This is a genomic window from Streptomyces solicamelliae, assembly GCF_045348655.1.
Taxonomy (GTDB): domain Bacteria; phylum Actinomycetota; class Actinomycetes; order Streptomycetales; family Streptomycetaceae; genus Streptomyces; species Streptomyces solicamelliae.
Genome location: NZ_CP160404.1, coordinates 3,902,504 through 4,016,057, shown reverse-complemented (window position 1 = coordinate 4,016,057; position 113,554 = coordinate 3,902,504). Strand labels below are relative to the sequence as shown.

General features: G+C 72.7%; 98 protein-coding genes, 1 tRNA gene and 1 pseudogene (1 of these 100 only partly in view). 41 read left to right on the top strand and 59 right to left on the bottom strand.

The genetic code is table 11. From position 1 onward, the window contains the following. Together ABZO31_RS18700 and ABZO31_RS18695 are read right to left on the bottom strand one after the other, a co-directional pair. Positions 1 to 61 carry the 5' end (the start) of a sugar phosphate isomerase/epimerase family protein gene (locus tag ABZO31_RS18700; protein WP_406862376.1) on the bottom strand. It extends 776 nt beyond the left edge of the window, so only the first 61 of its 837 coding nucleotides appear in the window; its start codon is at positions 59 to 61; its stop codon lies beyond the left edge, outside the window. 172 nt (positions 62 to 233) lie between these two features. Beyond that, positions 234 to 1,187: a Ppx/GppA family phosphatase gene (locus tag ABZO31_RS18695; RefSeq protein ID WP_406862375.1), complete on the bottom strand. Its 954-nt coding sequence runs from the start codon at positions 1,185 to 1,187 to the stop codon at positions 234 to 236. A gap of 40 nt (positions 1,188 to 1,227) precedes the next feature. Between ABZO31_RS18695 and ABZO31_RS18690 the strand changes: the two genes are divergently transcribed. Further along, positions 1,228 to 2,112: a hypothetical protein gene (locus ABZO31_RS18690; RefSeq protein ID WP_406862374.1), complete on the top strand. Its 885-nt coding sequence runs from the start codon at positions 1,228 to 1,230 to the stop codon at positions 2,110 to 2,112. Between the two features lie 4 nt (positions 2,113 to 2,116). Here ABZO31_RS18690 and ABZO31_RS18685 read toward each other — a convergent pair whose 3' ends face one another. After that, on the bottom strand, positions 2,117 to 3,904 hold the full coding sequence (locus ABZO31_RS18685; RefSeq protein WP_406862373.1) for a BACON domain-containing protein: 1,788 nt from the start codon (positions 3,902 to 3,904) through the stop codon (positions 2,117 to 2,119). A gap of 149 nt (positions 3,905 to 4,053) precedes the next feature. Here ABZO31_RS18685 and radA point away from each other — a divergent pair, with 149 nt between their 5' ends. Both radA and disA read left to right on the top strand, forming a co-directional pair. Next, positions 4,054 to 5,457: a DNA repair protein RadA gene (gene radA, locus ABZO31_RS18680; protein ID WP_406862372.1), complete on the top strand. Its 1,404-nt coding sequence runs from the start codon at positions 4,054 to 4,056 to the stop codon at positions 5,455 to 5,457. A gap of 222 nt (positions 5,458 to 5,679) precedes the next feature. Further along, the gene (gene disA, locus ABZO31_RS18675) at positions 5,680 to 6,738 is read left to right on the top strand and encodes a DNA integrity scanning diadenylate cyclase DisA (protein ID WP_406865398.1); all 1,059 of its coding nucleotides are present in this window, start codon (positions 5,680 to 5,682) and stop codon (positions 6,736 to 6,738) included. A gap of 63 nt (positions 6,739 to 6,801) precedes the next feature. Here disA and ABZO31_RS18670 read toward each other — a convergent pair whose 3' ends face one another. Continuing rightward, the gene (locus tag ABZO31_RS18670; protein ID WP_406862371.1) at positions 6,802 to 7,608 is read right to left on the bottom strand and encodes a hypothetical protein; all 807 of its coding nucleotides are present in this window, start codon (positions 7,606 to 7,608) and stop codon (positions 6,802 to 6,804) included. Between the two features lie 192 nt (positions 7,609 to 7,800). Between ABZO31_RS18670 and ABZO31_RS18665 the strand changes: the two genes are divergently transcribed. The 6 genes from ABZO31_RS18665 (at position 7,801) to cseC (ending at position 12,931) form a co-directional block, all read left to right on the top strand. Further along, positions 7,801 to 8,445 (top strand): phosphatase PAP2 family protein, encoded by a 645-nt coding sequence (locus tag ABZO31_RS18665; RefSeq protein ID WP_406862370.1) that lies wholly within the window; start codon positions 7,801 to 7,803, stop codon positions 8,443 to 8,445. A 22-nt stretch (positions 8,446 to 8,467) separates the two neighbouring features. Further along, complete coding sequence (locus tag ABZO31_RS18660) at positions 8,468 to 9,418, top strand: A/G-specific adenine glycosylase (RefSeq protein WP_406862369.1); 951 nt, start codon at positions 8,468 to 8,470, stop codon at positions 9,416 to 9,418. A 194-nt stretch (positions 9,419 to 9,612) separates the two neighbouring features. Then, the gene (locus ABZO31_RS18655) at positions 9,613 to 10,194 is read left to right on the top strand and encodes a SigE family RNA polymerase sigma factor (protein ID WP_406862368.1); all 582 of its coding nucleotides are present in this window, start codon (positions 9,613 to 9,615) and stop codon (positions 10,192 to 10,194) included. Positions 10,195 to 10,208: 14 nt separating this feature from the next. Further along, positions 10,209 to 10,874 (top strand): hypothetical protein, encoded by a 666-nt coding sequence (locus tag ABZO31_RS18650; protein ID WP_406862367.1) that lies wholly within the window; start codon positions 10,209 to 10,211, stop codon positions 10,872 to 10,874. 30 nt (positions 10,875 to 10,904) lie between these two features. Then, positions 10,905 to 11,615 carry a two-component system response regulator CseB gene (gene cseB / locus ABZO31_RS18645; RefSeq protein ID WP_406862366.1) on the top strand — a complete coding sequence of 237 codons (711 nt, stop codon included), beginning with the start codon at positions 10,905 to 10,907 and terminating at the stop codon, positions 11,613 to 11,615. 11 nt (positions 11,616 to 11,626) lie between these two features. Beyond that, on the top strand, positions 11,627 to 12,931 hold the full coding sequence (gene cseC / locus ABZO31_RS18640; protein WP_406865397.1) for a two-component system sensor histidine kinase CseC: 1,305 nt from the start codon (positions 11,627 to 11,629) through the stop codon (positions 12,929 to 12,931). A gap of 69 nt (positions 12,932 to 13,000) precedes the next feature. Here cseC and ABZO31_RS18635 read toward each other — a convergent pair whose 3' ends face one another. Continuing rightward, on the bottom strand, positions 13,001 to 14,593 hold the full coding sequence (locus tag ABZO31_RS18635; protein WP_406862365.1) for an MDR family MFS transporter: 1,593 nt from the start codon (positions 14,591 to 14,593) through the stop codon (positions 13,001 to 13,003). A gap of 116 nt (positions 14,594 to 14,709) precedes the next feature. Between ABZO31_RS18635 and ABZO31_RS18630 the strand changes: the two genes are divergently transcribed. Beyond that, on the top strand, positions 14,710 to 15,264 hold the full coding sequence (locus ABZO31_RS18630) for a TetR/AcrR family transcriptional regulator (RefSeq protein WP_406862364.1): 555 nt from the start codon (positions 14,710 to 14,712) through the stop codon (positions 15,262 to 15,264). 27 nt (positions 15,265 to 15,291) lie between these two features. Here the strand turns inward: ABZO31_RS18630 and ABZO31_RS18625 are convergent, their stop codons facing one another. Then, on the bottom strand, positions 15,292 to 15,990 hold the full coding sequence (locus ABZO31_RS18625) for a M23 family metallopeptidase (protein ID WP_406862363.1): 699 nt from the start codon (positions 15,988 to 15,990) through the stop codon (positions 15,292 to 15,294). Between the two features lie 481 nt (positions 15,991 to 16,471). Here ABZO31_RS18625 and ABZO31_RS18620 point away from each other — a divergent pair, with 481 nt between their 5' ends. Genes ABZO31_RS18620 through ABZO31_RS18610 form a run of 3 tightly spaced genes read left to right on the top strand, consistent with a single transcriptional unit; the run spans position 16,472 to position 22,764 of the window. Then, complete coding sequence (locus ABZO31_RS18620) at positions 16,472 to 19,552, top strand: NACHT domain-containing protein (RefSeq protein ID WP_406862361.1); 3,081 nt, start codon at positions 16,472 to 16,474, stop codon at positions 19,550 to 19,552. An 18-nt stretch (positions 19,553 to 19,570) separates the two neighbouring features. Beyond that, positions 19,571 to 19,909, top strand: a complete 339-nt coding sequence (locus tag ABZO31_RS18615) for a trypco2 family protein (protein ID WP_406862360.1) — start codon at positions 19,571 to 19,573, stop codon at positions 19,907 to 19,909. Beyond that, positions 19,906 to 22,764, top strand: coding sequence for an NACHT domain-containing protein (locus ABZO31_RS18610; RefSeq protein ID WP_406862359.1), 2,859 nt, complete (start codon positions 19,906 to 19,908; stop codon positions 22,762 to 22,764). Before ABZO31_RS18615 ends, ABZO31_RS18610 begins: the two co-directional genes overlap by 4 nt. Before the next feature lie 64 nt (positions 22,765 to 22,828). Here the strand turns inward: ABZO31_RS18610 and ABZO31_RS18605 are convergent, their stop codons facing one another. After that, positions 22,829 to 25,357 carry an ATP-dependent Clp protease ATP-binding subunit gene (locus tag ABZO31_RS18605; protein ID WP_406862358.1) on the bottom strand — a complete coding sequence of 843 codons (2,529 nt, stop codon included), beginning with the start codon at positions 25,355 to 25,357 and terminating at the stop codon, positions 22,829 to 22,831. A gap of 441 nt (positions 25,358 to 25,798) precedes the next feature. On the opposite strand from ABZO31_RS18605, the gene ABZO31_RS18600 reads away from it, so the two are divergent. Beyond that, a complete protein-coding gene (locus tag ABZO31_RS18600) occupies positions 25,799 to 26,359 on the top strand; it encodes an SCO3374 family protein (protein ID WP_406862357.1) in 561 nt (186 codons plus the stop codon). Here ABZO31_RS18600 and ABZO31_RS18595 read toward each other — a convergent pair. The 10 genes from ABZO31_RS18595 to ABZO31_RS18550 all read right to left on the bottom strand — a co-directional run bounded on the left by ABZO31_RS18595 (position 26,338) and on the right by ABZO31_RS18550 (position 34,322). Then, on the bottom strand, positions 26,338 to 26,673 hold the full coding sequence (locus tag ABZO31_RS18595) for a histone-like nucleoid-structuring protein Lsr2 (RefSeq protein ID WP_393645454.1): 336 nt from the start codon (positions 26,671 to 26,673) through the stop codon (positions 26,338 to 26,340). The two genes, ABZO31_RS18600 and ABZO31_RS18595, sit on opposite strands and share 22 nt — an antisense overlap. Positions 26,674 to 26,850: 177 nt before the next feature. Beyond that, the gene (locus ABZO31_RS18590) at positions 26,851 to 27,393 is read right to left on the bottom strand and encodes an amino-acid N-acetyltransferase (protein WP_406862356.1); all 543 of its coding nucleotides are present in this window, start codon (positions 27,391 to 27,393) and stop codon (positions 26,851 to 26,853) included. Positions 27,394 to 27,402: 9 nt separating this feature from the next. Beyond that, entirely contained in the window at positions 27,403 to 27,837 is a 435-nt protein-coding gene (locus ABZO31_RS18585) for a BlaI/MecI/CopY family transcriptional regulator (protein ID WP_406862355.1), read from the bottom strand. A gap of 146 nt (positions 27,838 to 27,983) precedes the next feature. Then, positions 27,984 to 28,166, bottom strand: a complete 183-nt coding sequence (locus tag ABZO31_RS18580; RefSeq protein ID WP_406862354.1) for a hypothetical protein — start codon at positions 28,164 to 28,166, stop codon at positions 27,984 to 27,986. Between the two features lie 14 nt (positions 28,167 to 28,180). After that, complete coding sequence (locus tag ABZO31_RS18575; protein ID WP_406865396.1) at positions 28,181 to 28,738, bottom strand: hypothetical protein; 558 nt, start codon at positions 28,736 to 28,738, stop codon at positions 28,181 to 28,183. A gap of 116 nt (positions 28,739 to 28,854) precedes the next feature. Next, complete coding sequence (locus ABZO31_RS18570) at positions 28,855 to 29,658, bottom strand: type III pantothenate kinase (protein ID WP_406862353.1); 804 nt, start codon at positions 29,656 to 29,658, stop codon at positions 28,855 to 28,857. Next, positions 29,658 to 30,677 carry a carboxylating nicotinate-nucleotide diphosphorylase gene (nadC, locus tag ABZO31_RS18565; protein WP_406862352.1) on the bottom strand — a complete coding sequence of 340 codons (1,020 nt, stop codon included), beginning with the start codon at positions 30,675 to 30,677 and terminating at the stop codon, positions 29,658 to 29,660. The genes ABZO31_RS18570 and nadC overlap by 1 nt, the downstream gene beginning before the upstream one ends. Next, positions 30,674 to 32,389, bottom strand: a complete 1,716-nt coding sequence (locus ABZO31_RS18560) for an L-aspartate oxidase (RefSeq protein WP_406862351.1) — start codon at positions 32,387 to 32,389, stop codon at positions 30,674 to 30,676. Before ABZO31_RS18560 ends, nadC begins: the two co-directional genes overlap by 4 nt. A gap of 11 nt (positions 32,390 to 32,400) precedes the next feature. Further along, positions 32,401 to 33,396: a pantoate--beta-alanine ligase gene (gene panC, locus ABZO31_RS18555; protein WP_406862350.1), complete on the bottom strand. Its 996-nt coding sequence runs from the start codon at positions 33,394 to 33,396 to the stop codon at positions 32,401 to 32,403. After that, complete coding sequence (locus ABZO31_RS18550) at positions 33,393 to 34,322, bottom strand: Rossmann-like and DUF2520 domain-containing protein (protein ID WP_406862349.1); 930 nt, start codon at positions 34,320 to 34,322, stop codon at positions 33,393 to 33,395. The genes panC and ABZO31_RS18550 overlap by 4 nt, the downstream gene beginning before the upstream one ends. Positions 34,323 to 34,447: 125 nt before the next feature. Here ABZO31_RS18550 and ABZO31_RS18545 point away from each other — a divergent pair, with 125 nt between their 5' ends. Further along, positions 34,448 to 35,614, top strand: coding sequence for a threonine aldolase family protein (locus tag ABZO31_RS18545; RefSeq protein ID WP_406862348.1), 1,167 nt, complete (start codon positions 34,448 to 34,450; stop codon positions 35,612 to 35,614). A 27-nt stretch (positions 35,615 to 35,641) separates the two neighbouring features. Here ABZO31_RS18545 and ABZO31_RS18540 read toward each other — a convergent pair whose 3' ends face one another. Both ABZO31_RS18540 and ABZO31_RS18535 read right to left on the bottom strand, forming a co-directional pair. Beyond that, positions 35,642 to 36,322 (bottom strand): response regulator, encoded by a 681-nt coding sequence (locus ABZO31_RS18540; protein ID WP_406862347.1) that lies wholly within the window; start codon positions 36,320 to 36,322, stop codon positions 35,642 to 35,644. 54 nt (positions 36,323 to 36,376) lie between these two features. Next, positions 36,377 to 37,576 carry a sensor histidine kinase gene (locus ABZO31_RS18535; RefSeq protein WP_406862346.1) on the bottom strand — a complete coding sequence of 400 codons (1,200 nt, stop codon included), beginning with the start codon at positions 37,574 to 37,576 and terminating at the stop codon, positions 36,377 to 36,379. A gap of 96 nt (positions 37,577 to 37,672) precedes the next feature. Here ABZO31_RS18535 and ABZO31_RS18530 point away from each other — a divergent pair, with 96 nt between their 5' ends. After that, positions 37,673 to 38,635, top strand: a complete 963-nt coding sequence (locus ABZO31_RS18530) for an SAM-dependent methyltransferase (RefSeq protein WP_406862345.1) — start codon at positions 37,673 to 37,675, stop codon at positions 38,633 to 38,635. Positions 38,636 to 38,724: 89 nt separating this feature from the next. Beyond that, positions 38,725 to 39,867, top strand: a complete 1,143-nt coding sequence (locus tag ABZO31_RS18525; RefSeq protein ID WP_406862344.1) for an NADH-quinone oxidoreductase subunit D — start codon at positions 38,725 to 38,727, stop codon at positions 39,865 to 39,867. A 66-nt stretch (positions 39,868 to 39,933) separates the two neighbouring features. On the opposite strand, the gene ABZO31_RS18520 is transcribed toward ABZO31_RS18525, so the two are convergent. The 4 genes from ABZO31_RS18520 to ABZO31_RS18505 form a co-directional block, all read right to left on the bottom strand. Continuing rightward, entirely contained in the window at positions 39,934 to 41,031 is a 1,098-nt protein-coding gene (locus tag ABZO31_RS18520; RefSeq protein WP_406862343.1) for a hypothetical protein, read from the bottom strand. Between the two features lie 107 nt (positions 41,032 to 41,138). Continuing rightward, complete coding sequence (locus tag ABZO31_RS18515; protein ID WP_406862342.1) at positions 41,139 to 42,101, bottom strand: ABC transporter substrate-binding protein; 963 nt, start codon at positions 42,099 to 42,101, stop codon at positions 41,139 to 41,141. Beyond that, positions 42,098 to 42,781, bottom strand: coding sequence for an ABC transporter permease (locus ABZO31_RS18510; RefSeq protein WP_406862341.1), 684 nt, complete (start codon positions 42,779 to 42,781; stop codon positions 42,098 to 42,100). Before ABZO31_RS18510 ends, ABZO31_RS18515 begins: the two co-directional genes overlap by 4 nt. Next, positions 42,778 to 43,467, bottom strand: coding sequence for an ABC transporter permease (locus ABZO31_RS18505; protein ID WP_406862340.1), 690 nt, complete (start codon positions 43,465 to 43,467; stop codon positions 42,778 to 42,780). The genes ABZO31_RS18510 and ABZO31_RS18505 overlap by 4 nt, the downstream gene beginning before the upstream one ends. Before the next feature lie 153 nt (positions 43,468 to 43,620). Here ABZO31_RS18505 and ABZO31_RS18500 point away from each other — a divergent pair, with 153 nt between their 5' ends. Continuing rightward, entirely contained in the window at positions 43,621 to 44,589 is a 969-nt protein-coding gene (locus ABZO31_RS18500; RefSeq protein WP_406862339.1) for an ABC transporter ATP-binding protein, read from the top strand. On the opposite strand, the gene ABZO31_RS18495 is transcribed toward ABZO31_RS18500, so the two are convergent. Further along, complete coding sequence (locus ABZO31_RS18495; RefSeq protein ID WP_406862338.1) at positions 44,576 to 45,688, bottom strand: alpha/beta hydrolase; 1,113 nt, start codon at positions 45,686 to 45,688, stop codon at positions 44,576 to 44,578. The genes ABZO31_RS18500 and ABZO31_RS18495 overlap by 14 nt on opposite strands. A gap of 144 nt (positions 45,689 to 45,832) precedes the next feature. Here ABZO31_RS18495 and ABZO31_RS18490 point away from each other — a divergent pair, with 144 nt between their 5' ends. From ABZO31_RS18490 to ABZO31_RS18465, 6 genes are all read left to right on the top strand, one after another. Beyond that, positions 45,833 to 47,698 (top strand): phosphatidylglycerol lysyltransferase domain-containing protein, encoded by a 1,866-nt coding sequence (locus ABZO31_RS18490; protein ID WP_406862337.1) that lies wholly within the window; start codon positions 45,833 to 45,835, stop codon positions 47,696 to 47,698. 77 nt (positions 47,699 to 47,775) lie between these two features. Continuing rightward, the gene (folP, locus tag ABZO31_RS18485; RefSeq protein WP_406862336.1) at positions 47,776 to 48,636 is read left to right on the top strand and encodes a dihydropteroate synthase; all 861 of its coding nucleotides are present in this window, start codon (positions 47,776 to 47,778) and stop codon (positions 48,634 to 48,636) included. After that, entirely contained in the window at positions 48,633 to 49,094 is a 462-nt protein-coding gene (locus ABZO31_RS18480) for a nuclear transport factor 2 family protein (protein ID WP_406862335.1), read from the top strand. The genes folP and ABZO31_RS18480 overlap by 4 nt, the downstream gene beginning before the upstream one ends. 185 nt (positions 49,095 to 49,279) lie before the next feature. Continuing rightward, entirely contained in the window at positions 49,280 to 49,639 is a 360-nt protein-coding gene (gene folB, locus ABZO31_RS18475) for a dihydroneopterin aldolase (RefSeq protein WP_406862334.1), read from the top strand. Next, positions 49,636 to 50,235 (top strand): 2-amino-4-hydroxy-6-hydroxymethyldihydropteridine diphosphokinase, encoded by a 600-nt coding sequence (gene folK / locus ABZO31_RS18470; protein WP_406862333.1) that lies wholly within the window; start codon positions 49,636 to 49,638, stop codon positions 50,233 to 50,235. Before folB ends, folK begins: the two co-directional genes overlap by 4 nt. A gap of 50 nt (positions 50,236 to 50,285) precedes the next feature. Then, complete coding sequence (locus tag ABZO31_RS18465) at positions 50,286 to 50,777, top strand: DUF3180 domain-containing protein (protein ID WP_406862332.1); 492 nt, start codon at positions 50,286 to 50,288, stop codon at positions 50,775 to 50,777. Between the two features lie 43 nt (positions 50,778 to 50,820). Here the strand turns inward: ABZO31_RS18465 and folE are convergent, their stop codons facing one another. The 6 genes from folE to dacB all read right to left on the bottom strand — a co-directional run bounded on the left by folE (position 50,821) and on the right by dacB (position 58,266). After that, complete coding sequence (folE, locus tag ABZO31_RS18460; protein ID WP_406862331.1) at positions 50,821 to 51,426, bottom strand: GTP cyclohydrolase I FolE; 606 nt, start codon at positions 51,424 to 51,426, stop codon at positions 50,821 to 50,823. A 100-nt stretch (positions 51,427 to 51,526) separates the two neighbouring features. Next, positions 51,527 to 53,545, bottom strand: a complete 2,019-nt coding sequence (gene ftsH / locus ABZO31_RS18455; protein WP_406862330.1) for an ATP-dependent zinc metalloprotease FtsH — start codon at positions 53,543 to 53,545, stop codon at positions 51,527 to 51,529. A 173-nt stretch (positions 53,546 to 53,718) separates the two neighbouring features. Beyond that, entirely contained in the window at positions 53,719 to 54,258 is a 540-nt protein-coding gene (gene hpt, locus ABZO31_RS18450; RefSeq protein ID WP_067161225.1) for a hypoxanthine phosphoribosyltransferase, read from the bottom strand. 41 nt (positions 54,259 to 54,299) lie between these two features. Continuing rightward, positions 54,300 to 55,427, bottom strand: a complete 1,128-nt coding sequence (gene tilS / locus ABZO31_RS18445; RefSeq protein ID WP_406862329.1) for a tRNA lysidine(34) synthetase TilS — start codon at positions 55,425 to 55,427, stop codon at positions 54,300 to 54,302. A gap of 211 nt (positions 55,428 to 55,638) precedes the next feature. Continuing rightward, positions 55,639 to 56,766 carry a zinc-dependent metalloprotease gene (locus ABZO31_RS18440; protein WP_406862328.1) on the bottom strand — a complete coding sequence of 376 codons (1,128 nt, stop codon included), beginning with the start codon at positions 56,764 to 56,766 and terminating at the stop codon, positions 55,639 to 55,641. Positions 56,767 to 56,838: 72 nt separating this feature from the next. Further along, complete coding sequence (gene dacB, locus ABZO31_RS18435; protein ID WP_406862327.1) at positions 56,839 to 58,266, bottom strand: D-alanyl-D-alanine carboxypeptidase/D-alanyl-D-alanine-endopeptidase; 1,428 nt, start codon at positions 58,264 to 58,266, stop codon at positions 56,839 to 56,841. A gap of 102 nt (positions 58,267 to 58,368) precedes the next feature. On the opposite strand from dacB, the gene ABZO31_RS18430 reads away from it, so the two are divergent. Both ABZO31_RS18430 and ABZO31_RS18425 read left to right on the top strand, forming a co-directional pair. Continuing rightward, positions 58,369 to 58,860, top strand: a complete 492-nt coding sequence (locus tag ABZO31_RS18430) for an inorganic diphosphatase (protein WP_318104352.1) — start codon at positions 58,369 to 58,371, stop codon at positions 58,858 to 58,860. 134 nt (positions 58,861 to 58,994) lie between these two features. Then, positions 58,995 to 60,686 (top strand): threonine/serine exporter family protein, encoded by a 1,692-nt coding sequence (locus tag ABZO31_RS18425; RefSeq protein WP_406862326.1) that lies wholly within the window; start codon positions 58,995 to 58,997, stop codon positions 60,684 to 60,686. Positions 60,687 to 60,701: 15 nt separating this feature from the next. On the opposite strand, the gene ABZO31_RS18420 is transcribed toward ABZO31_RS18425, so the two are convergent. Further along, positions 60,702 to 61,409, bottom strand: a complete 708-nt coding sequence (locus ABZO31_RS18420) for a DedA family protein (protein WP_406862325.1) — start codon at positions 61,407 to 61,409, stop codon at positions 60,702 to 60,704. A 152-nt stretch (positions 61,410 to 61,561) separates the two neighbouring features. On the opposite strand from ABZO31_RS18420, the gene ABZO31_RS18415 reads away from it, so the two are divergent. Beyond that, positions 61,562 to 61,930, top strand: coding sequence for a YbjQ family protein (locus ABZO31_RS18415; RefSeq protein ID WP_406862324.1), 369 nt, complete (start codon positions 61,562 to 61,564; stop codon positions 61,928 to 61,930). 249 nt (positions 61,931 to 62,179) lie between these two features. Here ABZO31_RS18415 and ABZO31_RS18410 read toward each other — a convergent pair whose 3' ends face one another. After that, on the bottom strand, positions 62,180 to 62,956 hold the full coding sequence (locus tag ABZO31_RS18410; protein ID WP_406862323.1) for a MerR family transcriptional regulator: 777 nt from the start codon (positions 62,954 to 62,956) through the stop codon (positions 62,180 to 62,182). A gap of 244 nt (positions 62,957 to 63,200) precedes the next feature. On the opposite strand from ABZO31_RS18410, the gene ABZO31_RS18405 reads away from it, so the two are divergent. After that, complete coding sequence (locus ABZO31_RS18405; protein WP_406865395.1) at positions 63,201 to 64,433, top strand: ion channel protein; 1,233 nt, start codon at positions 63,201 to 63,203, stop codon at positions 64,431 to 64,433. Between the two features lie 24 nt (positions 64,434 to 64,457). After that, positions 64,458 to 65,864, top strand: coding sequence for a glutamate decarboxylase (locus tag ABZO31_RS18400; RefSeq protein ID WP_406862322.1), 1,407 nt, complete (start codon positions 64,458 to 64,460; stop codon positions 65,862 to 65,864). Between the two features lie 61 nt (positions 65,865 to 65,925). Here ABZO31_RS18400 and ABZO31_RS18395 read toward each other — a convergent pair whose 3' ends face one another. From ABZO31_RS18395 to ABZO31_RS18370, 6 genes are all read right to left on the bottom strand, one after another. Continuing rightward, on the bottom strand, positions 65,926 to 66,690 hold the full coding sequence (locus ABZO31_RS18395; RefSeq protein WP_406862321.1) for an ABC transporter permease: 765 nt from the start codon (positions 66,688 to 66,690) through the stop codon (positions 65,926 to 65,928). Beyond that, positions 66,687 to 67,646: an ATP-binding cassette domain-containing protein gene (locus tag ABZO31_RS18390; RefSeq protein ID WP_406862320.1), complete on the bottom strand. Its 960-nt coding sequence runs from the start codon at positions 67,644 to 67,646 to the stop codon at positions 66,687 to 66,689. The genes ABZO31_RS18395 and ABZO31_RS18390 overlap by 4 nt, the downstream gene beginning before the upstream one ends. A gap of 86 nt (positions 67,647 to 67,732) precedes the next feature. Next, a complete protein-coding gene (locus tag ABZO31_RS18385; RefSeq protein WP_406862319.1) occupies positions 67,733 to 68,380 on the bottom strand; it encodes a PadR family transcriptional regulator in 648 nt (215 codons plus the stop codon). Positions 68,381 to 68,438: 58 nt separating this feature from the next. Next, complete coding sequence (locus ABZO31_RS18380; protein ID WP_406862318.1) at positions 68,439 to 68,978, bottom strand: DinB family protein; 540 nt, start codon at positions 68,976 to 68,978, stop codon at positions 68,439 to 68,441. 101 nt (positions 68,979 to 69,079) lie between these two features. Continuing rightward, positions 69,080 to 70,537: an aldehyde dehydrogenase family protein gene (locus ABZO31_RS18375; protein WP_406862317.1), complete on the bottom strand. Its 1,458-nt coding sequence runs from the start codon at positions 70,535 to 70,537 to the stop codon at positions 69,080 to 69,082. 76 nt (positions 70,538 to 70,613) lie between these two features. Further along, positions 70,614 to 71,486 carry a helix-turn-helix domain-containing protein gene (locus ABZO31_RS18370; RefSeq protein WP_406862316.1) on the bottom strand — a complete coding sequence of 291 codons (873 nt, stop codon included), beginning with the start codon at positions 71,484 to 71,486 and terminating at the stop codon, positions 70,614 to 70,616. A 326-nt stretch (positions 71,487 to 71,812) separates the two neighbouring features. Here ABZO31_RS18370 and ABZO31_RS18365 point away from each other — a divergent pair, with 326 nt between their 5' ends. Beyond that, positions 71,813 to 72,310, top strand: coding sequence for an ATP-binding protein (locus ABZO31_RS18365; RefSeq protein WP_406862315.1), 498 nt, complete (start codon positions 71,813 to 71,815; stop codon positions 72,308 to 72,310). 221 nt (positions 72,311 to 72,531) lie between these two features. On the opposite strand, the gene ABZO31_RS18360 is transcribed toward ABZO31_RS18365, so the two are convergent. Then, positions 72,532 to 72,744, bottom strand: a complete 213-nt coding sequence (locus ABZO31_RS18360; RefSeq protein ID WP_406865394.1) for a DUF397 domain-containing protein — start codon at positions 72,742 to 72,744, stop codon at positions 72,532 to 72,534. 289 nt (positions 72,745 to 73,033) lie between these two features. On the opposite strand from ABZO31_RS18360, the gene ABZO31_RS18355 reads away from it, so the two are divergent. Continuing rightward, on the top strand, positions 73,034 to 73,486 hold the full coding sequence (locus ABZO31_RS18355; protein ID WP_406862314.1) for a hypothetical protein: 453 nt from the start codon (positions 73,034 to 73,036) through the stop codon (positions 73,484 to 73,486). Here ABZO31_RS18355 and ABZO31_RS18350 read toward each other — a convergent pair. Beyond that, positions 73,483 to 74,625: a DUF2786 domain-containing protein gene (locus ABZO31_RS18350; protein WP_406862313.1), complete on the bottom strand. Its 1,143-nt coding sequence runs from the start codon at positions 74,623 to 74,625 to the stop codon at positions 73,483 to 73,485. The genes ABZO31_RS18355 and ABZO31_RS18350 overlap by 4 nt on opposite strands. Positions 74,626 to 74,714: 89 nt before the next feature. Here ABZO31_RS18350 and ABZO31_RS18345 point away from each other — a divergent pair, with 89 nt between their 5' ends. From ABZO31_RS18345 to ABZO31_RS18330, 4 genes are all read left to right on the top strand, one after another. Further along, positions 74,715 to 76,856 (top strand): FG-GAP repeat domain-containing protein, encoded by a 2,142-nt coding sequence (locus ABZO31_RS18345; RefSeq protein ID WP_406862312.1) that lies wholly within the window; start codon positions 74,715 to 74,717, stop codon positions 76,854 to 76,856. Positions 76,857 to 76,949: 93 nt separating this feature from the next. After that, complete coding sequence (locus tag ABZO31_RS18340) at positions 76,950 to 77,804, top strand: ABC transporter ATP-binding protein (protein WP_406862311.1); 855 nt, start codon at positions 76,950 to 76,952, stop codon at positions 77,802 to 77,804. Continuing rightward, the gene (locus ABZO31_RS18335) at positions 77,798 to 79,951 is read left to right on the top strand and encodes an ABC transporter permease (protein ID WP_406862310.1); all 2,154 of its coding nucleotides are present in this window, start codon (positions 77,798 to 77,800) and stop codon (positions 79,949 to 79,951) included. Before ABZO31_RS18340 ends, ABZO31_RS18335 begins: the two co-directional genes overlap by 7 nt. 170 nt (positions 79,952 to 80,121) lie before the next feature. After that, positions 80,122 to 80,685 carry a maltose acetyltransferase domain-containing protein gene (locus ABZO31_RS18330; protein ID WP_406862309.1) on the top strand — a complete coding sequence of 188 codons (564 nt, stop codon included), beginning with the start codon at positions 80,122 to 80,124 and terminating at the stop codon, positions 80,683 to 80,685. 306 nt (positions 80,686 to 80,991) lie between these two features. Here the strand turns inward: ABZO31_RS18330 and ABZO31_RS18325 are convergent, their stop codons facing one another. Beyond that, a complete protein-coding gene (locus tag ABZO31_RS18325) occupies positions 80,992 to 81,909 on the bottom strand; it encodes an NADP-dependent oxidoreductase (protein ID WP_406862308.1) in 918 nt (305 codons plus the stop codon). Positions 81,910 to 82,075: 166 nt separating this feature from the next. Between ABZO31_RS18325 and ABZO31_RS18320 the strand changes: the two genes are divergently transcribed. Together ABZO31_RS18320 and ABZO31_RS18315 are read left to right on the top strand one after the other, a co-directional pair. After that, on the top strand, positions 82,076 to 83,476 hold the full coding sequence (locus ABZO31_RS18320) for a LuxR C-terminal-related transcriptional regulator (RefSeq protein ID WP_406862307.1): 1,401 nt from the start codon (positions 82,076 to 82,078) through the stop codon (positions 83,474 to 83,476). A gap of 61 nt (positions 83,477 to 83,537) precedes the next feature. Further along, on the top strand, positions 83,538 to 85,238 hold the full coding sequence (locus tag ABZO31_RS18315; RefSeq protein ID WP_406862306.1) for a bifunctional 3'-5' exonuclease/DNA polymerase: 1,701 nt from the start codon (positions 83,538 to 83,540) through the stop codon (positions 85,236 to 85,238). Between the two features lie 93 nt (positions 85,239 to 85,331). Here ABZO31_RS18315 and ABZO31_RS18310 read toward each other — a convergent pair whose 3' ends face one another. Beyond that, positions 85,332 to 86,621 (bottom strand): hypothetical protein, encoded by a 1,290-nt coding sequence (locus ABZO31_RS18310; protein ID WP_406862305.1) that lies wholly within the window; start codon positions 86,619 to 86,621, stop codon positions 85,332 to 85,334. Between the two features lie 90 nt (positions 86,622 to 86,711). Further along, positions 86,712 to 87,221, bottom strand: a complete 510-nt coding sequence (locus tag ABZO31_RS18305; RefSeq protein WP_406862304.1) for a SigE family RNA polymerase sigma factor — start codon at positions 87,219 to 87,221, stop codon at positions 86,712 to 86,714. Between the two features lie 140 nt (positions 87,222 to 87,361). On the opposite strand from ABZO31_RS18305, the gene ABZO31_RS18300 reads away from it, so the two are divergent. Together ABZO31_RS18300 and ABZO31_RS18295 are read left to right on the top strand one after the other, a co-directional pair. Then, positions 87,362 to 87,763, top strand: coding sequence for a DUF6479 family protein (locus ABZO31_RS18300; protein WP_406862303.1), 402 nt, complete (start codon positions 87,362 to 87,364; stop codon positions 87,761 to 87,763). Between the two features lie 18 nt (positions 87,764 to 87,781). After that, positions 87,782 to 88,606: a sigma factor-like helix-turn-helix DNA-binding protein gene (locus tag ABZO31_RS18295; RefSeq protein ID WP_406862302.1), complete on the top strand. Its 825-nt coding sequence runs from the start codon at positions 87,782 to 87,784 to the stop codon at positions 88,604 to 88,606. Here the strand turns inward: ABZO31_RS18295 and ABZO31_RS18290 are convergent. From ABZO31_RS18290 to ABZO31_RS18275, 4 genes are all read right to left on the bottom strand, one after another. Next, a complete protein-coding gene (locus tag ABZO31_RS18290; RefSeq protein WP_406862301.1) occupies positions 88,551 to 89,846 on the bottom strand; it encodes an MFS transporter in 1,296 nt (431 codons plus the stop codon). The genes ABZO31_RS18295 and ABZO31_RS18290 overlap by 56 nt on opposite strands. A 176-nt stretch (positions 89,847 to 90,022) precedes the next feature. Then, positions 90,023 to 91,567 carry a hypothetical protein gene (locus ABZO31_RS18285; RefSeq protein WP_406862300.1) on the bottom strand — a complete coding sequence of 515 codons (1,545 nt, stop codon included), beginning with the start codon at positions 91,565 to 91,567 and terminating at the stop codon, positions 90,023 to 90,025. 203 nt (positions 91,568 to 91,770) lie between these two features. Further along, positions 91,771 to 92,403: a hypothetical protein gene (locus ABZO31_RS18280; protein WP_406862299.1), complete on the bottom strand. Its 633-nt coding sequence runs from the start codon at positions 92,401 to 92,403 to the stop codon at positions 91,771 to 91,773. 260 nt (positions 92,404 to 92,663) lie between these two features. Further along, a complete protein-coding gene (locus ABZO31_RS18275) occupies positions 92,664 to 94,058 on the bottom strand; it encodes a PQQ-binding-like beta-propeller repeat protein (protein ID WP_406862298.1) in 1,395 nt (464 codons plus the stop codon). Between the two features lie 49 nt (positions 94,059 to 94,107). Here ABZO31_RS18275 and ABZO31_RS18270 point away from each other — a divergent pair, with 49 nt between their 5' ends. After that, entirely contained in the window at positions 94,108 to 94,572 is a 465-nt protein-coding gene (locus ABZO31_RS18270) for a hypothetical protein (RefSeq protein ID WP_406862297.1), read from the top strand. Positions 94,573 to 94,638: 66 nt separating this feature from the next. On the opposite strand, the gene ABZO31_RS18265 is transcribed toward ABZO31_RS18270, so the two are convergent. The 11 genes from ABZO31_RS18265 to bldG all read right to left on the bottom strand — a co-directional run bounded on the left by ABZO31_RS18265 (position 94,639) and on the right by bldG (position 110,631). Then, positions 94,639 to 94,712: transfer RNA gene (locus tag ABZO31_RS18265), tRNA-Thr, on the bottom strand. An 85-nt stretch (positions 94,713 to 94,797) separates the two neighbouring features. After that, on the bottom strand, positions 94,798 to 96,333 hold the full coding sequence (locus ABZO31_RS18260) for an alpha/beta hydrolase (protein ID WP_406862296.1): 1,536 nt from the start codon (positions 96,331 to 96,333) through the stop codon (positions 94,798 to 94,800). 72 nt (positions 96,334 to 96,405) lie between these two features. Next, on the bottom strand, positions 96,406 to 97,608 hold the full coding sequence (locus tag ABZO31_RS18255) for a DNA polymerase III subunit delta' (RefSeq protein WP_406862295.1): 1,203 nt from the start codon (positions 97,606 to 97,608) through the stop codon (positions 96,406 to 96,408). A gap of 155 nt (positions 97,609 to 97,763) precedes the next feature. After that, positions 97,764 to 100,946: a dTMP kinase gene (tmk, locus tag ABZO31_RS18250; RefSeq protein WP_406862294.1), complete on the bottom strand. Its 3,183-nt coding sequence runs from the start codon at positions 100,944 to 100,946 to the stop codon at positions 97,764 to 97,766. A 114-nt stretch (positions 100,947 to 101,060) separates the two neighbouring features. After that, a complete protein-coding gene (gene topA / locus ABZO31_RS18245; protein ID WP_406862293.1) occupies positions 101,061 to 103,904 on the bottom strand; it encodes a type I DNA topoisomerase in 2,844 nt (947 codons plus the stop codon). A 323-nt stretch (positions 103,905 to 104,227) separates the two neighbouring features. After that, complete coding sequence (locus tag ABZO31_RS18240; RefSeq protein ID WP_406862292.1) at positions 104,228 to 104,425, bottom strand: hypothetical protein; 198 nt, start codon at positions 104,423 to 104,425, stop codon at positions 104,228 to 104,230. Positions 104,426 to 104,702: 277 nt separating this feature from the next. Further along, positions 104,703 to 106,256: a DUF7059 domain-containing protein gene (locus ABZO31_RS18235; protein ID WP_406862291.1), complete on the bottom strand. Its 1,554-nt coding sequence runs from the start codon at positions 106,254 to 106,256 to the stop codon at positions 104,703 to 104,705. A 70-nt stretch (positions 106,257 to 106,326) separates the two neighbouring features. After that, positions 106,327 to 106,971 (bottom strand): small secreted protein, encoded by a 645-nt coding sequence (locus ABZO31_RS18230; protein WP_406862290.1) that lies wholly within the window; start codon positions 106,969 to 106,971, stop codon positions 106,327 to 106,329. A gap of 163 nt (positions 106,972 to 107,134) precedes the next feature. Then, on the bottom strand, positions 107,135 to 109,531 hold the full coding sequence (locus ABZO31_RS18225) for a sodium-translocating pyrophosphatase (RefSeq protein WP_406862289.1): 2,397 nt from the start codon (positions 109,529 to 109,531) through the stop codon (positions 107,135 to 107,137). Between the two features lie 267 nt (positions 109,532 to 109,798). Next, positions 109,799 to 110,257 carry an ATP-binding protein gene (locus ABZO31_RS18220; RefSeq protein WP_406862288.1) on the bottom strand — a complete coding sequence of 153 codons (459 nt, stop codon included), beginning with the start codon at positions 110,255 to 110,257 and terminating at the stop codon, positions 109,799 to 109,801. A gap of 20 nt (positions 110,258 to 110,277) precedes the next feature. Continuing rightward, entirely contained in the window at positions 110,278 to 110,631 is a 354-nt protein-coding gene (gene bldG / locus ABZO31_RS18215; RefSeq protein ID WP_393645297.1) for an anti-sigma factor antagonist BldG, read from the bottom strand. An 80-nt stretch (positions 110,632 to 110,711) separates the two neighbouring features. Here bldG and ABZO31_RS18210 point away from each other — a divergent pair, with 80 nt between their 5' ends. After that, positions 110,712 to 113,315, top strand: coding sequence for a DEAD/DEAH box helicase (locus tag ABZO31_RS18210; RefSeq protein ID WP_406862287.1), 2,604 nt, complete (start codon positions 110,712 to 110,714; stop codon positions 113,313 to 113,315). A 40-nt stretch (positions 113,316 to 113,355) separates the two neighbouring features. Here ABZO31_RS18210 and ABZO31_RS18205 read toward each other — a convergent pair. Further along, positions 113,356 to 113,553, bottom strand: a pseudogene (locus ABZO31_RS18205) (Rv3654c family TadE-like protein); the annotation flags it as partial. Between the last annotated feature and the right edge of the window lies 1 nt (position 113,554).

Sequence of the window (113,554 nt, the reverse complement as noted above, 5' to 3'; positions counted from 1 at the left end):
AGACCGAGGCCGTCGACAGGGCGACCTTCGCATCCGGGACGCGCACCACTGGTTCTGCCACGAGGGACAGGGTACGGGGCGGTTCCGCCGGCCGGGATGTGGTTCCTGCCACCGGGCCGTCGGTACGCGCTCGTGTGCGCCCCCGCGCGCGCCGCAGCACCCGTGCGCCGTGCAGGCCGCACCCCCGTACGCCCCTACGTCTGCCCGGCTCCCCGCCTACGCCTCCGTGCGGCCTACGCCTCGGCCGGCAGCGGTCCGACCGCCGGCAGGTGGTCCAGGCGGCGAAGGATGACGCCCTCGCGCAGCGCCCAAGGGCAGATCTCCAGGGTGTCGATGCCGAACAGGTCCATCGCGCCCTCCGCGACCAGCGCTCCGGCGAGGAGCTGCGGGGCGCGGCCCTCCGAGACGCCGGGCAGGGCGGCGCGCTCGCCCGCGGTCATCGCGGCGAGGCGGGGCACCCACTCCTCCAGGGCGGCACGGCCGAGGAAGCGCTGCACGTACAGGCCCTCGCCGGAGCCGGGCGCACCGGCGATCCGGGCGAGCTGCTTGAAGGTCTTGGAGGTGGCCACCACGTGGTCGGGCCTGCCGAAGCGGGTGAACTCGCCGACCGAACGGGCGATCTGGGCGCGTACATGACGACGCAGCGCGCGGACGTCATCGGTCTGCGGCGGGTCGCCCGGCAGCCAGCCCGCCGTCAGCCGGCCGGCGCCCAGCGGCAGCGAGACCGCCGCGTCGGGCTCCTCGTCGATCCCGTACGCGACCTCCAGCGAGCCGCCGCCGATGTCGAGCAGCAGCAGCTTGCCGGCGGACCAGCCGAACCAGCGGCGGGCGGCCAGGAAGGTGAGCCGGGCCTCCTCGTCGCCGGTGAGGACCTGGAGGTCGATCCCGGTCGCCTCCTTGACCCGGGCGAGCACCGCGTCCGCGTTGGACGCCTCGCGCACCGCGGACGTGGCGAACGGCAGCACTTCCTCGCAGCCCTTGTCCTCCGCGGCCTGCACGGCATCGGCGACCGTGGCGATGAGCCGCTCCACACCGGCCGGGGCGATCGCCCCGTGCCCGTCGAGCAGCTCGGCCAGGCGCAGCTCCGCCTTGTGGGAGTGGGCGGGCAGCGGCCGGGCGCCGGGGTGGGCGTCCACCACCAGCAGGTGCACCGTGTTCGAACCGACGTCGAGGACTCCGAGTCTCATGGGCGGAACGCTACTGCGCCGGGCGCATACGCTTGGGGTTGTGCCAAAGACGAAAAAGGCGAAGCAGGGCAAAGACCCCGCCAAGGCGGGCAAGCCCTCGAAGAAGAGCGCCGAGGAGCTGCGTGTGGTGAAGGCCCCGAAGGCCCGCGGGGCGGCGGACGGCGCCGCGCCCGAGCCGGACGAGAAGGGTCTGGACTTCGCGCGCGCCTGGGTCGAGTTCCCCGATCCGGCGGACGACGAGCAGGTCTTCCGCTGCGACCTGACCTGGCTGACCTCCCGCTGGACCTGCATCTTCGGCAGCGGCTGCCAGGGCATCCAGGCGGGCCGCGCCGACGACGGCTGCTGCACGCTGGGCGCGCACTTCTCGGACGAGGACGACGAGAAGCGGGTCGCCTCGTACGTGGACCGGCTGACCCCGGAGCTGTGGCAGTTCCACGACGTCGGCACGGAGACCGGCTGGGTGCAGCTCGACGAGGACGGCGAGCGGCAGACCCGGCGCTGGGACGGCTCGTGCATCTTCCAGAACCGGCCGGGCTTCGCCGGCGGCGCGGGCTGCTCGCTGCACATCCTGGCGCTGAAGGAGGGCCGGGAGCCGCTCGAGACCAAGCCGGACGTCTGCTGGCAGCTGCCGGTGCGGCGCACGTACGACTGGATCGACCGGCCCGACGACACCCGCGTGCTGCAGGTGTCGATCGGCGAGTACGACCGCCGGGGCTGGGGCCCGGGCGGCCACGATCTGCACTGGTGGTGCACCTCGGCGACCTCGGCGCACGGCGCGGGCGAGCCGGTGTACGTGACCTACCGCCCGGAGCTCACGGAGCTGATGGGCAAGGAGGCGTACGAGGTGCTGGCCGGGCTGTGCGAGGCGCGGCTGGCGTCGCAGCTGCCGCTGGTGGCACCGCATCCGGCGGACCCGGCCCGGTAGGGCGTCACTGCGCGGACGGGGACCCCGGGTCGCTCGGGGTGCCCGAGCCGCCGTCGGACGGCGGCGGGTCGTCGGAGGGCTGACCGCTCGACGGCGAGGTCGTCGGGTCCGTCGGGCCGGGGTCCGTCGGGGACGGGTCGGTCGGCGCCGGATCGGTCGGCGAGGGGTCCGTGGGGCCCGGGTCGGTGGGCGTCGGGTCCGTCGGATCCGGGTCGGGGCCGGGGGAGGTCGGCGGGGGCGTGGACTGACCGGGGTCGGGGTCCGTGGGCCCGGGGTCCGTCGGCGTGGGGTCGGTCGCCCCGTACCCGTGGATCCGCAGCACCGCGCCGGACGGCTGGACGCCCACCCGGCCGCTCCACGCGCCGGACGGCTCGCGGGTGCGGTCGATCTTGATGTACACGGTCACCGACTCGCCCGGCCCCAGGGTGCCGGAGGCCCGGCTCACGTACAGCCAGGACGCGTCCGTCCACAGCGACCAGTCGACCGGCGAACCGCCGGAGTTGGTGAGCGTGAGCACCGTCGTGTCCCCGGCGGAGTGCGCGGCGACGGCGAGCCGGCCGGGGCCGGCCTGTCCGGGCACGGCGGGCACGGAGGGCGCGCCGGGGTCGACGATCTCGACGGAGACGTCCGGGGAGCGGCTGCCGCGGGTGAACCGGGGCTCTGGGCGGGCGCTGGCGTTGCCGGCGTTCTCGTAGCGGCCGACGCCGGGGCCGTCGGGGCGGCCGTCCCGGTCCTCGTCCTCGCGCGCGCTGACCGCGTCGCCGCCGTGGCCCTCCCCCGTCAGCGGCGCGCCGCGGTACGCCGCCCACAGCGCGAGCACCGGCGCGGCGATCACCGCGGCGACGACGGTCGTGGTCATCGCGCGGGCCCGCATCCGGTCGCGCCGGGCCGCGTGGTCCTTGGGGTCCAGCGGGAAGCCGCCGGGGCCGAACCGCGGGGCCCCGGCCCGGGCCCGCGGCACGTGCAGCATCGCCATGTACGCGGCCGCGCGCGGTGCCTCGACCAGCGGCAGCCGGGCCGGGCCGACGACGGTGGCGCCCGGCCAGGGCGCGGCGGCGCCGGCGCGCTCGGCGACCTTGCGGCAGCGCGGACAGTCGTCGACGTGCCGGACGAGTTCGGTGCGCAGGGCGGCGGAGAGCAGGACCTGGTGGTCGTCGGTGAGCCGGGCGACGGTCGGACAGCTGCCGGTCTCGACGACGGCGAGGGCGGCCCGGGTGCGCTCGACCTCGCAGGCGGCGGAGGCCAGCAGCTCGCGGGCGGCCAGGGCCTCCAGGCCGAGGACCGAGGCGACCTGGTCGCGGCTCAGGCCGTGCCGGACGGCCAGCTCCAGGGCCTCACGCTGCGCGGGGGTGGTGCCGGCGGCCTCCGGCCAGGCCAGCCGGGCCAGTTCGGCGCGGCGGCGCTCGGCGACCTCCTCGGAGACCCGGGGCTCGCGGGCCGGGACGGTGGCGGGGCGGCCGGTGTGTGCGCCCTGCCGCTTGCCGCGCTGCTCGGCGAGGCTGCGCAGGCAGGCCCAGCGGGCCAGTGCGTACAGCCAGGCCCTGCGTCCCTCCTCGTCGTCGGGGCAGCGGGCGTGCCGGCGCTCGGCCACGGCGAGCACGTCGCCGAGGACGGCGGTGGCGGTGTCGTGGTCGTGGAGCACGGACAGGCAGTACGTGAACAGGCCGTCCAGGTACGCCTCGTAACGGGCGGGCGGGCGCCGGCCGGGCGTGCGGGGGCCGTGGTCGTCACGGCGGTGCGCCCGGTGTGCGCCGGTGGTGTGGGCGGGGGGGTCCAGCCTGCTGCTCGTCACCCGGCGACCGTAGGCAGTGGGCTGTGGGCGTTCGTACCTCTTGAAGGCTTTTAATCCTTACGGGTGAACGTATCGCCCGAAAGGGGACACAAGTCCGTCAGGGAGCGCCCGGAGCGGCGTTGTCAGTGCTGCCCGTTACGGTGTCGCTCATGGCTGCCCGTACGAAATCCGCCAAGGACCGGCCGTCCTACCGCTGCACCGAGTGCGGCTGGACGACCGCCAAGTGGCTCGGCCGCTGCCCGGAGTGCCAGGCCTGGGGCACGGTCGAGGAGTACGGCGCGTCCGCCGTCCGTACGACCGCCGCCGGCCGGGTGTCCACGGCGGCGCTGCCCATCGCCCAGGTCGACGGCCGGCAGGCCACGGCCCGCTCGACCGGCGTCGACGAGCTCGACCGGGTGCTCGGCGGGGGGCTGGTGCCGGGGGCGGTGGTGCTGCTCGCCGGTGAGCCGGGCGTCGGCAAGTCCACGCTGCTGCTCGACGTGGCCGCGAAGGCGGCGAGCGAGGCACACCGCACGCTGTACGTGACGGGCGAGGAGTCCGCGAGCCAGGTGCGGCTGCGGGCCGACCGCATCGACGCGCTGAGCGAGCACCTGTACCTGGCCGCGGAGACGGATCTGTCCGCCGTGCTCGGGCATCTCGACGAGGTCAAGCCCTCGCTGCTGATCCTGGACTCGGTGCAGACCGTCGCCTCGCCGGAGATCGACGGCGCGCCCGGCGGCATGGCGCAGGTCCGCGAGGTCGCCGGGGCGCTGATCCGGGCGTCGAAGGAGCGCGGCATGTCGACGCTGCTGGTCGGCCACGTGACGAAGGACGGCGCGATCGCCGGTCCGCGACTCCTGGAGCACCTGGTCGACGTGGTGCTGCACTTCGAGGGCGACCGGCACGCGCGGCTGCGTCTGGTGCGGGGCGTGAAGAACCGGTACGGGGCGACGGACGAGGTCGGCTGCTTCGAACTGCACGACGAGGGGATCACCGGCCTCGCCGATCCGTCGGGGCTGTTCCTGACCCGGCGCGCCGAGGCGGTGCCGGGCACGTGTCTGACCGTCACGCTCGAAGGGCGCCGTCCGCTGGTGGCGGAGGTCCAGGCGCTGACGGTGGACTCGCAGATCCCGTCGCCGCGCCGGACCACCTCGGGCCTGGAGACCTCCCGGGTCTCGATGATGCTGGCGGTGCTGGAGCAGCGGGGGCGGATCAGCGCGCTAGGCAAGCGGGACATCTACTCGGCAACGGTCGGCGGCGTGAAGCTGTCCGAGCCGGCCGCCGACCTGGCGATCGCGCTGGCGCTGGCCTCGGCGGCCAGTGACACCCCGCTGCCGAAGAACCTGGTCGCGATCGGCGAGGTCGGGCTGGCGGGCGAGGTCCGCCGGGTCACCGGCGTGCAGCGCCGGCTGGCCGAGGCGCACCGGCTGGGCTTCACGCACGCGCTGGTGCCGGGCGATCCGGGGAAGGTGCCGCCGGGCATGAAGGTGATCGAGGTCGCGGACATGGGCGACGCGCTGCGGGTGCTGCCGCGCAGCCGCCGCGCCCCGAAGGCCGAGGAACGCACGGGCTGACGGGCCCGGCTCCGGACCGGGCAGGCGTTCGAGCGGGCGCTCGGGCGGGCGTCCGTACGGGAGGGCCGGGGCATGACCGGGGTACGGACGGGGCAGGGGTTCGCGGGGGCGAATCCGCGCACCGCGAACCGGGGCGGGGCGGGGTCGCTAGACTTTGCCCTGGTCTCGCCCATCCGTACGAGCCGGAGGAGTGCAGTGGCAGCCAAGGACAACGAAGCACTGATGCGTGCCTCGCTCAGCGCCGTCGCCCCCGGCACCGCCCTGCGTGACGGCCTGGAGCGCATTCTGCGCGGCAACACGGGCGGTCTCATCGTCCTCGGCATGGACAAGACGGTCGAGTCGATGTGCACCGGCGGCTTCGTCATCGACGTCGAGTTCACCGCCACCCGGCTGCGCGAGCTGTGCAAGCTCGACGGGGCGATCGTCCTCGACAAGGACATCACCAAGATCCTGCGGGCGGGTGTGCAGCTCGTCCCGGACGCGTCCATCCCGACCGAGGAGACCGGCACCCGGCACCGCACCGCCGACCGGGTCTCCAAGCAGTGCAACTTCCCGGTCGTCTCCGTCTCCCAGTCCATGCGCCTGATCGCGCTGTACGTGGACGGCGAGCGCCGGGTCCTGGAGGAGTCGGCGGCGATCCTGTCCCGCGCCAACCAGGCCCTGGCGACCCTGGAGCGGTACAAGCTCCGCCTCGACGAGGTGGCCGGCACGCTCTCCGCCCTGGAGATCGAGGACCTGGTGACCGTCCGGGACGTCACCGCGGTCGCGCAGCGTCTGGAGATGGTCCGCCGGATCGCCACCGAGATCGCCGAGTACGTGGTCGAGCTCGGCACCGACGGCCGGCTGCTCTCGCTCCAGCTGGACGAGCTGATCGCGGGCGTGGAGCCGGAGCGCGAGCTGGTCGTCCGCGACTACGTGCCCGAGCCGACGGCCAAGCGGTCCCGCACGGTCGCCGAGGCGCTGACCGAGCTCGACGCGCTGACCCACGCCGAGCTGCTCGAACTGTCCAACGTGGCGCGCGCCCTCGGCTACACCGGCTCGCCCGAGACGCTCGACTCGGCGATCTCGCCGCGCGGTTACCGGCTCCTCGCGAAGGTGCCGCGGCTGCCCGGGGCGATCATCGAGCGCCTGGTGGAGCACTTCGGCGGGCTGCAGAAGCTACTCGCCGCCAGCGTGGACGACCTGCAGACCGTGGACGGCGTCGGCGAGGCCCGGGCGCGCAGCGTCCGCGAGGGGCTGTCCCGGCTCGCGGAGTCCTCGATCCTGGAGCGGTACGTCTGACGACGTGCCGGCCGGACCGGTCCCGCAGCCGGCCGGACCGATCCCGGAAGGGGTAGTTCCGGTTCAGTCCTTCGCCAGTGTGAAGGACGCCGGAAGCACCTGTGCCCCCGGGAAGACCGCCTCGACCAGGTAGGTGCCCGGCTCCGCCGCGCCGCCCTGCGGGGTCTCGCACTGCGGGGCGCTCGGGCGCCGGTCCCACTCCACCGCGTACGTCACCGACGAGCCCGCCGGGACCCGCAGCAGCACGCTGCCGGTCGGGCGCGGGCAGTCCTTCGAGGACCACACCTCGTCGTCCTGCGCGTCGCTGATCGTCAGCACCGCGTTCCTCGGCCCGAAGTCGGCCTTGCACACGGCGGACGAGGTGTTGCGGGCGATCAGCTCGAAGCGGGGCTTCTCGCCCTGCTCGTACGAGACTTTGGTGCTGCGCAGCGACAACTTCAGCGCCCCGGAGGGGCAGTTGGGCAGCGGCGAATCGGCCGGAACCTGCTGGCCCACGCCCGCGCCACCGGCCCCGCCGGTACCACCCGCGCCGCCCGCGCCCGAACCACCGGCCGGGTCACCGTTCTTGCCCTCGCCCCCCGCGCCGGCGTCCGCGCCGGTTCCGGCGTCACCGCCCGCGTCGCCCGACTCGTCGCGCCCGCCCGGCTGTTCGGAGATGGCCGGCCCGGAGGAGGACGGTCCGGGAGTGATCGACGGCGCGGGACTCGCCCCGTTGGCACCGTCGTTCGTCCTGTTCCCGCCGTCGCCGCCGGTACCCACGGCCCAGACGGCCAGGGCCGTCAGCAGTGCGATCAGGCACAGGGCAACCGCCCTCCGTCGCCAGTAGATGGAGGAGGGCAGCGGACCGACCGGGTTGCGCAGAGATCCCACGGCACGAACCTTACGAGAGTTCGAGCCCAACTCCCGCCCCCCATGCCGCCCCAGAGGCACTTTTTGCCGATGATCACATCCCGGCGAGCGGCGTGAGCAGGCTTTTCGGACCGGCCCCCGACTTTCGTCGGGGGCGGTGCCCGTCCTTCGCCCCGGGCGCCGCGCATGGGCCCGCGCCTAGCGTCGCCGCCCATGGACCAGGACCTCTACCTCGACATCCTCCGCCAGGCCCGGACGACCCCGGACTGGCTCCGATGGCTCGCCGAAGTCTGGACGGAGGCCGGACTGCTGCTGTTCGCGGGGCTGTTCGCCGCCGGCTGGTGGCGGGCCCGCCGCGGGGACTCCCGCGCGATGGCGCTCGCCCTGCTCGCCCCGCTCGCCACCGCCTTCGGTTACGCGGTGAGCGAGGCGCTGAAGACCGTGTTCGACGAGGAGCGGCCGTGCCGGGCGGTCGCCGGGGCGCCGGCGCCGCTGGTGGAGTGCCCGCCGTCCGGCGACTGGTCGTTCCCGAGCAACCACGCGGCGATCGCCGGCGCCGCGGCCGTCGCGCTGGCGCTGGCGTGGCGCGGGACGATCTGGCTGACCGCGCCGCTGGCGCTGCTGATGGCGTACTCGCGGGTCTTCGTCGGCGTGCACTACCCCCACGACGTGGCGGTCGGCCTGCTGCTCGGCGGCGCCGTCGCGTACGCCGCCGTGCGGGCCGGGACCCGGCCCGCGGCGGCCCTGGTCGGCACGGCGCGGACCGGCCGCAACGCGGCCGTGCTGTGGTGCGCGGGGCTCGGACCCCGGCAGCGCGCCACCGTGCGCCCCGAGGGCGTGCGGGACCGGTCCCGCTGAACGTGCCAGGATCGGAGGTGCCATGACTTCCACCGACGCCTCCGCCCCCGTGCCCCCGTCCACCGCCGACTCCCCCGCCGCGGCCCCGTCCGAGACCGCCCCCGCCGCCCTGCACCTGCCCGTCCTCGCCTGGTTCGACCGGCACGCCCGGGACCTGCCCTGGCGGCGGCCGGAGGCCGGCGCGTGGGGCGTCATGGTCAGCGAGTTCATGCTCCAGCAGACCCCGGTCGTCCGGGTCCTGCCGGTGTACGAGCAGTGGCTGGCCCGCTGGCCGCGCCCCAAGGACCTGGCCGCCGAGGCCCCCGGCGAGGCCGTGCGCGCCTGGGGCCGGCTCGGCTACCCGCGCCGTGCCCTGCGGCTGCACGGCGCGGCCGTGGCGATAACGGAGCGGCACGGCGGCGACGTCCCCAGCGACCACGCGCAGCTGCTGGCGCTGCCCGGGATCGGCGAGTACACGGCAGCGGCGGTGGCCTCGTTCGCGTACGGGCAGCGGCACCCCGTCCTGGACACCAACGTCCGCCGGGTCTTCGCCCGGGCGGCGACCGGCGTGCAGTACCCGCCGAACGCCACCACCGCGGCCGAGCGCCGGCTCGCGCGGGCGCTGCTCCCGGACGACGAGGGCACGGCGGCGCGCTGGGCGGCGGCCTCGATGGAGCTGGGCGCGCTGGTGTGCACGGCGAAGAACGAGGACTGCGGGCGCTGCCCGATCGCCGGGTCCTGCGCCTGGCGGCTGGCCGGCAAACCGGCCCACGACGGGCCGCCGCGCCGGGGTCAGACGTACGCGGGCACCGACCGGCAGGTGCGGGGCAAGCTGCTCGCCGTGCTGCGGGAGGCGGTCTCGCCCGTACCGCAGGCGCAGTTGGACGCGGTGTGGGACGAGCCGGTGCAGCGGGCCCGGGCCCTGGACGGGCTGGTCGCGGACGGTCTGGTGGAGCCGCTGCCGGACGGGCTGTACCGGCTGCCGCTGACCTGAGCGGACGGCACCCCCTCCCGCGCCGCAGCTGAATCCGCAGTCCCTACCCCGGAACCGCTGTTACAAAACCGATGGACAGCCGTGCGTCCTCCGACGGCTCTCTCGGACAGCCCCGTGACAACCGCTCCGTAGCGTCCTCGACGTACGGAAAACGGGTGGTCACGGGGATGATCCGGGGAACGGAGGCGGTTCGGATGGCGCACGGCGAGGTGCTCGACTTCGAGGAGTACGTCCGCACACGGCAGGACGCCCTGCTGCGCAGCGCCCGACGGCTCGTCCCCGACCCGGTGGACGCACAGGACCTGCTGCAGACCGCGCTGGTGCGCACCTACGGCCGCTGGGACGGGATCGCGGACAAGTCGCTCGCGGACGCGTACCTTCGCCGGGTGATGATCAACACGCGCACCGAGTGGTGGCGCGCCCGGAAGCTGGAGGAGGTGCCCACCGAGGTGCTGCCCGACGACGCGTCGTTCGACGACGGGACCGAGCAGCACGCGGACCGGGCCCTGCTCATGGACATCCTCAAGGTCCTCGCGCCCAAGCAGCGCAGCGTCGTCGTGCTGCGTCACTGGGAACAGATGAGCACCGAGGAGACGGCCGCGGCGCTCGGCATGTCGACCGGTACGGTGAAGAGCACGCTCCACCGCGCGCTGGCGCGGCTGCGCCAGGAGCTGGAGAACCGGTCCGCCGAGAGCGAGGCCCGGGTCCCGGCCCCCCGCGCCCCGGAGCGTTCCGACCGACGCTACGAACGGGGGCAGGAGCGGTGCGCGGCCTAGGGCCACGGTCCTCAGTGAACGACGCGGGCAGGCCGGCGACACCGGCCGTGCTCGCGTCCGTCGGTGTGCTGGCGGCCGTGGGCGTGTTCCTGACCGGCTGTTCGACCGGCGGCACCGGCTCCCGCGACGAGGGCGCGGCGCGCGCCGACTCGGGTACCCCGAGCAGTTCCGTGCCCTCCCCCGGGCCGTCCGGCGGCTCCGGCTACAGCACGGACCGGCCGGACCCGATCGCGCTGCTCAAGGCCGACCCGAAGATCGGCGCGCGGGTGAAGGAGAGCCTGAAGCCCTGCGCGGCCGATGCGTACCCGGTGGACACCTCGTACGGAAACCTGACCGGCGGCAGCGCGCCGGACGTCGTGGTGAACGTGATGACCTGCGGCGACGCCGTGGGCATCGGCACGTACGTGTACCGGAGGGCGGACCCGGCCAAGGAGTACGAGAACGTCTTCATGGCCGAGGACGCGGCGGTCTACGCGACGATCGACCGGGGCGATCTGATCGTCACCAAGCAGATCTACGCCAAGGGCGACCCGGTCGCGTATCCCTCGGGCGAGGACGTGCTCACGTACCGCTGGGCGGGCAGCAAGTTCACCCAGCACGACTGGGTGCACAACGAGTACAGCAAGGCGGTCGGCGACGGCGGCATCGACGGGCCGGCGACGGCCGCCCCCAGCAACTGACCCGAACGAAGAGGACCGAGGGAACGCGCGATGGCCGAGACCCATGTGCTGTTCGTCGAGGACGACGACGTCATCCGTGAGGCCACCCAGCTCGCCCTGGAGCGGGACGGCTTCCGGGTGACGGCCATGCCCGACGGGCTGGCGGGCCTGGAGGCCTTCCGCGCACAGCAGCCGGACATCGCGCTGCTCGACGTGATGCTGCCGGGGATGGACGGGGTCAGCCTGTGCCGGCGGATCCGCGACGAGTCGACCGTCCCGGTGATCATGCTGTCGGCGCGCGCCGACTCGATCGACGTGGTGCTCGGTCTGGAGGCCGGCGCCGACGACTACGTCACCAAGCCCTTCGACGGCGCGGTGCTCATGGCCCGGATCCGCGCGGTGCTGCGCCGCTTCGGGCACGCGGGCGGCGCGGGGGCGGGCGGCTCCGGCGACGGGGCGGACGGGGGGCCCGACGGCGGGCTGCTGGTCTTCGGCGACCTGGAGGTCGACACGGACGGCATGGAGGTGCGGCGGGCCGGCGCTCCGGTGTCCCTGACCCCGACCGAGATGCGGCTGCTGCTCGAGTTCTCGTCCGCGCCGGGCACGGTCCTCTCCCGCGACAAGCTCCTGGAGCGGGTCTGGGACTACGGCTGGGGCGGCGACACCCGCGTCGTGGACGTCCATGTGCAGCGGCTGCGCACGAAGATCGGCCAGGACCGGATCGAGACGGTCCGCGGCTTCGGCTACAAGCTCCGGGCATGAGGCGGTTCGGTCTGCGCAGGGGGAACCTGCGCACCGGAGTCCGCTGGAAGATCTCGATCGCGATCGCGGCCGTCGGCGCGCTGGTCGCCGCCGCCCTGTCGATCGTGGTGCACAACGAGGCGCGGGTGTCGATGCTCGACAACTCCCGCGAGGTCATGATGGACCGGCTGCTGCTCGCCCAGCTGCAGTACGAGTCGACGCCGAAGCCGCGCGAGCCGCGGCTGCGGTTCGGCGCGAAGATCAACGACCCGCGTCTGCCGCGGCAGTTGGACCGGCTGATGCACAACGGGCGGCGCGGCACCTTCGTGCAGGAGCACGCGTCGGGCGGCACGCCGGACGTGTGGGCGGCGGTGCCGCTGGCCAACGGGGACGTGCTGTCGCTGCACATGCCGTTCGCGGACCGCAGCGCCACCATCATGAAGAACCTCGACCGGACCCTGATCATCGGCTCGGTGTCGGTGGTCTTCGGCGGCTGCGCGCTCGGCGTGCTGATCGGCGGCCAGCTCTCCCGGCGGCTGCGGAAGGCGGCGGCCGCGGCGGGCAAGGTCGCGCAGGGCAACACCGAGGTGCGGGTCCGGGACGCCGTCGGCGGCGTCGTACGGGACGAGACCGACGAGCTGGCGCGGGCGATCGACGCGCTCACCGACGCCCTGAACGGGCGGATCGAGGCCGAGCGCCGGGTCACCGCGGACATCGCGCACGAGCTGCGCACCCCGGTGACCGGGCTGCTCACGGCCGCGGAGCTGCTGCCGCCGGGCCGGCCGTCGGAGCTGGTGCGGGACCGGGCGCAGGCGATGCGGACCCTGGTCGAGGACGTGCTGGAGGTCGCCCGGCTCGACGGGGCGTCGGAGCGGGCGGAGCTCCAGGAGATCGCGCTCGGCGAGTTCGTGGAGCGGCGGGTGCGGGTGCTCGCCCCGGACGCGGTGGTGAACGTGGTGCACGAGTCGTGGGTGAACACCGACCCGCGGCGCCTGGAGCGGATCCTCGGCAATCTGCTGGCCAATGCGGCCAAGCACGGCGGCGGGCCGGTCGAGGTCACCGTCGAGGGCCGGGTCGTCCGGGTCCGGGACGACGGCCCCGGCTTCCCGGAGGAGCTGCTGCGCGAGGGCCCGAGCCGCTTCCGCACCGGGTCGAGCGACCGGGCGGGCAAGGGCCACGGCCTGGGCCTGACCATCGCGACCGGCCAGGCGCGGGTCCTGGGCGCCCGGCTGACGTTCCGCAACGCGGCGCCGGACGGCGGGGCGATCGCGGTGCTGTGGCTGCCGGACCACGCGCCGACGAACACGGGGAGCTTCCCGGTGCTGCGGGACGTGTGACGACGGAGGTACGGGAAGGGGGCCGGGGCGCGGTGTGCGCGCCCCGGCCCCCTTCGTGTGCCGTACGGATCAGGCGGCGGCCTTCTCCGGCTCCGGCTTCGACGGCTCCGGCTTCTCCGGGCCGGTGCCGCGCAGCGCGACCTCCTTGACGAGGAACGCCGCGAGGAAGGCGACCACCGCGACCGCCGAGCCGACCAGGAACGCGCTGTGCGTGCCCGAGGCCACGGCGTGCTGGTACGCCTCGCGGACCGCCTCCGGCAGCTTGGCCAGGCTCGCCGCGTCCAGCTGGGCGGACTGCGCGGTGGCCGCGCCGCCGCCGCGGGCGGCCATCTCGTCCTGCACCCGGGAGGTGAAGAGCGCGCCCATGATCGCCACGCCGAAGGAGGAGCCGAGGGTGCGGAACAGGGTGGTGGCGGAGGACGCCACGCCCATGTCCTTCAGCTCGACGCTGTTCTGCGCGACGAGCATCGTGATCTGCATCAGGAAGCCCATGCCGGCGCCGAGCACCGCCATGTAGAGGCCGGAGGTGAGCCGGGAGGTGCCGGTGTCCATCTGCGCGAGCAGGAAGAGGCCGAGGACCATCAGCCCGCCGCCGAGGATCGGGAAGATCTTGTACTTGCCGCTGTTGGTGGTGATCCGGCCGGAGATCAGCGAGACGACCATCATGGCGAGCAGCATCGGCAGGAGCAGCAGGCCCGAGTTGGTGGCCGAGGCGCCCTGGACGGACTGCTGGAACAGCGGCAGGAAGAGCACCGCGCCGAACATCACGAAGCCGACCAGGAAGCCGATCACCGACATGAGGGTGAAGTTGCGGCTGCGGAAGATGTGCAGCGGGATGATCGGGTCGGCCGCGCGGGTCTCCACCCACAGGAAGGCGGCGAGGGCCAGCACGCCGGCCGCGCTCAGGCCGAGGATGACGCCGGAGTCCCAGTCGTACTCGGTGCCGCCCCAGGTGGTGACGAGCACGATCGAGGTGATGCCGACGGTCAGCAGCGCGGCGCCGAGGAAGTCGATCCGGGTCCGCTCCCGGCGCTCCTTCTTCGGCAGGTGCAGCACGGCGGTGATCATCGCGAGGGCGATCGCGCCGAGCGGCAGGTTGATGTAGAAGGACCAGCGCCAGCCCCAGTGGTCGGTGATGGTGCCGCCGACCAGCGGGCCGCCGATCATGGCGAGGGCCATCACGCCGGCCATCATGCCCTGGTACTTGCCGCGCTCCCGGGGCGGGATCAGGTCGCCGATGAGCGCCATCACGCCGACCATCAGACCGCCGGCGCCGAGGCCCTGGACGGCGCGGAAGCCGATGAGCTGGCCCATGTCCTGGGCCATGCCGCTGAGCGCGGAGCCGATCAGGAAGATCACGATCGAGGTGAGGAAGACGCCCTTGCGGCCGTACATGTCGCCGAGCTTGCCCCAGATGGGCGTGGAGGCGGCGGTGGCCAGGGTGTAGGCGGTGACGACCCAGGACAGGTGCGCCAGACCGCCCAGTTCGCCGACGATCGTCGGCATCGCGGTACCGATGATCATGTTGTCCAGCATCGCGAGCAGCATCGCGATCATCAGCGCGAGCAGGACCACGCGGACGCTGCGTGCGGGCTTGTCCTGCTCCTGTCCTGCGGCCGGCTCCCCGGAGGGTGCCTGTTTCACGGTCTCGGTGGTCGTCATCGGCGTCCCCTGCTCCCCATCCACTTACTTGCCGCCCGGCAAGTTAATACAATGGGGACGGTAGACGCGGCACTAGCCGGGCGTCAAGTAAGTTCAGTCGGAGCCGGGAGCACACCGTGGCCAGAGGCAACACCCGCCAGCGCATCCAGGACGTCGCCCTGGAGCTCTTCGCCGAGCAGGGCTACGAGAAGACCTCGCTGCGCGAGATCGCGGAGCGGCTGGACGTCACGAAGGCGGCGCTCTACTACCACTTCAAGACCAAGGAAGACATCCTCGTCGGGCTCTTCCACGACCTCACCCGACCCATGGACGAGCTGATCGTCTGGGCCCGTGAGCAGCCGCGCACCCTGGAGACCAAGCAGGAGATCCTGCGCCGCTACCAGGTCGCCCTGGCCGACGCGGCCCCGCTGTTCCGCTTCATGCAGGAGAACCAGGCCACCGTGCGCGAGCTGAGCGTCGGCCTGACCTTCAAGGAGCGGATGCTGGAGCTGAGCGGCCTGGTCCAGGAGCCGGACTTCGCGATGAAGGACAAGGTCCGCTGCATCAGCGCGCTGTTCACGATGCACGCGGGGATGTTCTTCATGCAGAACGTCGAGGGCGACCCCGAGGAGAAGCACGAAGCCGTCCTCGAGGTCGCCCTCGATCTGGTCGCCCAGGCCCACGGGGCCTGAGGGATCAGGTGGGTCCGATCAGGTGGGTCAGATGCTGACGCCGTGCGTGCGCAGGAAGGCCGCCGGGTTCAGCGCCGAGCCGTAGTTCGGGGTGTTGCGGATCTCGAAGTGCAGGTGCGGGCCGGACGAGTTGCCGGTGTTGCCCGACAGCGCGATCTTCTGGCCGGCGCCGACCTTCTGGCCGATGTGCACGCTGATCTTCGACAGGTGGGCGTACTGCGAGTACTTGCCGTTGGCGTGCTTGACGACGATGGCGTTGCCGTAGGCCGGGCCGTCACCGCCGCCGTTCGGGCCCGCCTTGACGACGGTGCCGGCGCCGGCGGCCTTGACCGGGGTGCCGACCGGGACGGCGAAGTCCTGACCGGAGTGCTTGTGGGCCCACATGGCGCCGCCCTGGTTGTAGCTGGCGGTCAGCGTGTAGCGGCTGACCGGCTTGACCCAGGCGGCCTTCTTCTTCGCGGCCTTCTTCACCACGACCGGCTTGGCGGCCTTGGCCTTCGCGGCGGCCTTCTTGACGGCGGCGGCCGTCTTGGCGGCGGCCTGCGCCTGGGCGTCGGCCTGAGCGGCGACGGCGGCGGACGCGGGGGCGGCGGCGAGGGCCTGGACGGGAGCCTTGCCCTCGGCGGCGAAGGCGGACCCGGCTCCGGCCACCACAGACGCTCCCAGACCCGCGGCGGCGAGGGCGACGACGGCGGTACGGGTGGGGTTCATGACGCGCTTCGACATACGGGGGAAAACCTCCGGGAAGAACGATCCCGACGCGTTCGCTGCGCCGGGCTGGCCATCCCTTGGTAACCCGCACCCCAGGCCATCCCAAAACGCCCTATCTACGACATCGCGTCGTAGCGATCACGTCGGCGGATCGGCTCTTGACGCCCCACCCGGAACCCTTGAAAAACGGACAAAAGCTGCCGAATAAATCGGTTTAACCGCATGTAGGGACCGGTCAGGACCGACGGAATCGCAGGGCGGAGGCCGATCCGGGGCCCCCGGGACCAAAGCCCCGCCCCCCATGTCCGGAACGTCCCGATGAGAGACGAAACAACACCACTATTCCGGCTAGTACCCCCGAAAACGCCTGTGCGCCTTGTCACCAGCGCGCCCTCCTGATTGCGACCTGGGTCACGCGATCGGCCGGGCCCGGAACCCCTCCCTCGATAGGCTGATCACTCACGACCAGCGCGCCGCGCACGCTCCGGGGGGACACGTGGATCCAGCAGTCATCGGCACCCGACTGGCCTCGGCGGCGATCGCCCCGCTGCTGAAGAAGCTGCTGGTCCAGGAGGCACCGGGCGCGGGCCTGGCCCCGGGCAAGGCGCCGGTACGCCTCTCCCGCCTGGTCTCCTTCCGCGGCGAGAAGCGCGTCCTGACCGAGGCCGACGTCCGCAGGCTCGCCGCCGGCCTGGTCCGCGAGGCCGTCTCCGCCCCCGGCGAGCCGCCGTTCCCGGCGGACGAGACGGAGGCGGTGGCCGACGCGCTGGCCCGGTCGCTCGTGGCCCTCGGCGACCTGGACATGGACGACGTCCAGGCGGTCCGGCTCGGGCACTGGGAACTGGCGCGACGCCTGAGGAAGGCGGCGGGCGGGCCGCCGGCGGGCCTGTCGGCGGACTCGGCGTACTTCCTGGACTCGCTGACGGAGTGGGCCTGCCTGCACATCCTCGACTTCTTCACCCAGCGCTCGACCTTCGTGGCCCGCAGCCTGGTGGAGCAGGCCAAGGACCAGCAGGAACTGATCGCCAAGATCGACGAACTGATCCACCGCGTCCCGCGGCAGGACGGCAGGGACGTGGAGTTCGAGCGCCGCTACCTCGCGTACGTGGCGAAGAAGCACGGCAAGCTGACGATCTACGGCATCGACCTGCACGACTCCGCGGAGCGGTGGCCGCTGGACGTGGCCTATCTGTCGCTGGAGGCGACGGAGTCGACGAGGAGGCTGATCCGAGCGGCGGCGGGCTCGGGCAAGAGCAACCAGATGACGGTGCTGACCCGGGACGTGCACGACGGCTGGGCGGCAGGCTCCCGTGACCCCGGCGCAGCGTCGAGGGATCTGCTCAGCACGCCAGGAGACAGGGAAGCCTTCCGGCACCTCCTGCAGCAGAGCGGCAATTCCCGCGCCGACCTCGCCCTCGCCCGGCACGACAAGGTCCTGCTCCGGGGGCTCGCCGGGTCCGGGAAGACGACGCTCGTACAGTGGCTGGCGGTGTCGGCCGCGCGGGAGGAGCTGCCCGAGGAGATGGCGTACCTGCGGGACCGGGTCCCGTTCGTCCTCCCGCTGCGCACCCTCACCCGCCACGGCGAGCGGCTGCCGGCGCCCGACCGCTTCCTGGAGTCCGTCGACTGCCCGCTCTCCCCGCCCGAGGGCTGGGCCGACCGGGTGCTGACCGCCGGCCGGGGCCTGGTCCTCGTCGACGGGATCGACGAGATCCCCGAGGCCGAGCGGGACCGCGCCCGCCGCTGGCTGCGGGGCCTCCTCGACATGTACGACGCCGACAACCGCTGGCTGGTGACCTCGCGCCCCACCGCCGTACGGGACGACTGGCTCGCCGAGGACGGCTTCGCCGAGCTGACCCTCTCCCCCATGTCGACCGCCGAGGTCGGCACCTTCGTCGCGCGCTGGCACCGGGCCGCCGGGCCGGAGGCCGTGCCGTACGAGCAGCCGCTCCTCGACGCCCTCCGGACCACCCCCGACGTCGCCGCGCTCGCCACCAATCCCCTCATGTGCGGGCTGATCTGCGCCCTGCACCGCGACCGCCGCGGCTTCCTGCCGCGCGGCCGCAAGGCGCTGTACGACGCGGCGCTGTCGATGCTGCTGCTGCGCCGCGACCGCGAGCGGGACATGGGCAACCCCTACGGGATCGAACTCGGCGAGGCCGCGCAGATCCAGCTGATCCAGCGGCTCGCGTACTGGCTCACGCTCAACGGGCGTACGCAGATGGACCGTGCGCACGCGCAGTCCGTCGTACGGTCCGCGGTGCCGGCCGTGCCGGAGGCCGCGGCGTACGACAAGCCCGACGCGGTCTTCACCCACCTCCTCCACCGCAGCGGGCTGCTCCGCGAGCCGACCGCCGAGACCGTGGACTTCGTCCACCGCACCTTCCAGGACTACCTGGCCGCGAAGGCCCTGGTCGACCGGTGGGACATCGGCGTCCTCGTCGACCACGCGGCCGACGACCAGTGGGAGGACGTGATCCGCATGGCGGTCGCCCACGCGCGGCCGCGGGAGTGCGCGGAGATCTTCGGGGAGCTGCTGAGGGCGGCGGACGCTGCGCAGGAGCGGCGCGTCCAGCTGCGGATCCTGGTGGTCGCGGCGACGGCGCTGGACCAGGCGACGGAGGTGTCCCCCGAGATCCGGGAACGGATCCTGGCGCGGACCAGCGAGGTGATCCCGCCGCGCGACGTGGAGGAGGCTCGGGAGCTCGCCTCGGTGGGACGTGCGGTCCTGGACCTGCTGCCGGGCCCGGAGGACCTGACCGACAGGGCCGCCGGAAGCCTCGTGATCACGGCCACCCACATCGCGGACGACGCGGCGATCCCGTACCTCGCACGGTTCACGGACCACGCGGAAGTGAGCGTCCGGTCCCAGCTGATGTGGGGCTGGTCGCGGTTCACGACCGCGACCTACGCGGAGGAGATCATCGCCCGGCTCGACCCGCTACTGATCAACTTCACGCTGCAGTCGGACGAGCAGGCCCGCGAGGTGGCCCGTCTGGGGCTGCGGCCCCGGCACCTGGACATCCGCGAAGGAGTCTCCGAGCAGGGAATGGCGGCGCTGCGCGCCCAGCTCGGCACGGCGTCCAGCCTGCACTTCGTGTACCGCGGCAGCCCCTCGTTGGCGTTCGTCCCCCTCGAGAACAAGCTGAGCACGCTGTCGCTGACCGACGAACCCCAGGAAGGGTTCGCCTTCCTGAGCCGACTCACCCGACTGACGCAGCTGATCCTTCACGGCGCCGACACGCTCACCGAGGAGCAGTGGCGCGACATCGCCTCTCTCGAACGGATCACGCACCTCGCCCTGCCCGCGGCACAGCCCTGGGGCGACTTCCCCGAGGCAATCCGGCTGCCCCACGTGAGCAGGCTGGAGCTGTACGCCGAGCATGACCCCCAGCCCTTCGGCCGCATCGCCCAATGCTTCCCCGGCCTTTGCACCCTGGTCGTCGCCGGGGCCCCCACACAGCCCTACGACCTCGCGCCTCTGGCGCGGCTCGCGCACCTCGAAGTCATCGACACCGAAGGCTTCCCGGTCACCGGCACCGAACACCTCCCGCCCACCGTCCGACTCCTCACCTGACGGGGTACGTTCGCGATCATGACCACGCACGACATCGAACTCGCCGACGCCATCGAATCCGTCCGCGACCAGCTCATAGCGGCCGCCTCCCGGGCCACCGGGCAGGCCGTCGCCTTCGAAGTGGGCGACATCGAGATGGAGTTCACGATCGAGCTGCGCAAGGAGCTGAAGGGCGGGACCAAGGTGAAGGCCTGGGTCGTCGAGGCCGGCGCGGACGCGAGCCGGACCAGGGGCGAGACCCACCGGGTCTCCTTCACGCTCAAGCCGCGCAACGCGGCCACCGGCGGCGCCTGGCTCGTCGGGAACGACGACGCCGCCGACCTGTCCGGCCTCGGCGGAGGGAGCGAGGCACCGTGAGCCCCGGCCGCCAGGTCTTCGCGGTGCTCGGCCGGCAGCAGGGCAGCGGCGTCCTGCTGACCCCGCACCTGATACTGACGTGCGCCCACGTCGTCGGCGGCGACGAATACGCCGACGTCGCCGCCGTCACCGGCCGGGGCCCGCTCGCGTTACGGGTCATCCGCTGCGACGACCGCCTCGACTTCGCCCTGCTGCACAGCGAGGAGCCCCTCGGCCCCGCCCCGAGGCCAGGCGCGCTCGCCACCGACCGTCCCGTGCCCGGCTGCGAGATCCTCGGCTTCCCGAAGGTCCAGCGTTACGGGGGGCTGAAGCTCGACCTCGACCAGTACACCGGCACCGCCCTGCCCATGGCCGGGCTCGTGCGCAAGGCGCTCACCGTCGAGCTCGACCACCCGCCCGCCGAGGCCCCCGACGACGGCCCCTCCCCCCTCGCCGGCCTCTCCGGCGCCCCCGTCTACGCCGACGGCGGGCTCATCGGCATCGTGCGCGCCGTCCCGCGCGGCCGCGGCCACCGCCGCCTGGAGTGCGTCCCGCTCACCGCCGTGCTCGACCACCCGGACGTCCGCCGGCTCCTCCCCCGCGACTTCGCCGTGCCCGCACCGGTCGTCCGCACCCACCCCGAGGACCGCCCGTACGAGACGGAGTACGCGGAGGCCCTCGGCGCCGCCTACCGCCGTACCAAGATCTTCGGCCTGGACGAGCTGGACCGCCGTGCCTCCGAGTGGGACCTCGACACCGCGTACCTGTCCCTGGAGGCCGCCGCCGGGGACCGCGGCGACACCGCCCCCGTACCGCAGCGGATCGACGACCTGCTCGCCTCCCGCCCCCGCGTCCTGATCCGCGGCGACGCCGGCGCGGGCAAGACCACGCTCGTGTGGTGGCTGGCCGCGCACGCGGCCACGGGCACGCTCGGGCCGAACCTCGCCGAGCTGAACGGCCTCGTGCCCTTCGTCGTCCCCCTGCGCACCCTGCGCGCCCGGGGCGCGGGCTTCCCCAACCTCGCCGACCTCCCCGGCGTCGCCGGGCTCGTCGTCGACCCCGCGCCCGACGGCTGGGCCGGCCGGGTGCTCGCCGCGGGACGGGCGCTGCTGCTCGTCGACGGGCTCGACGAGGTGCCGCAGGAGGAGCGGGACGCCGCCCACGCCTGGCTGTCCGGGCTGCTCGCCCGCTACCCCCGCACCCGCTGCGTGGTGACCGTACGGCCGCTCGCGGTCGACCCGGACTGGCTCGGCGCGGAACGGTTCGAGGAGCTGAGCCTGCTGCCGATGCGGGACGCGGACATCCAGGCGTTCGTCGCCGCCTGGCACGACGCGGCCCGGCTCGACGACGCCGACCCGGCGGGAATCGACGTCCTCGAACGGGACCTGTCCCTGCAGTTCCGCCACAACCCCGTGCTCGCCGACCTCGCCCGCACCCCGCTGCTCTGCGCGGTGATCTGCGCGCTGCACCGGCTGCGCGAGGGCTTCCTGCCGGAGTCCCGCTGGGCGCTGTACCAGTCCGCGCTGCAACTGCTGCTCGGCGACCGGGACAAGCGGCGCCGGATCGACGCCCCGGACGGCATCCGCATGACCGTGGAGGAACACCAGCAGCTGCTCCAGCGGATCGCGGCCTGGCTGGTGCGCGGCGGGCAGACCGAGTTCACCCGGCACCAGGCCCTGCACCAGGTCAGCCGCGTCCTGCCCGGGATGCCGCGGGTCGCCGGCCAGGGCACGCCGGCGGAGATCCTGACCCATCTGCTCAACCGCAGCGGTCTCCTGCAGGAACGCACCGATGACGTCTTCCAGTTCACCCACCGCACCTTCCAGGACTTCCTGGCCGCCAAGGAGTTCGTCGAGGACGACCTGGTCTCCGAACTACTGCAGCACGTCCGGGACCAGCAGTGGCACGACGTCCTGCTGCTGGCCGCCGGCCACTGCTCGCGACGCGAACTCCCGGCCCTGGTGGAGGGGGTGCTGGCGGCGGGGTCGTCCGTCCGCGACCGGGGGAGGAAGACGACGCTGTACGTGCTCGCGGCCCGGTGCGCCCAGCACGCCGCGTGGCTGTCGGAGTCGTTGCACGCCAGGGTCCGCAAGGCGGTGAAGTCCGTCCTGCCGCCGCGGGACGCGAGCCAGCTGGCCCAGCTCGCCGTCCTCGGCCCGTACGTGCTGCCGCTGCTGCCGGCCCCGGAGAAGACGGCCGAGGAAGCCGTGACGGCGGTCGTCTCGCTGATCTGCGAGGTCGGCGGCTCGGAGGCGATCCCGTACGCCCGGGGCTTCGCCGGGTCCGACCGGACGGTGGCGCTGGCGCAGAGCTGGGCCAGGTTCCCCACGGAGGTGTACGCCCGCGAGGTGCTCGCGCACACGGACCTGGCGAACCAGGTGCTCAACGTGACCGAACCCGGGCAGCTGCCGCTGCTGCGGACACTGCCGCACGCCCGTCACCTCGCCTTCCGCGGCGACTTCGACGCGCCGGAGCTGACCACCGTGCTCTCCGGACTGTCCGTGAACACGGTGGTGATCGCGGAGAACGACGTCGTCACCGACCCGGGGTTCCTGCGCGCCTGCGGGAAGGAGCTGCAGCAGGTGCAGATCAATCACTGTCCGCGGGTCCGTATCGGCGCGCTCTCCGGGCTCGACACGCTGGAGGACCTGATCCTGCTGGCCCCCCGGCTCGGCGCGGGAGATCTGGCGGCCGTCGCCGAACTGCCCTCGCTCACCCGGCTCATCCTGGCCGTGCCCGAGCTGCCCGACGAGGGGCTCGACCTGACACCGCTGCACCAGGCACCGCGCCAGTTGGAGGTGCTCGTCACCGGTGTCCCCGAGCGCCGCATCACCGGCCGCGCGGCCCTCGGCTCACGGCTCACCGTGAGCAGGTGAAAGGGGCGGCCCCCGGAACCGAACCGGTTCCGGGGGCCGCCCCTTCAGACGCTACGCGAACGCGTCACGCCTCCTTCGAGAGGTTCGGGCCTGCCGAGCCGCCCGTCGCCTGCTCGATCGGCGGGACGTCGGGCAGGGCCGACTTCTCCTCGCCACGGAAGGTGAAGGTCTGCTGCTCGCCCTCGCCCTCGGTGTCCACGACCACGATGTGACCGGGGCGCAGCTCGCCGAAGAGGATCTTCTCCGAGAGCGTGTCCTCGACCTCGCGCTGGATCGTCCGGCGCAGCGGCCGGGCGCCCATGACCGGGTCGTAGCCCTTCTTCGCGAGGAGCTCCTTGGCGGACTGGGAGAGCTCGATGCCCATGTCCCGGTCCTTCAGGCGCTCGTCCACGCGGCCGATCATCAGGTCGACGATCTTGAGGATGTCGTCCTGGGTCAGCTGCGGGAAGACGATGATGTCGTCCACACGGTTGAGGAACTCCGGGCGGAAGTGCTGCTTCAGCTCGTCGCTGACCTTCGCCTTCATCCGCTCGTAGTTGGACTTCGTGTCGCCCTGGGCCGCGAAGCCGAGGTTGAAGCCCTTCGAGATGTCCCTGGTCCCGAGGTTGGTCGTCATGATGATGACCGTGTTCTTGAAGTCCACGACCCGGCCCTGGGAGTCGGTCAGGCGACCGTCCTCCAGGATCTGGAGAAGGGAATTGAAGATATCGGGGTGGGCCTTCTCGACCTCGTCGAAGAGGACCACGGAGAACGGCTTGCGGCGCACCTTCTCGGTGAGCTGGCCGCCCTCTTCGTAGCCGACGTATCCCGGCGGGGAGCCGAAGAGCCGCGAGACGGTGTGCTTCTCGCTGAACTCCGACATGTCGAGGGAGATCATCGCGTCCTCGTCGCCGAAGAGGAATTCGGCGAGCGCCTTGGACAGCTCGGTCTTACCGACACCGGACGGGCCGGCGAAGATGAACGAGCCTCCGGGGCGCTTCGGGTCCTTCAGACCCGCACGGGTGCGGCGGATGGCGCGGGAGAGGCCGATGACCGCGTCGTTCTGCCCGATGACGCGCTTGTGGAGCTCCTCCTCCATGCGGAGCAGGCGGCTCGACTCCTCCTCGGTCAGCTTGAAGACCGGGATGCCGGTGGCGGTCGCGAGGACCTCGGCGATCAGCTCGCCGTCGACCTCGGCGACGACGTCCATGTCGCCGGCCTTCCACTCCTTCTCGCGCTTGGCCTTGGCGGCGAGGAGCTGCTTCTCCTTGTCGCGCAGGGAGGCGGCCTTCTCGAAGTCCTGCGAGTCGATCGCGGACTCCTTGTCCCGGCGGACGGCGGCGATCTTCTCGTCGAACTCGCGGAGGTCCGGCGGCGCGGTCATCCGACGGATGCGCATCCGGGAGCCGGCCTCGTCGATCAGGTCGATCGCCTTGTCCGGCAGGAAGCGGTCCGAGATGTACCGGTCGGCCAGGGTCGCGGCCTGGACGAGGGCCTCGTCGGTGATGGAGACCCGGTGGTGGGCCTCGTACCGGTCGCGCAGACCCTTGAGGATCTCGATCGTGTGCGGCAGCGACGGCTCGGCGACCTGGATGGGCTGGAAGCGGCGCTCGAGGGCGGCGTCCTTCTCCAGGTACTTGCGGTACTCGTCGAGCGTGGTGGCACCGATGGTCTGGAGCTCACCGCGGGCCAGCATCGGCTTGAGGATGCTGGCGGCGTCGATCGCGCCCTCGGCGGCGCCCGCACCCACCAGGGTGTGGAGCTCGTCGATGAACAGGATGATGTCGCCGCGGGTGCGGATCTCCTTGAGGACCTTCTTCAGGCGCTCCTCGAAGTCACCGCGGTAGCGGGAGCCGGCGACCAGCGCACCGAGGTCCAGGGTGTAGAGGTGCTTGTCCTTGAGGGTCTCGGGCACCTCGCCCTTGACGATGGCCTGGGCCAGGCCCTCGACGACGGCGGTCTTGCCGACGCCGGGCTCGCCGATGAGGACCGGGTTGTTCTTGGTGCGGCGGGACAGCACCTGCATGACCCGCTCGATCTCCTTCTCGCGCCCGATGACCGGGTCGAGCTTGGACTCGCGGGCCGCCTGGGTGAGGTTCCGGCCGAACTGGTCGAGGACCAGGGACGTCGAGGGCGTGCCCTCGGCAGGCCCGCCGGCGGTGGCGGCTTCCTTGCCCTGGTAACCGGAGAGCAGCTGGATGACCTGCTGACGGACCCGGTTGAGATCGGCGCCCAGCTTCACGAGGACCTGGGCGGCGACGCCCTCGCCCTCGCGGATCAGGCCGAGCAGGATGTGCTCGGTGCCGATGTAGTTGTGGCCGAGCTGGAGCGCCTCGCGGAGCGAGAGCTCCAGGACCTTCTTGGCACGAGGGGTGAAGGGAATGTGCCCGGACGGGGCCTGCTGGCCCTGACCGATGATCTCCTCCACCTGCTGGCGGACCGCCTCGAGCGAAATCCCGAGGCTCTCCAGGGCCTTAGCGGCGACACCCTCACCCTCGTGGATAAGGCCCAGAAGGATGTGCTCGGTGCCGATGTAGTTGTGGTTGAGCATCCGGGCTTCTTCCTGAGCCAGGACGACAACCCGCCGCGCGCGGTCGGTGAACCTCTCGAACATCGTTAATCGCTCCTCAGAGCGGTCAGTCAGTTAGGGGTCGATCCCCTCCCTGTCCTTCCGCAGCTTAGTCCCGCAAGCGGGGACCGCTCATTCCAACTGCCGACACCCGTACTTGGCCTCCTGACCCCGAACGCCGACAACCGTCCTAACCCGATGGTGCGAGACGATGTTCCCGCAGGCCAGGCAGTTACCCGCGTCACCACTACGCCGATGGCGAACGTGAGCTGCCGAAGACCGCGTGTCGTCCCTTCCCACAAGGAATGTCTTACCCGTCCGCACTGACACTCCATGCGGATCACCAGGGTTCCCTCCGCTACGGGCGAACATCCTTGCGCCGCCGAATGCACCCGTGAACCTCGCCCCCATCACGCTGCGCGACTGCACGGAGACCAGGCGTCACCGGCGGCGTAACCATTCGGCAGTCGCGGGAGTTCCCCGGGCATGGCGCTGACCGTTCCGCTTCCCCGCTCGTCGTCCGAGGACGGCGGGCACGGCCTCACGCGGTGGTACGAGCACGGGCTCGGCTGGGCGACGGTCCCCGGGCCGCCGGTACTGCTGCCGACCGGGCTCCGGTTCGACGTGCTGGAGCTGCCGGCGGCGGCCGGGCACGCGGTGCTGCGGCGGGTGGGCGGCACCGGCCCGGTGGCCCTGATGGGGCGCCGGATGCGGCTGCTGGTGGCCGCGGGGAGCGCGGAGGAGCTGCCGGGGCTGCTCGACTGGCTGGAGTGGGGCGGGATCGCCCTGGACCTCGCCGGACTCGGCGCCGGCGGCCGGATCACCGCTCCCGTTCCCCCAGGATGGTGCGGTTCCGGCCGGCCGGGCGCCGCCGTGTGGCTGCGGCCCCCCGTGCCCGGCCGCGAGGTCGAGTCGTCGCTGCCGGCCCTGCCGGCGCTCGGAGGTCCCGGGGACGCCCCGGGCCTCGTACGACTGGTGGAGGCGGCGGCGACGGAGTGCCACCGACTCCGGCTGACGCGCGGTCGTCAGCCGTTGGCCTTCTCGTAGGCCTCGCGGACCGTGGCAGGGACGCGGCCGCGGTCGTTGACCTCGTAGCCGTTCGCCTTGGCCCACGCGCGGATCTCCGCGGTGTCCTTGCTGCCGGCCGCGGCGACGCGGCCCTTTCCGCGACCGGAAGCCGCGCGGCCACCGGTGCGCCGACCGCTCTTGGTGTACGGCTCGAGCAGGCCGCGGAGCTTGTCCGCATTGGCGGTGGTGAGGTCGATCTCGTAGGACTTGCCGTCCAGCGCGAACGTCACGGTCTCGTCCGCCTCGCCACCGTCGAGGTCGTCGACAAGAAGGACCTGAACCTTCTGTGCCACCGGATTTCCTTTCATCGAAAATGCAGTACGCGGAAAGGAAACCGCTTTTCCCGGAAAAACACAAACCCCTGGCAGAGGTTCAGAAGCCCGGCAGTGCGGGAAACGTGCGCGATTCGGACATAGGGATCCCGTACTGCATCCCGTACTGCATCCCGACTGCATCCGGTCTGCTTACGATCACAGGTGCAGAAGCATCCGGCTGTTGCCCAAGGTGTTCGGCTTCACTCGTTCGAGACCGAGGAACTCGGCGACGCCCTCGTCATAGGAACGCAGGAGCTCGCTGTAGACATCTCCGTCGACCGGTGTCTCGCCGATCTCGACGAAGCCGTGCTTCGCGAAGAAGTCCACTTCGAAGGTGAGGCAGAAAACACGCCGGACGCCGAGCCATCGCGCCGTGTGCAGCAACTTGTCCAGCACCTGGTGTCCCACGCCGGCGCCCTTGAAGTCGGGGTCGACGGCGAGAGTGCGCACTTCCGCGAGGTCTTCCCACATCACGTGCAGCGCGCCGACACCGACGACGACTCCGTCGCTGTCGCGTTCCGCGACCCAGAACTCCTGGATGTCCTCGTAAAGCGTCACCGTCGCTTTGTCGAGCAGGATGCCACGGCGTGTGTACGGGTCCAGGAGGCGGCGGACGGCGGCGACATCGGCGGTGCGGGCGCGGCGTACGGTGACGGCTTTCGCCGCGGTTGCGGAGTCGGATGCGGAGGACGTCGACATGGAGGGACGTTATCGCTCCGGACCTGCGGTGTCCGCGTCGCCCTCGGCGGTGGGGGCGGAGAGGGCTTCCGGGGGATTCGGGGTGTCCCGCTGGACGATCCGGACGGCGTCGTCGAGGGCTTCGCGCTGCTCGGCGGACATCATCCCGAAGAACGCGACGAGCGCGGCGGCGGGGTTGTCGCTCTGTGCCCAGGCCTCGTTCATCAGCGCGGCGGAGTAGGCGGCGCGGGTGGAGACCGCCGTATATCGATAGGCCCGGCCCTCGACTTCCCGGCGCACCCAGCCCTTCTGATGGAGATTGTCCATTACGGTCATGACGGTGGTGTAGGCGATGGACCGTTCCTGCTGGAGATCCTCCAGGACTTCCCGGACGGTCACCGGGCGGTTCCATTGCCAGACGCGCGTCATGACGGCGTCTTCGAGCTCTCCCAATTGACGGGGCACATTGCCACCTTAGTCCGCGATGCCGGAATGGCCGGTTATTGACGGAGCGGAGACCGGAGCGGAGACGCAGGGAGCGCGCAAAAAAGGGCGTACGGCCACGAGACGTGGTCGTACGCCCTGGTGGCGTGGCGTGTCGCGGGCCGCGGTCAGCGGCTGCCGCCCTCCGCCTGCACCTGGCGGGCGGCCTCCGCGCGGGCCAGTGCGGCGTCCACGGCCGCGTCCTCCTTGGCCTTGTTCGGACCGCCCTGGCTCTTGACGATCGTCACGACGAGGCACGTGAAGAAGACGGCCATCACGACGGGGGGGAGGAGCGCGGATACGTATTCCATGGCGTCCAGAGTAGCTATCCGGCGACGCGTTCCTCGGGCGGGGGCGGCGGTACCGGCCGCCGGCGCGGCGGGAACACCTCGGAGGGCTTGGGGACCGGGCGCTCGACGGGCTTCGGCGCCGGCTTCGGCCGGGGCTTGGGCTCGTCCGCGGACCGCCCGCCGGGCAGCGCGAGCAGCCGGGTACGGGGGGCGGGGGCGGTGGCCCGCGCGAGGCGGGCGCGTACGGAGCGCTCCGCGAGCTCGGCGCACCGCGCGAGGAGCGCGGCGGCGACCGGCCGCGCGCGCAGCGAGCGCAGCGCGGCGAGGTCCTCGGGGCGGGGGTCGTAGCCGGCGGCCAGGGCGTCCTGGAGCAGCTCCAGATAGCCGGGGGCGGAGCCGGGGAGGGCGGCGCGGTAGCGGCCGAGGTCGGCGAGCAGGAAGGCGCGCAGCCGCCCGGCCTCGCGGGCTGCCTCGTCGAGTGCGTCCGCGAGCCGCAGACAGTCCTGCACGTCCTCGTCGTCGAGGGGCGCCGGGCACAGGGCACCGGCGAGCGCGCGGCGCAGCACGCGCAGCTCGTCGGCGCCGAAGGCCAGGCCGCCGCGGGATCCGTATGGCGTGGGCATGCGGCGACGATACGCGCTAATCAGACAAACTTCGCGAATCACCCGATCCGTGGCGCGCCGACGACGCCTTACGCCGTACGGAGCCGTCAGAGGCGGCTGACGTTGCGCTCGTAGACCAGGCGGAGGCCGATCAGGGTGAGCCAGGGCTCGTGCACGTCGATCTCGGCCGCCTCGCCCAGCACCATCGGCGCCAGGCCGCCGGTGGCGATCACCGTGACGTCCGACGGGTCGCCCGAGCCCGCCAGCTCGCGCTTCATCCGGGCGACCACTCCGTCGACCTGGCCGGCGTAGCCGAAGACGATGCCGGACTGCATCGCCTCGACCGTGTTCTTGCCGATCACGTTCCGCGGCCGGGCCAGCTCGATCTTGCGGAGCATGGCGCCCTTCATGCCGAGCGCGTCCACCGAGATCTCGATGCCCGGCGCGATCGCCCCGCCCGCGTACTCGCCCCGCGCGGTGATCGCGTCGTACGTCGTCGCGGTGCCGAAGTCGACGACGATCGCCGGACCCCCGTACAGCTCGACCGCGCCGACCGCGTTGATGATGCGGTCCGCGCCGACCTCCTTGGGGTTGTCCGTGAGGATCGGGACGCCCGTCTTGACGCCCGGCTCCACCAGGACCGCCGGCACGTCCCCGTAGTACCGCCGCGTCACCTCGCGCAGCTCGTGCAGCACCGACGGCACCGTCGCGCAGATCGAGATGCCCTCGATGCCGTCGCCCAGCTCCACGCCGAGCAGCGGGTGCATGCCCATCAGTCCCTGCAGCAGGACCGCCAGCTCGTCGGCCGTGCGCCGCGGGTCCGTGGAGATCCGCCAGTGCTCGACGATCTCCTCGCCGTCGAAGAGACCGAGGGTGGTCTGCGTGTTGCCGACGTCGATGGTGAGCAGCATCAGACGGTCGCCTCGCGCAGGTCGAGGCCGATGTCCAGGATCGGGGACGAGTGGGTGAGGCCGCCGACCGCCAGGTAGTCCACGCCGGTCGCCGCGTACGCCTTCGCGTTCTCCAGGGTCAGCCGGCCGGAGGACTCCAGGACCGCGCGGCCGGCGACCAGCGCGACCGCCTCCTCCGTCTCGGCCGGGGTGAAGTTGTCGAGCAGGATCAGGTCCACGCCCGCCTCCAGGACCTCGCGGACCTGGTGCAGGGTGTCGACCTCGACCTCGATCGGGACGTCCGGGAACCGCTCGCGCACGGCCTTGAACGCCTGCGCCACACCGCCCGCGGCGACCACGTGGTTGTCCTTCACCAGCGCCGCGTCCGACAGGGACATGCGGTGGTTGACGCCGCCGCCGCAGCGCACCGCGTACTTCTCCAGGGCGCGCAGGCCCGGCGTGGTCTTGCGGGTGTCGCGGACCTCGGCCCTGGTGCCCTCCAGCGCGTCCGCCCAGCGGCGCGTGGCGGTCGCGATGCCGGAGAGCCGGCACAGGATGTTCAGCGCGCTGCGCTCGCCGGTGAGCAGGTCACGGGTGCGGCTGGTGACGGAGAGCAGCTTCTGCCCGGCCTCCACGCGCGCGCCGTCCTCGACGTGCCGCTCGACCTCGAACTCCTCGGTGCAGACGATCGAGAGCACCGCCTCGGCCACCCGCAGACCGGCCACCACGCCCGCCTCGCGGGCGGTGAAGTCCGCCGTCGCCACCGCGTCCTCGGGGACGGTCGCCACGGTGGTGACGTCCACCCCGCCGTCCAGGTCCTCCGCGATCGCGAGGTGGGCGATGTCCTCCACCTGGATCGGGTCGAGGCCCGCCTCGGCCAGCAGCTCCGCGAGCGCCGGGTCGAGCCCGCACTCGTACACCTCGTCGCCGCCGGCGCAGCCGCAGCCGTCGCCGCAGCCGCCCCCGGCGTCCGCCGTGGCGTTGATGTGGATCAGGGGCACGTCGACGGGCTCCGGACGTGCTTCTTCGGGCGTGCTCACGACTGCGGCTCCCAGGTTGCTTCGGGGGTTACGGGCGGAAAGTCTGCGGTGGCGGTGGGGGTGACGGCCAGTCCCCCGGCGGTCTGCCGCACGATCAGGTGGCGTCGCCAGGTTTCGTCCTCGCGCTCGGGGAAGTCCTCGCGCCAGTGACAGCCGCGGGTCTCCTCGCGCTCCAGGGCGACGGCGACGAGCGCCCGGGAGACGGCGAGCAGGTTGGCGGTCTCCCAGGACTCGGTGCCGGGCACGGCCGCCTTGTCGCCGAGGGCTTCGACGGCGTTGTCCGCGCTCAGCGCCTCCAGCCCGACCGACGCCTCCCGGAGGCTCTCCCGCGACCGCAGCACCCCCGCGTACGTGCTCATGATCCGCTGGATCTCGGTACGACGGGCCGGGTCGACGGCCGGTACGACGCCCGCGGCGGGGATCGTCTCCCGCGCGCCCTCGCGCAGCGGGCCGGACGCGGTGATGTCGTCGGCGATCCGCTCGGCGAAGACCAGGCCCTCCAGGAGCGAGTTCGACGCCAGCCGGTTCGCGCCGTGCACGCCCGTGCAGGCGACCTCGCCGCAGGCGTACAGGCCCGGCACGGTGGTCCGGCCGTGCAGGTCGGTGCGGACGCCGCCGGAGGCGTAGTGCGCGGCCGGGGCCACCGGGATCGGCTCGGTCACCGGGTCGATGCCGTGCGCCCGGCAGGCGGCGAGGATCGTCGGGAAACGGTTCTCCCACATCTCGGCGCCGAAGTGCCGGGCGTCGAGGTACATGTGCCGCGCGCCCTGCTCCTGCATCCGGCGCATGATCGCCTTGGCGACGATGTCGCGGGGCGCGAGCTCGGCCAGTTCGTGCTGCCCGAGCATGAAGCGGACCCCGTCCGCGTCGACCAGATGGGCGCCCTCGCCGCGTACCGCCTCGGAGACCAGCGGCTGCTGGCCCTGCGAGTCCGCGCCGAGGAACAGCACGGTCGGGTGGAACTGGACGAACTCCAGGTCGGACAGCTCGGCCCCGGCGCGCAGGGCGAGGGCGACGCCGTCGCCGGTGGAGACGGCCGGGTTGGTGGTGGCGGAGAAGACCTGGCCCATGCCGCCGGTGGCGAGGACCACGGCCGGGGCGTGGACGGCGCCGACGCCGTCGTGCTGCCCCTCGCCCATCACGTGCAGGGTGACGCCGGCCGTACGGCCCTCGGCGTCGGTGAGCAGGTCCAGGACCAGGGCGTGCTCGACGGTGCGCACGCCCCGCTCGCGTATCGCCTCGACCAGCGCCCGGGAGATCTCCGCCCCGGTCGCGTCGCCGCCGGCGTGCGCGATCCGGCGGCGGTGGTGGCCGCCCTCGCGGGTCAGCGCGATCGTGCCGTCGGCCGTCCGGTCGAAGTCCGCGCCGGTGGCGATGAGCCGGCGGACCGCGTCCGGGCCCTCGGTGACGAGGGTGCGCACGGCCTGCTCGTCGCAGAGCCCGGCGCCGGCGACCAGGGTGTCGTCGAGGTGCTGCTCGGGGGTGTCGCCCTCGCCGAGCGCGGCGGCGATGCCGCCCTGCGCCCAGCGGGTGGAGCCGTCGTCCAGGTTGGCCTTGGTGACGACGACCGTGCGCAGCCCGGCGGCGGTGCAGCGCAGCGCCGTGGTCAGGCCGGCGACGCCCGAGCCGACGACCACGACGTCGGCCTCGACGGCCCAGCCGGGGGCGGGGGCGTCGAGGCGTATGCCGCCGGACACGTGAGGCGCGGACACGTGACTTCCGGTCACTGGGCGGCTCCGAAGTTCAGGGGGAGGTTGTCGATCAGCCGCGTCGTCCCCACGCGGGCGGCGACGGCGAGGATCGCCTCGCCGTCGTGGTCGTCCGGGACCTCGGTGAAGTCGGCCGGGTCGACCAGGGCCAGGTAGTCCAGGGTCAGCGGCGGATGCCCGCCGGCGGCCTCGTCCAGGACGGCGCGGGCCGCGGCCCGTACGGCGTCGGCGCCGCCGCCCTCGCCGGCCTGGGCGACGGCGTGCGCGTCGGCGGCGGCACGGGCCTCGCCGATCTGCGACAGGGCCTCGGCGCGGGTCTCGGAGGCGGGCAGGGACGCGGCGCGGGCGCGCAGCGCGTGCTGGGCGCCGAGCCGGTCGCGGGCGGCGAACAGGGCGCGGGACAGGGCGAGCGCGGTGCGCCGCTCGGCGGGCGAGAGGTAGCGGTTGCGGCTGGACAGGGCCAGGCCGTCCGGCTCGCGGACGGTCGGTACGCCGACGATCTCGACCGGGAAGTTCAGATCGCGGGCCATCCGGCGGATCAGGGCCAGCTGCTGGGCGTCCTTCTGGCCGAAGAAGGCGACGTCCGGTCGGGTGAGGTGGAGCAGTTTGGCGACGACGGTGAGCATGCCGTCGAAGTGCCCGGGCCGGGACGCGCCCTCCAGGAGCCCGCCCATGGGCCCGGCGGTGATCCGGACCTGTGGCTCCCCGCCGGGGTAGACCTCGTCGACGGACGGGGCGAACACGGCGTCCGCGCCGGCCTCCTCCGCGATCTTCAGGTCGGCGTCGAGGGTGCGCGGGTAGCGGTCGAGGTCCTCGCCGGCGCCGAACTGGAGCGGGTTGACGAAGACGGTGACGGTGACGTGGCCCTCGGGGCCGACGTGGGCGCGGGCGGCGCGGACCAGCGTCGCGTGGCCGTCGTGGAGCGCGCCCATGGTCATGACGACGGCCCGGGGACCGGCGGCCCCCCGGGTGCTCAGCTCGGCGGCCGTGCGGACCGGGACGAGGCTCATCGGTCGTCTCCCTGGGACGTGGTGGGGCGCTCGGCGAGGACGCCCAGCAGGTCCTCGGCGAGTTCGGGCTTGAGCAGGCCGTGGGCGAGGGCGCGGTCGGCGGTGGCGCGGGCCATGGCCAGGTAGCCGGCGACCGTGCCGGGGGCGTGCTTGCGCAGCTCGGTGACGTGCGCGGCGACCGTGCCGGCGTCGCCGCGGGCGACCGGGCCGGTCAGGGCGGCGTCGCCGGAACGCAGCGCGTTGTCGAGCGCGGCGCCGAGGAGCGGGCCGAGCATCCGGTCGGGGGCGGCGACGCCGGCGGTGCGGAGCAGGTCCATCGACTGGGCCACCAGGGTGACCAGGTGGTTCGCGCCGAGGGCCAGGGCCGCGTGGTACAGCGGGCGGTTGTCCTCGGCGATCCACTCGGGCTCGCCGCCCATCTCGATCACCAGGGCCTCGGCGGCCAGCCGCAGCTCGTCGGGCGCGGTCACGCCGAAGGAGCAGCCGGCCAGCCGCTGGACGTCGACGGGGGTGCCGGTGAACGTCATGGCGGGGTGCAGGGCGAGCGGGAGCGCGCCGGCCCGCCGCGCGGGGTCGAGGACCTGGACCCCGTACCGCCCGGAGGTGTGCACGAGCAGTTGCCCGGGCCGTACGGCGCCGGTCTCGGCGAGGCCCTGGACGAGGCCCGGCAGGGCGTCGTCGGGCACGGTCAGCAGGACCAGTTCGGCGTGGGCCAGCACCTCGGCGGGCGCCATCAGCGGCACGTCCGGCAGGAGGGCGGCGGCGCGCCTGCGGGAGGCGTCGGAGACGCCGGAGGCGGCGACCGGACGATGCCCGGCGAGCTGCAGGGACGCCGCGAGCGCGGGTCCGACGCGGCCGGCGCCGACGACGCCGACGGTGAGCCGGGCGGGGCGGTCCTCGGCTCGGGCTTCTGGTGGTGCGTTCACGCTGACGGCGGCCTTCCGTTCCAGTCCTCGGCGGGTACCGGACGATTTCTGGCCATGCTACGCCAGCGTTTCGCAGGGTTTCGCGGCCATCCACAGGCTGTGGGCGGCAGTGTGATGATCAGCGCATGAATGACTCGGAAGACGTGGAGCAGGAAGCACGACGACGGCGGGCCACGGCCTGGTACGCCGCGGAACGGGCGCTGTGGCACAGCCCGGCGGAGGCCTCGGTCGGCGAACGGCTGACCGAGCTGAGGGAGCTGCTGGACGTCGCGCACCGGTTCTCGGACCCGTACGAGCTGGTCGACACGTACGGCGGCGGTCCGGTCGCCGCGGTGGAGGAGCGGGTGGCGGAGCTGCTCGGCTTCCCGGCGGCGGTGTACTTCCCGACCGGGACGATGGCCCAGCAGGTGGCGCTGCGCTGCTGGGCGGGGCGGACCGGCAGCGACGTCGTCGCGCTGCATCCGCTGGCCCATCCGGAGGTCCACGAGGACGGGGCGCTGGGCGCGGTGAGCGGGCTGCGCACGGTCCACCCGACGACCGAGCCCCGGCTGCCGACGGCCGAGGAGGTGCGGGACCACCCGGAGCCCTTCGGCACGCTGATGCTGGAGCTGCCGCTGCGGGACGCGGGTTTCGTGCTGCCGGCGTGGGACGAGCTGGTCGACACGGTGGACGCGGCCCGCGAGCGGGACGCGGTGGTCCACTTCGACGGGGCGCGGCTGTGGGAGTGCGGCCCGCACTTCGGCGACCGGGACCTGCGGGAGATCGCGGGGCTCGCGGACAGCGTGTACGTGTCGTTCTACAAGTCGCTCGGCGGCATGTCCGGGGCCGCGCTGGCGGGGCCCGAGGACGTGATGGCGGAGGCGCGGGTGTGGCGCCACCGGTACGGCGGGCTGCTCTTCCAGCAGTACCCGGCCGCCCTGACGGCGCTGCGCGGCCTGCAGGAGGAGCTGCCGCGCCTCCCGTCGTACGTCGCGCACGCGCGGACGGTGGCGGAGGCGCTGCGGGAGGCGTTCGCGGAGGCGGGGGTCCCTTGGTTCCGCGTCCACCCCGAAACCCCGCACACCCACCAGTTCCAGGTCTGGCTGCCGTACGACCCGGAGGTCCTCACGGCCGCGGCGGTGCGGCTGGCGGAGGAGACGGGCACGGTCCTGTTCCGGCGCTGGTTCCCCGGCCCGGCGGGCGGCCCTCCGGGCGTGGCGGCGACGGAGGTGACGGTCTCGGCCCCGGGTCTGGAGTGGACGGCGGAGGACGTCCGGGAGGCGGTGCGGGAGTTCCTGGCGCGGGTGGACTGACCGGCTCGGCCGGACCGGCCGGCTCCCTCAGGCCGCGCCGCCGCCGGCGCGGACCAGGCCCGTCTCGTAGGCCAGGACCACGACCTGGACGCGGTCGCGCAGGGCCAGCTTGGTGAGGATGCGGCCGACGTGGGTCTTCACCGTCGCCTCCGAGAGGACGAGCCGGGCGGCGATCTCGCCGTTCGACAGGCCCTGCGCGACCAGCATCATCACCTCGCGCTCGCGGTCCGTCAGCTTCTCCAGCGTCTTGTCGACGGCCCGAGTCTCCTTGCCGGAGGAGGGGAGCATCGGCGAGAAGCGGTCGAGGAGGCGGCGGGTGGTCGACGGGGCGACCACCGCGTCGCCGCTGTGCACCGCCCGGATCGCGCCGAGCAGCTCGCTCGGCGGCACGTCCTTGAGCATGAAGCCGCTGGCGCCCGCCTTCAGGCCGGAGAACGCGTACTCGTCCAGGTCGAAGGTGGTCAGGATGATCACCTTCGGCGGGTTCTCGCCGGCGCAGATCCGCCGGGTCGCCTCGACCCCGTCGAGCTTCGGCATGCGGACGTCCATCAGCACCACGTCCACCTGCGTCGCGCGCAGGTTCTCGATCGCCTCCGCGCCGTCGCCCGCCTCGGCGACCACGTCCATGTCCGGCTGGGCGGCCAGCACCATGCGGAAGCCGGTGCGCAGCAGCACTTGGTCGTCGACGAGCATCACGCGGATGGACATGGGGTTCCTTCGGGTCTCGGGGCTCGGGCTCGGGGCGAGTTCGGCGGGTGGGTGCTACGCGGGTTTCAGGGGGAGCAACGCACTGATTCTGAAGCCGCCCCCCGGCCGCGGGCCCGCGTCCAGGGTGCCGCCGACCATGCCGACCCGCTCCCGCATGCCGATGAGGCCGTGGCCGCGGCCGTCGGCGCCCCCGTCCTCGTACATCTCCTGCGTCGCGCCCCGGCCGTCGTCCTCGACGAGCAGGCCGAGACCGTCGTCGAAGTAGACCAGCCGGACACTGGCCCCGGCCTCCGGTCCGCCGTGCTTGCGGGTGTTGGTCAGCGCTTCCTGCACGATCCGGTACGCGGTGAGCTCCACGCCGCTCGGCAGCTGCCGCGGCGAGCCCTCGATCTTGAAGTCGACGGTCAGCCCCGCCTGCCGGACCTGCTCGACCAGGTCCTCGATCTGCTGGACGTCCGGCTGCGGCACGTACTCGCCGGCCTCCTGGTGCTCCCCGGTGCGCAGCACGCCGAGCAGCCGCCGCATCTCGGCGAGCGCCTGCCGCCCGGTGCCGGCGATGGTCTCCAGGGCCTGCTTGGCCTGGTCCGGCGAGCTGTCCATGACGTACGCGGCGCCATCCGCCTGGACGACCATCACGGACACGTTGTGCGCCACCACGTCGTGCAGCTCGCGGGCGATCCGCGCCCGCTCCGCCGCGACGGCCACCTTCGCCTGCGCCTCGCGCTCCTTCTCGAGCCGGGACGCCCGCTCCTCCAGCTGCGCGAAGTACGCGCGGCGGGTGCGCAGCGAGTCTCCGAGCACCCAGGCGAGCGCGAACGGCACCGTCATGATCACCGTGAAGAAGACGTGCGCCGCCGTCGAGCCCTGGCCCTCCGTCGGCCATCTGAGCTGGGCCAGCGTCGCCGCGCTCAGGCCGCCGGCCAGCGCGAGGCGGGACGCCCAGCGCGGGCCGTCGTGCGCGGCGACCGTGTAGATGATCACCAGCATCGCGAAGTCCGCGAAGAACGGCATCAGGTCGAACGCGAGCTGCACCACGCCCAGCGCGATCGCCAGCACCAGCATCCGCTGCGGCATCCTGCGCCGCAGCGCCACGACGACCGCGAACAGCGCGCCGACGGCCCCGTACGCGACGGGCCGTTCGACCGACGGATAGCTGCTGACCACCCACAGCACGGAGAACCCGAAGAGGACGACGGCCCAGAAGCCGTCGACGCCCGTCGGGTGTCTGCGGAGGAAGTCATAGACGCGCTGCACGTGACCCAGCGTAGGGAAGGCGGACAGGTGCCCGGGTCAACCGGAGGGCCGATCCTTGCCGTGAGCACCGTACTCCGCAAGGTGGAGACTGGGCGCGTGACGGATGAGACGTGTCAGTGGAGCGGTTGGCGGCTCGCCACCGAGCGGGCGCTGTACGGGCCCGGCGGCTTCTACCTGCGGCCGGAGGGGCCGGCCGGGCACTTCCGTACGTCGGTGCACGCCTCGCCGCTGTTCGCGGGCGCGGTGGCCCGGCTGCTGACCCAGGTCGCGGACCGGCTGGGCACGGACGCGGTGGATCTCGTCGACGTCGGCGCGGGGCGGGGCGAGCTGCTGACCGGTGTGCTCGCGGCGGTGCCGGAGGGGATCGCGGTCCGGGCGTACGGCGTGGAGCGCGCGGCCCGGCCGGCCGGGCTCGACGCGCGGATCACCTGGATGGACCGGGTGCCGCGGGGCGTGCGGGGGCTGCTGTTCGCGAACGAGTGGCTGGACAACGTGCCGGTGGACGTGGCCGCCGTGGACGAGGCGGGGACCGTCCGGTACGTGGAGGTGCGGGCGGCGGACGGCGAGGAGCGGCCCGGGGACGAGGTCTCGGGCGCGGACGCGGAGTGGCTGGCGCGGTGGTGGCCGCCGTCGTCGCCCGGGGAGCGGGCGGAGATCGGGCGGCCCCGGGACGAGGCGTGGGCGGCCGCGGTGGCGTGCCTGGCCGCCGGGACCGCCGTGGCGGTGGACTACGGGCATGTACGCGAAGGGCGGCCGCTCTTCGGGACGCTGACCGGGTTCCGGGGCGGGCGGGAGGTGGCGGCCGTGCCGGACGGGTCGTGCGACGTGACGGCGCATGTGGCGATGGACGCGGTGTGCGCCGCCGCGGTGGGGGGCTCCCTGCTGACGCAGCGGGAGGCGCTGCGGGGGCTGGGGGTGGCCGGGGAGCGGCCGCCGTTGTCGCTGGCGTCGTCGGATCCGGCCGCGTACGTGCGCGCCCTTGCCTCCGCCGGGGAGGCGGCGGAGCTGACCGCGCGGGGCGGGCTGGGGGACTTTCTGTGGCTGCGGCACGACGTGTGAGAACGACGGGTGAAAACGAGAGGTGAGAACGGCTGCCCACTCCGCGGAAGGGGTGCCGCAACGGTTCACGCCCCGGGGATACTGTCCCCATGACGGAGACGACCATCGGTATCGGCGGGGCGGCGGAGAGCACCGACATGGTGCTGAACATCGGGCCGCAGCATCCCTCCACGCACGGTGTGCTCCGTCTTCGGCTGGTGCTCGACGGCGAGGTCGTACGGCACGCCGAGCCGGTCGTCGGGTACATGCACCGGGGCGCGGAGAAGCTGTTCGAGGCGCGTGACTACCGGCAGATCGTGATGCTGGCCAACCGGCACGACTGGCTCTCCGCGTTCTCCAACGAGCTGGGTGTCGTCATGGCGGTCGAGCGGATGCTCGGCATGGAGGTGCCGGAGCGCGCGGTGTGGATGCGCACGCTGCTCGCCGAGCTCAACCGCGTGCTGAACCATCTGATGTTCCTCGGCTCCTACCCTCTCGAACTCGGCGGCATCACGCCGATCTTCCACGCCTTCCGCGAGCGGGAGGAGCTGCAGGCCGTCATGGAGGAGATCTCCGGCGGCCGGATGCACTACATGTTCAACCGGGTCGGCGGCCTCAAGGAGGACCTGCCGGCCGGCTGGCTCGGCCGGGCCCGTACCGCGATCGCCGACGCACGGGCGCGGATGGACGTGTACGACCGTCTGGTGCTCGGCAACGAGATCTTTCGCGGCCGGACCCGCGGCGTCGGCGCCCTGTCCGCCGAGGCGGTGCACTCCTTCGGCGTCACCGGCCCGATCGCCCGCGCCTCGGGCGTCGACTTCGACCTGCGGCGCGACGAGCCGTACCTCGCGTACGGGGAGCTGCAGGACGTCCTGCGGGTGGTCACCCGCACGGAGGGCGACTGCCTGGCCCGCTTCGAGTGCCTGCTGGAGCAGACGCACAACTCGCTCGACCTGGCCGACGCCTGCCTGGACCGGATGGACGAGCTGCCGCCCGGGCCGGTCAACCAGCGGCTGCCGAAGGTCCTGAAGGCCCCCGAGGGCCACACGTACGCCTGGACCGAGAACCCGCTCGGCGTGAACGGCTACTACCTGGTCTCCAAGGGCGAGAAGACCCCGTACCGGCTCAAGCTCCGTTCGGCCTCGTTCAACAACATCCAGGCGCTGACCGTGCTGCTGCCGGGCACGCTGGTCGCCGACATGGTCGCGATCCTCGGCTCCCTGTTCTTCGTCGTCGGCGACATCGACAAGTAGGCGGGCCCAGGAAGAAGCCGCCGGTCCCGCGGAAGGCGGGACCGGCGGCTTTCTCCTTGCCTGCCGTCAGGAGTTGACCGCGCCCCGCAGCTCCGCCACGTCGAGCTGCTCGGTCTCGTCGTGCGCGGTCAGGTCGATGACCTGGCCGATGGCGCGCCCGGGGACGGGACGCGGGACGGCCGCCCCGGCGAGGACCTCCTCGCCCACCACGTCGGCGAGGTCCTCGTGCTGCACGGCCTCGATCGCGGCGACGGCCTTCTGCTGGCCGCTCTGCAGCTCCTTGGCGGTCTGGCCGGCCTGCAGTTCCTTGGCGGTCTGCCCGGGCTGCAGCGCCTTCGCGGCCTCCCCGGCGACCTGCGTGCCGAAGAAGTCGAAGCCGCCCTCGGGCCGCGGCGCGGGCCGGCGGGCGTGGTACGGGACGACGGCGGCCGCGGCCGGGACGGTACGGACGGCCGGCGCGGCCGGCACCGCGGGCAGCGCGGCGGCCGTACGGGCGTGCTGCCCGGTCCCGGCGGCGGCCGCGTGCTTCCCCTGCGGCTCCTCCTCCCGGGCCCGCTCGGCCAGGTCGCGGCTGCGGGCGGCCTCGGCGGTGCGCCGGGCCTCCTGGGCGGCGGCGTTGCGGGCGAGGTTCCGCAGGGCCTCGGCGGCCTTGCGGTACGCCTCCGGGGCCGGCACGGCCCCGGCGACGGGCAGCTCCTTGGCGGGCGCGGACGCCTCCAGGGCGAGCCGGCGGGTGCCCTCCAGGGCGCTGGCGCGGGCGGTCTCGGCGGTGGCGTACCGGCGCAGCAGCTCGGCGTGCTCGTTGCGCAGGCCCGCCAGTTCGACGCGCTTGGCGCGCAGCTTGGTCTCCAGGCGGACCCGCAGCTCGCGGGACTCCTCCAGGTCGGACTCCAGTTCGGCGATCCGCTCCTCGGCCTTCCACTGGTCGGCCGTGCGGGCACGGCCCAGCTCGGCGACCTTGCGGCCGGCGCTCCGGTCCCAGCTGCGCATGAGGACGGAGCCGGTGACCGCGGCGGCGGCCGCGGCCGCCACGAGCAGCCGCAGGACCAGCGGATCCGCGAACAGCCAGGCGCCTACCGCACAGACAGCGGAAGCGCCGGCGACCGCGGAGGGCGGCAGGAGCTTGTGCAGGGGCGGGGAATGGCGGTGGCGTCCACGTGGCATGGCCTGAAATTTACCGTGCGTAGGCGGCCTGTGGGGGGTCGCCCCCGCAAACTCTTCGGCCATCTCTTCGGACTGCTCCGGAATGGCCGATTCCCTTTGCTGCGCCGTTACTTCCCGAGCAGCCCCTTCGACTCCAGATAGGCCTTCGCGACGTCCTCGGGCTTGGCCCGCTCCGCATCCACCTTGCGGTTCAACTCGGCGAGATCGGCAGTGGTCAGCACCTTGGTGATCTTGTCGAGCGCGGCCGCGATCTCCGGCGCCCCGGCGTCCTTCGCATTGAGCACGGGCAGCACATTGTCGGCGTTCTGCAGCTTCTTGTCGTCGGCGAGGAAGACCAGCCCGAAGGACTCGATCGTGGCGTCCGTCGTGGTCGTCAGGACGACCTGGTCCACCCCGTCCTTCACGGCCTGCTTGGCCTGCGGGGTGCCCACGCCCTTGGGGTCGATCCCGGCGACGTCGATGCCGTACGTGGACTTCAGCCCGGGTGCGCAGAACGGCCGGACCGCGCATTCGTCGCCCGCCGCGATCTTCACCTTCAGCTTCGCCCGGCCGAGATCGGAAAGGCTGGCCAGCTTGTTCTTCTCGGCGAATTCCCGGCTCACCGCGAAGGCGTTCTGGTCCACCGCCTCGCCGTGCGCCCCGACCTTCAGTCCGCGCGGCTCGGCGAGCTTCCGCAGCGCCGCGACCGTCGCCGCCGGGTCGCTCGACGCGACCGGCTTCTGCTCGGGCGCCTTCGGGCCGTTCGCCTTGGCGTTCAGGAATTCCGCGAGGGTCGCCGCGTATTCCGGCACGATGTCGATCTCGCCCTTCTCCAGGGCGGGTTCGTACAGTTCGCGGTTTTTCACGGTGGTCACCGAGGCGTCGTAGCCGGCGTCCTCCAGGAGCTGCGCGTACAGCTCCGCCAGCACCTTCGACTCGGTGAAGGCGGCGGCGCCGACCACCAGGGTCCGCTTCGTCCCCTCCTTCGCACCGCCCGCCTTCTCCAGGCTGTCACCGCCGCACGCGGCCAGCCCGCCGGTCAGCGCCATGACGGCGAGCGCCGCTCCCGCGACGCGCGAGGTCCTGCTCACGAGATCACCCTTCTCCGTTGTCGAACGAGCCGGCCCAGCAGCCGGTCCGCGCCCACCAGCGCCGCCTCCACCAGAAGCGCGAGCAGCGCGACCAGGAGCGCGCCCGCCACCACCTGCGCGGTGTCGTACGTGGCGAAGCCGGCCGTGATGATCCGGCCCAGGCCGCCCTGGCCGACCATCGCGGCGATGGTCGCCGTGGCGATCACCTGCACGGCCGCCGAGCGCAGACCGGTCATCAACTGCGGCCTCGCCAAGGGGAGTTCGACCCTCCGGAACAGCTGTCCGCCGGACATCCCCATCCCGCGCGCCGCCTCCACGACGGCCCGGTCCACCTCCCGCACGCCCACATAGGCGTGGGTCAGCAGCGGCGGCACCGCGAACAGCACGAGCGCCGTCACCGTCGGCACATAGCCGGCGTTGCGCAGCGGCGACACCATGAACAGGGCGAGCACCGCGAACACCGGCACCGCCCGGCCCACGTTGGAGACGTTGATCGCCAGCGCCCCGCCCCGGCCCAGATGCCCGAGCCACAGCCCGAGCGGCAGCGCCAGCGCGCAGGCGACCAGCAGCGCGAGCCCGCTCACGTACAGATGCTCGGCGAGCCGCTGCCCCACCCCGTCCGCCCCGGCCCAGTGGGCGCCGTCGGCGAGCCAGGCCCAGGCCCCGGACACCGCGCTCATGCGACCGCCCCCCGGGCCGTGCGTATCCGCGCCCACGGCGTCAGCAGCCGCTGGACGCCCAGCAGCGCCAGGTCCGCCGCCACCGCGAGCAGCACGCACAGCACCGACGCGGCCAGTACCTGCGCCTTGAAGAACGTCGGCAGCGCGTCCTCGATCAGATTGCCCAGACCGCCCCGGCCCACGATCGAACCGACCGTCGTCAGCGCGATCGTCGACACGGTCGCCATCCGCACCCCGGCCATCACCGCCGGGAGCGCCAGCGGCAGTTCGACCTCCCACAGCAGCCGCCCCGACCCGTACCCCATGCCGCGCGCGGCCTCCCGCGTCTCGGCGGGCACCGACTCCAGGCCGGCCAGGATGTTCCGCACCAGGATCGTCAGCGAGTACAGCACCAGGCCGGTGACGACCAGCGAGGCCGACAGACCGAGGAGCGGCAGCAGCAGCGAGAACATCGCCAGCGACGGGATCGTGTACAGCAGCGTGGTCAGCCCCAGCACCGGCGCGGCCAGCCGCGGCCGGGCCCGTACGAGCAGGGCGAGCGGGAAGGCGACCAGCAGACCGAGCAGCACGGAGGCGGCGGTGATGCCGGCGTGCTGCAGCGTCGCGTCGGTCAACTCGCCGCTGCGGGTGCGCAGGTACTCCCCGCAGATCCAGTCGTTGGTCACCAGGCAGTTCGTCGTGCTCATGCGCCTCCCCCCGGTCGCGTCGCCCTTCCGAACGTCTGTGCAAAGTCCAGTACAGGGACCCTAACCCCCGCCACCGACAATCACCGAGGACCGCCACGATGCGGCAACACGCCCTTCACACGCTCCCGTCGGCGACCGGACACAATGGGGCGCATGATCCGGTTCGAGCACGTGACCAAGCGGTACGCGGACGGCACCACGGCGGTCGACGACCTCTCCTTCGAGGTCGCCGAGGGCGAACTGGTCACCCTGGTGGGCCCGTCCGGCTGCGGCAAGACGACCACGATGAAGATGGTGAACCGGCTGATCGAGCCCACCGAGGGCCGGATCCTCCTCGACGGCGCGGACGTCGCCGGCACCGACCCGGTCGCGCTGCGCCGCCGCATCGGCTACGTCATCCAGCAGGTCGGCCTCTTCCCGCACCGCACCGTCCTGGACAACACCGCCACCGTCCCCGCCCTGCTCGGCTGGAAGAGGAACAAGGCCCGCGAGCGCGCCGCCGAACTCCTCGACCTGGTCGGCCTCGACCCGGCCACCTTCGGCGACCGCTACCCCGAGCAGCTCTCCGGCGGCCAGCGCCAGCGCGTCGGGGTGGCCCGGGCGCTCGCCGCCGACCCGCCGGTGCTGCTGATGGACGAACCGTTCGGCGCGGTCGACCCGGTGGTCCGCGAGCGGCTGCAGAACGAGTTCCTGCACCTCCAGGCCACCGTCCGCAAGACGGTCCTGCTCGTGACCCACGATCTGGAGGAGGCGGTCCGCCTCGGCGACCGCATCGCCGTCTACGGGCAGGGCCGCATCGAGCAGTTCGACACACCCGCCGCCGTGCTCGCCGCCCCCGCCACCCCGTACGTCGCCGACTTCGTCGGCCAGGACCGCGGCCTCAAACGGCTCGCGGTCACCCCGATCACCCGTCAGGATCTCGAGGAACGACCGGCGGTGAGCAAGGACGCCGCCCCGTCCGTCCCGCTCGGCGCGCCGCTGAAGGACGCCCTGTCCACCCTGCTTCTCCACGACGCGGAGCACGTCCCGGTCACCGATCCGGAGCAGGGCGGCCGGGAGGTCGGCGTGCTCACCCCCGCCGCCCTGCACAGGGCGCTGCGGCGGTCCGTCAGCTCGCGCTGAGCCGGCCGCTCATCCACACCAGGGCCGGCGGGATCTCCCGGTTCCACGTGTTGAAGTTGTGGCCGCCGCTGTCCAGCATGATCGACGAGACCTTCGCCGGGGCCTTCACCTTCTTGATGAACGCCAGCGTCCCCTTCAGGTTCCCCTCGCCCTCCCGCGACGAGGTGACCAGGAACGACGACCGGCCCTGCGGCCGGTGGTCCAGGCTCCACAGCAGGTTGGCCCGCTTGCGGGCCCGGGTGTCCCCGTGGAACAGGTCGCCCGTCGTGACGTCCTCGGCGGCCTTGTAGTACGCGGACAGGCCGGCCCCCGCCGCGTACCGCTCCGGGTGGTGCAGGGCGATCTTCAGCGCGCAGTAGCCGCCGGTCGAGTTGCCGATGAAGCCCCAGTTCCGCGCCTTGGTGCCGACCCGGTAGGTCGCCGAGACCGCCGCCGGCAGGTCCTGCGCGAAGAACGTCTCGGTCTGCGGGCCGCCCTTGATGTCCACGCACTCGGTGTCCCGCGGCGGGGCGACCGTGGGCCGCAGCATCACCAGGATCATCGGCCGCATCTTCCCGTCCTTCACCTGCTGGAAGGCGGTCCGCGGGTACTTCAGGCCCTTCAGCAGGTTCTCCGCCGTGCCCGGGTACCCGGTCAGCACCACCGAGGCCGGAAAGGCGGTCCTCGCGTACGCCGGCTGGAAGTACTCCGGAGGCAGGTACACGTACGCCGGGCTGGTGACACCCGACCTGGCCCCCGCCACCACGATCTTCTGGATCTGCCCCCCGACCTGCGGCCGCTGCCCGCCCGGCACGTCCAGACGCTGCGTGCCGACCACCTTCACGCCGCTCTTCCCGGCCGAGTGGTCGACGACGACGCCGAGTTCCTGCTCCTGGCCGAACAGGTCCGCCCAGGAGCCGTAGAACAGGAAGGACTTGTTGGCCGCGAGCCCGACCGAGGCGAACAGCACGAGCTGGGTCGCCATCAGCAGACCGATCCGGCCGAGCACGGCGCGCCAGTTCCGGCCCGACAGGCGCGGCCACAGCCAGACCGTGGCGACGAAACACACCACGGCCAGCGTGACCGCCAGCGCCAGGACCTTGTTACTGGTGAGACCCATGAGGCGTTTGAACTTTCTTCGTCGAGAAATTTCCGGTGAGCGAATGAACCCGCTCCCGGGAAGCGCCGTCCTAGAGGGCGCAACTCCTCCGGCAGGGCCCGCTGGCCGCCGGAGCCAGAATCTCTCGCGGAGCCACGGGAAGCGATGTCTGTCACGGTAGATGGGGACAAATCACGATCGGTTCCGCTTTGGGTGCGACGGATCCTGAGCGGACCGCGCCCCGAGGCGGTGCCGGCCCTCGTCGGCACGGCCTGCGCCGTCATCGGCCTGATCGACGTCGCAGCCGGGGTCTTCCCCCGGTTCCGGGCCAGCCGCATGCACGCCCTCGCCGAGGTCCTCCCCGGCACCCTGGGCCCCCTGTCGGCCGCACTCTCCCTGAGCGCCGGCGTCCTGCTGCTGCTCCTCGCCCACGGCCTCAAGCGCCACAAGCGCCGCGCCTGGCGCGCCGCCGTGGTCCTGCTGCCGCTCGGCGCCGCCGCCCAGTTCACCTGGCGGCACTCCGTCCTCGGCTCCCTCCTCTCCCTGGTGCTGCTCGCCCTGCTGCTGCGCCACCGCGACCAGTTCGCCGCCCTCCCCGACCCCCGCAGCCGCTGGCGGGCACTCGCCAACTTCGTCCTCATGGGCGCCGGCTCCCTCGCCCTCGGCCTCGTCGTCGTCAGCGCCCACCCGCGCAGCATCATCGGCAGCCCCGGCCTCACGGACCGCCTGGAGCACGTCCTGTACGGGCTCGTCGGCATCGAGGGCCCCCTCGCCTACACCGGCAAGGCCGACTGGGTCGTCGGCTACTCCCTCGGCGCACTCGGCATGCTCACCGCCCTCACCACCATCTACTTCGCCTTCCGCCCCGAGCACCCGGCCGCCCGGCTCACCGAGGACGACGAGGCCCGGCTGCGCGCCCTGCTCGCCAAGCACGGCAGCCGCGACTCCCTCGGCCACTTCGCCCTGCGCCGCGACAAGGGCGTCGTCTTCTCCCCCAGCGGCAAGGCCGCCGTCTGCTACCGCGTCGTCTCCGGCGTGATGCTCGCCAGCGGCGACCCCATCGGCGACGTCGAGGCATGGCCCGGCGCCATCGAACGCTTCATGGACGAGGCCAAGGCCCACTCCTGGACCCCCGCCGTCATGGGCTGCTCCGAGACCGGCGGCGAGGTCTGGACCCGCGAGACCGGCCTCGACGCACTCGAACTCGGCGACGAGGCGGTGGTGGACGTCAAGGATTTCTCCCTGTCCGGACGGGCCATGCGCAACGTCCGGCAGATGGTGAAGCGCATCGAGCGGAACGGTTACACCACCCGCGTCCGCCGCGCCCGTGACCTCGACGACGCCGAACTCGACGCCATCCGCCGCGCCGCCGCCGACTGGCGCGGCACCGACACCGAACGCGGCTTCTCCATGGCCCTCGGCCGCATCGGCGACCCCGCCGACGGCGACGCCGTGATCGCCACCGCGCACAGGGCGGACTCCGCCACGGAAACAGACTCCGCGTACGGGGACCTCAAGGCGATCATCCACTTCGTCCCCTGGGGCGAGGACGGCATGTCCCTCGAACTCATGCGCCGCGACCGCTCCGCCGACCCGGGCATGAACGAACTCCTCATCGTCGCCGCCCTCCAGGAGTCCCCGCGCCTCGGCATCGAACGGGTCTCCCTCAACTTCGCCATGTTCCGCGCCGCCCTCGCCCGCGGCGAGAAGATCGGCGCCGGCCCGGTGCTCCGCCACTGGCGCGGCCTGCTGGTGTTCCTCTCGCGCTGGTTCCAGATCGAGTCGCTGTACAAGTTCAACGCCAAGTTCCAGCCCCGCTGGGAACCCCGCTTCGTCGTCTACCGCAAGAGCCGCGACCTGCCCCGCATCGGCTTCGCCGCCATGCAGGCCGAAGGCTTCGTGAACCTCGCCCTGCCCCGCCCCTTCGCCCGCCGCCGCCCCGCCCCGGCACCCCGGCCCTGCGCCCACATCGGCCGCATCGGCAGCGCGCACGGCGACACCGCCGCGGACCCCGAGGTCCGCGCCGCATGACCGTACGCCCGGTCGGGGGGCCGGGCGTACCGACGGCCCGTGGGGCCCGCCCCAGGGGCGGGCCCTACGCTGGACGTATGAGTACGTTGCGCGGACGGGGCACGGCCTGGGGCCTGCCGGAGTGGGACCGCTGTGCGGTCATGGGAGTCGTCAACGTGACGCCGGACTCCTTCTCCGACGGCGGCCGCTGGTTCGACACCACGACGGCCGTCAAACGCGGCCTCGACCTGGTCGCCGAGGGCGCCGACCTCGTCGACGTCGGCGGCGAGTCCACCCGCCCCGGCGCCACCCGCGTCGACGAGGAGGAGGAACTCCGCCGCGTCGTCCCCGTCGTCCGCGGCCTCGCCGCCGAAGGCGTCACCGTCTCCGTCGACACCATGCGCGCCACCGTCGCCGCCCGCGCCGTCGAGGCGGGCGCCGTACTCGTCAACGACGTCAGCGGCGGCCTCGCCGACCCGCAGATGGTCCCCGCCGTCGCCGCCGCCGAGGTCCCCTTCGTCGTCATGCACTGGCGCGGCTTCAGCGCCGGCATGAACAGCCTCGCCGTGTACCAGGACGTCGTCGGCGAAGTCCTCACCGAACTGCGCACCCGCATGGACGCCGTCGTCGACGGCGGCATCGCCCCCGAACGGATCGTCCTCGACCCCGGCCTCGGCTTCGCCAAGCTCGCCCCGCACGACCTCGCCCTCGTCGCCCACCTCGCCGAGTTCCGCACCCTCGGCCGGCCGCTGCTCGTCGCCGCCTCCCGCAAGCGGTTCCTCGGCGCCGTCCTCGCCGGCACCGACGGCGCCCCGCCGCCCGCCCGGGAACGCGACGCCGCCACCGCTGCCGTCTCCGCGATAGCCGCCCACGAAGGCGCCTGGGCCGTCCGCGTCCACGAGGTCCGGGCCACCGCCGACGCCGTGCGGGTCGCCAGGGCCGTCGAAGGAGCCCGGTGACCCACGAGACCGACACCCAGGCGGTCGCGGCCGCCAACACCGCCTTCTACGAGGCGATGGAACGGGGCGACTTCGACACGGTCTCCGCACTCTGGATCTCCGACGCCGACGGACCCCCCTACTCCGGGATCTCCTGCGTCCACCCCGGCTGGCCCCTGCTCTTCGGCCGCGGCCAGGTACTCCGCTCCTACGCCGTGATCATGGCGAACACCGAGTACATCCAGTTCTTCCTCACCGATGTCCGGGTCTCCCTCGCCGGCGACGTGGCCGTCGTCACCTGCACCGAGAACATCCTCAGCGGCGGCCCCGCCGAGGACGAGGGCGAGCTCGGCCCGCTCGTCGGACAGCTCGTCGTCGCCACCAATGTGTTCCGCCGCACATCCGACGGCTGGAAACTCTGGTCCCACCACGCCTCACCGGTGCTCACCGAGGACGAGGACGAGAGCCCGAACGACTGAAATCTCCGCCAGGGGATTGGAATCCCAGGCACCGGGTAGGCGCGACCATCAACCCCTGCGGCCACCCCGGCCACGCCCCCGTGGGACAACGCTGTCGGTCCCCGCAGGTAGATTCGAACGAGGACACCCGGCCGTCCGCACCCGGCTGGCGTGTGCACAGAACTACGACAGCAGGAGTGATTCGCGTGGATCGTGTCGCGCTGCGCGGCCTCAAGGCCCGAGGGCACCACGGCGTCTTCCCCAAGGAACGCGAAGAGGGCCAGACCTTCATCGTCGACCTCGTCCTCGGCATGGACACCCGCCCCGCCGCCGCCGACGACGACCTCACCAAGACCGTCCACTACGGCGTCGTCGCCGAGGAGGTCGTCGACGTGGTGCAGGGCGAGCCGGTCGACCTCATCGAGACGCTCGCCGAGCGCATCGCCCAGCAGTGCCTCAAGCACGACCGCGTCCAGGAGGTGGAGGTCGTCGTGCACAAGCCCGACGCACCGATCACCGTGCCCTTCGACGATGTCACCGTCACCATCACCCGGAGCCGCGTATGAACGCCACGCACAGCGACCCGACCGTGCAGCCCGTGCCGGCCTCCGTCGTCGAGACGGTCGACGCCGCGGACGTCACCCTGTCCAACCCCAAGCGGGCGGTCATCGCCCTCGGCGCCAACCTCGGCAACCGCCTGGAGACCCTCCAGGGCGCCGTGGACGCACTGGAGGACACCCCCGGCGTCCGGGTCAAGGCCGTCTCCCCCGTGTACGAGACCGAACCCTGGGGCGTCGAACCCGGCAGCCAGCCCTCGTACCTCAACGCGGTCGTCGTCGTGAAGACGACACTGCCGCCCTCCTCCCTCCTGGAGCGCGCCCACGCCGTCGAGGAGGCCTTCCACCGCGTCCGCGAGGAGCGCTGGGGCTCCCGCACCATCGACGTCGACATCGTGGCGTACGCGGACGTGGTCTCCGACGACCCCGTCCTCACCCTGCCGCACCCCCGCGCCCACCAGCGCGCCTTCGTCCTCGCCCCCTGGCACGACGTCGAGCCCGAGGCCCTGATCACCGGCCGCGGCGCCGTCGCCGACCTTCTGACCGCCGTCGGCCGCGACGGCGTCGAAGCCCGCCCCGACCTGGAACTCCGACTCCCCGAGTAGCCGTTACGCTCAGCGAGAGCTGAGCGACGACCGACCACGAAGGGCACCCGGTGAAACAACTACGGCTGAAGGTCCTCGCCGGGCTCTTCCTCGGGGCCGGGATCCTCTCGTGGGGCGCGGCCCGCCTGTGGGACGCCATCGGCACCCTGCCGAGCGTCCCGCTCGCCGCGCCGATCGTCCTGGCCGCCATCGCGGCGGTCCTGACCGCCACGGCCCTGTCGATCCGCGCCCGGCTGAAGGCCCAGCGGGACCGCCGCCCGGGCGCGAAGGGCGTCGACCCGCTGATGGCCGCCCGCGCGGTCGTGTTCGCCCAGGCCAGCGCCCTGGTCGCCGCCGTCGTCTCCGGCATGTACGGCGGCGCCGGCGTCTTCCTCCTCGGCTCCCTGGACATCCCGGCCCGCCGCGACCAGGCGATCTACGCCCTCTTCTCGGTGGTGGCCGGCATCGCGGTCATCGCCGCGGCCCTGTTCCTGGAACGGATCTGCAAGCTCCCGGAGGACGAGAACGGCAACGGAACGGGGGCGGCCGGCACGGCCCGCTGAGCCGTACCGACCGCCCCCCGCCCCCGGGACACTCCGGAACGGCTCAGCGGGCCATGATCAGGCTCATCGCCTCGGCGCGGGTCGCAGGGTCGCGCAGCTGGCCGCGGACGGCCGAGGTGATGGTCTTCGCGCCCGGCTTGCGGATGCCGCGCATCGACATGCACATGTGCTCGCACTCGACGACCACGATCACCCCGCGCGGCTCCAGGATCTCCATCAGGGAGTCCGCGACCTGTGTGGTGAGTCGTTCCTGCACCTGCGGGCGGCGGGCGTAGACGTCCACCAGACGGGCCAGCTTCGACAGCCCGGTGATCTTGCCGGACGTCGAGGGGATGTAGCCGACGTGCGCCACGCCCCGGAACGGGACGAGGTGGTGCTCACAGGTCGAGTACACCTCGATGTCCTTGACCAGCACCATCTCGTCGTGGCCGAGGTCGAACGTCGTCGTCAGCACGTCCTCGGGCTGCTGCCACAGGCCCGCGAATATCTCCTTGTACGCCCGCGCCACCCGGGCCGGGGTCTCCCGCAGCCCCTCGCGGTCCGGGTCCTCGCCGACCGCGATGAGGAGCTCTCGTACGGCGTTCTCGGCGCGCTTCTCGTCGAACTCGCCGATCGTGCCCTCGCCGTCCAGCGTCACCGGGTCGGTCATGTGTGCCTCGTTCCGTCCGAACTCTTCGGCGCGGCGAAAAGCCGCGCCCCCACAGGCTAAAACCTGTGGGGGCGCGGCTTCCATTCCGGGGGTCGAGGGGCTATGCCTCCGGGGTCTCCTCCGGGGCGACCTCGATCGCCTTCGTGGTCTCCACCGTCGCGGGGGTCGCCCCGTTCGTCAGGGCCAGCTCCTTGGGGGAGAGGACCGGCGGCCGGGTGGACGGGGTGCGGCGGGCCGAGCCGGTCCACGCCGGGCGGGCCGGGCGCTTCACGATCGGGGCGAAGATCTCGGCGATCTCCTCCTTGCCGAGGGTCTCCTTCTCGAGGAGCGCGAGGACGAGGTTGTCGAGCACGTCGCGGTTCTCGACCAGGATCTCCCAGGCCTCGTTGTGCGCGGTCTCGATGAGCTTCTTGACCTCTTCGTCGACGAGCGCGGCGACCTCTTCCGAGTAGTCGCGCTGGTGCGCCATCTCCCGGCCGAGGAACGGCTCGGTGTTGTCGCCGCCGAACTTGATCGCGCCGAGACGCTCGGTCATGCCGTACTGGGTGACCATCGCGCGGGCCGTGGCGGTGGCCTTCTCGATGTCGTTCGCGGCGCCCGTGGTCGGGTCGTGGAAGACCAGTTCCTCGGCCGCCCGGCCGCCCAGCATGTAGGCGAGCTGGTCGAGCATCTCGTTGCGGGTGGTCGAGTACTTGTCCTCGTCCGGCAGGACCATCGTGTAGCCGAGGGCCCGGCCGCGGGAGAGGATCGTGATCTTGTGGACCGGGTCGGAGTTCGGCGAGGCCGCCGCGACCAGGGCGTGACCGCCCTCGTGGTACGCGGTGATCTTCTTCTCCTTGTCCGACATGATCCGGGTCCGCTTCTGCGGGCCCGCGACCACACGGTCGATCGCCTCGTCCAGCGAGTGGTTGTCGATCAGCTTCTTGTCCGAGCGGGCGGTCAGGAGCGCCGCCTCGTTCAGGACGTTCGACAGGTCCGCACCGGTGAAGCCGGGGGTGCGGCGGGCGACGGCGCCGAGGTCGACGTCCGGAGCGACCGGCTTGCCCTTCTGGTGGACCTTGAGGATCTCCAGACGGCCCTGCATGTCCGGACGGTCGACCGCGATCTGGCGGTCGAAGCGGCCGGGGCGCAGGAGGGCCGGGTCGAGGATGTCGGGACGGTTGGTGGCGGCGATCAGGATGACGCCGCCCTTGACGTCGAAGCCGTCCATCTCGACGAGCAGCTGGTTGAGGGTCTGCTCGCGCTCGTCGTGGCCGCCGCCGAGGCCGGCGCCGCGGTGCCGGCCGACGGCGTCGATCTCGTCGACGAAGACGATGGCCGGGGCGTTGGCCTTGGCCTGCTCGAACAGGTCGCGGACACGGGAGGCGCCGACGCCGACGAACATCTCGACGAAGTCGGAGCCGGAGATCGAGTAGAACGGCACGCCGGCCTCGCCCGCGACGGCGCGTGCGAGGAGCGTCTTGCCGGTTCCGGGCGGGCCGTACAGCAGCACACCCTTGGGGATCTTGGCGCCGACGGCCTGGAACTTCGCGGGCTCCTGGAGGAACTCCTTGATCTCCTGGAGCTCCTCGACGGCCTCGTCCGAGCCGGCCACGTCGGCGAACGTGGTCTTGGGGGTGTCCTTGGTGATGAGCTTGGCCTTGGACTTGCCGAAGTTCATGACCCGGGAGCCGCCGCCCTGCATCTGATTCATCAGGAACAGGAAGACGACCACGATGAGGACGAAGGGCAGCAGCGAGAGCAGCACCGAGACGAACGGCGACTGCTTGGAGGGCGAGACGGTGTAGCCGTTCTCGATCTCACCGGCTGCGTACTTCTTCTGCAGGGTGGAGGCGAGGTCGGCGCCCTGGGTGCCGATGTAGCTCGCCTGGATCTTGTCGCTGCCGCCGTACTTGTTCTTGTCGGCGTCGTTCTTGAGCTCGACCTTGATGATCTGATCGTCGCCGGTGGTCAGCTTGACCTGGTCGACCTGGTTGTCGTCGATCGCCTGGACGACCTTGGCGGTGTCCACCGTCTTGTAGCCGCCGGACGAGCCGACGACCTGCATCAACACGACCACGGCGAGGACGGCCAGCACGATCCACATGACCGGCCCACGGAAGTATCGCTTCACGTCCATCCATACGGAGCGAGAACGCTCCGTCCCTCCTGCCCGTAGGTAAATGCTGCTATGAGAAAAAGCTGTTCTTCGGACGGTACCTCAGCCTCGGGAGCCCCGACCGCCTTCCCATGGTTCAACGGTGGGAGGGCGGCGCGGGTTCCCCGGGCGGTGTCCGGTGGGGGCAGTGTGCCTCAGCCGCCGTAGACGTGCGGGGCCAGCGTGCCCACGAAGGGGAGATTGCGGTACTTCTCCGCGTAGTCGAGCCCGTATCCCACGACGAATTCGTTGGGGATGTCGAAGCCGATCCACTTGACGTCGATCGCGACCTTGGCGGCGTCCGGCTTGCGCAGCAGGGTGCAGACCTCGAGGGAGGCCGGCTCGCGCGAGCCGAGGTTCGACAGCAGCCACGACAGGGTCAGGCCGGAGTCGATGATGTCCTCGACGATCAGGACGTGCTTGCCCTTGATGTCGGTGTCGAGGTCCTTCAGGATGCGGACCACGCCGGAGGACTGGGTGCCCGCGCCGTACGACGAGACGGCCATCCAGTCCATGGTGACGGGGGTGGACAGCGCGCGCGCCAGGTCCGCCATCACCATCACGGCGCCCTTGAGGACACCGACGATGAGCAGGTCCTTGCCCGCGTACTCCGCGTCGATCTTCGCGGCCAGCTCGGCCAGCTTCGCGTCGATCTCTTCCTTGGTGATGAGCACCGACTGGAGGTCGGTGCCCATGTCCTTCTCGTTCACCCGGGTCACTTTCGTTGCAGCTTGCGTCAGCCTTGCCGGATGACCAGTCTGCCACCCTGGCGTCGTGCCTCGACGCGTCCGGGCAGATTGATGGCGCCCTGGCCGCGCCATCCGGTGATCAGCCGGTCGACTTCTTCGATGTGCCGGGCGAACAGCGAGCCGGCGGGGGCGCCCTCGGCGATGACGGCGCGGCGCAGTACGCGGCGGCGTACGGCGGGGGGCAGGCCGAAGAGTTTCGCGCATTCGAGCACGCCGGTCTCGTCGCGTACGGCGGCCTCGGCGTCGGCGGCCCAGGTGTCGAGGGCGTCGGCGTCGTCGCGGGAGAGTTGGGCCGTCCGGGCGAGGGCTTCGACGACGCCTTTGCCGAGCGCCTTCTCGAGGGCGGGCAGGCCCTCGTGGCGGAGCCGGGAGCGGGTGTAGGCGGGGTCGGCGTTGTGGGGGTCGTCCCAGACGGCGAGTTCCTGGGCGACGCAGGCCTTGCGGACGGTCTGCCGGTCGAGCTGCAGGAAGGGGCGTCGGTAGCGGCGGGTGGCGCCGCTGACGGCCGCCATGCCGGACAGGGAGCGGATCCCGGAGCCGCGGGCGAGGCCGAGGAGGACTGTTTCGGCCTGGTCGTCGCGCGTGTGGCCGAGGAGGACGGCGGCGGCGCCGTGGCGCTCGGCGGTGGCGTCGAGGGCTGCGTAGCGGGCGTCGCGGGCGGCGGCCTCGGGTCCTCCTTCGCGGCCGACGGTGACGGCGACGGATTCGACGGGGTCGAGGCCGAGGGCGGTCATGCGGACGCAGACCTCGGCGGCGCGCAGTGCGGAGCCGTCCTGGAGGCCGTGGTCGACGGTGATGCCGCCGGCGCGGACGCCTGTCTTGCGGGCCTCGAAGGCGAGCGCGGAGGCGAGCGCCATGGAGTCGGCGCCGCCGGAGCAGGCGACGAGGACCAGCGGAGCGGGTCGGTCCGGGAGGGGGACCAGCGGAGCGGGTCGGTCCGGGAGGGGGACCAGCGGAGCGGGTCGGTCCGGGAGGGGGACGAGCGGGGTGTGCGGCGTGTGCGGAGCCTCGGCGGGCGGGTGCGCGGCCGTGTGTGCCTGGTGTTCGGTGATGACGTCGTGGAGTACGCGGCGGACCGCCAGGCGTATCGCCGCGACCGCTGGATGGGGACCCATGTCCGGTGCCCTTCGTGGAGAGGACTGCGTGGAGAGGTGAGGGGTGGCTCGGTCGGAGTCTTAACGGTCGGAAGAGGGGGTTCGGTCACTCAGAGTGCGTCGATGGTGACAGAACTCGGCCGTTACCCGAGCATTGCACGCCTACCCCTCGCCTACGGTCCCTCGGATGGGTGATGGCTGGGGCTTTCTTCCGTCATCGGCACCACCAGGCTCAGGAGTCTGCTTTACGGTGCACCCTCGCCACCCAGTCCGCGGGTTCGGCGATCTCCGCCTTGGTGGGCAGGGTGTTGGGGGAGGTCCAGATGCGGTTGAAGCCGTCCATGCCGACCTGGTCGACGACGGCGCGGACGAAGCGTTCGCCGTCGCGGTACTGGCGGAGTTTGGCGTCGAGGCCGAGGAGTTTGCGCAGGGCGAGGTCGAGGCGGGAGGCCCCGCGGGCGCGGCGCTGCTGGAACTTCTCGCGGATCTCCTGGACGGAGGGCACGACCTGGGGTCCGACGCCGTCCATGACGAAGTCGGCGTGTCCTTCGAGCAGGGACATGACGGCGGTGAGCCGGCCGAGGATCTCGCGCTGCTCGGGGGTCTGGACGAGTTCGACGAGGGACTGGGTGGGCTCGCCCTCCTCGCCCTCGGGCCGGCCGCCGACGAAGGCCTGGGCGGCCTGGCGGAGTCGTTCGAGGACGGTGGCGGGGTCGACGTCGGTGGCGGAGAGGAAGCCCTGGATCTCGCCCTGGAGGTGGTCGCGGAGCCAGGGCACGGCGGTGAACTGGGTGCGGTGGGTCTCTTCGTGGAGGCAGACCCAGAGCCTGAAGTCGTGGGGGGCGACGGCCAGTTCGCGTTCCACGTGGACGATGTTGGGGGCGACGAGGAGCAGTCGGCCGCCGCCGTCGGAGGCGGGGAGTTCGCGGGTGGCGGGGGCGAAGGTCTCGTACTGGCCGAGGACGCGGGAGGAGAGGAACGACAGGAGCATTCCGAGCTCCACGCCGGTGACCTTGCCGCCGACCGCGCCGAGCACGGCGCCTCCGGGGGTGTTGGTGCGGCGTTCCTGCATCTTGCCGAGGAGCGGGGAGAGGAGTTCGCGGAAGCCGGCGACGTTGGCGCGGATCCAGCCGGCCCGGTCGACGACGAGGACGGGGGTGTTCTCGGGCTCGTGGCCCTCGGGGATCATGCGCGTGAAGGCGCGCACGTGTTCCTCGGACGCCTTGGCGTGCCGGCGGAGTTCCGCGACGACCTCGCGTGCCTCGTCGCGGCTCACCTCCGGTCCCGGGCGTACCAGTCGGGTCGCGGTCGCGACCGCGAGGTTCCAGTCGACCATCTCGGCACCACCGATGCTCGTCATGCGTCAACCGTACGTTCTCGGGGCGCGATCGGTGAGGGTTCGCGCCGGTCGGGCGTTCGGGACGTGGATCGGTCAGCCGTTCGGGGCGAGGGCGGCGGAGAGCCGGTCGAGGGCGGGCTGTGCGGCGTACGGGGAGGGGGTGCGGCCGGCGAGGAACGCGAAGGCGAGCAGCCGCCCGTCGGCGGTGACGACGGTCCCGGCGAGGGTGTTGACGCCGGTGAGGGTGCCGGTCTTGGCGCGCACGGTGCCCGCGCCGGGGGTGGCGGCGGGGTCGGCGTAGCGGCCGGCGAGGGTGCCGGTGAAGCCGCCGACGGGGAGTCCGGTGAGGACGGGGCGGAGTTCGGGGCGGGCGGGGTCGGCCGCGCGGGTGAGGATCGTGGTGAGGGCGGCGGCGGAGAGGCGGTCGTTGCGGTCGAGGCCGCTGCCGTCGGCGAGGCGGGCTCCGGCGACGGGGACGCCGATGCTCTCGAGGCGGTCGCGGACGGCCTGCTGGGCGCCGGCGAAGCTCGCGGGCTTCTTCGCCTTGAGGGCGGTCTGGCGGGCGAGGGCTTCGGCGAGGTCGTTGTCGCTGTTCGTGAGCATGCGCTCGACGAGGGCGGCGAGGGGCCGGGAGTAGGTCCGGGCGACGGTGGTGGATCCGGCGGGGGCGCGGCCTGCCGTGGGCGCGCCCTGCACGGTGACGCCGGCGCGGCGCAGCAGTGCGGCGAAGGCGGCGGCGGTGTCGCCGGCGGGGTCGGCGCTGCGCGGTGCGGGGCCGCTGGTGGAGCCGTCGGTGCGGCCCTCGTCGAGCATGAGGGCGCTGACCGGGGCGATGTTCTCGTTGGGGCCGATGGGGTGCACGGCGGGGCCGGTGTAGCGGGAGGTGTCGTACGTCAGGGTCACCTGGGCGACGCCGCGGTCGCGCAGGGCGCGGGCGGTGCCGGCGGCGAGTCTGCGCAGCCCGGCGCGGTCCAGGGTGGGGTCGCCGCCGCCGGTGAGGGTGACGCGGCGGCCGTCGGGGGCGGCGGTGACGGTGGTGGGGATGCGGTGGCCGGGGCCGAGGGCGGTGAGCGCGGCGGCCGCGGTGGCGATCTTGACGGTGGAGGCGGGTGTCATGGGGGTCGCGGCGCCCTGCCCGTACAGCTGCTTGCCGGTGGCGACGTCGACGACGGAGGCGGTGCGCAGCGGGCCGAGGCCGGGGTTGCCGAGCAACGGGACGAGGACGGCGGCGAGGTCGGCGGGGCGGCCGGCGGCGGCCGCCGCGGCGGGGGTGCCGGCGCCGAGGGGGCCGAGGACGGCGGGGGCGCTGGGGGCGGGTTCCGGGGCGGCCGGCAGGCCCTCGGCGGCGCGGGCGGCGGCGTGATGTGCACCACCTGTCCGTTCCGCGGCGACCGCCTCGGCCCGCTCGGCCTTACGCTGACCGTTGTCCCAGGGACCGGCCGCGGCCACCGCTCCGGCGGCCAGGACGAGCCCCAGGACGGCCGAGCCCGCCGTGAGCTGCCACAGTCTCGGCTCCGGCATCGCTGACCAGCCCCTTTCGCGATCACACACCTGCGTGAGGGACACTTAATCACCGCGCGCCGTCGCGAGCATTGACATGTGTTGATTCAGGAGGAGCCACCCGTGGAGTTCGACGTTCTCATCGAGATCCCCAAGGGGTCCCGCAACAAGTACGAGGTCGACCACGAGACCGGCCGCATCCGCCTGGACCGCCGCCTCTTCACGTCGACCGCCTACCCGGCGGACTACGGGTACATCGAGAACACCCTGGGCGAGGACGGCGACCCGCTGGACGCGCTGGTCATCCTGGACGAGCCCACCTTCCCGGGCTGCCTGATCAAGTGCCGCGCCATCGGCATGTTCCGCATGACGGACGAGGCGGGCGGCGACGACAAGCTGCTCTGCGTCCCGGCGACCGACCCGCGTGTCGAGCACCTGCGCGACATCCACCACGTGTCGGAGTTCGACCGCCTGGAGATCCAGCACTTCTTCGAGGTCTACAAGGACCTGGAGCCGGGCAAGTCGGTCGAGGGCGCCGACTGGGTCGGCCGCGCCGAGGCCGAGGCCGAGGTCGAGAAGTCGTACAAGCGCTTCCAGGAGCAGGGCGGCCACTGAGCCTGCCGGCTTGATCCGCTGTCCGTGACGGGCGGCGCACCCGCGTCGGGTGCGCCGCCCGTCGCGCGTTCATACTGGGACCGACCGAGGGCCGGGCGGCGACGGGCGCCGGGCAGGGAGTGAAGGCGGAGCGAGTGGTGGCGAGTCCGGAGGGCCCGGAGGACCGGGGCGGCCCGGAGGGTCCGGACGAGGCTGCGGAGGACCGCAAGCCGCGGTCGGACGAGGCGCGCAGCGCGTTCACGCCGCCGGCCGGGGTCGAGCAGCCGGCCGCGCCGGAGGAGGACCATCCGACCTCCGAGTTCGCGCTGCCGGCGGGCGTGGAGAGCCCGGAGCCGGAGTCGTCGGCGGAGCAGGAGGGCTCCGCGTTCGCGACCCCGTCGACGTACTCGGCGCACACCTCCCCGCCCGCGTTCACGCCCGCGCAGGGCGTGCCGATGGTGCGGCTGTCGAAGGACGCGCCGTGGCAGGACCGGATGCGGACGATGCTGCGGCTGCCGGCGGCGGAGCGGCCCGTTCCGGAGCTGCCTGCGGAGGGGGAGAGCGGGCCGAACGTGCCGCGCGTGCTCGACCTCACGCTCCGCATCGGCGAGCTGCTGCTCGCGGGCGGCGAGGGCGCGGAGGACGTCGAGGCGGCGATGCTGGCGATCTGCCGCAGCTACGGGCTGGACCGCTGCGAGCCGGGCGTGACGTTCACGCTGCTGTCGATCACGTACCAGCCGTCGCTGGTGGACGCGCCGGTCACGGCGAACCGCACGGTGCGCCGGCGCGGTACGGACTACACCCGCCTGGAGGCCGTGTACCACCTGCTGGCCGACATCAACGCGCCGGACCACGAGGTCTCGCCGGAGGAGGCGTACCGGCGGCTGGCGGAGATCCGGCGCAACCGGCACCCGTACCCCGGCTGGGTGCTGACCACGGCGGCGGGTGTGCTGGCGGGGGCGGCGTCGGTGCTGCTCGGCGGCGATCTGACGGTGTTCCTCGTGGCGGCGCTGGGCGCGGTGCTCGGCGACCGGCTGGCGTGGCTGTGCGCGGGGCGCGGGCTGCCGGAGTTCTACCAGTTCCTGGTGGCGGCGATGCCGCCGGCGACGCTGGGGGTGCTGCTGACTCTGCTGCACGCGGATCTGCGGCCGTCGGCGGTGATCACCGGTGGTCTGTTCGCGCTGATCCCGGGGCGGGCGCTGGTCTCGGCGGTGCAGGACGGTCTGACCGGCTTCTACATCACGGCCTCGGCCCGGCTCCTGGAGGTCGGGTACTTCTTCGTGGCGATCGTCGTGGGCGTGCTGTCGGTGCTGTACGTGGCGGTGCAGTTCGACGCCAATCTGAACCCGGAGGGGACGCTGCTGCCGGTCGAGCGGCCGGTGGTGCAGATCCTGGCGGCGATGGTGCTGTGCCTGACGTTCGCGGTGCTGCTGCAGCAGAGCCGGGCGACGGTGTGGATCGCGACCCTGAACGGGGGCGTGGCCTGGGTGGTGTACGCGTCGATCGCGGTGACGGCGGGCGGCTCGTCGGTGATGGCGACGGCGGTGGCGGCCGGTCTGGTGGGTCTGTTCGGCCAGCTGATCGCCCGGTACGAGCACTCCTCGTCGCTGCCGTACGTGACGGCGGCGATCGGGCCGCTGCTGCCGGGTTCGGCGACGTACTTCGGGGTGCTGGCGATCGCCCAGAACAATCTGGACCAGGGCTTCACCTCGCTGGCGAAGGCGGCGGCGCTGGCCCTGGCGATCGCGATCGGGGTGAACCTGGGCGGCGAGCTGGCCCGCATGTTCATGCGGGCCCCGGGTGTGGGCGCGGCCCGCCGCGCGGCCAAGCGGACGCGCGGCTTCTAGCTCGTACGGCTGCTGCTAGCGCTTGGCGTGGCGGCCGCGGCCGCCACCGCCCTGGCCCTGGCCCTGGGCCGGCGGGGTCTCGTCGCCGGCCGCTTCGGCCTTCTTGGCCTGGGAGCGGGCCCGCAGGAACTCGATGACGATCGGCAGCACGGAGATCAGCACGATGAGGATGAGGATGGCCTCGATGTGCCGGTGCACGAAGTCGATCTTGCCGAGGGAGGCGCCGAGCAGCGTCACGCCGGCGCCCCACAGGACTCCGCCGATGATGTTGAACGTGATGAACGAGCGGTAGTTCATCCGGCTCACGCCGGCGATGATCGGCGTGAAGGTGCGCACGATCGGCACGAAGCGGGCCAGGATCAGCGACTTCGGGCCGTGCTTCTCGAAGAAGACGTGCGCCTTCTCCACGTTCTCCTGCTTGAAGAGCTTGGAGTCCGGGCGCTTGAACAGCGCGGGGCCGACCTTGCGGCCGAAGAGGTACCCCACCTGGTCGCCGATGATCGCGGCGGCCACCACCAGCGTGCAGACCAGCCACAGCGGGGAGTCCAGCTTGCCGGTGGTGACCAGCAGGCCGGTGGTGAACAGCAGTGAGTCACCGGGCAGGAAGAAGCCGATGAGGAGTCCGGACTCGGCGAAGACGATGACCAGGACACCGATCAGACCGAAGGTCTGGATCAGATAGTCCGGGTCCAGCCAGCTCGGGCCGAGGGCAAGCGTGTTCACGGGTTGCGGGCTCCAGGGTCGCGTGCGGGGCGGGGACGGCCGCCCCAAGGTACCAACGCTTCCTGAACGGCCCGGGTTCCACGGGTGCCCCCCGGTGCCCGTGGAACCGCGCACGGGATGCGGCGGCCACGCTCCGGGGTGAGCCTGTCGCCATGAGTATCGACGAGTACGGCGGCGGGCAGGGCCCGCACCCCGACGTCCTGGTGGTCACGACGAACGACGTGCCCGGGTACGAGGTCAGGGAGGTGATCGGCGAGGTCTTCGGCCTGACCGTCCGGTCCCGGCACATCGGCAGCCAGATCGGCGCGGGTCTGAAGTCCCTGGTCGGCGGCGAGCTGAAGGGCCTGACGAAGACCCTGGTGGAGACCCGCAACCAGGCCATGGGGCGCCTGGTGGAGCAGGCGAAGGCACGCGGCGCGAACGCGGTCCTGATGTTCCGCTTCGACGTCTCGGAGGCCGCGGACGTGGGCACGGAGGTGTGCGCGTACGGCACGGCCGTGGTGCTCGCCCCGAAGGTCTGACCCGAAGGTCCGATCTGCTCGCCTCGAAGGTCCGACCGGGGCCGGGAGCCGTACGGGGAACGGGGCCCTCGTTCCCCGTACGGACCAGGGCCTGTCCGGCGGATCAGGGTCGGACAGGCCGCGGCGTCTGGTGCGGTGCATCGCAAGGCGCCGGAGCGTCTCGATAGCGGAGCTATTGGGGCGTTTCGGCAACGCGGCGAGGTGCCGTGCCAGGCGGCGCGGACCCGGCCATGATCCGCCGGGCAGGCCCTAGGCGGCGTCCGGGGTGTGGCCGTGGCGCCGGGCGTTCGCGTGGATCGCGTCGCGCAGGTGCCGGGCCATGCCGGGGCGGATGGCGTCGTAGAACGCGGTGAAGCGCTCGTCCGCGACGTACATGTCGCCCAGGCAGGTGTGCATGTGGAGGTCGCACTCGTAGTACCAGGCGTTGATGTTCTGCCGGTGCTCCTCGGCCAGGTCCATGGCACGCGCGCCGTCCGCGGGCTCGCCCTCGGACATCAGGGCGTCGTAGCGGCGGCCCCAGTCCTCGTTCTGCTCCTGCATGCGCTGCCAGTCCGCCTTGGTGTAGCGGGCCGTGCGGCGCTGGGACTCCTTGTACGCGTCGGTGTCGCCCCAGCGGGCCTCGGTCTCCTCGGCGTACTGCTCGGGGTCGTTGTCCCCGAAGACCTCGAACTTCTCCTCGGGCGTGAGGTTGATGCCCATCTTCTTCGCCTCCATGGCGTGCTCGACGGCCTCGGCCATCTTCTGGAGCTCGGCGATCCGGGTGGTGAGCAGCTCGTGCTGCCGCCGCAGGTGTTCCTGCGGGTCCGCCTCGGGATCGTCGAGCAGGGACGCGACCTGCTCCAGCGGGAAGCCCAGTTCCCGGTAGAACAGGATCTGCTGCAGCCGGTCGAGGTCGCCGTCGTCGTAGCGCCGGTGTCCCGCGTGGCTGCGCGCGCTCGGGGAGAGCAGTCCGATCTCGTCGTAGTGGTGCAGCGTGCGCACCGTGACCCCGGCGAAACCGGCGACCTGTCCCACGGCGTAGCTCATGGCCCTCGCTCCCTTCGTGCGTTCGGGAACCAGCGTGCCGCCTCACGCGGCGTGAGGTTCAAGCGCGTACACGCCGGATTTTCGGGATGTTGTGTCGCATTTGCCCCTTTATGGTGGGGCGGTGGCCCCTGACAGCCCCTCAGCAGACCCCGGCGGACCCGCCGCACCGGCCGGACCGCCCCCGCCGGCCGGACCCGCCGCACCCTCCGCACCCACCCCGCCGCCCGCGACGCCCGCACGGCAGCTGCTGCGGCTGGTCGTGCCCGCGGTCGTGGTCGGGGCGCTCGCGAGCCTGCTCTTCCTGACGATCAGCGGGCTCGCCGAGAACCTCCAGGGCGTCCTGTGGGAGACCCTGCCCGACGCGCTCGGCATCGGCCGGTACTCCTCCCTGTGGATCATCGTGATGCTCACGGCCACCGGCATCGCGGTCGGCCTGGTCGTCTGGAAGGTCCACGGGCACGCCGGCGAGGACCCGGCCGAGGCCGGCCTCGGCGGGGCGCCGGTGCCCCCGGGCACCGTCCCGGGCCTGCTGGTCGCCACGATGCTGGCGCTGGCCGGCGGGGTCAGCCTCGGCCCCGAGTACCCGATCATCGCCGCCAACATCGCGCTCACGTACTGGCTGGGCCGCCGCGTCCTGCCCGGCGCGCCCGGGGCGCTGTGGGTGTCGCTCGCCTCGGCCGCCACCATCGGCGCCCTGTTCGGCACGCCGGTCGCCGCCGCCCTGGTGATCTCCGAGGCGCTCACCCAGCAGCCGGGTCCCGCGCACGCCTCCCTGTGGGACCGGCTGTTCGCGCCGCTGGCCGCCGCCGGGGTCGGTGCGATGACCACCACCCTCGTCGCGCATCCCAGCTTCGACATGGACCTGCCCGTCCTCACCCACCCGGGCTGGGGTGACCTGCTGGCCGCCCTGATCGTCGCCACCCTCGGCGCGGTCCTCGGCCTGGCGGGCTGCTACGCCTTCCCGCCGCTGCACAGCGCCTTCCAGCGGCTGCGCCACCCGATGGTGATGCTGCCGGTCGGCGGGCTACTGCTGGGCCTGCTGGGGGCCCTGGGCGGCCCGCTGACGCTCTTCAAGGGCCTGGACGAGGTCAAGGAGCTCACCTCCGACATCGGCGCCTACTCGTCCGGGGAGCTGGCGAAGTTCACGGTGATCAAGCTCGTCGCCCTGCTGGTCGCCGCCGCCTGCGGCTTCCGCGGCGGCCGGATCTTCCCCGCGGTCTTCGTCGGCGCCGCCTTCGGCCTGCTCGTCCACGCCCTCGTCCCCGAGGTGGACCCCTCGGTCGCGGTGGCCTCCGGCGTCCTCGGCGTGCTCCTCGCGACCACCCGGCAGGGCTGGGTCAGCCTCTTCACCGCCGCCGTGCTCGCCGCCTCCCCCGCCATGCTCGCGCTGCTCTGCCTGGCGTCCCTGCCCGCCTGGCTGGTCGTCACCGGCCGGCCGCAGCTCGAACTCGACCACGCCGGCCACAGCCGGCACTGACCCGACGACCCCACTGGAGTACCCATGCCGCTGCACAAGGGCTCGCCCGAACCGGACCGCCGGCCCTCCGTCAACCCGTTCTTCGGGGAGGCCAACCCCGTCGGCGGCATGACCGAGGCACCGCCCGAACACCGGCTGCCCGACGGCCCGCTGCCGCCGATGAGCGCGTACCAGCTCGTCCGCGACGAGCTGATGCTGGACGGCAACGCCCGGCTCAACCTCGCCACCTTCGTCACCACCTGGATGGAGAACCAGGCCGGGGTGCTGATGGCCGAGTGCCGCGACAAGAACATGATCGACAAGGACGAGTACCCGCGCACCGCCGAACTGGAGCGCCGCTGCGTCTCCATGCTGGCCGACCTCTGGCACGCCCCCGACCCGTCCTCCGGCGTCGGCTGCTCCACCACCGGCTCCAGCGAGGCCTGCATGCTCGCCGGCATGGCCCTCAAGCGCCGCTGGGCGGCCCGCAACAAGGACCGCTATCCGAGCAGCGCCCGGCCCAACCTCGTCATGGGCATCAACGTGCAGGTCTGCTGGGAGAAGTTCTGCAACTTCTGGGAGGTCGAGGCCCGCCTGGTGCCGATGGAGGGCGAGCGCTTCCACCTCGACCCGCAGGCCGCCGCCGACCTCTGCGACGAGAACACCATCGGCGTCGTCGCCGTGCTCGGCTCCACCTTCGACGGCTCGTACGAGCCCGTCGCCGAGCTCTGTGCCGCCCTGGACGCCCTCCAGGAGCGCACCGGGCTCGACATCCCCGTCCACGTCGACGGGGCCTCCGGCGCCATGGTCGCACCCTTCCTCGACGAGGACCTGGTCTGGGACTTCCGGCTCCCCCGGGTCTCCTCGATCAACACCTCCGGCCACAAGTACGGCCTGGTCTACCCGGGCGTCGGCTGGGCGCTGTGGCGCTCCGCCGAGGAACTGCCGCAGGAGCTGGTGTTCCGGGTGAACTACCTGGGCGGCGACATGCCGACCTTCGCACTGAACTTCTCCCGGCCCGGCGCCCAGGTCGTCGCGCAGTACTACACGTTCCTGCGGCTCGGCCGGGAGGGCTACCGCGCGGTCCAGCAGACCTCCCGGAACGTCGCCCGCGGCCTCGCCGAACGGATCGAGGCCATGGGCGACTTCCGGCTGCTGACCCGCGGCGACCAGCTGCCGGTGTTCGCGTTCACCACCGCGGACGACGTCACCGCGTACGACGTCTTCGACGTCTCGCGGCGGCTGCGGGAGAACGGCTGGCTGGTGCCCGCGTACACCTTCCCCGCCAACCGGGAGGACCTGTCGGTGCTCCGGGTGGTCTGCCGCAACGGCTTCTCGGAGGACCTGGCGGGGCTGTTCGTGGACGACCTGAACCGGCTGCTGCCGGAACTGCGCCGCCAGCCGGGCCCGTTCACCGCGGACCGGCAGGCGGCGACATCGTTCCACCACTAGGCGCGGCGGCTGACGGCTCGGCCGGGTGCGGACGGCTGACCGCTCGGCCGGGTGCGGATGCCTACCGGCTCAGCCGGGCGAACCTCCGTACCGCCAGCGGGAAGAACACCGCGAGCAGCGTCAGCGGCCACAGCACCGCCGCGAGCGTCCAGCCCGGCTCGCCGCCCGGGTTGCCGAACAGCTCGCGGACCGCGGTGGCCGTCGCCGACATCGGGTTCCACTCCACGACCGCGCCCAGCCAGCCCGGCATCGTCTCGGGTGTCGCGAACGCGTTGGAGAGGAACCCGACCGGCCACACCAGGATCTGCACGGCCTGCACCAGCTCCGCGCGCCCCGCGACCAGCCCCAGGTGGATCCCGATCCACAGCATCGCGAACCGCAGGAGCAGCAGGAGCGCCACCGCCCCGAGGAAGGGACCGAGGCCGCCGTGCGCCCGCCAGCCGATCGCGTACCCGACCCCGATCATCACCAGCAGCCCGGCGGCGGACTGCAGCATGTCGGCGGCCGAGCGCCCCACCAGGACCGCGCCGTCCACCATCGGCATCGCCCGGAACCGGTCGATCACGCCCTTGTTCAGGTCCTGGGTGATCGCCGTCATGGTGCCCTCAAGGCCGAACACCATGGTCAGCGTGAGCATCCCGGGCACCAGGAAGTCCACGTACTCGCCCTGCACGCCCCGGCCGCCGCCGACCAGGTAGCCGAACATCAGCAGCATCATCACCGGGAACACCAGGCCCACCAGGACCTGGACCGGCTGCCGCGCCCAGTGCGCCAGTTCACGCCGGGTCATGGTCCAGCAGTCGCTCACCACGTACGCCGTACTCATGCGATCACCTCTTCGTCCTCGCGCTTCGGGCCGGTCAGCCGCAGGAACACCTCGTCGAGCGTCGGCCGCCGCAGGGCGAGGTCCTCCGCCTCGATCCCGGCCTCCTCCAAGGCCCGCACGGTCTCCGCCAGCGAGGCCATCCGGTCGTTCACCGGCACGCTGACCCGGCGCCGGTCCGGGTCCACCGCCGCCTCTCCGGGCCCGGCCGGCAGCAGCGCGGCCGCCTCGGCGAGCCGGGCCCCATCGCGTACGACCACGTCGATCCGGTCCTGCCCGGCCCGCGACTTCAGCTCGTCCGGGGTGCCGTCCGCGACCACCCGGCCGCGGTCCACGACCGCGATCCGGTCGGCCAGCTGATCGGCCTCCTCGAGGTACTGCGTGGTCAGCAGCACCGTCGTGCCGCCGCCGACCAGGGAGCGCACGGACTCCCAGACCTCCGCCCGGCCGCGCGGGTCGAGCCCGGTGGTGGGCTCGTCGAGGAACAGCACCTCGGGCTCCGTGATCAGCGAGGCCGCCAGATCCAGGCGCCGCCGCATCCCGCCGCTGTACTGCCCCACGGGCTTGCGCCCGGCGTCCGCGAGCCCGAAGCGCTCCAGGAGCTCGTCGGCCCGCTGCCCGGCGCGCCGCGCGCCCAGGTGGTACAGCCGGCCGAACATCTCCAGGTTCTGCCGGCCGCCCAGCTCCTCGTCGAGCGCCGCGTGCTGGCCGAGCAGCCCGATCCGCCGCCGTACCGCGTCCGCCTCCGTCCGTACGTCGTGCCCGGCCACCCGCACCACGCCCTCGTCGTGGCGGAGCAGCGTGGCCAGGATCCGCACCGTGGTGGTCTTGCCCGCGCCGTTGGGCCCGAGGACCCCGTGGACCGTGCCGCGCCGCACAGCCAGGTCGAGTCCGTCGAGCGCCTGCTTGTCGCCGTACCGCTTGCGTACGCCCTCGACGAGGATCGCGTCCGCTGTCATCCCGTGCACCTCCGCACCACACTGGTAGTCAAATTTGACCACCGGAGAAGGTAGTGCCCCGGATCCCATTGGTCAAACTTGATTAGCTAATCTTCCCCATCAGTCCCGTCGGTCTCGTCGCCCGTCGCGTACGGGTTCTCCTGGCCCTCGGCCAGCACCCCGACGAAGGGCTCGCCCTCGCCCGCGAAGACGTACGCCCCGCCCTCGATCCGCTCGATCAGGCCCAGCGTCCACGCCTTGCCCGCGTCGGCCGTGGCGATCCAGTAGTGCATGATCTCGCCGATGTGACCGAGCTGCTCCGGGCCGCCCTCCGGGGTGTAGTACTCGGTCACCGAGGCGCGCCACTCGTCGAGCGCCTCCACCCGCCGGCGCAGCAGCTCCACGACCTCGGCCCGCGGCAGGTCCACGATGAAGCCGATGCCGGCCGACAGGACGTCCATCTTCTGGTCGTAGGTGGTCAGCGCCTCACGCAGCAGCGCGAGGAACTCCTCCCCGCCCTGCTCGGTGAGCTCGTACTCGACGCGCGGCGGGCCGCCGGCCGTGCTCGGCGCGATCTCGTACGCGTGCAGCAGGCCCTGCTTGGCCATCTGCTTGAGCGCGTGATAGATCGAGCCGGGCTTGGCATTGGACCACTCGTGCGCGCCCCAGTACTCCAGGTCGTTGCGGACCTGGTAGCCGTGCGCCCGCCCGTGCTGCTTGACCGCACCCAGGACGAGGAGCCGGATCGCCGACATGCCTCCACCTCCCTGATCAATTTTGACTAGGGTAGAGGCGCCGGACGGGCCGCGGAACTCAGCCTTCCTGCTCCCGGGCGATCAGCTCGAACGAGGTGGCGCCGTCCAGCGACTCCCGGACGATGTCCGCGTGCCCCGCGTGCCGGCCCGTCTCCTGCACCAGGTGCAGCAGCATCCAGCGGATGCTGACCCGGCCGTCCTTCGGGAACCAGGGCGCGGGCGGCAGCGGGAAGGTGTCGTCCAGGCTGGGCACGGACCGCGCGAAGTCCTCGGTCTGCTTCGCCACGTCGTCCCAGAACGCCAGGATCGCGGGGATCGTCTCGCCGTCGACCAGCCGGAACGCCTCGCTCCAGGTCTCCTGGGTGCGCTGCTTCTCGTTGGACCTCTGCTGGGCGAGCCGCAGCCAGTTCAGTTCGACCTCGGCGACATGTTTGATCAGCCCGGACAGACTGAGTTCACTGGCGCTGGGGCGGCTCGCCGCCTGCTCCTCGGTGAGACCGAGGACCGCGCGGCGCAGGGCGGCCCGCTGGACCTCGATGAAGTTCAGGAGCGCACCGCGCTCGTCGCCGGGGGCCTCGGTGGGAACGAGGGCAACCATGGGATCCGCCTTCCGTGGGGGTTCTCTCTACACAGCTCACGGTAGGAGCCCTTGCGGACAGATACGGTCCGCAAGGGCTCAGGGCCACGGATCCGGCTCGATCAGAACGGGAAGCGGCTGCGGCCGTGCTGCACCGAGATCCACTTCTGGGTCGTGAACGCCTCGACCATCGCCTCGCCGTTCAGCCGGCCGACGCCCGAGTGCTTCTCGCCGCCGAAGGGCACGATCGGCTCGTCGTGCACGGTGCCGTCGTTGATGTGGATCATGCCGGTGTGGATGCGCTTGGCGACCCGCACGCCCCGCTCCACGTCCCCGGTATGCACGGCGCCGCTGAGCCCGTACGGGGTGTCGTTGGCGATCCGTACGGCCTCCTCCTCGCCGTCGAACGGCAGGATCAGCGCGACCGGGCCGAAGATCTCCTGGCTCAGGATCGGCGCGTCGTCCGGGATGCCGGCCAGGACGGACGGGGAGACCACGTTGCCGTCGGCCGAGCCGTGCACCAGCGCCGTCGCCCCGGCCGCCACGGCCTGCTCGACGACCGAGGAGACCGCCGCCGCCTGCTGGGGGTTGATCAGCGGGCCGATGTGCGTCGCCGGGTCGTCCGGGTCGCCGACCCGCAGCGCCTTCACCCGGGCGACGAACTTCTCGGTGAACTCCGCCTCCAGCGTGCGGTCCACCAGTATCCGGTTGGCCGCCATGCAGACCTGGCCCTGGTGCACGAAGCGGCTGAACACGGCGGCGTCCACCGCGTAGTCCACATCGGCGTCGTCCAGCACGATCAGGGCGTTGTTGCCGCCGAGTTCGAGGATCGCGTGCTTGAAGTTCGCCGCACAGACCGTCGCCACGTGCCGGCCGACGCGGTCGGAGCCGGTGAAGGAGATGACCTTCGGAACCGGGTGCTCGATCAGCGCGTCGCCGATCTCGGCGATGTCGGTCACGACCACGTTGAGCAGGCCGGGCGGCAGGCCCGCGTCCTCGAAGATCTTGGCGACCAGCGTGCCGCCGGTGATCGGCGTGTTCTGGTGGGGTTTGAGGACGACGGCGTTGCCCAGAGCGAGCGCCGGCGCGACCGACTTCAGCGACAACAGGAAGGGCACGTTGAACGGGCTGATCACCCCGACGACGCCGACCGGCACCCGGTAGACCCGGTTCTCCTTGCCGTCCACCGGTGAAGGAAGGATTCGCCCCTCGGGGCGGAGCGACAGCTGGATCGCCTCGCGCAGGAACTCCTTGGCGAGGTGCAGCTCGAAGGCGGCCTTCAGGCGCGTGCCGCCCTGCTCCGCCACCATGGTCGCGGCGATCTGCTCCTCGCGCTCCTCGACGAGCCGCAGCGCCCGCTCGAACACCGCCCGGCGCGCGTACGGGTTGGTCTCGGCCCAGGCGGCCTGAGCGCGCTCGGCGGCCCGGTAGGCCCGGTCCACCTCCTCCACGGTGGCGATGGTGATGGAGGCGAGCTTCTCCCCGTCGTACGGGTTGAAGTCGATGATGTCCCAGGACCCGCTGCCCGGCTTCCACTCCCCGTCGATGTACTGGAGCGCCAGATCGGTGAAGTAGGACATAAGGCGAGACCCCCTGACCGCGGTGGCGGACATCGGAAACACGACTGCGCTGATGTCACGTCATCGTACTTACGTATCAGGAGAGTTGAAGGAGTCCTCGCAGAAGATCGCGCGAACCCTCGGGGTCGGGACTGTCCTTCTGCAGCCGTTCCATCACCCTTCCGTACTGCGCCACCTCCTCGTTCTTGTCGAGGTACAGGGCGCCGGTCAGCTGCTCCAGATAGACCACGTCCGACAGGTCCGACTCGGGGAAGCTCAGCATCGTGAACGCGCCGCTCTCGCCGGAGTGCCCGCCGAAGCTGAAGGGCATCACCTGCAGCGTGACATGGGGGTGCTCGGAGATCTCGATCAGATGCCGCAACTGCCCCTGCATGACGGACCGGTCGCCGTACGGGCGGCGCAGCGCCGCCTCGTCGAGCACCGCGTGGAAGTGCGGGGCGTTCTCCGAGACGAGCACCTTCTGCCGCTCCAGGCGGAGCGCGACCCGGCGCTCGATCTCGGCGCGCGGGGCGTCCGGCATGCCGCGGGTGACGACGGCGTGCGCGTACGCCTCGGTCTGCAGCAGACCGTGGACGAACTGGACTTCGTAGATCCGGATGAGCGAGGCCGCGCCCTCCAGACCGATGTACGTCTGGAACCAGCCGGGCAGCACGTCGCCGAAGCTGTGCCACCAGCCGGCCACGTTGGCCTCGCGGGCGAGCCCGAGCAGCGCGCCCCGTTCGAGCTCGTCGCTGACTCCGTACAGGGTGAGGAGGTCCTCGATGTCCCTGGCCTTGAAGCTCACCCTTCCCAACTCCATACGACTGATCTTCGATTCGGACGCGCGGATCGCGTAGCCGGCCGCCTCGCGCGTGATGCCACGCGACTCGCGCAGCCTCCTGAGCTGTGATCCCAGCAGGATGCGTCGCACGACGCTCCCGCTCGCCCCGCCGGTTTCGCCTGCGGTCACGGCTCCGGCCTCCCCTTCGCGTCGGTTGGTGTTCTCGGTCCGTCTTCTAGCCGGGAGCACCCCCGAGCTCTCCGAGTCCCGGATTCTGCCACCAAAACGCTTCAGCCCGTACACATTCGATTACGGAAAGAGGGCCTCTTCGGCCGACGCGCGAAAGTGGACGGCAGAAGATATGCACAACAAACGGCACGGGGACGGACGGGTCGGGCGCGTGCACGTGCATCTGCCCTTGCATCCGCTGGTCGCTTTCGGAACCATGGTCCTCGCGCACCTGCGTGCTCGTTCGTGTTGTAGCACCACAGCCGCGATTCCCGGGAGTGCCTCGCATGGGGACGAATGGATCGACCATGCTCGAGCCGTTACGGCAGGGGCTTCCGCCGATCGATCCCGCGGCCGTCTCCAGCTCCGCCTCCTGCGCCCTCCCGCCCCGTTACGAGGCGGTCGGCGGGGCCCGGAAGTTCACCCGGTCGACGCTCGCCCAATGGGATCTGCACGACCGTTTCGACGACGTCTCCCTGGTCGTCTCCGAACTCGTCACCAACGCGCTGCGCCACGCACTCCCGGCCGACGCCCCGCACGAGGACGCCCAGGTCACGGCGGTCCGGCTGCATCTGATGCGCTGGACGAGCCGGCTGGTCTGCGCGGTGCGCGACCCCAGCCGGCAGAGCCCGGAGGCCCGCTCCGGGGACGAGGACTTCGCCGCCGAGTCGGGCCGCGGGCTGTTCCTGGTGGACTCGTTCAGCGACAGCTGGGGCTGGCACCCGCTGGCCGGGACGCTCCAGGGCAAGGTGGTCTGGGCGCTGTTCCGGCTGGGCCCGGAGTAGGCCGGGAAGCGCCGTAGGTGAGCGACATGTATGTCAGGTACGACGGGAAGGGCCCCGGTGACCACGGTCACCGGGGCCTGTTTGGTACGGGCGCGGGGGCGGACTCGGGGGTGGGAAGGGGGGCGCGGCGTGCACGTGCATATGCCACCTGCACGGGCGAGGGTTCATGCCGGACCTCACACCGGGCTTCCCGGGCTTCGCGCCCGGCCCCCCGCCGGGCATCACACCAGGTGGTCGAACTCCCCGTCCTTGACGCCGAGCAGCATCGCCTCGATCTCGGCCCGCGTGTAGACGAGGGCCGGCCCGTCGGGGTGGCGGGAGTTGCGTACGGCGACGCTTCCGCCGGGCAGCTTCGCGAACTCCACGCAGGATCCTTGCGAGTTGCTGTGCCTGCTCTTCTGCCAGACGACACCCCGCAGCTCCGTGGCCGCCATGCCGTTGTACGCGTGGTGCGCGTGATGCACTGGGAGCCCCCCGAGACGGTTCGTGCAGGTGTCAACTGTCTCGGATCATAGCCCTGTTCAGAGGCACCATGCATGAGCAGACGCACGAGCGGATGCACGTGCACGAGGCGTGGTGTGTCGACTACACCACCCTCTGCTCCTAAGGGACGCGGACACGGTCCGCCGGGTTCCTGCAGGTCGTGGCTCGGGACGTGGGAGGAGAGTGTGAACGAACGCCGAAGGTCCCCTGCCGCGGGCTACTCCTTGGTAGCTTGGCGCGATGTTGTCGACGACGTACCGGAGCACGGTCGCGGTGGGCGTGGCCGCCGCGGCACTCGTCCTGACGGGCTGCAGCGGGGAGAGCAAGCCGGCGGCGGCGGAGAAGGAGACGCCGTCGGCATCGGCGCCCCCCGCCACGACTCCCCCCTCCCCCTCCGTTCCGCCCGGCATCGAGGGCTCCTGGGCCGGGATCACCGACGGGAAGCCGGTCGGCCTGTCGATCGGGAAGCGCCAGGCCGTGGTCATCGCCGGCGCCCAGATCTGCCAGGGCAAGCTGACCGACACCGTGTCCCTCCGCCTGACCTGCAGGGACGGCGCGACGCAGCGGACCGAGGGCACGATCGAGTCCAACGACGGCAAGACGCTGGTCGTCGCCTGGAAGAGCGGCCTCAAGGACACCCTGAAGGAAGCCGACCCGGGCCCGGCGGCGACGGACGCGATCAAGCTTCCCTAGGCGGGACTTCCGGTCGGCGGGACTTCCGGTCGGCGGGGGTGCAGGGCGGCGGCGTCCGCGGCGGAGGTGCCGTGGTTCCAGCCCGCCTCGTCCCAGGCCGCGCGCACCCGTGTCGTACGGGTCTCCGGGAACATCTCGTCGGCCCGCTCCGTCACCGCGACCTCGCGCGAGGCGAGCGCCGGCAGCAGCGTGGGCTCGCCGGCGGCGACCCGGCGCGAGGTCGCGGCGAGCCGGGACCCGAGGCGGTTCGCGTACGCCAGCAGGAACGACTGGCGGAAGGACTTGGTGCGCTTGCGCCCGCCGGCCCGCTGCTCGGCCTCGGCGCGGGTCATGGCCGCGGTGCCCTGCACGAGCAGGGAGGTGTAGAGGAGTTCGACCGGTTCGAGGTCGGCCTCGAAGCCGACGACCGTGGAGAAGCCGTACGCCTCGTTCCACACGGCCCGGCAGTGGTTCGCGCCCGCCACCGCGTCCAGCAGGATCGCCTTGGCCGTCTCGTACGGGGCGTCCACCCCGATCCGCACCGCCCCCGGCGTCTCGCGCGCGGCCCCCGGGCTGCGCGCGGCGAGCGCGGCCTCGTCCAGGCTGTGCCGGGCCATCAGCTCCTGCGCCTTGGCGGTCAACGCCTCGGCCTCCTCGGGGAAGTTCGTCGCCTCCGCCTTGGCGAGCAGGGCCCGCACCCGGGTGAGCGTGCGGGGCTCGCCGGCGGCGGGCGGCGGCAGGAGGGAGTCCCCCGGGACGGGCCCGACGGCGTCCAGGGCGGGCAGCCGGACGAGCAGCCGGTACAGCTCCAGGACGGCGGTCGCGTACGAGAACCGGTCGGCCCGCCAGGGCGACGCGTCCAGCTCGGCGAGCTGCGCGTCCCAGCGGGGCGGCAGGGCGGAGTAGCGGCGCGTCTCGGCGACGACGAGCCCGGCGAGAAGCCGCAGGTGGTGCGGCTCGGCCGCCGCGCGCCGTACGAACCGCGCGAGATCGGCGGGCTGCCACCCCCGCTCCCACGCCTTGCGCACGAACTCCTCGCCGCGCCGCGCGAGTTCCGCGTCGGCCGCGGGATCGGCGGCGAGCAGCGAGGCGGCCGCGTCGAGGGCCGCGTCACCCTCGTCGTACAGCGCCTCGAAGGCCTTCTGAACCGTGCTGCTCACGTCACCCCTCGATAGTGGAAACCCCTTTCATGGTCTCGCAGGGGGGCTGTTACTGTCGCGCGCACCCATTGGAGGGGGAGGAACACTTCTTGAAGCACAACAGAAGAATCGTCACAGCGGCCCTGATCCCGACGCTGGCTCTGGGGGGAGTCAGCCTCGGCACCGCCGCGACGACCGTCCTGGCGACGGCGGGCGTGGCAGCGGCGGCCCAGACGGGACCGTGGAGCACGCCCACGCCGTTGACAGGAGCGGACGACGGCGTGAACGTCCTTGACGTGGCGACGACGACGGACGGAACGGCGGTCGCCGCCTGGTACCGCTGGCCCAGCGGGTCGCTCGACCCGGAGCTCAACGTCGCGGTCCGCCCCGCGACCAGCACGGTCTGGGGTCCGGCCAAGGTTCTCGGCACCACGAAGGACGGCACCCAGAGCGTCACACTGACGCCGTCTGCGGACGGCTCGATGCTGGTGACATGGGCCGAGGACCTCGGAAGCAGCTCGGTGCTCCGCACCGTGACGCTGGCGAAGGGAGCGACTACCTGGTCCGCGCCCACCACGATCACCACACGGCCCGCGATCGGCGAGGTCGCTTTCGCCCACAGCGCGTCCGCGCAGAAGAGCATCGCCGTATGGCGTGAGAGCGCCGCGGAGCGGAAGAGCATCCTGTACTTCTCGGAGCGCTCCGGCACGGGCTCGTGGTCCACTCCGGCTCCGCTGGCCGGCGACTCCGCTTACTGGCCGCAGGTCGCAATCGACAAGTCCGGCCGGACCACGGTCGTCTGGGCCGACCAGACAGCCGAGGGCCAGACGACGAGGTACGTCGAGCAGGCTCCCGGCGCGACTGCGTGGGGCACCGTGACGGACGTGTCTGCGCAGTACGAGGGCGGCCGGCCACTGCTGAGCACCGGCCTCGACGGCACCACGGCGCTTGCCTGGGTGTCGTACGACGAGTCCCAGGAGAGCTCGGGACAGACCCTGGTGACGACGGTCCGTAGCCCGGGCGAGGGTACTTGGGGCCCGCTCCACAAGCGACCCCTGCTGTACTCCGCGCTGCAGTTGGCACCGCTGGTGGGGCCGACGGGCGAGGTCACGCTCGTCTGGCTCGAGGGCAACACCGTGAAGACGTCCTCCCGCGCCACGGTGACGGGAGCCTGGTCCGTGGCCAGGGACCTGTCCTCGGGCGACGTCCTGGAGCAGGTCGACGCCTACGTCGGCGCCGACGGCACCGTCCAGGTCGGCTGGGCGCAGATCGTCACCTCCGACTCGGACCGCCGTTTCTACACAACCGCCCGTGTGGACGGGGCGTGGACGACGCCGGCGCGGCTCAGCATCGCCGGTTCGATGTACGCCGAAGGCGCGGTCGCCGTCGGTCCCGACGGAAACGCCACCGCCGTCTGGGCGCAGGAGGACCAGCTCTGGGCCGCCGGCACCGGCCTCACCGCCCCGCCCCCGACCCCGGTGCCCGCCAAGCACCGCGACTACGTCGGCAAGGACGGGTTCCCGGACCTGTACGCGCAGACGACGGGCGGGCTGCTGTACGTGTACCAGGGCAACGCCGGCAAGACCCTCTCCGCGAAGGTCAGCGGCGGCACGTGGCCGACCTCGTCCAGGCTGGTCCCCTTCGGGGACCTCAGCGGGGACGGGTGCAACGACACCCTCGTCGCCACCGGCGCGGGCGAGCTGTACCGCTACCACCCGGCCTGCGGCACCGCCGTCACCCCGGCCGCGCCCCGCACCAAGATCGGCTCCAGCGGCTGGAACGCGTTCGACGCGTTCACCTGGTCCGGCGACTTCAACGCCGACAGGCTCCCGGACCTGATCGCCCGCCAGATCTCCACCGGAGACCTGTACCTGTTCACGGGGACCAAGTCCGGCGGCATCGTCCGCGTCGGCAAGGTCGGCAGCGGCTGGAAGTCGCTGACCATCGTCGGCACCGGCGACCTCAACGGCGACAAGCACGCCGACCTCGTCGCCCGTACGACGACCGGGTACCTGTACCGCTACCTCGGCACCGGCCGCGGCACCATCGGCTCCGGCCTGAAGATCGGCTCCGGCTGGGGCGGCATGGTGAACATGGTCGGCATCGGCGACCTCACCGGCGACGGCAGGAACGACATCGTCGGCCGCACCACCGCCGGCGACCTGTACCGGTACGCGGGCACCGGCACCGGAACCATCGGCTCCGGCGCGAAGATCGGCACCGGCTGGAAGTCCTTCGCCAGCATCAAGTAACACCACGGGGACCCTGGGGGTAGGGCAGGCCCTACCCCCAGGACGCCCTCCAGCGGTCGTGTCCGGAGGCGCCGGAAACGGTTGCCTGGAGGCATGACTTCAGCAGCAGCCGCCACGGCAACAACCGCCGTACGCCTCACCGGGCTCCGCCGCCACTACGGCGACGTCCGCGCACTCGACGGCGTCGACCTCGCGCTCCCCGCCGGGTCGTTCACCGCCGTCATGGGACCGTCCGGGTCCGGGAAGTCCACGCTGCTCCAGTGCGCCGCCGGGCTCGACCGGCCCACCGCCGGGCGGGTCGAGGTGGGCGGAGTCGCCCTGGAGGGGCTGAGCGAGCGGCGGTTGACGCTGCTGCGCCGGGACCGGATCGGCTTCGTCTTCCAGTCGTTCAACCTGCTGCCGTCCCTGACGGCCGCCCAGAACGTCGCGCTCCCGCTCCGCCTCGCCGGCCGCCGGCCCTCGCGGGCGGAGGTGCGGGGCGCGCTGGAGCGGGTGGGGCTGGGGGCGCGGGCCGGGCACCGGCCCGGCGAACTGTCCGGCGGCCAGCAGCAGCGCGTGGCGCTCGCCCGCGCCCTGATCACCCGGCCGGCGGTCCTCTTCGGCGACGAGCCGACCGGTGCGCTGGACACGGCGACGAGCCGGGACGTCCTGGCGATGCTGCGGGAGCTGGTCGACCGGGACGGTCAGACGATCGTCATGGTCACCCACGACCCGGTCGCCGCCTCGTACGCGGACCGGGTGGTCTTCCTGGTCGTCGGCCGGGTCCACGGGGAGCTCGCCTCACCCACGGCGCAGGAGGTGGCTCTGCGGATGGCCCGTCTGGAGACGGACGCGGCGGACGTGGGGGACGCGGCGCACGTGGGGGACGCGGAGGACGTGGAGGACCGGACCGTACGGCTCGGGCCCGACGTGTCTGCGGACTCGCTCGCCGGAGGTCGGCCGTGCTGACCGTCGTCCTCTCCGGGCTCCGCGCCCGCTGGGCCGGGTTCGTCGGGAGTCTCGTCGCGCTGGCGCTGGGCGTCGGGCTGCTCGCCACGATGGGGCTCGGCCTGTCGTCCACGCTCCACGCCCCCGAGCGGCAGCCGGAACGCTTCGCCGGTGCGCCGGTCGTCGTCCGGGGGCAGGACGCCGTCGTGGTCGACGTACGCCGGGGTCCGGACACCGTGCGGATCAGCGAGCGGCTCGACCGTCCACACCCTGTGGAAACCGCACTCCTGCGCGAACTGCGCACGCGCTGGCGGGTCACCGTCGCCGGCGGCCCCGACGCCGTCGGCGTCCACGGGCCCGCCGACCAGGTCCGCGCCGTGGTCGGCGACCGCGCCACCGTCCTCACCGGCGGCGAGCGGCGGCTCGCAGACCCCGACCCCGAGCGCGACGCCCAGGCGCTGGTCGCGCTGAACGCGCTGCTCGGGACGGCCGGCGGCGTCACGTCCTTCGTGTCGGTCTTCGTCGTCGCGTCCACCTTCGCCTTCGCCGTCGCGCTGCGCCGCCGCGAGTTCGGGCTGCTGCGCACCGCCGGAGCGACGCCCGGCCAGGTCCGCAGACTGCTGCTCGCGGAGGCCGCCGGCGTCGGCGTCCTCGCGTCCGCCGCGGGCTGCGCGCTGGGGGCGTGGGCCGCCCCGCAGCTCGCGCGTCTGCTCGTCGAGGAGGGCCTGGCCCCCGCGTGGTTCGCCATCGGCGACGCCCGCTGGCCGTTCCACGCCGCGTTCTGGACGGGCGTGACGGTCGCCGTCGCCGGCGCGGTCGCCGCGTCCCGCCGGGCCGGCCGCATCGGACCGACCGCGGCGCTGCGCGAGGCCGACGTCGACAGCGGCGTCCTGCCGCTCGGCCGCCGCCTGCTGGGCGCGGCGCTGTTGCTGACGGGGGCCGCGCTGCTGGTGTGGACGTGCGTGGACGACCCGTACGCGCTGCTGAAGCGCAAGACGTACACGACGCAGCCGATGCTGCTGATCAGCGGCGTCGCGCTGCTCGCGCCGCTCCTCGTCCGGCCGGTCGCCCGGCTGCTTCCGCTGCCCGGTGTCACGGGGCTGCTGGTACGCGCGAACACCGCCGCGGCCCTGCGCCGTACGTCGGCGGTGGCCGCGCCGGTCCTGGTGACGGTCGCACTGGCGGGCTCGCTGTTCGGCTCCGCCGTCACCGTGACGACGGCGAGGGGCGCGGAGGCGCGGGAGCAGACGGCGGCGCGGTACGTGATCACGGGCGAGGGGCTGACGGCCGAACCGCTGCGGGCGGCGGGCGGTACGGCGAAGGGCGGCGTGACCGTGTCCGCGACGGCCGCGACCTCGGTCTTCGTACGGGACGGGGACTCCGCGCTGGTGAAGTACGCGGCCCGGGCCGTCGCCGATCCGGCGGCCTTCGCGGACCTGGCCCGGCTGCCGGTGCTGGCCGGGGACGTCCGGGACCTCGACGACGGCTCGATCGTCGTGAACGAGGAGTGGGAGCGGCGGCGGATCGGGGACCGGGTCCAGGTGTGGCTGGCGGACGGGCGGACGACGACGCTCCGGGTCGTGGCCGTCCTCGCGCCCGGGACCGGGGACAACGGGCCGTACCTGACCACGGCGAACGCGCCGGGCGCGGGCCGGCCGGACCGCATCGACGTCGGGACGGGACCGGGCTATCGGGAGCAGCCGGACGCGGCGCTCGCCCGGGCCATGGCGGCCACGGGAGGCACCGTCAGGACCGCCGACGCGTGGGCCGCCGAGACGCATCCGCCGGTCAGCCGCACCACGCGTCTGGGGCTGCTGCTCGTGCTCGGCATCGCGGTGGTCTACACGGTGATCGCGCTGGCGAACACGCTGGTCATGGCGACGTCCGTCCGGGGCGGGGAGCTGGCCTCGCTGCGTCTGGCGGGGGCGACGCGGGCGCAGATCCTGCGGGTGGTGGCGGGCGAGTCGCTGCTCGCGGTGGTGATCGGCTCGCTGCTGGGGGTGGCGGTGACGGCGGTCTGCCTGGGCGGGCTCGCGGCGGCGCTGGCGGCGCTGTCCGCGCCGGTGGCGGTGGCGGTGCCGTGGGGCGTGGTCGGCGCGGCGGCGGGGACCTGCGCGGTCGTCGCGACGGCGGCCACGGTCCTCCCCGCGTGGCGGCTGACGCGCTGAGCGGCGATGGTGGACGGAACGGGGCGGGGGCCGGGGTCGGAGCCGGGCCCCCGCCCCGGTCTGCGACCACCCTGATTATTCGTACAAATGTCCGGTACTCGCCATGTGGGCGTACGGCCTTGCGAGCCCCGGGTAGGTCCCTGACAACGAACCGGGAGGGGTTGAAGGGGATGGGCGAGAACAAGCGGCGGATGCTGGCCGGCGAGTGGTACGTGCCGGACGACGCCGAACTGGCCGCGGACACGGCGCGCGCAGCCGCGCTGTGCGCGGCGTACAACGCGACGGGGAGCGAGGCGCCGGATCCGGCGGGGCGGTCGAAGATCCTGGCGGAGCTGCTGGGCGCGGTGGGCGAGGGCGTGAAGATCCGGCCGCCGTTCCACTGCGACTTCGGGCGCTACATCAGCGTCGGCGACGGCACGTTCGTGAATTTCGGCGCGGTCTTCCTCGACGTCGCGCCGATCACGGTCGGCGCGGACGTGCAGATCGGCCCCCATGTCCAACTCCTCACGCCCACCCACGAGCTGGACGCGGCACGGCGTCGGGCGGGCTGGGAGAAGGGCATACCGATCACGATCGGGGACAACGTGTGGCTGGGCGGCGGAGTGATCGTCTGCCCCGGCGTGACGATCGGCGCGAACACGGTGGTCGGCGCGGGCTCGGTGGTCGTGAAGGACGTCCCGGAGGGCGTCCTGGCGGTGGGCAACCCGGCGCGGGTGGTGCGGGAGTTGGGGTGAGGGGACGGGATGCGGGGGCGGGATGCGGGGGCGGGCTCGGCCGCCTGACCCGGCGCCGCACGCGGCGACTTCGGGGCGGCGGTTCGTGCCCCGGGCGGTTCGCGCTGTGGGCTGCGGCGGTTCGTGCCCCGGGCGGTTCGCGCTGCGGGCTGCCCGCACCCGCGGAGGGACGGCCGGGACCGGTCGGGCGCGACCTGGGAACGGTCCGGGCGGGTCCGGGCGGGGAGGCGCTGCGGGCACGCTCCCCCGCCCGTATCCCGGCAGCGCCTCCCCCGTCCGCCTCGCGTCTCCCCTCCGGGGCGCGTGTCACAGCCGGATGACGAGCTTGCCCTTGGCGTGACCCGTCTGGCTCAGTTCCTGGGCCTTGGCGGCGAGGGAAAGGGGCAGGACCTGGTCGATACGAACGTCGAGGCGTCCCTCGGCGGCCAGGCGGGCGTGCTCCGTGAGACCCGCGCGGACGGCCTCCGGGGAGGTGCCGCCGGGGGAGAATCGCACGCCGTACTCCTCCGCGTCCGTGGCCGCGATGGTGACGATCCGCTCGGTCGACCCGCCCGTCAGCTCGACCGAGACCCGCAGGGCGTCGTGCCCGGCCGCGTCGAAGACCGCGTCGACACCCTGCGGCGCGGCCGCCCGTACGCGGTCGGCGAGCCCCTCGCCGTACGTCACCGGGATCGCGCCGAGCGACCGCAGGTAGTCGTGGTTGCGCTCGGACGCGGTGCCGACGACGGTGACGCCGGCGGCCACGGCGAGCTGTACCGCGATCGCGCCGACCGCGCCCGCCGCACCGTGCAGCAGCAGCGTCTCGCCCCGCCGCACCCCGAGGAGGTCGAGGACGCGCTGTGCGGTCTCCCCGGCGACGGGGAGGCTCGCGGCCCGCTCCCAGGACAGTTCGGCGGGCTTGCGGACGATGTCCCCGGCCAGCGCGTACTCGGCGTAGGCGCCGGTCTTCGTCCAGCCCAGCACCTCGTCGCCGGCCGCGACGTCGGTGACGCCCTCGCCGACCGAGTCCACGGTGCCGGCGAACTCCAGGCCGGGGACGGCCGGGAAGGTCGTCGGGTAGAACTGCTCGACCCAGCCCTCGCGGCGCTTGTAGTCGAGCGGGTTGACCCCGACGGCGACCACCCGGACCCGTACCTCGCCGGGGCCGGGCTGCGGCACGGGTACCCCGGTCGCGTGGCGCAGTACCTCGGGGCCGCCGAACTCCTCGTACACGATCGCTTCCATGACGGACCGTCTCCCTTCGTCCTCTCCCGACCGCCGGGAGGCGGCCGGGTCGGTGGCATGCCTCAACCTTCGGCCGGGGGCGGGGCCGACTCGGCCCGTCCATAGGCCAGTTCGACCTGTCCGAAAGGCCAGCCCAGGTTTCCGTCCGACTCCTTAGGCTTGCGGCATGGACCTGATCCGAGTCGTGCCGCCCGCCGCCGAAGACCCCGGTCCCGAGACCACGGCGGCGCCTGAACCCGCGCCCGTGGCCGAACCCCCGCTGACGCCCGCGCCCGCGTCCGCGCCCGTGCTCTCCGCCTACGACCCGGCGGCCGCGACGGCCGCGCTGGCGGCGGCGCACGACATCGTGCGGCGGCCGCTCGGCACGGTGCTGCCGCGGGTCTCGGAGGTCCTCGCGCCGCTGATCCCGCACCGGGCGGCCGCGGAGCTCTCCACGCACTGCGCACATTCGCCGTTCAAGTCCCATGGGGAGGAGGGGGATCCGGCCGGGCTGCCGACCGTCGCCGACCTGGCGCCGTACCTGTCGTCCGGCACCGCCGGCCGGCCGTGGCAGGGCGTCGCCACCGTGGGCGGGGCGGCGCGCGAGGTCGTGGTCGTACGGAGCGACGCCACGCCGCGCGGCGCGGTGCTCGTCCTCGTGCGGGAGGACGGCGCGGCCCCCGTCGGCGCGGAGGCGCTCGCCGTCGCGCAGGCGCTGTGGGACCTGGTGACCGCGCACTTCGACCGCTTCGCGGCCGAGGCCATGCCCGGCGCGCTGGCCCGCTCGCGGACGGCCGCCGACACCCGGGCCCGGGTGATCGCCGAGCTGTCCGGCGCGCACACGGCGACGCTGTCCGCGCTGCTCGGGGTGCTCCGCAGCCGGGCCCTGGACGACGCGGCGGCGCGGGCGACGGCGACCGAACTCGCGGTCTCCGCGCTGGTCGAGCTGCGCGCGGCGGAGGACATGGACCGCTCCCTCGCCGAGGAACGCGCCGACGAGGCGTTCGCCCGGCTCGCGGACGGACTGCGCCCCCTGCTGCGGCACAGCGCGGTCCGCCTCGAACTGGGCCCGCCCGACGCGACGCACCGGCTCGCCGCGGACGTGGCCCACAGCGCGCGGGCGATCGTGCGCGCCCTGCTGCTGATCGTCCTGGAGCAGGACGCGGTCACCCGGGTGCACGTCGGCTGGCAGGTCACCGAGCACGAGCTGCGGGCGACCGTCCGCGACGACGGCCCCGGCGCCATCCCGTCGTGCCGCATCGGCGCGGGCACCGTCGCGGACCGGCTGGAGGTCCTGGGCGGCCGGATGCACGTGGACGCGGTGCCCGGCTGGGGCACCACGCTCACCGCCGCGATCCCGCTGGCCACCCCGGACGCCCCGGCCGGCGCCGCGGACCCGCTCATCGCCCTGGGCGCGCGCGAGCTGGAGGTCCTGGGACACCTGGCGCTCGGCCACCGCAACCGGGTGATCGCGCAGGAGCTGCACATCAGTGAGTCGACGGTGAAGTTCCACGTGGCGAACATCCTGACCAAGCTCGGCGTCGCATCCCGCGGCGAGGCCGCGGCGCTGTTCCACGCCGCGGCCTGACCGGACGGGTTCCGGAGCGGCCTGCCCCGCTCTGTCGGTGCCGAGTGCCAGACTCGCACCCATGAACGAACGGTGGGCGCTCGCGCCGGACGCGGAGGGGGACGGCGCGCGGCTCGTCCCCCTCGGCCCCGACGGCACGCCCGCCGGGGAGGTGCGGCGCGAGCCCGACCTCGCGGCGGCCGTCCGCGCCCGGCCGCAGGTCGCCCGCTGGGTGTGGCGGTCCACCGCGGAGGTGTACCCCCGGCTCCTGGCCGCCGGGGTGCGCGTCGAGCGCTGCTACGACGTCGAGGACGCCGAACTGCTGCTGCTCGGCCACGAGGGACGCCTCGGCGAGCCCCGCTCCGCGGCCGCCGCCTGGGCCCGGCTGCACCACGCCCCCGTACCGCCGGACCCGCCCGCCCGCGCCGCCGAACCGGGCTCGCAGGACTCGCTGTTCGAGCCGCGCCCGACGGCCCCGCTGCCGTTCGAGGGCCTCCTGGAGGTGTACGCGGAGCAGCAGCGCCGGCACGACGCGGCCGAGCACCCCGGCCGGATGCGGCTGCTCACCGCCGCCGAGTCGGCCGGGATGCTGGTCGCGGCCGAGATGCACCGCGCCGGGCTGCCCTGGCGGGCCGACGTGCACCGCGAGCTGCTGCGGGAGCTGCTCGGCGAGCGGTACGCGGGCGGCGGCGAGCCGCGCCGGCTGGCCGAGCTCGCCGACGAGGTGTCCGCCGCGTTCGGCCGCCGGGTCCGCCCCGACCTGCCCGCGGACGTGCTCCGCGGCTTCGCCCAGGCCGGGATCCGGCTGAAGTCCACCCGGCGCTGGGAGCTGGCCGAGCTCGACCATCCGGCCGTCGAGCCGCTGCTCGTGTACAAGAAGCTGTACCGGATCTGGACCGCGCACGGCTGGAGCTGGCTCCAGGACTGGGTGCGCGACGGCCGCTTCCGGCCCGAGTACGTACCCGGCGGCACGGTCAGCGGCCGCTGGACGACCAACGGCGGCGGCGCGCTGCAGATCCCCAAGGTGATCCGGCAGGCCGTCGTCGCCGACGAGGGCTGGCGGCTGGTCGTCGCGGACGCCGACCAGATGGAGCCGCGGGTGCTGGCCGCGATCTCCCGCGACCCCGGCCTGATGGAGGTGGCCGGCCACCACGACGACCTGTACACCCGGCTCTCCGACCGGGCGTTCTCCGGCGACCGGGAACACGCGAAGCTGGCGCTGCTCGGCGCGATCTACGGCCAGACGAGCGGCGACGGCCTGAAGAACCTGGCCGCCCTGCGCCGCCGCTTCCCCCGCGCCGTGGCCTACGTCGACGACGCGGCGAAGGCCGGCGAGGAGGGGCGGCTCGTCCGCACCTGGCTCGGCCGTACCAGCCCGCGCGCCGCGGGCGCGGCGGACGCCGACGAGGCGGGCATCCCCCAGGAGCCGGCCGCCGACGCCGGACCGGCGGGCGGCGACGGCGGGTTCGTCCCGGGGTACGCCTCCGGCGACGCCCGTGCCCGGGGCCGCTTCACCCGGAACTTCGTGGTCCAGGGCAGCGCCGCCGACTGGGCGCTGCTGATGCTCGCCGCGCTGCGCCGGGCGACCGCCGGGATGCGGGCCGAGCTGGTCTTCTTCCAGCACGACGAGGTGATCGTGCACTGCCCGGCCGAGGAGGCGGAGGCGGTGGCGGAGGCGATCCGCGCGGCCGGGAACGAGGCGGGCCGGATCGCGTTCGGCGAGACCCCGGTCCGCTTCCCGTTCAGCATCGCCACGGTGGAGCGGTACTCGGACGCGAAGTGAGCGTGCGGCCGGGGCGCCCCTCGGCGGCCTGCACGGCGTGAACCGGTCCCCGACAGCGCCGCCGCGCCGCCGGGAACCGGTGTCCTGGGGTGCCTACCGCTGCGTCGTCCGCGACAGCTTCTGCCACTTCGGGCTGAGTGCGATGGCCTTCAGCTGCTCCAGCGTCAGCGCCGGGTTCGTGCGCGTCGCCGGTTCGTGCTGCGCGCCCGTGTTGAACGCCGAGACGACGACCCGGAACCCGTCCGGGCGCATGGTGTCGGCCGTCCACCAGACGACACCCTCGCCGCCCTTCTCGCCGGGCTTCTTCTCCAGCTTGACCCTCGTCCCGTCGGGCAGCGTCTGCACACCGCTGCCGGTGAACAGCTGGTGCGCGACGTCCCGCATGTCCGGCTGCACGTTGATCCCGATGAGGCTGTTGCCCTTGCCGTCATCGACGACCAGGGACCCGTACCCCGCCTGACCGTGCTCGGAGACGACCCCCAGCCCCTTGGGCAGCAGCGAGCGCAGCGTCGCCTGGACGTCCCTCGCGGACGGCTCCGCGGGCGGCTGCGCCTGGCCGGCGCCGCCCCTGTCGGGCTCCGGCAGCGCCGGCAACTGCTTCAGCAGCGGACGCCAGCCGTCGGCGGTGACCAGGGCCTTGAGCTGCGCCGGCGAGAAGGGCGGGTCGGTACGGCTGGTACCGGCGCCCTTCTGGGCGGGGGAGTTCCACTCGCTCGCGTCGATCAGGAAGCCGTCGTGGGTGAGCAGGACCGCCCGCCACGACTTGGTGTCCTTCCGCCGGTCGGGGTACTCGTATCCCTGGAGCACCATCAGACGCCCGCCGCCGGGCACGACGGTGGAGGTGCAGTCGTCGTACGGGACGGCCGTCCTGCTCGGGCAGGTGACCTGGCCCCGTCCGGACTCGTCGGTGTTCCCGGCCCGGTACAGGCCGAGGCTGACGGCCGCCTTGCCCTTGCCGTCGTCGTACACGCCGCTCACGGCCTGGCCCATACCGCCGGAGTTGTCGATCGTCCAGCTGCCGGCCGGGGTGTTGGCCTTCAGGACGGCGGCCAGGTCCTCCACCGGGATCCGCGCGTCCAGCGGCGACTTCTCGGCCGTCTCCCCCGGCGCCGCCGCGCCGACCGAGGACCGCTCGGTGACCTCGTCCGGGCCGTTCCCGCCGAACAGCCCGCCGCCGTACGCGCCGGCCGTGCCGACCAGGGCGAGCGCGAGCACGCTGCCGCCCACGGCGGCGGCGCGGCGGCGCGCCAGCCTGCGCCGGCCGCGGCTCAGCCCGCCGGAGGCGAGGTCCGGCACCGTGACGGCGCCGAAGCTGTCACCGGCGCGGTGCAGCACCGTGCCGAGTTCCTCCTCGAACGGGTTCGTGTCCTGGTCCTGGCGCATGCCGAATCAACTCCGGTCGGTGTGTGTCTGGTCGTCGGTAGTGGGGTCCGGCGGGCTCGGCGGGGCCCGGCGGAGTCACGCGGTGAGGGGTCAGCGGGCGGCGAACTCGGCGATGCTGCCGCCGAGCCGTTCCCTGAGCTTCGCCAGGGCCCGCACCGAGCGGGTGCGGACCGCGGCGGAACTGACGTGCAGGGCGTCGGCGGTCTCCTCGATGCTGCGGTCCTCCCAGTAGCGGAGCACCACCACCGCCCGGTCCTTCGGCGCCAGCGCGGCCAGCGCGTCGAGGAGGGCGATGCGCAGCGCCGGGTCGTCCCCGTTGTCGGTGACGCGGTCGGGCAGCTCCCCCAGCGGCCGCTCGGTCGCGGATCTCCGGCGCCGGTGGCTGAGGAACGTACGCACCAGTACGGTCTGCGCGTACGCGGCGGGGTTGCCGATCCGGGAGACGCGCCCCCACAGCGCGTACATCCGGCCCAGCGTCTCCTGCACCAGATCCTCGGCGAGGTGGACGTCCCCGCTGGTCAGCAGGCATGCCGACCGGAAGAGATGCCCGGAGCGCGCGGAGGCGAACTCCATGAACTCGTCCGTGCGGGACCTTCTCATGCGCCGCGTCTCCCCCGGGTCGTTTCGTGCTTCGTCCTTCACCTCACTGACGCGATGGCCCGCCCGGAATGTTTCACACGGATTCCCGTCGGGGCCGCGAACAGGACTGACACGAGCCCCGACCGGGTATTTGTTCGGGTATGAACGCATTTGCCCTGCACTCCGCAGACATGACGTCGCTGGCCGGGGTCTGGCAGTCGGGACTGGGCCAGGTCCTGGGCGGTCTGATCCTCGTCCTCCTCCTGCTCGCCGCCTTCGCCTGGGGGCGGTACCTCCGGAACCGCGAGTCCCGGACCCCGAAGCCGGAGGAACAGCCGCACCGGCCCGAGACCGACCAGCTGCCCGGTGAGATGAGCGAGTACCGCCGGCCTGCGGTGATGCCGCAGACGGACGGGGAGCACCGGCTCATGCCCTACCAGCTCAACGACTCGGGCACGTCCGGCACCGAGACGTCACCCGAGCCGCCGAGCGAGGAGAAGCGGCGCTGGGGCGGCATCTCCAGCGGCGGATTCGGCAGCGGCGGCCCCGGCCACGGCGACTGAGCGGCGCCGGAACGCGCCATGTCGTCGCAGGAGACCGTCGCGGTCCTGCCCGCGCTGTTCGAGGAGTACGGCCCCCGGTTGCGTGCGGTCGCGTACCGGATGCTGGGCTCGTTCGCCGAGGCGGACGAGGCGGTACGCGAGACCAGGCGGCGCCTGGACCGTACGGGTGACGGGGCCGCCGGGGTCGTCGGGGACCCGGGCCGGTGGCTGACCGTCGCCGTCGGCCGGGTGTCGCTCGACCTGCTGCACGCCCGGCCGCCGGGCCGTGAGCCGCCGGGCGCGGAAGCCCCCGCCGACGAGGAGGAACGGGCGCTGCTCACGGACACGGCGGCCCTGGACACGCTCACGCCGGCCGAACGGCTCGCGTTCGTCCTGCACGACCTGTTCTCCGTACCCATCGACGAGATCGCGCCGCTCGTCGGCCGCACCCCGGCGGCCACCCGCCAGCTCGCCGCCCGGGCCCGCCGCCGTACTCAGGGCCTGGACGACCTGCCGGAACCCGACCCCGAGCAGCAGCGGGAGGTCGTGTCGGCGTTCGCGGCGGCCGCACGGGGCGGCGACGCGGAGGCGATGGCGGCCCTCCTGGACGAGGACGCGGTGCTGCGCACCGACGAGACGAGCACGGCCCACGGCGCGCGGCCGGTCGCGCGGGCCGTCGCCGAGCGGGCGGCGACGGGGACGCCGGTGCTGGTCGACGGCGTCGCGGGCCTGGTGTGGCCCGCGGAGGGACCGCCGCGTACGGTCCTGGCGTTCACGGTCCTGGACGGCCGGATCACGGCGGTCGACGTCATCGCGGACGCGCCGCATCTGGCCCGAGTGAGCCTGAGCCCGCACGGACCGTGACGCCGGGCAGCTCCCGCCGGGTCCGCAGGGGCGACAGGAGGACCGGCAGGAACGAGGCGGCCATCACGCATCCGCCGACCCACAGGGCGACGCGCAGCCCGAAGACCTCGCCCAGCACCCCGGACACGGCGGCGCCCACGGCCATCGCCCCGGTCAGCAGGAACCGGAACGTGGCGTTCATCCGCCCCAGCAGATCGTCAGGGGTCATCCGCTGCCGCAGGCTGACCCCGACGACGTTGTCCGCCCCCACCTTGAACAACGCGAGCAGCCACCCCGCACCCGCGACCCACAGCCACCCACCGGGCCCGATCAGCGGGACGAGCAGCGCGGCGGGCGCCAGACAGAGCCCGAGGGCGACCAGGCTCCGCCCGTACCCGAGCCGCGCGGCGAACCACCCGGCACACCGGGACCCGAGCAGGATCCCCACCCCGCCGATCGCCCAGAACCCCCCGAGAACCCCGGCGGACAACCCCGACTCGCGCACGAAAAGCACCGGAAGCATCGTGTTGACGACCTGAATGCCGAAATTGACCAGGGCGGCGGACAGGACGAGCGCGCGCAGCTCGCCGTTCCCCAGCACATGCCGCACCCCTTCGGCGATCTGCTCCCGAAGTCCGGCGCCCGCCTTCCCCGACGCCGACGCGACCGCCGGCACCGCACGGTCGTGCCGCACCCCGGTCAGCCGGATCGCGGACCCGACATGACTCACCGCGGTCCAGACGAGGGCGAGGGGCGCGGTGAACCACAGCACGAGCATCCCGCCCGCCCCGCGACCGGCGACGTTCCCGACGGCCTGGAGCCCGACCATGGCGGAGTTGGCGGCCACCAGCCCGTCCCGCCCTACAAGTCTGGGCAGCACACTCTGCGAGGTGACATCGAAGAACACGGTCGCGCACCCGTTGAGAAACACGACCACATACAGCTGCTCGAGCGTGAGCACCCCCAGCCACCAGGCACACGGCACGGACGCGAAGAGCACGCCCCGCACCGCCTCGGCGACCACCAGCACCCGCCGCTGCCGCACCCGATCCACCCAGGCCCCCGCAGGCAGCCCGATCAGCAGGAACGCCACGGTGCTCAGCGCCGCCAGCCCCCCGGCCTCCCCGGGCCCGGCCCCCAACGAGGCCACGGCGACCAGCGGCATCGCGACGTACCCGACATTGGTCCCGAGGTTGCCGAGCACCGCCGCCGAGAACAGCGCCCGGAAGTCAGCCACCCGCCAAGGAGAGTCACCACGCATGCTTCTGACGCTGCCGCAGATGAATCAACAGCACAATCAAATAATCCTGGCGAATCACTTAAGCAGATCTAAACCCAAGAGCCGCCCCTTGTAGAGATCCACCCGACAACCGCTCCCTCCTCCTCCGCCACCATGTGCCGAAGTGAGGAGGGAGCGGGTCGCGGGTCCGCAAACCCCTAGCTGCACGCCTCGATGGGCATGAAGGAGCGGGTTCCGTCCTTGGCCGACGGGGCGCCGAGGAACTCGGCCTTCTCCAGGGTCGCGGTCTCCGACTCGTGCTTCGTGGTGTAGCCGAGCGAGAGGCCGGCCTTCAGTTCGAAGCCGCCCTCCTGGCTGTTGGCGTCCACCGTGTGGACCGTCTTCGTGCTGATGGCGGAGTCGTGCAGGAGACGGGCGTACGGGTTCTTGCTCTCGCTGAGCGGCGTTCCCGCCTTGTCTGGCGAGGTCGCGGGCGGGGTGTCGGTCATCATGCCCGTCAGGGTCTGGCCGTCCACGTTCGGCTTGCCCTCGGAGTCGCCGACGATGTTGTTGTTGCCTTCGCCGATGGCCTTCTCCACCATCTCCCGCTGCTCACGCTGCTCGGGCGTGATCTCCGTCTCCGGAGGGAAGGCGAGCGTCGTGGTGGTGGTCTCCACCGACTTGAGGCCGTTCTTGTTCCCGGCCTTGCCGGTGCCCTTGGGGTTGGCGTCCTTGCGGTGCTTGCCCTTCCGGTGCTTGCCCGTACCGGGCTTGGCCTCCTTCGACGCATCGACGTTGGTGGCGGCGCTGCCCTCCTTGGTGACCGTGCTGACCACGTCGATCCGGGCCAGCTTCCCCTTGTTCGGGCCCTCGGAGTACCGCGTGACCGTGATGGCGCCGTTGAACCCCGCGCCGGCCTCGCGCTTGGACTTGGCGGGACCGTCCTTCGCGCCCCAGCTGTTCTTCCCCTTGGCACTGACCTCGAAGTCGCGGGTGGTGGAGATGACCGGCGGCCGCAGCCAGTTGTTGATCTGGGTGCGCTTCATGCCGCTCGCGTCGACGGCTCCCGAGATCCCGTAGGCGCTGGTCTTGGTCTCGCCCTCGAGCCCGAGTTCCGCCTTCCCCTTGACCTTGGTCTCCTGGGTGGTGATGTGGTTGTCCTTGTAGTCCTTGCTGAAGTTCTTCCGCTCGTCCTCGTCGACGTCGACCCCGAAGACCCGCAGGAACCCCTTCCCGAGTTCCTTCGGCGCGGAGTCCTGCAGGTCCTTGACCCGCTTCTGGAACTCGTCCGCCTTCTTCGGGTCGGAGAAGACCCAGGTGTCCCCGTCCTTCACCTCAACCCCGGCGCCGAGGTCGAGGACCTTCGCCTTGTTCTCCCCGAGCTTCGCCTTGAGCCCGGTCTCGAGACCGGCCTCACCGCTCCCCTGAACGGTGATCATGATGCGCTTCCCGGTGCCCTTCGAACCGTCCGGGAGCTTCTCCGACGTGTCGGTGAACTCTTCGCGCTTCATGGTGAACTTGCTGCCCAGCTTGACGACGGCGACCTTGACCTCCTGCCCGGAGTCGGTCTGCTCGTTCTTCGTGTTGCACAGCACCGGCCGGTAACTCTTGTCCCTGTCCTGCGCGTTCGGGTCCTGGGCGCTGATGGAGACGATGTCGCAGTTCGTTCCGCCGGTCAGCTTGCACACCTGGGCCCGGAAGACCGCCGAGATGTGGCCCCCCATGTCGGTGGCCAGCATGCCCGTGAGGACGGCGGCCGCCACGACGACGACGCCTAAGTAGTCGAGTGCGCCTTGTCCGGCGTCGGCCGGCAGCCTGCCCGTATCCGACCTCGACCCTTCTAAGGGTGCCATTCCCCCTGCCCCTCTCCCCCGCGGAACTCCCACGGTGTTGATGTGTGCACGTCAGCGCGCACGCCAGGATCACCACCCTCACGGGTCCGCGACGCGCGCGTGGAACGCCGGTCTCAGTCGGACTCGACGACCTGGACGCTCTCGGCGACCTTCTCCAGCTCGTCGGCGCTCAGAGCGGACGCGGCGGCGTTGATCCGCACCAGAAAGGTCTCGCCCCGGCTGTCCGTGCCCACCACGTCGACGCCGTTGACCAGCTCCCCCCGGGGAGGGGTCGACCCGGTGCCGTCGGACTTGAAGGCGTAGTCGATCCGCTGACCGTCGTCCGCGCCGCCGACCGTGAAGTCCTCGAACCCCTTGATCTGCGCACGCAGTTCGTGGTCGCCGAGGGCCGAGGCCGCCGCCTTCTCCGCATCACGGGTGTCGTCGTACGTGAGCACGACCGAGATCTTCGCGAGCTGGCGTCCGCCCTGCTCCAGCACGGCCGCCCCGTCGGCGGCCTCAGGCCGCTCCGCCTCCGACTGGACCTCCCATTCCGTGGGGAAGTCCACCGTGATGTGGGGCGTCTTGAGACGCTCGTACCCCTCCGGAACCGCCTCGGCCGCCGTGCCACCGCCCCCGCAGCCGACCAGCAGCATCGCCGCGACCGCCGCACCGCCCATCGCCGTGGCGCGCCTCGCCCCGGCACTCCGCCGGAGTCCGCGTACGCGCCTCCGCGCCGCTCCGTCCGCCGGTCCGCGGTGCTCCATGCTCGTGGCTCCTTCCGTACGGCCGTGCTCAGTGCGAGGGGTGTGACTCCTGGGACTGCTGGGCCCCACGGGGCAGTTGGTGTTCGAGAATCCTATGAGGGAACGCCAGTTCGGCGCATGGGCCCACGGGCCCAATTCGCAACATGCCAAGGGGACTTACCGCCGGCGTCCGCGCCCCCGCCCACACCCGCGCCTGCCCCTGCCCCTGCCCCGGGCCCTGCCCCGGACCCGGCCCCGGACCCGGCCCCTGCGATGCCGCCTCACACAGGGACCGCGACGACTCCCGCATCCGTGAGCGCGTAGAGCCTGCCGCCGACGACCAGCGGGACTCGCTCCGCATCGGCCTCGCCCTTCACGCGCCAGCGCGCCGCCCCCGTACGGGCGTCATAGGCCCACAACTCCGCGTCGTGCCCCACCAGTACGGCCCCGCTGCCCGCCAACGCCGCTGCGGAGGTGCAGGTTTCGGACGGGGTGCGCCACAGCTGCTTCCCGTCGGACGCGGCGCGTGCGACGACATAGCCGTCGGGCTCCGTCGCCCCGTCGGAGAAGGGGTTCCGGAAGCCGGAGTCGAGGGAATGCGCGCCCTGGTACGCGTCGCTCGTCACCAGAAAGACGGCGGACCCGCCCGGCGTGACCTCGGGGTTCACCGGCGCGTCGACCGTGGCGCGCCAGCGCCGGTCGCCCGTCGCGGCGTCGTAGGAGTACACCCCCCCGTCCCCGCCCCCGCAGGCGTAGACCGTACGCCCGTCGGCGGAGAGGGTGACGTGCGCGCCCGGACCGTCCGCGCGTTCCTTCGGAGGCGCGGGGGACTTCCAGCGCGGCCTCCCGGTGGAAAGGTCGTACGCGGCCAGCTCGTTGGCCTTCCCCGCCCCGGTCGCGTACATCAGCTTCGCCCCCGTCGCCGGCACGACGACGCTGTCCTGCTTCGGCAGCGACCAGCGCTCGCGCCCCGAATCGGCGTCGAGCGCGACGATCCGCTCGCCGTCCCGGGTCTCCGCGATCACCTGCCCGTGGGACGGGTCCCCGAGCACCAGCCGGTTCCCCTCGGTCCGCCACTTGACCCGCCCCGTGCCCGCGTCCAGCCCGCACAGCACACCCTCGACCAGGGTCTCGCTGGAACCGCCGGTGTCCGCCACCTTCTCCGTCCTCATCAGCGCACACACCGTGGAGCCGATCACCACGGGCGCGGCGGGTTCGCCACCGCCCTGCGGCGCACTCGCCCAGCGCCGGCTGCCGTCCTCGTCCGCGAGGGCGTGGACGTACCCGCCCCTGGCCGCGACGTAGACGGTCCCGCCGGCGACGGTGACCTGCCCGAGCGCCGCCTTCACCGGCTCGCCGCCGGCCACCTCGGCCACCCACCGCCCGCGTCCGCTGCCCCCGTCCACCGCGTGCACGGACAGCGGGGTTTCGGACGTGACGTAGAGGGTGCTGCCCGCGCTGCTCAGCCAAGTCACCCCCTTGGCAGCCCCGTTCATCGCGTACGTCCAGGCGGGCTGCCGCTCGGGCGGCGCCGGAATGCCCGCCTCCTCCTCGCTGCCGAAGACCCTCCACGCCGCGAAGGCACCGACGCCCACGACCCCGGCCCCGAGCACCGCCCGACGGCCGACGTGCCGCGTCTCCTGCGCTCGCTGTCCGGCGTGACGCCGTGCGTTCATCGCTCCACCCTTCGATAGCGTGTGCGGCCCGAGGAAAGAGAGGTACAAGATGTACGGCACGCGCAGCAACCATGCCTGGTCGTCAGCGCATCGGACGCCCTTACGAGGATTCCAGGCACGCCCCAACTGGTTCTTCCCGCTGGTCCGCTCATGGGCTGCCGGCTTCGTCGTCCTGACGCTGCTGAACTTCGCGGTGGGCTACGCGGTCCAGGGTGTCTTCGACTCCCGCCTCTACTCCTTCGGCTGGCGGGTCGCCCTCGTCTACCTCCCCAACGTGCTGACGATGACCGCCTGCGCCCTGGCCGCCGCCCGTGTCCACCGCGAGCCGCACCGCGACTCCCTCCCCCGCCATCTCACGGCGGTCCTGGGGGTCCCGGCCTTCACCCTGGTCCTGTCGCTGATCAACGGCTGGGGCGACCTCGGCGCGGAGGTCGGCTCGATGATGGTCGCCGCGGTCCTGCTCGGGGCCACGCTGGCGCTCGTACTGGACCGGCTCCTGGAGAGCCGCCGCTGAGCACCCGCGTACGGGCGACATACGAAAAACCCCAGGTCACGGGAAAGGTGACCTGGGGTTCAGCGGAGCCGCCTTCGGGATTCGAACCCGAGACCTACGCATTACGAGTGCGTTGCTCTGGCCAACTGAGCTAAGGCGGCATGCCGTGCGTTCCCATGGTGGGTGCAGCAGCGTCGCCAAGTCTACACAGTTAATCGGGGTGCTCCGACCACGGCCGGGCAGGGCTCATGAGCAGCGCTTTCCTTCGGTCGGAGGCGTGCCTTCCAGGAGGTACGTGTTGATCGCCGTGTCGATGCAGTCGCTGCCGCGGCCGTAGGCGGTGTGGCCGTCGCCGTCGTAGGTGAGGAGGACGCCGGAGGAGAGCTGGGCGGCGAGGGAGCGGGCCCACTTGTAGGGGGTGGCCGGGTCGCGGGTGGTACCGACGACCAGGAGCGGGGGCGCGCCCTCGGCGGTGATGCGGTGGGGGCGGCCGGTGGCGGGCGTGGGCCAGTACGTGCAGTTCAGGGCCGACCAGGCGAGGCCCCGGCCGAAGACCGGGGAGGCCTTCTCGAAGGACGGCACCGCCTTCTCCGCCTCCCCCGGGCCGGCGAAGGCCGGCGGGAGGTCCAGGCAGTTCACGGCCGCGTTGGCGTACATCAGGTTGGAGTACGTGCCGTCCGGCTCGCGCTCGTAGTAGCTGTCGGCCAGCGCGAGCAGCCCGGAGCCCTCGCCGCCCATCGCCCGGGTGAGCGCCTCGCGCAACTGGGGCCAGGCGGCCTCGTCGTACATCGCCGCGATCACCCCGGTCGTGGCCAGCGACTCGCTCAGCTCGCGGCCCTCGTCCGTCGGCACCGGCTTCCTGTCGAGCTCGCCGAAGAAGGCGCGCATCCGGACGGCGGCCGCCTGCGGGGACGTGGTGCCCAGCGGGCAGTCGGCGGTCTTCACGCAGTCCGCCGCGAACGCCCGGAACGCCGTCTCGAAACCGGCCGTCTGGTCCCGGTTCAGGGACTCCGCGGGCAGCGACGGGTCCATGGCCCCGTCGAGGACCAGTCGGCCGGTCCGCTTCGGGAACAGTTCCGCGTACGTCGCGCCGAGGAATGTCCCGTACGACGCGCCCACGTACGTCAGCCGCTCGTCGCCGAGGACGGCCCGCAGGATGTCCATGTCGCGCGCCGCCTCCACGGTGGAGACGTGCGACAGCACCTTCCCGGCCCGCTGCTCGCAGCCGCTCGCGAACGTACGGAACGAGGCCGCCAGCGCCGCCGACTCCCGGGCGTCGTCCGGTGTCGCGTCGACCCGCGTGTACGTGTCCATCTGCGGCCCGGTCAGGCACACCACCGGCTCGCTGCGCGCAACGCCCCGCGGATCGACGGCCACCATGTCGTACCGCGCCCGCACCGGCGCCGGGTAGCCGATGCCCGCGTACCCCTGGAGGTAGCCGACCGCGGAACCGCCGGGCCCGCCCGGGTTGACCAGCAGCGAACCGAGCCGCTTGCCGGGGCCGGTCGCCCGGACCCGGGAGACGGCCAGCTTCACGTCGCCGGCGTCCGGCTTCGCGTAGTCCAGCGGCGCCCGCAGCGTGGCGCACTCGAAGTCCGGCACCCCGCAGGCCCGCCAGCTCAGCTTCTGCGCGTAGTACGGCTCCAGACCGGCCGTCCCGGACGGCGACGGAGCGCCCGAGAGCGGCTCGGCCGCGCCGCCGGACGCCGTACAGCCCGAGGCGACGAGCCCGGCGGCGGCCAGGGCGAGGGCGGGCTTGCGGAGCAGACGGCTGGACATCATGCCCGGAGCGTATCGGGGACGGTACACAACGTGTCCAATCGGGACCCATCCGCCCCCTCGGGCACGTACGCCTCAGGCGCGCAGCTCCATCGTCATCGCCTCCACCGCCAGCAGCGGCGCCACATTGCTGTCCAGGGCCTCGCGGCAGGCCAGGACCGCCTCGATGCGGCGCAGGGTCCGCTCCGCGGTGGTGTCGCGGGCCATCCGGTCGATCGCGTCCCGTACGTCCTCGTTGGCGATCGGCGTGCGCGCGCCCAGCTGGAGGGCGAGCACGTCGCGGTAGAAGCCGGTCAGGTCGGTGAGGGCGAGGTCGAGGCTGTCGCGCTGGGTCCGCGTTCTTCGCCGCTTCTGCTTCTCCTCCAGCTCCTTCATCACGCCCGCCGTGCCGCGCGGCATCCGGCCGCCCTGGGCCGCGCCCAGCGCCGCCTTCAGCTCCTCGGTCTCCTTGGCGTCGATCTCCTCCGCGACCTGCGCCGCGTCCTCCGCCGCCGCGTCGATCAGCTCCTGCGCGGCGCGCAGCCCGCCCCCGACGTCCGCGACGCGCAGCGGCAGCTTCAGGACCGTCGCCCGGCGCGCCCGTGCCCGCTCGTCGGTGGCCAGCCGGCGCGCCCGGTCGATGTGGCCCTGGGTGGCGCGGGCCGCCGCGTGCGCGGCCTCCGGCTCGATGCCGTCGCGCCGTACGAGCACGTCGGCGACGGCCGCGACCGGCGGCGTACGGAGCGAGACGTGCCGGCAGCGGGACCTGATCGTCGGCAGCACGTCCTCCAAGGACGGCGCGCACAGCAGCCAGACCGTGCGCGGCGCGGGCTCCTCGACGGCCTTCAGGAGCACGTTGCCCGCGCCCTCGGTGAGCCGGTCCGCGTCCTCCAGGACGATGACCTGCCAGCGGCCGACGGCCGGGGAGAGCTGGGCCCGGCGGACGAGGTCGCGGGTCTCCTTCACACCGATCGAGAGCAGGTCGGTACGGACGACCTCCACGTCGGCGTGGGTACCGACCAGGGCGGTGTGGCAGCCGTCGCAGAAGCCGCACCCCGGCGCCCCGCCCAGCGCCCGGTCCGGGCTGACGCACTGCAGCGCCGCGGCGAACGCCCGCGCGGCCGTCGCCCGCCCCGAGCCGGGCGGACCGGTGAACAGCCAGGCGTGCGTCATCTTGGACGCCTCGGGACCGGGCTCGCCGGCGGCCTGCGCGGTCACGAGCGCGTCGGCGTCGCGCGCGGCCGCGGCCAGCTGCTCCTCCAACCGCTCCTGTCCGACCAGGTCGTCCCACACGGCCATGTCCGCCCCGCCTCCTCAGACCTCAGGTACGCCCTCCATTGTGGGGCACCCCTGTGACAACGCCGACATCGCCGACAACGCAGACCGGCCGCGCCCCGAGCGGGGCGCGGCCGGTCCGTACGGTACGGGCGGACCGTCGGTACGGGCGGTACGGCTCAGCGGCGGCGCCTGCGGCCGCCCTCCTCGTCGTCGTGCGGGCCGAGGAGTTCGTCGGCGAGGCTCGGGAGGTCGTCGAGCGGGGTCTCCTCCGCCCAGTCGGAGCGGCGGCGCGGGCGGCCCTGTTCGTCCAGCTGCGGCAGTTCGGCGGTGCGGTCGTTCTCGGCGGGCGGCTCGGGCCGGGCGCCCTGCCCGCCCTCCTCGTCGCGGAAGAAGCCCTGCGGCACACGGTCGGCCGGGGCGTCGTCCCGTACGGTCGGCAGCACGGCGGTCCCGTCGGCGACGCGCGGGTCGCGGACCGGCGGAAGGACCGCCGTCTCATCCGCCGCCGGCACCTGAGGCAGGGCCCGGGTCTCCTCCTCCGGCTTCACCACCGGGGTCGGGACGGTCTGCGTCACGTCGTCCGGCTGGACGACCGGGGTCGGCACGGTGATCTCGTTCGGGGAGACGACCGGGGTCTCGACGGTCACCTCGTTCGCGGACACGGTCGCCGCCGCCTCCGCCTCGGCGCGCGCCTTCGCGGCGGCCTTCGCGGACGCCTCCGCCTGAGCCTTCGCGGCGGCCTGAGCAGCAGCCTGAGCGGCCTCCGCCTCGGCCTTCTCCCGGGCCGCCTTCGCCGCGGCCTCCGCCTCGGCCGCCCGGCGCGCCTCCTCGGCGCGGCGCAGCGCGTCCTCGGCCTTGCGCTGCTTCTCCAGCCGCCGTGCCTCGGCCTCGGCCCGCAGCCGGGCCTCCTCCTCGGCCTGCTTACGCAGCCGCTCCTGCTCCTCCCGGAGGGCCTTCTCCTCGGCCTCGCGCCGACGGCGCTCCTCCTCGGCGGCCTTCCGCGCCTCCTCGGCACGCTGCCGGGCCTCCTCCGCCTGGCGTTCGGCCTCCAGGCGGCGTGCCTCTTCCTCCTCGGCCTTGCGGCGGGCCTCCTCCTCGGCGCGCAGCTTGGCGAGCTGTTCCTGGCGCTCGCGCTCCAGCCGCTCCTCCTCCGCCTTGCGCGCGGCCTCCTCCTCGGCCCTGCGGCGGGCGTCCTCCTCGGCCTTGCGCCGCGCCTCCTCCTGGGCCTTCACCTCGGCCTCGGACAGCGGCAGCATCTGGTCGAGCCGGTGGCGTACGACGGTGCTGACGGACTCCGGCTCCTGGCCGGCGTCGACGACGAGGTACCGGGCGGGGTCGGCGGCCGCGAGGGCCAGGAACCCGGCGCGGACGCGGGCGTGGAACTCCGGCGGCTCGGACTCGAGCCGGTCCGGGGCCTCGGTGAACCGTTCCCGCGCGGTCTCCGGGGAGACGTCGAGCAGCACCGTGAGGTGCGGGACGAGACCGCCGGTGGCCCAGCGGTTGATGCGTGCGACCTCGGTCGGGGACAGGTCGCGGCCGGCGCCCTGGTAGGCGACGGACGAGTCGATGTACCGGTCGGAGATCACGATCGCGCCGCGCTCCAGGGCGGGCTTGACCAGCGAGTCGACGTGCTCGGCGCGGTCCGCCGCGTACAGCAGCGCCTCGGCGCGGTGCGACAGCCCGGCGCTGGAGACGTCGAGCAGGATCGAGCGGAGCCGCTTGCCGATCGGGGTGGCACCGGGCTCGCGGGTGACGACGACCTCGTGGCCCTTGGCGCGGATCCACTCCGCGAGCGCCTCGACCTGCGTGGACTTGCCCGCGCCGTCGCCGCCCTCCAGGGCGATGAAGAAGCCGGTCGGGGCCGGGGCCTGGACCGGGTCGGCGCCGCGCAGCGCGTCGCGCAGGTCGCGGCGGAGCGGGACACCGGCGCGGTCATCGGTCTTGGCGAGGACGATCACGGCGACGGGCAGCAGCAGCGCGCCGACCAGCATCAGCGTGAAGGCCGCGCCGCCGTGCGCGAAGACGAAGTCGCCGGAGGCCAGGACGTGCGGGCCGATCGCGGCCGCGAGCAGCGGGGCGGCGAGCGCGCCGAGCGCGACGGCGACCCGGACGACGGCCTGCAGGTGCTCGGTGACCCGGGCCCGCCGGAACTCCTCGGTCTCCTGGTCGATCAGGGTGTGCCCGCTGTTCGCGGCGACGCCGGCCGCGTACCCGGCGAGCAGGGCGAGACCGAGGACGGTCGCGGTGTCCGGGACCAGGCCCATCGCCAGCAGCGCCACACCCGTCAGCGCGATCGCGAGGGCCAGCAGCCGGCGGCGCGACAGGACCGTGAGCACGGACGGGGCGGTGCGGATGCCGACACCGACGCCGCCGGTCAGGGCGAGGACCAGCAGCGCGTACGTGACGGGGCCGCCGTCGAGGTCGAAGGCGTGCAGGGCGGCGACGGCCACGGCGGAGGCGATCGCTCCGGCGACGGTCGCGCAGGCGAGGACGAGCAGCGGGATCGCGCCCGTGCGGCCCCGCTCGGGGCCGTCGCCGGTGCTGGGGCGGCGCAGGCCCTCCAGCGGGGAGCGCGGCCGCGGCGTCTGCGCGTCGGGCAGCTCGACGAAGTACAGGACGGACAGCGAGGCGGAGAAGAGCCCGGCGGCGAGGTACGAGCCGAGCGCGGCCTGGTGCTGCGAGAACCAGTCGATGCCGGTGCCGAGCAGGTTGCCGATCAGGGTGGCGACGAGCAGCGCGGCCGCCCCGGCGGGGACGGCGAGGAAGGTCGTACGGAGCGAGAGCCGGCGCAGCGCGTCGAGGTGGTCCGGCAGCGGCCGGACGGCCGCGCCCTCCAGCGGCGGCGCGGGCAGCAGCGCGGGCGCGACGCTCTCCTTGGCGACGGTCCACAGGCGCTCGCAGAGACCGAGCGCGAAGACGGTGCCGAGCAGGAACCAGACGGCGCGGTCGGGCACCCAGTCCATCCACAGCGGCGCGACGACGAGCAGCGCGAGCCGCAGCCCGTCCGCGACGATCATGGTCCAGCGGCGGTCGAGCGGGCCTCCGGACCGGGTCAGTGCCGTGAGCGGACCGAGGAGTACGGCTCCGAACAGCACCGTCGCCGCGAGCCGCGCCCCGAGCACGGCGGCGACGCCGAAGGCGAGACCGCGGTACCCGCCGCCGAACGCGCCCTCGGCGGCGGTCGCCTGGAGGACCAGCAGCACGGTGACGAGGAGGGCGAGGGCGTCGGCCGTCCCGCCGACGAGCTGCGCGCTCCACAGCCGGCGGAGGGGCTGATGGCGCAGCAGCGCCCGTACCGCTCGTTCCCGGGAGTCCGCGACGAGTGCGGCGTCGAAGTCTGGCTGCTCGGCTCGCGTCATCCGCCCAGCCTATCCGGAGCGCCCTGCTCCCCGGGTTCCGCACCCGAACATTTGCCTGCCCCGCAGGTGCGGGGCAGGCACAGGGGGCGCGGGGCAGGCAGGGGGCTCGGCTGCCTACTCGTCCGTCGACGCCTTCGCGGCCGCCGTCTTCTTGGCGGTCGTCTTCTTCGCCGTCGTCTTCTTGGCCGCCGTCGTCGTCTTCTTCGCGGCGGTCTTCTTGGCCGTCGTGGTCTTCTTCGCGGCCGTCTTCTTGGCGGCGGTCTTCTTCGCCGGGGCCTTCTTGGCCGTCTTCTTCGCCGGCCCCTTGGCCCGCTTCTCGGCGAGCAGCTCGTAGCCGCGCTCCGGCGTGATGTCCTCCACCGAGTCGCCGGTCCGCAGCGTGGCGTTGGTCTCGCCGTCCGTCACGTACGGGCCGAACCGGCCGTCCTTGACCACGACCGGACGCTCGCTGACCGGGTCCGTGCCCAGCTCCTTCAGCGGCGGCTTGGCCGCGGCCCGGCCGCGCTGCTTGGGCTGGGCGTAGATCGCCAGCGCCTCTTCCAGCGTGATCGAGAAGAGCTGGTCCTCGCTGGTCAGCGACCGCGAGTCGGTGCCCTTCTTCAGGTACGGGCCGTAGCGGCCGTTCTGCGCGGTGATCTCCACGCCCTCGGCGTCGGCGCCCACGACGCGCGGCAGCGACATGAGCCGCAGCGCGTCCTCCAGCCTCACCGTGTCCAGGGACATCGTCTTGAAAAGCGAGGCGGTCCGCGGCTTCACCGCGTTCTTGCCGGTCTTCGGGGTGCCCTCGGGCAGGATCTCCGTGACGTACGGGCCGTAGCGGCCGTTCTTCGCGACGATCTGGTTGCCGCTGACGGGGTCCGCGCCCAGCTCGTAGTCACCGCTCGGCGCGGCCAGGAGCTCCTCGGCGTACTCGACGGTCAGCTCGTCCGGAGCGAGGTCGTCCGGCACGTCGGCGCGCTGGTGGCCCTCCGCGTCCTTCTCGCCGCGCTCGATGTACGGGCCGAAGCGGCCGACGCGCAGCACGATCCCGTTGCCGACGGGGAACGAGGAGATCTCCCGGGCGTCGATCGCGCCCAGGTCGGTCACCAGCTCCTTCAGACCGCCGAGGTGGTCGCCGTCACCGTTGCCGGCCTCCGAGGCCGCACCGGCGGCGGCGTCGCCCTCGCCGAAGTAGAAACGCTTCAGCCACGGCACCGACTGGGCCTCGCCGCGGGCGATGCGGTCGAGGTCGTCCTCCATCTTGGCGGTGAAGTCGTAGTCGACGAGCCGGCCGAAGTGCTTCTCCAGCAGGTTCACCACGGCGAAGCTCAGGAAGGACGGCACGAGCGCCGTGCCCTTCTTGAAGACGTAGCCGCGGTCGAGGATCGTGCCGATGATCGACGCGTACGTCGACGGGCGGCCGATCTCCCGCTCCTCCAGCTCCTTGACCAGCGTGGCCTCGGTGTAGCGGGCCGGCGGCTTGGTGGCGTGGCCCTCCGGGGTGATCTCCTCGGCGCGCAGCGCGTCGCCCTCGGCGACCTGCGGCAGCCGGCGCTCGCGGTCGTCGAGCTCGGCGTTCGGGTCGTCGGCGCCCTCCACATAGGCCTTCATGAAGCCGTGGAAGGTGATCGTCTTGCCGGACGCGGAGAACTCGACGTCCCGGCCGTCGGCCGAGACGCCGCCGATCTTCACGGTGACGGAGTTACCGGTCGCGTCCTTCATCTGGGAGGCGACGGTCCGCTTCCAGATCAGCTCGTAGAGGCGGAACTGGTCGCCGGTCAGGCCGGTCTCCGCCGGGGTGCGGAAGCGGTCGCCGGACGGGCGGATCGCCTCGTGCGCCTCCTGCGCGTTCTTGACCTTGCCGGCGTACAGGCGCGGCTTCTCCGGCAGGTAGTCGGCGCCGTACAGCTGGGTGACCTGCGCCCGGGCGGCGGCGACGGCGGTGTCCGACAGCGTCGTGGAGTCGGTACGCATATAGGTGATGAAGCCGTTCTCGTACAGCTTCTGCGCCACCTGCATCGTCGCCTTCGCGCCGAAGCCCAGCTTGCGCGAGGCCTCCTGCTGAAGGGTCGTGGTGCGGAACGGGGCGTACGGCGAGCGGCGGTACGGCTTGGACTCGACCGAGCGGACCGCGAACGCGGAGTCGGCGAGGGCGGTCGCCAGCGCGCGGGCGTTCGCCTCGTCGAGCTGCAGCACCTGGCCGGGCGTCTTCAACTGACCGTCGGAACCGAAGTCGCGGCCCTGCGCGACGCGCTTGCCGTCGACCGTGTTCAGCCGTGCGACCAGCGACGACGGGTCGGAGGAGTCGCCGGTGCGGCCGGTGGCGAAGGTGCCGGTGAGGTCCCAGTACGCGGCGGAGCGGAAGGCCCTGCGCTCGCGCTCGCGCTCGACGACGAGGCGGGTCGCGACGGACTGCACGCGGCCGGCGGACAGCCGGGGCATGACCTTCTTCCACAGGACCGGCGAGACCTCGTAGCCGTAGAGCCGGTCGAGGATGCGGCGGGTCTCCTGGGCGTCGACCATGCGCTTGTTGAGCTCGCGCGGGTTGCGCACGGCGTCCTGGATCGCGTCCTTGGTGATCTCGTGGAAGACCATCCGGTGGACGGGGACCTTGGGCTTCAGGACCTCGAGGAGGTGCCACGCGATGGCCTCGCCCTCGCGGTCCTCATCGGTGGCGAGGTAGAGCTCGTCGGACTCGGCGAGCTGCTCCTTGAGCTTCCTGACCTGCGCCTTCTTGTCCGCGTTGACGACGTAGATGGGCTGGAAGTCGTGCTCGACGTCCACGCCGAGCCGGCGCACCTCGCCGGTGTACTTCTCCGGCACCTCGGCGGCGCCGTTGGGGAGGTCGCGGATGTGCCCGACGCTTGCCTCGACGACATAGCCGGGGCCGAGGTAGCCCTTGATCGTCTTCGCCTTGGCAGGCGACTCGACGATGACGAGTCGGCGGCCGCCCTGTGCGGTCTCGCTGGTCGGGGACAACTTCGCTCTTCTCTCGGGTCGACGCTCGGTGAACGTACGGCGCAGGGTGCGTGGCGCCTGCGTGGCCGCGGCGTGGCACCTGCTGTCGCTGCGGAGTGTGACGGTACAACCCGCACCCGTGTCAAACGGCAAAAGCCCGCAACGGCCACTCGAACGGTAACCCGACTCCGGGCATTCCTGCCGCCCGGACCCTGCGTGACATCGAGCGGATCTTGTTCGACCCCCCGGTCGGAGGGTGCGCGTCCGGTTCCTCCGGTTCGGTTCCGGTTGGACCCCGGTCCGGTTTCCGGTTCGCTTTCCCGTTCGGATCCGTTCCGCTTCCGTCAGAGGCGGCCGAAGCACCACATCCCGAGAGCGAGGAAGATCACGCCGGAGAGGGCGGAGAGCGTCACGGCCGCGACGGGGCCGACTCCGTGGGCGACCGGCGCGCGGTGCAGCAGGCGTGCCCCCGTCCAGACCAGCAGTGCCGCTCCGAACAGCGCGAACGCCGTTCCGGCGAAGATCGCAGGCCCGCTCTCCATGCCCGTACCCCGTTCCGTTCCCGTGTCCACCGGGTTGTCCCGGAGGCCGAGGCTGGCACCTCAGGACGTCGTGGGTGCGAATTCCGGGTGAACGGCGCGGGCCCGCCCCGACGAGTTCACGAAGATGGCCGGTACTGGACGCAACCATCCGGGCGTCGTCAGGTCGGACGACCCGATCGGCGGGCGGGCCGCGGGCGGGTCGGGCTCCCGCGGGCCGCGGCGACGTTCCGGCTCCCGCGGGCCGTGGGCCGGTCAGGCTCGCGCGGCCGTGGGCCGGTCAGGCTCGCGCCGGCTCCAGGAAGCCCTCCTCCACCAGCAGCCGGATCGCCTGCGGCGTGCGGTCCCGCAGCATCACCGGGTCCTCGCCGGTCAGCTGCCCGATCGCGTCCAGGATCCGGCCCGCGCTGAGCGTGCCGTCGCACACCCCGGCGAACCCGGCCCCGACGTGGTCGACCCGGGTGGCCCGCCGCATCCCGCGGTTCTGCCGCAGGACCACGTGCTCCGGGTCCTCCGCGCCGGGCAGTCCGACCTGCTCCTGCACCACCTCGGGCGCGAGACGGAACGCGTCGGCGAGCAGCGCCGCGTCGTCGTGGGTGCGCAGGTAGTCCTGGCGGGCGAAGTGGGCGTCGACCACGTCGCCGAGCGGCTGCTCCACCGGGTGCGGCCACTCCTCGATGACGATCGACGGCTCGGCCTCGCCGGCTTCCACGGCCGCCGATCTGCGCAGCGTGATCCAGCCGAAGCCGACCGCCTTGGTGCCGCGGGCCTCGAACTCGTCGAGCCAGCCCTCGTACCGCAGGGCGTACGCCTCCGGGTCCTCGCGGTGGTCGCCGCTGTCGCGCAGCCACAGCTCCGCGTACTGGGTGATGTCCTGCACCTCGCGCTGCACGATCCAGGCGTCGCAGCCGCGCGGCACCCAGGACCGCAGCCGGTCCTGCCACTGCTCGCCCTCGACGTGCTGCCAGTTGGCGAGGAACTGCGCGTACCCGCCGTCGTTGAGCCGGGCCCCGGACTGCTGGACGAGCGTGCGGCACAGGTCGTCGCCGCCCATTCCGCCGTCCCGGTAGGTGAGGCGGGCACCGGGAGAGATGACGAACGGGGGGTTGGACACGATCAGGTCGAAGGTCTCGCCGTCGACCGGCTCGAAGAGGGAGCCCTCGAGCAGCGTCGCCTCGTGCACGCCGGACAGCGCCAGGGTCAGCCGGGTGAAGCCCAGGGCGCGGGGGTTGAGGTCGGTGGCGGTGAGCCGGGTGGCGTGCAGGGCGGCGTGCAGCGCCTGGATCCCGGAGCCGGTGCCGACGTCGAGCGCGGAGGCGACCGGCGTACGGACGGTGATGCCGGCGAGCGTGGTGGACGCGCCGCCGACGCCGAGCACGACCCCTTCGTCCTTCTTACCGATGCCTCCGGCTCCGCCGACGGCGCAGCCGAGGTCGGAGACGATGAACCAGTCCTGCCCGTCGGGGCCGCCGTACGGCCGTACGTCGACGGCGGCGGCGACCTCCTCGCCGTCGGCCCCGGCGGCGCGCACCAGCCAGCCGTCGGCCAGCGCCTCCTCCAGCGGAAGCGCGGCGGCGGCCCGTCCGGCGGGGACGGACCGCTGCAGCAGGAAGAGCCGGACGAGGGTCTCCAGCGGGCTGCCGTCCCGGGTGGCGCGCAGCGCGGGCACGGTCTCGCTGCGCGCCAGTGCGGCGTAGGCGGGGGCGCCGAGCAGGTCGAGCAGGCCGTCGGCGGTGAAGTCGGCCGCGAGCAGCGTGTCGCGGAGGCGGCCGGCCCGCTCGGGCGTCGGGAGGCCGGGGAACGGACCGGAGATCTGGCTGGTCGTACTCACCACCCCATTGTGACCGCCGCCACCGACAATCCCGCCACGCGGGACCGCCGGTGGCACAGCGGAACGGAGCGGGTTACGACTTCGGCTTCGCCGAAGGCGACGCGGAGGCGGACGGGGACGCCGGCGTGCCGGGCTTGGCGGCCGCGGTACCGGCCGGGCTCGGTGCGGCGGACGGCGTCACCTTCTGGCAGCCGGGCTGCTTGGCCATGGCCGTGCCGAGCTCGCCGGACTGCAGCTTGGCCAGCGCGTCCTGGTCCATCTTCTCGATCTTCTTCAGGCCGTCGGCGACGCCCTGCAGACCGTCCGCGAACTTCTGCTGGTTGTTCGGGTCGAGCGCGTCGACCTGCTTCTTCAGGTTCTCGTACGCGACGGCGGTGCTGTTGAGCTCCTTCACCGCGTCGGCCTGCAGCTTCTCGCCGTTCTCGACGGGCGGCGCGCCGGCGTCCTGAACGGCCTTGGCCAGCGCCCGGTCGGCATTGGCGATGTCCTGGAAGGCCTTGGAGTCGGCGGCCTGGATGTCGGCGGGCTTGCCGTCCGCCGCGGTCGAGATGATGACCTGCTGGGCGTCGGCACGCTTCTGCAACTGCGGCTTCGCCTGGTCACAGACCGTCTTGGCCCAGGCGTTCACCTTGTCGTCGTTGCCGTCGTCGCTGCAGCCCGACAGCGCCAGCATCAGTACCGCACCACCGGACAGCGCGGCCGCAAGCTTCTTGTTCACGATCGGTCCCTTCCAAGGCTCTCGGCCCCGGAACATACACGCCGATCGGGCGACATCCACCTTTCGTGCGACCGATCCCTGCCCCATTGCAGCCATTTGCACCAGACGCGAGTGGGCGGACGGTGCGTCAGAACGCGCCGTCCGCCCACTGTCTGACCAGGTGTTACGACACCACCGCAGGATCGGCGGTGGTGGCGCTGCGTTCGGCGGTGTTGTCCTCGTCACCCATGACGACGCTGCGGCGCTTGGAGACGTACACCGCACCGACGATGACCACGGCCGCGACCACGGCGATCAACGCCCGGAGTCCCGGGCTGGCGTCGTCGCCGTAGCTGAACTGCACCACGGCGGGCGCGATCAGCAGGGCGACCAGGTTCATCACCTTCAGCAGCGGGTTGATGGCCGGGCCCGCGGTGTCCTTGAACGGGTCGCCGACCGTGTCGCCGATCACGGTCGCGGCATGGGCGTCGCTGCCCTTGCCGCCGTGGTGACCGTCCTCGACCAGCTTCTTGGCGTTGTCCCAGGCGCCTCCGGAGTTGGCGAGGAAGACGGCCATCAGGGTGCCGGTGCCGATCGCGCCCGCGAGGTACGAGCCGAGGGCGCCGACGCCGAGAGTGAAACCGACCACGATCGGGGCCAGCACGGCGAGCAGGCCGGGCGTGGCGAGCTCGCGCAGCGCGTCCTTGGTGCAGATGTCGACGACGCGCCCGTACTCCGGCTTCTCGCTGTAGTCCATGATCCCGGGGTGCTCGCGGAACTGGCGGCGCACCTCGAAGACCACCGCGCCGGCGGACCGCGAGACCGCGTTGATCGCCAGACCGGAGAAGAGGAACACCACCGCGGCGCCGAGGACCAGGCCCACCAGGTTGTTGGGCTGGGAGATGTCCATCGACAGGTTCATGTCGGTGGCCTTCGCACCGACGTCGGAGACCGCGGAGGCGATCGCGTCCCGGTACGAGCCGAAGAGCGCGGCCGCCGCCAGGACGGCGGTGGCGATGGCGATGCCCTTGGTGATGGCCTTGGTCGTGTTGCCGACGGCGTCGAGGTCGGTGAGGACCTGCGCGCCGGCGCCCTCGACGTCGCCGGACATCTCGGCGATGCCCTGGGCGTTGTCGGAGACCGGGCCGAAGGTGTCCATGGCGACGATGACGCCGACCGTGGTGAGCAGGCCGGTGCCGGCCAGCGCCACCGCGAACAGCGCGAGCATGATCGACGCCCCGCCGAGCAGGAACGCCCCGTAGACGGCGAGGCCGATCAGCAGCGCGGTGTAGACGGCGGACTCCAGGCCGATGGAGATGCCGGCCAGGACCACGGTGGCGGGGCCGGTGAGCGAGGACTTGCCGATGTCCTTGACCGGGCGCCGGGTGGTCTCGGTGAAGTAGCCGGTGAGCTGCTGGATCAGTGCCGCCAGGACGATGCCGATGGCGACCGCCACCAGGGCGAGGATCCGCGGGTCGCCGCCGTGGGCGAGCACGCTCTCCTCGGTGACGCCCTTGAGGTCCGCGTACGAGGACGGCAGGTAGGCGAAGACCGCCGCGGCGACGAGGACGAGCGAGATCACCGCGGAGATGAAGAAGCCGCGGTTGATCGCGGACATGCCGCTGCGGTCGGCGCGCCGCGGGGCGACCGCGAAGATGCCGATCATCGCGGTGACCACGCCGATCGCCGGGACGATCAGGGGGAAGGCCAGGCCGAGGTCGCCGAAGGCGGCCTTGCCGAGGATGAGCGCGGCGACGAGCGTCACGGCGTACGACTCGAAGAGGTCGGCGGCCATGCCCGCGCAGTCGCCGACGTTGTCGCCCACGTTGTCGGCGATCGTCGCCGCGTTGCGCGGGTCGTCCTCGGGGATGCCCTGCTCGACCTTGCCGACGAGGTCGGCGCCGACGTCCGCGGCCTTGGTGAAGATGCCGCCGCCGACACGCATGAACATCGCGATCAGCGCGGCGCCGAGGCCGAAGCCCTCCAGGACCTTGGGTGCGTCGGCCGCGTAGACCAGGACGACGCAGGACGCGCCGAGCAGGCCGAGGCCGACGGTGAACATGCCGACGACTCCGCCGGTTCGAAAAGCGATCTTCATCGCCTTGTGGGCGACCGCGGTCAGATCCTTTTCCGGTCCGTCCTCCGCCGGAGTCGCCTCACGGGCGGCCGCGGCCACACGCACATTCGCCCGTACGGCGAGGCGCATGCCGATGTATCCGGTGGCCGCCGAGAAAAGCGCACCCACCAGGAAGAAGAGAGAACGGCCCAGTCGCTGTGACCAGGTGTCGGCCGGCAGCAGCATCAGCAGGAAGAACACCACGACGGCGAAGATCCCGAGAGTGCGCAGCTGCCGTGCCAGATAGGCGTTCGCACCTTCCTGCACCGCCCCCGCGATCTTTTTCATCGCGTCGGTGCCCTCGCCCGCCGCCAGCACCTGGCGCACCAGTAGCTGGGCGACGAAGAGGGCCGCCAGCGCGACGACCGCGATGACGATCACAATGGTCCGGTTCTCGTCCGTGAGTACCGCCGCGGCGAGAGAGGAGTGGTGGTCGATCAGTTGTGGATTGAAGAGCCCCGCCATTCGTCCTCCTTGACGTTCAGAGCTCAAGATGTGGACGGATTGTAGGGAGCGGAACCCGATCAAAACAGGGCGCCGCAAATCTCATCGGTCGCTACCTGCACTTCCCCATCAAAAGTAGTAATGGGGCTGAAGCATTGACGCTTGATCGAAAATCCGGAGAAATGAAAAGAGGCCCCGCCGGAGCAGGGCCTCTTTTCATTCTGATCTTCAGTTTTCTGATCTTCGGTTCTCGGATCTTCCGTTCTCGGATCCTCGCGGCGGGTCGGGTCAGGGCATCGCGATCGCCGGGTTCGTCGGCCAGCTCATCCGGATGACCCCGCCGTGTTCGCCCGCGCGCACCTCGACGTCGTCGACGAGTCCGCTGATCACGGCGAGACCCATCGAGTCCTCGCCGTCGGCGTCGTCGAATTCCTCCGCCGGAGCGGAGCCCCGGGCCCCGGGCACCCCCGCCGCGTCAGCGGCGGCGACACCCGCGCCCGGCACCTCGTCGCCGACCTCGATGGAGAACGACTTCTCCTCCTCGGTCAGCACCACGCGGATCGGAGCGGCCACACCGTTGCTGCGGTGCAGCCCGACGGCGCGCGAGCACGCCTCACCGACGGCGAGCCTGACCTCGTCGAGGACCGCCTCGTCGACCCCGGCCCGGCGCGCCACCGCGGCCGCCACCAGACGGGCGGTGCGGACGTGCTCGGGCTGGGCGCTGAAGCGGAGTTCAACGGTGGCCATGCAGTCCCCCTCGGGCGACGTCAGTCGGTGGCGTTGACGGCCTCGTCGACCGAGGTGTGGATCGGGAACACCTTGGTCAGACCGGTGATCCGGAAGATCTTGAGAATGCGCTCCTGGTTGCAGACGAGACGCAGCGAGCCCTCGTGGGCACGCACACGCTTCAGGCCGCCCACGAGCACGCCGAGACCGGTGGAGTCGAGGAAGTCCACGCCCTCCATGTCGACGACCAGGTGGTAGCTGCCGTCGTTCACCAACTCGACCAACTGCTCGCGCAGCTTGGGCGCGGTATACACATCAATCTCGCCGCCGACCTCGACGACCGTACGGTCGCCGGTGGGTCCAGGCACGGTTCGAGTCGACAGGGACAGGTCCACGGATCCTCCAGCACCTTGCTATCGAGCGGTCGCCCCTCGGGGCTCCCCGGCGGAGCCAGGGGACGCGATCGCCAGCCGCGATGGCATTCAATCACTTACCGGCAGCCATGCACGACGCCTTGGGAGCATTGTCCGTCACGCCAGTGACACACTCGGTGCCGATGGCCAGGAATCACCGCCCCAGCAGGCCCGCGGAGAGCGGGGGCAGTCGCCCCTCTCCCCGTGTGGTCCTCGACCGGCTCACCGCTTCGGAGAGCCGGGCCGCGCGCATCACTCATACGGAGCACTTGCCCCCCAGAGCGGGTCGTCATGCCGTCTGGCCGCACCGCATCCGGCCGGAGGTGATCCGGGCCGTCCAGGACGCCGGGATCGAGCATCCCTGGGCCCACCAGGCAGAGGCCGCCGAGCTCGCCCTCGACGGCGAGTCCGTGGTGATCGCCACCGGCACCGCCTCCGGCAAGTCCCTGGCCTATCTCGCCCCCGTCCTGTCCACCCTGCTGGACGGCTCCGAGGCCGCGAACGGCCGCGGGGCCACCGCGCTCTACCTGGCCCCCACCAAGGCCCTCGCGGCCGACCAGCGCCGCTCCGTGCGCCGGCTGGCCGCCCCGCTCGGCAACCGGATCCGGCCCGCCGTCTACGACGGCGACACGCCGGTCGAGGAGCGCGAGTGGGTCCGGCAGTACGCGAACTACGTGCTGACCAACCCCGACATGCTCCACCGGGGCATCCTGCCCTCCCACGCCAGGTGGTCCTCCTTCCTGCGCTCGCTGCGCTATGTCGTCATCGACGAGTGCCACACCTACCGGGGCGTCTTCGGCTCGCACGTCGCCCAGGTACTGCGCCGGCTGCGCCGCGTCTGCGCCCGGTACGGCGCCGACCCGGTCTTCCTGCTCGCCTCCGCCACGGCCGCCGAGCCCGCCCTGGCCGCCGAACGGCTGACCGGCCTGCCGGTCTCCGAGGTCGCCGACGACGCCTCGCCCCGCGGCGAGATGGTCTTCGCCCTGTGGGAGCCCCCGCTCACCGAGCTGCACGGCGAGCACGGCGCCCCGGTCCGCCGCACCGCCACCGCCGAGACCGCCGACCTCCTCACCGACCTGACCGTGCAGGGTGTCCGCACCGTCGCCTTCGTCCGCTCCCGGCGCGGCGCGGAACTGATCTCCGTGATCACCCAGGAGCGCCTCGCCGAGGTCGACCGCTCCCTGACCCGCCGCGTCGCCGCCTACCGCGGCGGCTACCTCCCCGAGGAGCGCCGCGCCCTGGAGCAGGCGCTGCACTCCGGCGAGCTCCTGGGCCTGGCCGCCACCACCGCCCTGGAGCTGGGCATCGACGTCTCCGGCCTCGACGCCGTGGTCATCGCCGGCTACCCCGGCACCCGGGCCTCCCTGTGGCAGCAGGCCGGCCGGGCGGGCCGCTCAGGCGAGGGCGCCCTCGCCGTCCTGGTCGCCCGGGACGACCCGCTGGACACCTATCTCGTCCACCATCCGGAAGCCCTCTTCCGGCGGCCGGTCGAGTCGACCGTCCTGGACCCCGACAACCCCTACGTCCTCGCCCCCCATCTGTGCGCGGCGGCGGCCGAGCTGCCGCTCACCGAGGCCGACCTGCCCCTGTTCGGACCCGCCGCGGCCGGCCTGATGCCGCAGCTGGAGGCCGCGGGCCTGCTGCGCCGGCGCACCGGCGGGTGGTACTGGACGCGTCGCGAGCGGGCCGCCGACCTCACGGACATCCGGGGCGGCGGCGGCAGCCCGGTACGGATCGTCGAGGCGGGCACCGGCCGGCTGCTCGGCACCGTCGACGAGGCCGCCTCGCACGCCGCCGTCCACGACGGGGCCGTCCACCTCCACCAGGGCCGTACGTACCTGGTGAAGGAGCTGGACCTGAAGGAGTCCGTGGCCCTGGTCGAGCGGGCCGACCCGCCGTACTCCACGGTCGCCCGCGACACCACCTCCATCTCCGTGCTCGAGACCGACGTCGAGATCCCCTGGGGCGCCGGCCGGCTCTGCTACGGCTCGGTAGAGGTCACCAACCAGGTCGTCTCCTTCCTGCGGCGCCGGCTGATCACCGGCGAGGTGCTCGGCGAGACCAAGCTCGACCTGCCGCCCCGCACCCTGCGCACCCGGGCCGTGTGGTGGACGGTCACCGAGGACCAGCTGGACGCGGCCCGGATCAACCCGGAGATCCTCGGCGGCGCCCTGCACGCCGCCGAGCACGCCTCCATCGGCATGCTGCCGCTGTTCGCCACCTGCGACCGCTGGGACATCGGCGGGGTCTCCGTCCCGCTCCACCCGGACACCCTGCTCCCGACGGTCTTCGTGTACGACGGCCATCCGGGTGGCGCGGGCTTCGCCGAGCGGGCCTTCCACACCGCGCGCGCCTGGCTGACCGCCACCCGTGAGGCCATCGCGTCCTGCGAGTGCGAGGCCGGCTGCCCGTCCTGCATCCAGTCCCCCAAGTGCGGCAACGGCAACGACCCCCTCCACAAGCGAGGCGCGGTCCGCCTCCTCACGGAACTGCTTCGGGGCGCCCCGGAGGACCGGGAGGACCTGGAGGGCCCGGAGGCCGACGCGGCTCCGGAGAGCCCGGAGGCTGCCGAGCGGGAGGCCCCGCGACCGGAGGGCCCGGTACGGGAAGCCCCAGCTCCGGGCCCGGCCCCGGAGCCGCCGTCGGAGGCCCCGCCCGGGACCTGACCTCCGGTGTGTACGGCCCGAGGCGCGCCCGCGCGGTGACGTCCGCGATGTCGCCGTGCACGGCGCAGCGCACGACCTCCGCGTCCTGCCCGGCGGCCACCCGTGCCGCGGCGGCACAGGCGTCCGCCTCACCCCACAGCGCCCGGTCCGCGGCCGCCAGCGCCGCCAGGTCGGCGGCCCCGCCCGCCCTGTGCCGCGCGGCGACGGCCTGCCCGAGCAGCAGCACCGCCCCGAACACG

What these genes read in the sequence shown, in the direction of transcription:
- ABZO31_RS18695 (WP_406862375.1), bottom strand. Translation starts at nt 1,187, where the DNA reads ATGAGACTCGGAGTCCTCGACGTCGGTTCGAACACGGTGCACCTGCTG.
- radA (WP_406862372.1), top strand. Translation starts at nt 4,054, where the DNA reads ATGGCTGCCCGTACGAAATCCGCCAAGGACCGGCCGTCCTACCGCTGC.
- disA (WP_406865398.1), top strand. Translation starts at nt 5,680, where the DNA reads ATGCGTGCCTCGCTCAGCGCCGTCGCCCCCGGCACCGCCCTGCGTGAC.
- ABZO31_RS18665 (WP_406862370.1), top strand. Translation starts at nt 7,801, where the DNA reads ATGGACCAGGACCTCTACCTCGACATCCTCCGCCAGGCCCGGACGACC.
- ABZO31_RS18660 (WP_406862369.1), top strand. Translation starts at nt 8,468, where the DNA reads ATGACTTCCACCGACGCCTCCGCCCCCGTGCCCCCGTCCACCGCCGAC.
- ABZO31_RS18655 (WP_406862368.1), top strand. Translation starts at nt 9,613, where the DNA reads ATGGCGCACGGCGAGGTGCTCGACTTCGAGGAGTACGTCCGCACACGG.
- cseB (WP_406862366.1), top strand. Translation starts at nt 10,905, where the DNA reads ATGGCCGAGACCCATGTGCTGTTCGTCGAGGACGACGACGTCATCCGT.
- ABZO31_RS18635 (WP_406862365.1), bottom strand. Translation starts at nt 14,593, where the DNA reads ATGACGACCACCGAGACCGTGAAACAGGCACCCTCCGGGGAGCCGGCC.
- ABZO31_RS18625 (WP_406862363.1), bottom strand. Translation starts at nt 15,990, where the DNA reads ATGTCGAAGCGCGTCATGAACCCCACCCGTACCGCCGTCGTCGCCCTC.
- ABZO31_RS18615 (WP_406862360.1), top strand. Translation starts at nt 19,571, where the DNA reads ATGACCACGCACGACATCGAACTCGCCGACGCCATCGAATCCGTCCGC.
- ABZO31_RS18605 (WP_406862358.1), bottom strand. Translation starts at nt 25,357, where the DNA reads ATGTTCGAGAGGTTCACCGACCGCGCGCGGCGGGTTGTCGTCCTGGCT.
- ABZO31_RS18600 (WP_406862357.1), top strand. Translation starts at nt 25,799, where the DNA reads ATGGCGCTGACCGTTCCGCTTCCCCGCTCGTCGTCCGAGGACGGCGGG.
- ABZO31_RS18590 (WP_406862356.1), bottom strand. Translation starts at nt 27,393, where the DNA reads ATGTCGACGTCCTCCGCATCCGACTCCGCAACCGCGGCGAAAGCCGTC.
- ABZO31_RS18580 (WP_406862354.1), bottom strand. Translation starts at nt 28,166, where the DNA reads ATGGAATACGTATCCGCGCTCCTCCCCCCCGTCGTGATGGCCGTCTTC.
- ABZO31_RS18570 (WP_406862353.1), bottom strand. Translation starts at nt 29,658, where the DNA reads ATGCTGCTCACCATCGACGTCGGCAACACGCAGACCACCCTCGGTCTC.
- panC (WP_406862350.1), bottom strand. Translation starts at nt 33,396, where the DNA reads ATGAGCCTCGTCCCGGTCCGCACGGCCGCCGAGCTGAGCACCCGGGGG.
- ABZO31_RS18545 (WP_406862348.1), top strand. Translation starts at nt 34,448, where the DNA reads ATGAATGACTCGGAAGACGTGGAGCAGGAAGCACGACGACGGCGGGCC.
- ABZO31_RS18540 (WP_406862347.1), bottom strand. Translation starts at nt 36,322, where the DNA reads ATGTCCATCCGCGTGATGCTCGTCGACGACCAAGTGCTGCTGCGCACC.
- ABZO31_RS18525 (WP_406862344.1), top strand. Translation starts at nt 38,725, where the DNA reads ATGACGGAGACGACCATCGGTATCGGCGGGGCGGCGGAGAGCACCGAC.
- ABZO31_RS18520 (WP_406862343.1), bottom strand. Translation starts at nt 41,031, where the DNA reads ATGCCACGTGGACGCCACCGCCATTCCCCGCCCCTGCACAAGCTCCTG.
- ABZO31_RS18510 (WP_406862341.1), bottom strand. Translation starts at nt 42,781, where the DNA reads ATGAGCGCGGTGTCCGGGGCCTGGGCCTGGCTCGCCGACGGCGCCCAC.
- ABZO31_RS18505 (WP_406862340.1), bottom strand. Translation starts at nt 43,467, where the DNA reads ATGAGCACGACGAACTGCCTGGTGACCAACGACTGGATCTGCGGGGAG.
- ABZO31_RS18500 (WP_406862339.1), top strand. Translation starts at nt 43,621, where the DNA reads ATGATCCGGTTCGAGCACGTGACCAAGCGGTACGCGGACGGCACCACG.
- ABZO31_RS18495 (WP_406862338.1), bottom strand. Translation starts at nt 45,688, where the DNA reads ATGGGTCTCACCAGTAACAAGGTCCTGGCGCTGGCGGTCACGCTGGCC.
- ABZO31_RS18490 (WP_406862337.1), top strand. Translation starts at nt 45,833, where the DNA reads ATGTCTGTCACGGTAGATGGGGACAAATCACGATCGGTTCCGCTTTGG.
- folP (WP_406862336.1), top strand. Translation starts at nt 47,776, where the DNA reads ATGAGTACGTTGCGCGGACGGGGCACGGCCTGGGGCCTGCCGGAGTGG.
- folK (WP_406862333.1), top strand. Translation starts at nt 49,636, where the DNA reads ATGAACGCCACGCACAGCGACCCGACCGTGCAGCCCGTGCCGGCCTCC.
- folE (WP_406862331.1), bottom strand. Translation starts at nt 51,426, where the DNA reads ATGACCGACCCGGTGACGCTGGACGGCGAGGGCACGATCGGCGAGTTC.
- ftsH (WP_406862330.1), bottom strand. Translation starts at nt 53,545, where the DNA reads ATGGACGTGAAGCGATACTTCCGTGGGCCGGTCATGTGGATCGTGCTG.
- hpt (WP_067161225.1), bottom strand. Translation starts at nt 54,258, where the DNA reads ATGGGCACCGACCTCCAGTCGGTGCTCATCACCAAGGAAGAGATCGAC.
- tilS (WP_406862329.1), bottom strand. Translation starts at nt 55,427, where the DNA reads ATGGGTCCCCATCCAGCGGTCGCGGCGATACGCCTGGCGGTCCGCCGC.
- ABZO31_RS18440 (WP_406862328.1), bottom strand. Translation starts at nt 56,766, where the DNA reads ATGACGAGCATCGGTGGTGCCGAGATGGTCGACTGGAACCTCGCGGTC.
- dacB (WP_406862327.1), bottom strand. Translation starts at nt 58,266, where the DNA reads ATGCCGGAGCCGAGACTGTGGCAGCTCACGGCGGGCTCGGCCGTCCTG.
- ABZO31_RS18415 (WP_406862324.1), top strand. Translation starts at nt 61,562, where the DNA reads ATGAGTATCGACGAGTACGGCGGCGGGCAGGGCCCGCACCCCGACGTC.
- ABZO31_RS18410 (WP_406862323.1), bottom strand. Translation starts at nt 62,956, where the DNA reads ATGAGCTACGCCGTGGGACAGGTCGCCGGTTTCGCCGGGGTCACGGTG.
- ABZO31_RS18400 (WP_406862322.1), top strand. Translation starts at nt 64,458, where the DNA reads ATGCCGCTGCACAAGGGCTCGCCCGAACCGGACCGCCGGCCCTCCGTC.
- ABZO31_RS18395 (WP_406862321.1), bottom strand. Translation starts at nt 66,690, where the DNA reads ATGAGTACGGCGTACGTGGTGAGCGACTGCTGGACCATGACCCGGCGT.
- ABZO31_RS18390 (WP_406862320.1), bottom strand. Translation starts at nt 67,646, where the DNA reads ATGACAGCGGACGCGATCCTCGTCGAGGGCGTACGCAAGCGGTACGGC.
- ABZO31_RS18385 (WP_406862319.1), bottom strand. Translation starts at nt 68,380, where the DNA reads ATGTCGGCGATCCGGCTCCTCGTCCTGGGTGCGGTCAAGCAGCACGGG.
- ABZO31_RS18380 (WP_406862318.1), bottom strand. Translation starts at nt 68,978, where the DNA reads ATGGTTGCCCTCGTTCCCACCGAGGCCCCCGGCGACGAGCGCGGTGCG.
- ABZO31_RS18375 (WP_406862317.1), bottom strand. Translation starts at nt 70,537, where the DNA reads ATGTCCTACTTCACCGATCTGGCGCTCCAGTACATCGACGGGGAGTGG.
- ABZO31_RS18365 (WP_406862315.1), top strand. Translation starts at nt 71,813, where the DNA reads ATGGGGACGAATGGATCGACCATGCTCGAGCCGTTACGGCAGGGGCTT.
- ABZO31_RS18360 (WP_406865394.1), bottom strand. Translation starts at nt 72,744, where the DNA reads ATGGCGGCCACGGAGCTGCGGGGTGTCGTCTGGCAGAAGAGCAGGCAC.
- ABZO31_RS18355 (WP_406862314.1), top strand. Translation starts at nt 73,034, where the DNA reads ATGTTGTCGACGACGTACCGGAGCACGGTCGCGGTGGGCGTGGCCGCC.
- ABZO31_RS18340 (WP_406862311.1), top strand. Translation starts at nt 76,950, where the DNA reads ATGACTTCAGCAGCAGCCGCCACGGCAACAACCGCCGTACGCCTCACC.
- ABZO31_RS18330 (WP_406862309.1), top strand. Translation starts at nt 80,122, where the DNA reads ATGGGCGAGAACAAGCGGCGGATGCTGGCCGGCGAGTGGTACGTGCCG.
- ABZO31_RS18325 (WP_406862308.1), bottom strand. Translation starts at nt 81,909, where the DNA reads ATGGAAGCGATCGTGTACGAGGAGTTCGGCGGCCCCGAGGTACTGCGC.
- ABZO31_RS18320 (WP_406862307.1), top strand. Translation starts at nt 82,076, where the DNA reads ATGGACCTGATCCGAGTCGTGCCGCCCGCCGCCGAAGACCCCGGTCCC.
- ABZO31_RS18315 (WP_406862306.1), top strand. Translation starts at nt 83,538, where the DNA reads ATGAACGAACGGTGGGCGCTCGCGCCGGACGCGGAGGGGGACGGCGCG.
- ABZO31_RS18310 (WP_406862305.1), bottom strand. Translation starts at nt 86,621, where the DNA reads ATGCGCCAGGACCAGGACACGAACCCGTTCGAGGAGGAACTCGGCACG.
- ABZO31_RS18305 (WP_406862304.1), bottom strand. Translation starts at nt 87,221, where the DNA reads ATGAGAAGGTCCCGCACGGACGAGTTCATGGAGTTCGCCTCCGCGCGC.
- ABZO31_RS18300 (WP_406862303.1), top strand. Translation starts at nt 87,362, where the DNA reads ATGAACGCATTTGCCCTGCACTCCGCAGACATGACGTCGCTGGCCGGG.
- ABZO31_RS18295 (WP_406862302.1), top strand. Translation starts at nt 87,782, where the DNA reads ATGTCGTCGCAGGAGACCGTCGCGGTCCTGCCCGCGCTGTTCGAGGAG.
- ABZO31_RS18290 (WP_406862301.1), bottom strand. Translation starts at nt 89,846, where the DNA reads ATGCGTGGTGACTCTCCTTGGCGGGTGGCTGACTTCCGGGCGCTGTTC.
- ABZO31_RS18280 (WP_406862299.1), bottom strand. Translation starts at nt 92,403, where the DNA reads ATGGAGCACCGCGGACCGGCGGACGGAGCGGCGCGGAGGCGCGTACGC.
- ABZO31_RS18275 (WP_406862298.1), bottom strand. Translation starts at nt 94,058, where the DNA reads ATGAACGCACGGCGTCACGCCGGACAGCGAGCGCAGGAGACGCGGCAC.
- ABZO31_RS18270 (WP_406862297.1), top strand. Translation starts at nt 94,108, where the DNA reads ATGTACGGCACGCGCAGCAACCATGCCTGGTCGTCAGCGCATCGGACG.
- ABZO31_RS18260 (WP_406862296.1), bottom strand. Translation starts at nt 96,333, where the DNA reads ATGATGTCCAGCCGTCTGCTCCGCAAGCCCGCCCTCGCCCTGGCCGCC.
- ABZO31_RS18255 (WP_406862295.1), bottom strand. Translation starts at nt 97,608, where the DNA reads ATGGCCGTGTGGGACGACCTGGTCGGACAGGAGCGGTTGGAGGAGCAG.
- tmk (WP_406862294.1), bottom strand. Translation starts at nt 100,946, where the DNA reads ATGACGCGAGCCGAGCAGCCAGACTTCGACGCCGCACTCGTCGCGGAC.
- ABZO31_RS18240 (WP_406862292.1), bottom strand. Translation starts at nt 104,425, where the DNA reads ATGGAGAGCGGGCCTGCGATCTTCGCCGGAACGGCGTTCGCGCTGTTC.
- ABZO31_RS18225 (WP_406862289.1), bottom strand. Translation starts at nt 109,531, where the DNA reads ATGGCGGGGCTCTTCAATCCACAACTGATCGACCACCACTCCTCTCTC.
- ABZO31_RS18220 (WP_406862288.1), bottom strand. Translation starts at nt 110,257, where the DNA reads ATGGCCACCGTTGAACTCCGCTTCAGCGCCCAGCCCGAGCACGTCCGC.
- ABZO31_RS18210 (WP_406862287.1), top strand. Translation starts at nt 110,712, where the DNA reads ATGGCATTCAATCACTTACCGGCAGCCATGCACGACGCCTTGGGAGCA.